The organism is Ignatzschineria indica (assembly GCF_003121925.1).
Taxonomy (GTDB): Bacteria; Pseudomonadota; Gammaproteobacteria; order Cardiobacteriales; family Wohlfahrtiimonadaceae; genus Ignatzschineria; species Ignatzschineria indica.
The window spans coordinates 57,672-173,014 of record NZ_QEWR01000002.1 but is presented as its reverse complement, the minus strand read 5'-3'; the positions used below and the strand labels follow the sequence as shown (position 1 = coordinate 173,014).

Sequence of the window (115,343 nt, the reverse complement as noted above, 5' to 3'; positions counted from 1 at the left end):
ACTTATTGTCACTTGTTGTTATTTACAGTTATATATTGTTGTATAACGTTATGCATTACCATATATTGTTATTATTCATATTAACCATATTTGATTAGTAATCATTGACCTTCTCTTTCACTGAAGAAAAGATCTCTTTCTCCTCTTAGAAAACAGACTAGCGATATTTTTGAGGACTGCATAGTGCAAATTATGGATTACAGATTTGCATTTATAGCAACGAAGAGAGAATTGAAGTAGGTGAGAATAGAGATCAAGAAACATAGATCTGAATGGAGATTACCCCGCTCTTATCCTAAAATTGAGGTACAATACCTCCTCAAAAGAGATCACACAGTGATCCGCCAATCAGCGAGACACTACCCCCTATATTTGAGATAAAATTTGCCTATGACCCAATTAAATCAGAGACCCAAAGAAGGAACGACAGAACTCGCAGCAGTCTTAATCTCTGTGACACAATCGGAAGCAAAGGTGTTGACCGTCGATGCTGGAAAGTTACTCCCCAATGGGCCACTGACACCGATTCATCGCTCATTGCAAGCGGGAGTCCGGCAATGGGTAGAAACGCAGACAGGTCGACCTTTAGGATATGTTGAGCAACTCTATACCTTTGTAGATACCAATCGTAAAACCTCTTCTGGCCACTATGTGATCTATATTAGTTATCTTGGATTAGTCCGAGAGGAAGCTGATGAAGAGAAAAAGATCGGCGACAATAGCGCAATATGGTGCAACTGGTATCAATACCTTCCTTGGGAAGATCATCGCGAAACGCCTCCTCAATTTATTGAAGAGACCTTCTACCCCATTTTTCGTCATTGGATCAATGCCGGTAATACCGTTGCAGAACAGAAAGCACGTGAACAGCGAGTCAAACTCTGTTGGGGAATTGCGCCTTTTACGTGGAATGAAGAGTATGCCCTGCAGCGTTATGAATTACTCTACGAAGTGGGTATTCTACCGGAAGCAGGTGCTGATGTTGCACTCCTACCTAAAGAGATTATAGGTCAATGGATGGCTCATGATCATCGCCGCGTTTTAGCCTCTGCTATGGCGCGTCTACGAGCAAAGATCAAGTATCGACCGGTAATTTTTGAATTGATGCCCCCCACTTTTACACTCCTACAATTACAGCAGAGTATTGAGGCACTCGGTGGTGTAACGCTTCACAAACAGAACTTTCGCCGCTTTATCACGCAACAAGAATTGATCGAAGAGACAGGAGAGCTCGATCAGAGCGGCCCTGGAAGACCCGCTAGACTCTACCAATTTAGAGATGATGTTCTTTTAGAACGCTCCCTCTCCGGCAGTAAACTCCCTATCTCTCGTTAATATCTTATTTAATATCCCATGAATCTCCTGCTAAGGCCCTCTTGGTATCTGATTAGATCTATAACCATAATACCTAGGCGACAATAGTTTACTCACTCTCGCCGAATCTAACTGCTGCTTATGCCGGCCCTACATGTTGAAAGAGCCTCTGATCCTGAAGCAGATCGCCGGAAGCCTGCACGTTTACACTCATCTTTTCAGAAAAATCGAGCATTCGATTAAGGCTTTTAACCGCACCGACTCTGATTGCCTCATCCACTTTGATCTCATTACTACCTAATTTCAAGGCATCTCGTAACTTTGCCAGTGAGTTCATCGCCATCCAAGGACACATCGCACAACTCTTACAGGTAGCACTCTCTCCCGCAGTAGGTGCAATGAGTAGCTCCTTATGGGGAACCGCCTGTTGCATCTTGTAGAAAATGCCCCGATCGGTCGCTACAATAAAGCGTTCACTGGTTGAAGCTTGTGCTGCCTTAATCAATTGGGAGGTTGAGCCGATCACATCTGCTTGCGCCAATACGGATGCCGGCGATTCTGGATGAGCTAAAACTGCGGCATCAGGATGCTCTTTACGAAAGAGCGCTAAACTATCCGCTTTAAATTCATCATGAACAATACAGCTTCCCTGCCATAAAATCATATCTGCGCCGGTCTGCTCTTGAATATAGTGTCCAAGATGCTTATCAGGACCCCAGATGATCTTTTCACCCGCACGATCTAATTCTCTGACAATATCGAGCCCAATAGCTGAGGTGACAACCCAATCTGCTCGAGCCTTTACCTTGGCACTTGTATTAGCGTAAACCACAACCGTTCGATCAGAATATTGATCACAAAATTGGGAGAACTCCTCTTCTGGACAGCCCAGATCTAAAGAGCAAGTTGCATCTAGATCCGCCATTAAAACACGTTTTTCGGGGCTTAAAATCTTTGCAGTTTCTCCCATAAAGCGAACCCCCGCAACGACTAACGTCTGCGCTTTTGCATCCCGCCCAAAACGGGCCATCTCAAGCGAGTCAGCTACACAACCTCCCGTCTCCTCAGCCAATGCTTGAATACGAGGATCGGTGTAGTAATGCGCCACCAACACGGCATCTTCCGCTTTAAGAAGCGCTTTTAATTCCGCAATCACCTTCTCCTCTTCTTCTGAAGTGAGTGCGACCGGCACTTTTGCTTCTGCTTGGTAAATTTTAACCGATCCAGCTTTAGTCGGTTGAATATAGTCGACCCATTTTGTTACTTCCTGATTCATGGCAATCATCCTTCCTCTATCACATTCCTTAAACTTCTTTTTTGAATCGTTACCCCCTCAGTGGCTCATTTTTAGCAATATATATTGTGATTTAATAAATAATTGAACACCATGGAGGTATATACTCATTTTGAGCATATATCGAATTTTGCGGAAGAACAAGCTTTTTTATAAATTATTACGCTATAAAGAAAAACTTATCCCCCTATTTAGGGTAATTAATTCGCTCATCGCGCACTGAAATCCCCACATGTATATCTATCATTCACTACGACTCATGAAAATAAAGATTGAGATTCTTAAATTTAATCGATATGCTCATATTGAGCATTAATATTAATAAACTGAGCATCAAAAGCATCAATTTGAAATATAGATTTGAATAAAGAAATTGGAATGAGGAGTTCTTATGACATCGCTTGCCGCCCTTCCCACCCCATTACTACGCCCTTTTGTTCAACAGGCCCTAGAAGAAGATTTAGGTCGTAGAGGCGATCTTACGAGCGCTGCATTGATTGAAGCAGATCGATCAAGTCAATTAGCGATCGTAGCAAGAGAGCCAGGTGTTATTGCCGGCATGGATCTTGCCCGATTAGCTTTTCAAGAGATTGACCCTTCGATCTCTTTTAGTGCCAAAATCGATGATGGGGAAAAAATTGCCGCCGGCACTCTCTTAGCCGAAGTTGCAGGAAATGCACGCGCATTACTCACAGCTGAACGCACTGCTCTCAATTTTTTAACTCATCTAAGTGGAATTGCCACAGAGGTTGCCACTATTAAAGAGATCGTTGCCGATTACCCTGTTGAGATCACCTGTACCCGTAAAACCATTCCAGGATTACGGATATTACAAAAATATGCTGTACGCGCCGGTGGCGGACGCAATCATCGTATGGGGCTTGACGATGCAATCTTAATCAAAGATAACCATATTGCCATTGCCGGTGATATTACAACTGCAATCCAACGTGCAAAAGCTTTTGCCGGCCATCTCATTCCGGTAGAAGTTGAAGTCGATACTTTAGAGCAGTTAGAACTTGCCCTCAAAGAGGGGGTTAATCTCGTATTACTCGATAATATGAAGCCCAATGAATTACGAGAAGCTGTCAAATTAGCAAAAGGCATCTGCCAGACAGAAGCTTCCGGCGGGATCTCTCCTCACAATGTCTTAGAAGTTGCACAGACAGGTGTCGATTTTATTGCCATGGGTTGGATTACCCATAGTGTAAAATCGCTCGATATAGGCCTCGATTACACACTATAAGATAAGAAAAGAGATAGAGAGAAGGTCTAAATAGTTGAACCTCAAGAAGTGATTCTTGAGGTTTTTTATTGATCTTACTACCTCTTTTATGAGTAGACCCACCCAGTCGATGATAACGCCCATATCTTAATGATTATTAGAGGGCCTGAAGATCCTTATATCGCATATTTTGTTCTCTTGATCATCTTATCTGACTCCTATATAGTTAAACATACAGACATGTATGTTTATTCAATTAGCCACTCATTAAACCCATTAACTATTAGTGGCTCTTACTATTTTTTATCTATCTAATTTCTAAGTTAACTTATAAGCTAATTTTAAAATTGAATGAGTTAATTAACTAGCTCATTAGATCATTAACTTATTAACTGACTAACTCAGAGTTAGCTTAGAGATTTCATGTAAAGATTATCAATATCGGCTTAAATACCAATAACTATAAGGAATTATAAAGGGAGTTATAATGGATTCAATTGTTATTATCGGTGGCGGTCAAGCGGCTGCTTTTGCGGCCTCGACTCTAAGAAAAGAAGGCTATGAGGGGAAATTAGCGATTATCTCCGATGAGGATCGTATTTTCTATGAACGCCCTCCTCTTTCAAAAGGAATTCTTAGTGGCGAAGAGACATTAGATAAACTCTACTTTTTCGATCAAGAGAGTATCGACAAACTCAATATTGAGTGGCATAAACCGATGCGTGCAACTGAGATCGATCGTCAAGCAAAAGTTGTCAAAACCGATCAAGGCACTACTCTCCCCTATGATAAGTTAATCATCGCAACCGGGAGCCGTCCTAGAGTTCCTAATGCTCAATGGCTCACTTTTAAAAATAGCTATACTCTTAGAACAGTGGAAGATGCGCTGAAACTCAAAGAGAGATTAACTGATGGAAAGAGACTTACCATTATTGGTGGAGGCTGGATCGGATTAGAAGTTGCCGCAACAGCTAATAAGCTCGGATTAGACGTCACTCTTTTTGAACGTGAAGATCGCCTCTGCAGTCGCAGTGTTTCTCCTGAAGTCTCTGCCCATCTACTGACGCTCCATGAAGCAGAAGGGACTACTATTATTCTTAATGCCAAAGAGATCGAGATCACAGAAGAGAGCGATGGCATCTTACAAATTCAAAGTGGCGATATCACAATAGAAGCTGATATCTTACTGATCGGTGCAGGAGCAGAGATTGCAACAGAGCTTGCTGTTGCTGCAGGACTCGAAGTAAAAGGGGGAATTGTAGTAGATCATTATGGGCAAAGCTCTGATCCCGATATCTATGCTGCCGGCGATGCGGCAATCCACCCTCTTATCGGCTTTACAACACAATCTTGGGCGCATGCACAGCAACAAGCAGAAAAAGTCGCAAAAGCTATTATTGGGCAGAAAGATGAACCATATCAAGAGGTTCCCTGGATCTGGTCAGATCAGTATCATCACAATATTCAAATTATGGGCTTGCCAATTGAAGAAGAGAATCAACTCGTTATTCGAGAAGATGGCGATAAAAAATGCTTTATCCATCTCGATAAAGATCAGAAAGTTCGCTCTATTGTTGCCTTCAATGAGCCTAAAGCAATTGGTGTTGGACGCTTCTGGTTTAGAAAAGGGGCGCCCCTTGATCCCGAGCAACTGCAAAATAGCGAGATCGATCTTATGAAGCTTCGTTAGTAGTCTGATGGCTTGATGGCTTGATGGCTTGATAATCTTAATTTATTAAGACAATAGAGAATCATTGAAGGGCAACTTTTGTAAAGAAGTTGCCCTTCAAAACTTACTCTCCAAAGAGTATTACTCGTCAAAGATAGCGCTTCAAAGATTGCGCTTCAAAAGGTATTGATATTCCTCACGCGTCATTTTGTTGATCAAAAAGGGGTCATAACCGATCAAACATAAAAAAAGCCTAAACAGAAAGGAGATCCTGTTTAGGCGAAAGCACTTTAGTCAAAGTGTAATGAAGTCATGGAGTTATACTCTATTAATTAACCCTTTAGGGATTGGCTTTTCTCAAGAAGGTCTAGCGCAACATCAACAATCATATCTTCTTGCCCACCCACCATTTTACGCTTACCTAATTCAACCAAAATATCGACTGTCTTAAGATCAAAGCGATTTGCAGCATCTTCAGCATGACGAAGGAAGCTAGAATAGACCCCAGCATAACCTAATGCTAATGTCTCCCGATCAACACGGACAGGACGATCTTGCAGAGGACGAACAATATCATCTGCTGCATCCATTAAACGATAGAGGTCAGCATTATGTTTCCATCCCAATTTATTAGCGACAGCAATAAAAACCTCTAACGGCGCATTTCCTGCTCCAGCACCCATACCGGCTAAACTCGCATCTATTCTATTAGCGCCCTCTTCTACCGCAATAACAGAATTTGCTACGCCTAAAGAGAGATTATGGTGTGCGTGAATACCGATTTCAGTTTCAGGTAGTAGGATATCTCGAACAGCACGAACTCGGTCACGCACATTATTCATTGTCATAGCACCACCAGAATCAACGACATAGATACAGGTAGCCCCATAATTTTCCATCTTTTTAGCCTGCTGTGCTAAATTTTCCGGCGTCGTCATATGGCTCATCATCAAAAAGCCCACTGTGTCCATTCCTAACTCACGAGCGTAGGCGATATGTTGAGCGGAAACATCAGCTTCCGTACAATGAGTTGCAACACGCACGACTCTTGCTCCGGCATCATAAGCCTCTTTGAGATCTCGAGTGGTACCGATACCGGGGAGTAAGAGAGTGGCAATTTTTGCATTTTTAACCACATCAGCCGCCGCTTCAATCCACTCTCGATCAGAATGAGCGCCAAAACCGTAGTTAAAACTTGAACCTTGAAGTCCATCCCCATGAGCGATCTCAATACTATCAACATGTGCATCATCTAGAGCTTTCGCAATAGATCTCACATCTTCTAGAGAGTATTGATGCATGATAGCGTGGCTACCATCACGGAGGGTTACATCTGAAATATAGAGTTTCTCTGGCATTCCCATCTTATGCCTCCTTTTGAGCAAGTAAATTGAGAGCAATCTTTTCTGCAGTCGCTAAAGCAGCTGAAGTCATAATATCGAGATTTCCGGCATAAGCAGGAAGATAGTGTGCTGCGCCCTCTACCTCAAGATAGACAGCAACTTTCAGTCCGGATCGATAACCGATTCCTGGTAGATTGAGTGGCTTATCTTCTGGAATCACCTCAAATTGTACATCTTGCTTTAAACGGTAGCCTTTAACATATTGATTGACCTCAGTAACCCTCTTTTCAACAGCTTCCCGGATCTGATCTTGATCTGCATTATCGGTAAAGCAATAGACGGTATCTCGCATCAATATCGGCGGATCAGCAGGATTGAGAACAATAATAGCTTTCCCTTTAGTTGCCTGGCCAATCTCCTCAATTGCACGAGATGTGGTTTCAGTAAATTCATCGATATTTGCCCGTGTTCCTGGTCCGGCTGAAAGACTACTAATAGAGGCAACAATCTCTGCATAATGGACCTTTGCCACAGAAGAGATTGCCGCAATAATGGGGATAGTCGCCTGTCCACCACAAGTGACCATATTGACATTATTCTCAGCAAGATGCTCTTCAAGATTTACAACAGGTACACAGTAGGGGCCGATCGCAGCTGGCGTTAAATCGATCATCTTAATTTCCGGTTTTAGCGCTCGAAGAACCTTCTCATTATGAAGATGAGCATTGGCTGAAGTTGCATCAAATACAATCTCAATCTCTTCAAAATTGGGGGATTTTACCAATCCCTCTACCCCTTCATGAGTTGTATTAACTCCACGATCTCTCGCCCTTTTCAATCCATCTGATGCAATATCGATACCAACAACTGTATCGATCGCCACATTGACCCCATTTTCTAACATCTTAATCATCAAATCGGTGCCGATATTGCCTGAGCCGATAATTGCAGCACGTACTTTCTCTTTCATCATTCCTATCCTTCTATTGTTCTTCAAGTTCCGAGAGTCTAATGACCTCTCTACCCGGATGAGTAGCATAGAGTTTCATCACTTGATCTTGTCTTCTTGCTAATGTTTTTCGTTGATTAATATAAGCTTTATCTGTTGTCTCTCCCGATTCTAAACAGGGGAGTGCGTCAAGAATAATGAGACGCTTAATATGGCGCGATGAACCACTATTCTCTTTATAGAATTGATGCATACGTGTTAATAGCTCTTTTCTAACCTTCGGATGCTCTGAAAGCTCTGTAACATCGAGTTTCTGTTCCGGATCATCGGCTAATAGATAGAGCTCTTTTGTCGGGAACATCATGGCGCTTGCATATTTTTGGTCATGCCCTGTAATGACAAAATCGAGGGCATAAGGAGAGAACGCATCCACTAAGAGCGGTCTTAAAACACCTGCCGATACCCACGTTCCGGTATTAAGCTTAAAGTCTTCCGTAATACGTCCATCAAAGATAATCCCCTGCTCTGGACGTTGGGGATTTGCTAAATAGCCGGCATCTCCAGTGTAATAGAATCCTTCCTCATCAAAAGCATTCTCCGTCATAGCGGGGTCACCGAGATAACGGGTAAAGATAAACTCCCCACGAACACGCATCTCATACTTCTCTTCATTCGGGACAAACTTTACCTCAACCCCGGGAACAGGTAGACCAATATTTCCAGGTCCATCAATGGTGTAATGAACATTAGTAATAACAGGTGCCGTCTCTGTTGTTCCCCATTCTGTTGCAATAAAAAGTGGTGTTGTACGACAGCTACTTGCCACCTTTTCTAATCGATTCCAGGCGACTTTAGGCAATGCAGCTCCGGCATAAAAGAGCAGCTCTAATCGACCAAAGAGCGCCTCTGCTAACTCTTGGTCCTCTTCTAAATAGGGAAGTAAGAGTTCATAACCTCTCGGGACATTAAAATAGAGCGTCGGCTTAACCATCTTAATATTCTCAACGGTTCGCTCAATTTTCTGATCGGTTGCCATACCATCATCGATATAGAGACTTCCGCCATTACGCAAAACAATATTAAAGTTGTGATTAGAGGCAAAAACATGACTCCAAGGTAACCAGTCAACTACAACAATCTCACTCTCTTCAATAAAGCGCCAACATTGAGAGATCGCTTGCTGATTAGAACAGAGAACACGCTGCGTATGAACAACAAATTTAGGATCTGCCGTTGATCCTGATGTCATAAGATAACGGGCAACCGTATTGGGGCCAACCTGTTCAAAATAATGGTTCACTTCCTCAGTTTCCGTCGCTTCTAAGAGCGAATCGAAAGTAACTGCTTGAGGAAAGAGTTCCGCATTTTTCTCAATAATAAGTCGGCTATCGACCTCAACGCCCCTCAGTGCCTTCTCATACTTGGCACCATCATCGACAAAAACAGCAGAAGGTTCTAAAGTATTTAAAATCCAATTAAGGCGAGAAAAGTCAGTAGGACGCAGTGAATAAGCAGCTGAAATTGTCGCAACAGGAATCCCCACATGGTAAGCCGCTAAAGTAACCAATGCTTGGCTCAATCCATTCCCTGATAGAAAGACAATAGGATGGCAAGTTGGCATCTTTAAATTAAGTAGACCTTGTGCGATTCGCCCCACTTTATCACGTGTTTCTGCGTAGGTAAGACTCTTCCAACCATCGCCCTCTCTTTCGGAGAGAAATGGATGATTGGGTTTTTTATCTGCCCAATAATCTAACCATTCCCCAACACATCTTGCATATGGCTTCAGCTTCTCTGGAGATTTCATAATAAAGCTGCCATCCTCCCGATATTCACAGAGCGTAGAAGCCACTGCTAATCGTCCTACAGCCTCCTCTTTATGCTTCTCTTTAGCATAGAAAGATTTCAAAATGGTTGCTTTTACTAATCCCTGCTCTTGATCCAAAGTCCTACACATACTACTCCTCCGTTTTTAGATTGTCGGTCTACCAAGCATTGCCCCAATAACGACTCTCTCTACAACAATATTGTCGTAACAATAATGTCGTCATCGTTGTCAAATCGTATTGTCATATCGCGTTGTACTATCGAGTTATTCATGTCGATAAGTATTAGCGATAAGTATTAGCGGCTAGGTATTGGTAATACCGTCTTCTCATCATTACTATTGGTTTTAGATTGCTCTTTATTATTTTTTACTACAGCCCTCTTCTGAGCTTTTGAGGGTGTAAATAACGACTCTCCAACGACTTTCATTGGAAAAATTACAATCATCTTAATTGAGTCGGTAAAAACGTAATTAAACTAGAACGATATCAAACAATAAAACTAGACAAAATCACATTTAACACTGCCTAAACGAGTCAAATGCATAGAGATTGAGTCACCTTTTTCGACATTGACCATCGGCCCTAGAGCGCCTGAAAGGAGAATATCCCCACAAAGAAGTGGTCTTCCTTTTTGCGACATTGTTCGAGCAAGCCACAAACAGGCATTAAGGGGATTTCCTAAGCAAGATGCACCAACTCCTGTGGAAGCGAGTTCTCCATTTTTATAAAGCAACATCCCCTCTAGTTCTAGATCGAGTTGGTCGAGCGAAATAGGCGTCTTTCCTAGAACAAAGAGACCACTGGAGGCATTATCAGCAATCGTATCAGCAAGTGTAATATCCCAATTTTCAATAACGGTATCTACAATCTCTAATGCCGGTAGAAGATAATCGATAGAGCTAATCAACTCTGCTAATGTGGTATCTTCCGTTGGCAGATCACGCTTTAGGACAAAAGCGATCTCTCCTTCAACTTTGGGTTGCACTAACGTCGAAGCATCGATTGAATCACCATCACCAATCTCCATATCAGCAAATAGCATCCCAAAATCGGGCTGATCGACGCCCAATTGCTGCTGGACTGCTTTTGAAGTTAAACCAATCTTGCGTCCAACAATACGACGACCATTTTTTAAGGCAATTTCTGTATTGATCTCTTGGACTCGATAGGCATCTTCCATCGTGGTAATGCCATATGCCTCGGAGATTCGACCACAAGTTTTTCTCTCCTCTCTTGCCCTAAGTAACTCGGCAGCAGCCTTTTTATAATGATCTAGCATCATCTCTTTATCCTCTTCCCTGTCTGTTATCTCGTAAGTCGGGATCTTATGAAGTGATCGCACAAACCTACGACTTGCTTTATTGTTCTATTCTTTAACTGATTGCTTGCGCTTTTGGGGATCTTTTGCGCGCTCTATCTTTTATCCTGAATCTCTCTATTAATCTTGTTGGTCTTGTTGATCTTGATTGATTCTTATTGTGCCATTTCGCTCTTTGCCCCAAACGCACTCTAACTAAGAATTAACTTAGAATTTTATATAATTCTTTGAGTTGATAATCTCTCCTCTAGCTTGCTGATACTCTACACTTAAATCAGCAATAATATCGGCAACACTCTCTAACTTCTCAATCTGACCAACCCCTTCGCCGGCAGACCAGATATCGCGCCATGCACGTTTATCATCTGAGATATTGCCAGAGAAGTTGATCTTTGATGGCTGATCTCTTTGCAATATTATTCCGCTCTTTTCAAGAGACTCTCTCAACCAGTTTGCCGGAACCCCACTAATTTGATCACTTAATATAATGTCATCTAAATTGGCATCTATGAGCATCTGCCGATATTGATTGGCCACTAAACTCTCATTCGCACCAATAAAGCGAGTTCCCATAACAGCGAGATCAGCACCTAAGACTTGCGCGGCCAAAATATCACGCCCATTCATCAATGCCCCTGAAAGCGCAATAGGGCCTGACCAAAACTTTCTCACCTCAGCTATAAATGCAAATGGATTATGATGGCCTGTGTGCCCACCAGCACCATGTGAGACTAAGATTAGCCCGTCGACACCTGCATCTACCGCTTTTTTTGCAAGTGTTAAATTAGTGACATCAGCAAAAACAACGCCACCATATTGATGTACCTCTTTCACAACGCGTTTAGGTGAACCAAGTGCAGTTGTCACCAGTGGGGGTTGGTATTGACAGACTAACTCTAACTCTGCATCAAAACGGTCATAGGTGCGGTGGACAATCATATTCAGCAACCAAGGAATGCTCCTTTTTTGTTCTTGCGCTAATCTATCAATTCCTAGCTTAATCTCCTCTAACCACCCCTCCAATATTGTGATATTACGCGCATTGGGCAGCGGTAAACTACCAATAGCACCCGCTCGACAAGTAGCAAGTAGAAGCTCAGGTCCTGAAACTAAAAACATGGGGGCAACCATCACCGGCACTTTTAAGTGTCTCAATGATTCTAAAAAATTCTCTTCTATCTGTTGTGACATATTGGTCTCCCAAAGATAACTATTGCCTATTAAGTTATCGGCGATTGTGAATTCCCGGCTTTCTAACCTCCCAACCCCCATCACTATGAATAATGGTGGCTGTCGTTAGTGCGGAGTTCTCCCGCGAAGCTAAAAGAACGTAATGACCTGTATGTGCGTCTGGTTCAGCAATCTTTTGAAGCGGTACGGAAGAGGCTGCATTCTCAGCGAAATTAGGAAGTTGATTGAGTGGAACACTCTTTTCATTCAGATCGGCTAATGTCGCCATGGGAGTATCTGTCGCACCAGGAGCAACGCCATTGACCCGAATATAGGGAGCAAGTTCATAAGCTAGCTGCCGGACGATCCCTACAACAGCATGCTTTGATGCTACATAGAGGATACCGCCACCACCGGCATAAAATGCACTATTAGAGAGAGTGAAGATCATGGACCCTCTGCTCTCTTTTAGCGCCGGAATAGCCGCTTGAGCACCGAGTAGATACCCTTGGACATTCACCGCAAAGAGTTTTTGAAAATGGCGTTCAAACTCCTCTGGGGGAATTTTTTCTAAACGAGTGAAATAATCGAAAAGTGCTGCATTAGCAACAAAGACATCGAGTTTCCCAAATGTCTCTAAAGCTAGCGCCACTGCACGGGCATTATCCTCATAAGAGGTAACATCCCCACAGACAATCGCAACTCGATCACCAAGCTCTTTTTGAAGCTCGAGTAGCTCCGCTTCATTGTTCGCTAGCACAGTGACATTCGCCCCTTCTGCAACATAACGACGAACAACAGCACTACCAATCCCTCCCGTTCCGCCGGTGATAAGCGCACTATATCCTTTTAACCAGCCCAAAATAGACTCCTCTTCTCACTGATCCTCTCAATATATTTCTCTCTAGAGACCCTATTTATGATCTATAAATCCATGAGTCATAAGCAAACAAAGTTACATCGAGCATCAAAGTCACTTTAGAGCTCTCTAGCGAGTATTTGAGTCATTTTTAATTAGTTATTAATGAGTTATTAATGAGTTAGTGATAAGTCGAGAGTAAGTTTTTAACTAACTCTTAACCAATTTTCACCAACTCATATAACTCATATAATCTTTATAAGAAGGTATTAAGGTTCTTAAAGAGTAATGAAGCATTTGGAATTAAAATCTTCCGGCGATAGAGCTTTAGCTCACCTGCTTCATAACGGAGAATATCTTCTCTTCTTCCCGCAAGAGTATACTCTTCATCTAACCCACGACTACGAACATTAGTAAAGCAAGAATGAACCTCAAACTCTCCTTCATTCTCTCCCTGAAATACTTCAATATTGGTAATCAGATGAACATTACGTGTTCGTGGATTTTCTGCCCAAGCCGTAGGCTGCTTAAAACGCTCAATTCGACGATTAAGATCACGCAATCCATCATCAAAATAGGCCATATGTTCTATGCTATATTGACCGAGCTTATCCTCACGTCGACGATTTTCAATTCCCGGCATCCAGTAGTGTATCTCTTCTGAAAGCGTTGCGAGCCAATCATCCCAACATTCCCAATCGAGTAATCTCGCCTCTCTATAGAGGAAACGCTCTACTTCTCGAATCTGCTCTAAATCTGCATATTGTCTCTCTTCTCTACTCATCGTACCCTCCTACTTCATCTTGCCATTGCGATCAGGAACTTCATCCCAACTCTCTGCCTGTAACAGATCTTTCCAACGTTGGTAATATGCTCTCGCATTCGCTTCGTTGATCTGCCCTTTAAAGACATTTCCTGGAATTTCAGGATCTTCAACTTTCGTATTCATCCCTAGACCAATATAGAGATCTTGATAACGTGTCACAGCACCACGGCTTGTCTTCGTACAATATTCCCAGTTTTCACCATCATCCATCTCAAAGACACCTGTTGGTGAGAAGGTCATCATTGCGCCTTTTCGCCACATCTCTTTAATCTCTTCAGGTGCATTTTTATTAACAATCACCCAGGTATAAAGATCGATTTTATTAGGACCTCTTGGCTGCCAAACACGAATTGTATTTTGCCCAGGCAGGAAGGAGAAGTTAGGAAAGATCGTTGAAGAGGAGACAGCGCCGATCATCGATGCACGGAATTTCCCTAAACGCTCCTCTGCAGCTGGACGATGAAGATGGAGATATTTATTAATTGCTCTCTCACCTAAAACGGCAGCATTTCCAACAAAGTCGAGCGCAAACTCATAACCGTGACCGTTCCAATTCACTTGATAAGACTCAGGGAAATCGCTTACCTTAGCGACAGGGCCTCCTAACATCGCTCTTGCTGCCGAGTCATGTGTCCAACCTGCATGGAGAATATCAGCAACAAAGTTCTCTGCTGCAAGTTTCCAGTTACACTCAATCGTAGAACGGATACATCCTCCTACAAATTCAGTTCCACCTTCATCATTATCAAGAAGTGAATCAAGATACCAAGTAATCTCACCTAAATATTCTCGTAGCGTTGGTGCGTCTGGATCAAAAGTTGCAAAAACCAGACCTTTATAAGAATCGATCTGAGCGACCTCTCTTAAGCCATGTTGAGATTTATCAAAATCACTCTCTTCATAGATATCTGATTCATGAACACCTCTTAAAGCGCCATCAGGACCAAAAGACCAACCATGGTAGTTACAGATAAAACCTCGGGCATTACCCGCTTCCGCAAAACAGACTTTATTACCACGGTGAGGACAAGCATTGAGGAAAGCCTTAATCGATCCATCTCTTTGACGGACAACTAATACTTCATCTTCGCCCATCGTTGTAGTTAGATAATCGCCAGGATTAGGGATTTGTGACTCATGCGCCACAAAGAGCCAGCAGCGAGCAAAAATCTTTTCAAGCTCCTGCTCATAGATCTCCTGATCCCAAAATATCTTGCCGGCAAGACGCCCCTCTTCCATATCGCAGAGTCGATCTAACTCTCCTAAAACTGGTGTTGGCTCTAACGCCCGCAATTTACTTCTTTCTCTCATTTTTTCCTCCATAAGATTTTTCCACAGTGGTTTCTATCATCGAACGATATTTAAAACTCACTATCTCGATCTTTTCTGATTATTTAACTTTTGATTATTTAGATCTTTATGATTGAGATCTATTTCTTAGTTTCATTATTGATTAGACATACCTTAATTAGATATATCTTGGATAAATATATTGATCCCATATTGACCCATATTGATCTTTAAACGCTATAACTGCTTTAAAGGATTAACTCACAATATTAGCTTCGATCGCTTCTGGTGATGGGGATTCTAAATCAGCAAAAACCTCCCCATTTTCCACCACGATCTTAAACGTCTGTAGATGCTTTTCACAAGGAAATGCCACCGCTTCTCCCGTCTTGATATTAAACTGCCCCCAATGAACTGGACAGGTGATCAGATCATCTTCAATGAACCCTTCAGCTAATGAAGCCGTCGCATGGGTACACATATCTAATGTTGCAAAATATTCACCATCTAAGTTGTAGACACATAGATCTCCAACAACTTCATTTTGCACCTTCTTTAAAGATCCCGGTGTCAACTCATCCTCACGACATAGTAAGACCTTTGACATTATTCTCCTCCTACTTGATCTGCATGAATTTGTAAAAAACCTAGACCTGTCACCCATTCTGGAACGGGTGCATAATCGATAACCTCCCCTTTTCGGTTAGGAACAGCAGCTAATGCACAGAGAAGATTACGGATCTCCATCGCCCCATTACCCCCGCGCTCCAAAATCTCTTCATTGCTATAACGAGATAACCCCTCTAAATCACCATGGACGCCGAGATCTAAAATCTCCTGATCAAAATCTTCTGCAACTTTCCCCATCTCGACAGTCCCCACCCAATGGCTAATACCGCCACTGCCAATAATGACAACACGCTCATCTTCTGGAAAACTCTCAACTGCTCTTAAGATATGCTCACCCAATTCACGGCTACGCTTAAGAGAGATAAAGGGATCAACGCCACTAGCAATATAGATCGGTATCGTAGGAATTGTTCTATTGAGTGCCTTCTCAGCAACTTCAACAACGTATTGATGAGGTATTGAAAAAGCATGATCTACTGTAAAGCTTCGTGCTACCGACCAGTCAAAATTCTCCTGATCTCCCTGTTTAACAATATGTTGCGCTAAAGCCTCATGATTTTTAATCACACCACGCTCTAAGCCCTTCAAATTCTCAATAGGACCATCAACATCACCTGTCCCAATGAGATATCGAGGAAGACAGTTCGTTCCAAAAAGAATATAGTGATCATTACCCACAATAATGGCAGCTGTGGCATCTAATTCAGCCATTTTCTGACCACAAGTCTCATAAGCCTGCCACATACGCGCCGCAACATCCTTATCTGCAGGAGCATCTGGCGCTACAAACATTACTGGGTCATGAGGTACCCAAAATCCACCAACTATTTTAGCCATTGCGCTACTCCTTCAATGCTGCTGAAAATGCGTTAATCTGATCTGCTTCTGCACCAAGTTTCTCTTTGTAGAGACGCATACTGCGAGTGGGGGAAAGCTCTTGCCAATACCCCATTGTTAACATAGGGTTAACCCCTAATTTCTGTAATGAAGCGACATCAAACTCCATTACCATCTGCTTCTCTTCATCTGTTAAATCAAAACGAGAGAGATAACGCACGGGATCTTCTTTAAAACGCTCTTTTGCCGGCCTCTCAACAGAGAGATGCCAGAGCACACGCTCTAATACATTTCGACTCATATCACCCTACGCCCCTAAAAAGCTTCTAACGATAGAGACAAATTTCTCTGTCTGCTCTGATTGAACCCAATGACCACATTGACCAAAGAGGTAGAGGTCAGCATTAGGGATACTATTCGCTAATAATAACCCACACTCTGGAGGAACAACCTTATCTTCACGTCCATGAACAACTAAGGTTGGCGCTTGAATATTTTCCAAATATTTAGCTGGAAAACCACGAACCATCGTAACTCCATCCTCTTTCGGCTTCGGTAATAATTTACGTAATGCTTCTTGCGCTCCCTCTCTTGCTGATGCTTCATAACGAGCCATTACCAATTCTTCAGTAATTTGCCCCTTATCATAGGGAAAGAGTTCCATCAATGAACGCATATTTTCAACAGATGGTTCATAGGTCCATGCGCCACGCAAACCGGGTGTCTGCTCAAACTCTCCTGCCGGCGTTCCCAATAAAATTAATTTATCAACACGGCTCGGATCAAAGAGTGCTAAACCGATTGCAACAGCACCCCCAAAAGAGTTACCGACAAAAGAGGCTTTCTCAATCCCTAGAGCATCCATAATGCCGATGAGATGATTAACCCATAATTTAATGTCATATTTAGCGCCCTCTTTAAATTCAGTAAATCCAAATCCAGCGATATCCGGCACAATAACGCGCCAGCGATCATCAAAATGGGAAATTGTCTTTGACCAGTTAGTCCAGCCTGATACCCCCGGACCTGAGCCATGAAGTAGGAAGAGCGGCTCACCACTCCCACTTTCGTGATAATTTGTCTGATGATCTGCTGCTAAAATACTTTTGCCTATTCCTTGCATGCTTATATCCTCCCTCTGTGCATATTTAGGGCAGAAATCCGGATCTTATTACGAAGAGATATTTAAAACTCCCCGATTCCAATCCCCATTCTTAATCTCGATCTTGACCTGATCTTGATCTTTGAATTTCAATCTTTGATTTCAATCTTTGATTTCAATTTTCAAGACGAAGAATATTTCTGCTCTTAATTTTGTTATCTACTATGTTGTTATTTAAGTAATACCGCTATTTCTGATTAATCTGTTGGCTTCTTATCGAGCTTCTCACCCATTATCGAGTCGCTTTTTAATCACTTTCGATAGCTTTTCTAACTCCCGATAGTCCTTAAAACAGTGCTTAACATCTGCCCTAGTAGCAAATGATCAAAACAGGTAACCGACAGAACCATACACGACTGTATGTTTGTCATATTAAGCAAGATCTTTGATAGCTGTCAATACAGTAGTGTATGTTTTGCTTGTTTTGGCTATTGTTTGATCAAAGTCAATTTAAATATTCGCCTTTAAGCGTTATTTATGAAATGATAATTGCCCGATAAAATTGGTAACCGAACTAAAAGCCTTCTATAGAAATTTCATTTTCTAAAAAATCCTATCGCGGCTCTTACTACTCAGCCCCCATTGCAAGATTATAATTACAGCGTAATAGGTGCATTTAAAGAACCAAGCAAATAAGGTATTGATCATTTATGACACGTAAAGTATCCACCCCACTTTCTCGCAATGATTGGATTAAAGCGGGCCAACAGATGCTTATTAAGAGCGGTATTGATTCGGTTCGTGTCGAGACATTAGCGCAAAATATCGGCATTACTCGCGGAAGTTTCTACCATCATTTCAAAGGGAGAAATGAGCTACTCCAAGAGATTTTGCTCGATTGGAAGAGTCGAGCAACTGATCAAGTTATTCGTCGTTTAAAAAATACCCACTACCCACCGAAACAGCAGCTAGCAATTATCTTTAATCTCCCAACTCGTGGAGATTCTGCAAAAGGGGCTGCCGACTTTGAACTTGCAATTAGAGCATGGGCAAGACGAGATAAGATGGCACGGAAAATGATGGAAGAGGTGGATCAATTTCGACTCAACTACATTGAAGAGCTAATAGAATCCCTTGGATATAGCGAAAAGGAAGCTGCACAACGAGCTTTCCTTCTCTACTCTTATCTTGTAACGATCTCTCTCTCCGACCCTAATGATTGGCGTCCTGGGCTCTTTGAATCAGATGATGAGATCTTCTCACTACTACTTCCGGCGCTTTAATCTACACACCACGACGATTCCCCCACAATAGCGCATGAAGTTGTGGGAGAACACGAACATTTTTTAAAATTGTTGAAGCCATCACAACCTCAACAAGCTCACTGTAGCGAGTTAGAAGATATCTTGCCGTTGTAGCCTCATCTTCCAGAGTCGTCTGATCATTTCCAACCTGTAAAAAGAGAGGTATCTCTGGGTAGCACTGATGGATCTCTTCAGCATATTGCAGATCTCTTTCATCAAAAACAACAACTTTCAGGGAGATATTTCGTCCTGATAATCTTGTAATGATTTCTGATAAAAGGGTAAAGTCAGTCATCATTTCACTCGATGGAGGTTTAGGAGAGAGCGTCACTTCATCAATCAATAGAAGAGCCTCATTCCATTTTGAACCTTGAGTCTCAATGGCAACCTGATACCCGGCATCTTGCAATTGTAAAACTAGTTCCGATAACCCTTTATAGAGCGCCGGATTACCACCACTAATCGTAATGTGATCTGCCCTATTGTTAGCCAGCTTTATCACAGCGGCAACAATCTCTTCTATACTCATCAAATCAGGCTTAATGGAACCATCCCAAGTAAATTTAGAATCACACCAAACACACTGATAATCACAGGCCGCTAATCTAACAAAACAGGTTTTACGACCAATCACCATCCCTTCACCCTGAATGGTCGGTCCAAAGATCTCTAAGATAGGAAGATTCATTTAAAATCCTCCTCTTGCGGAAGATAGCGTACATAACTTGTTGGTGTTTCCCTAATTAAAATCTGTATGCACCGCGGCTGATGAGGTTCTTGATCTAGAGCCTTCTGAATTCGTTGCCATGCCATCTTCGCGACCACTTCTGTTGAAGGAGGTTCATGATAAAAATCAGGATGATCATTCATCAATGTATGATCATAAACACCGTGAAGTAATGCCTTTAAAGTCTGAAAGTTGATTAAAAATCCACACTCATCTAACTCATTACCGACAACGGTAATATTCGCAAAGTAAGTATGACCATGAACTCTTTGACAGACGCCAGCTAGCTCATTCGGAATAAAATGAGCCGCTGCAAAATGCATATCTTTATTGAGCTCATAGCGAAAACTATGTGCCGGCGTAGGATAAAATTGTTGTAACATTACTTCTCCTTACGCTGAGCTAGATAATGATTTAAACCATTATTTCGTAAAATACAGGCGGGACATTCTCCACAACCCGATGCAGGGATCCCGTTATAACAGGTGAGTGTTCTCTCTCGCACATAATCAAACGCACCTAACTCATCAGACAATGCCCAAACTTCCGCTTTATCACGCCACATCAAGGGGGTATGAAGCTCAAAAGCGGCATCCATTGCTAAATTGAGAGTCACATTTAATGATTTAATAAAGTTATCTCGACAATCTGGATAGCCACTAAAGTCGGTTTCACTGACTCCGACAACAATATGTTTAGCCATCCGTTGATAAGCCACCATTGCGGCGATAGAGAAAAAGAGATGATTACGCCCAGGAACAAATGTTGATGGCGGTTCACCATCATGACTCTCAATTGTAAGACTCTCATCAGTAAGGGCATTTTTAGTTAATCGAGAAAAGAGATCCAATTCAAAAACAATAAGCTCAACACCAAGCTCCTCGGCAATCGCTCTTGCATGATCTACTTCATTACTATGACGCTGTCCATAATCAAACGTTAATGCGATAACATCTTCAAATCGCTCTTTTGCCCAAAATAGACAGGTCGTACTATCCTGACCGCCACTAAATACGACGATCGCACGATTTTGATTCATAGGGAATCTCCTTAGTTTTTTATAGAGGGTTGCGCTAATACCTCTGCTTTTTAGCGTTTGAGAAGTATATCAAAAATGATCATGATGGCAATCGCTAAACAAAATAATCGACATATTTCTCTACGGTATGAGAATATAAACGATAGAGATATTATAGGTATATATTGACATCGCCTAAGCCACTTCCTATAATAAGAAACATTCTTTAATAAAACAGTATCTACACGCCCCTTGTGTTGCCACTCTCATAATATAAAATTGATAACTGTAGAGTGAAGTTGCTAGTAGAGATTAAAATTGAAATATTGAAGAAATCATAAGATTAAAGATAAATTTAATCCGATAAGTTTATTTTATTTATCTTTATAAAGTTACATAGTTATATATTTTTGTATATTTAATACATTAATACATTGATATAAGTTAATAAAACATACCCATATTACCAAAATAACTGCTACTCAACGATTACAAGCAATGATGTAGCAAGCCTACTTTGTCAATATTATTTCATTTACATCGACAGTAGGTACTGGAAAACTAAATAGATCATCAAATAGAAGATTGAAGCGCTCTATGCTTTACCCTTCTTTTAAAAACTTGATCCTATTTAGTGCTGTTTAATAAGAATTTAAAAAGATCTTTTCGGCATAGAGAGATGTTACATACCCCCCAAAAACGGGGCTGTTCTATTTTATTAGTGAATATTAATCAACTAATAAAAAAATTAATATGTACAAATTGCATTAAACAGGTTAGATTGTTTGAGATCTATTAAATATTTGTTAGTCAAAATAATTGATTAAACAGATAAGTAGATCTTTTCAAGTAGCACGCTCCTTAATCAGGCGTTGCTAATTCCTATGGTAATAACAAGAAAAAATTAGGAGAAAATTATGATTAAAAAACAACCAATCGATAGAAACGGTCATGTTGTAGATGTTGGTAGCTTGCTAATGAGAAATGAACAGTGGGATACCATTATAAGAGTTGATGAAAACACCGAACAAGTTTGGTATAAAGGCGGTGGATTCAACTGGTTTGAAGAGATGAAAAACTTCGTACAATTCTCATAATCACTACAAAGAGTCATCTTAATTGACCCAATTTTGAGATTATTATTTTATTATCAACTATCAAAATAGAGCTTAAGTTTCATAATTGCTTTATCTTGATTCCAAATTTAATCGAGTCGTGAAGAGACGACCAACCCACTAAAAAGCCCATCATATGATGGGCTTTTTACATCCTATATAAAATGTATATAGAAGTCTGAAAAATAGATCGCTACCCTAACATAGTAACTTCATCTTTTTGCGCATATGCCCTTTGGAGCTGATCAATCTCTGCATAAAGCTCCCTTAAATCTTGATCTGAAAAGAGCTCATTCATCACAACAACCGCTCTTTTCCCCTCCTCTTGATAAACAATTCGCAAACCTTCTTCAGAACCGAATAATTTAGCAAAGAGTGAAGGCTTCGATTCAAGCCAAAATTTTCCTTGAGAAAAGAGATATTCTCTTCTCTTCCCTAAAGTAGCCCGTACGCGTAAACGATCGGTATAGAGCGCTGCTCTCATATCTCCAATGTAGTAGATAAATAGCGCTAAAATAAGGTATGTAAGAAGGGGGATAGGGGAATCAAACTTTGCTGCTATCGCCATGACAATGACGGTAAAGAGGAAAATCGTTAATGCCTGCATCACTTTTGCCTGAGCTGTGTGGGCATATATCGAGGCTTTCGCTTTCATTCTATCTTTTTTAATCTCTTTCATTATGGGGTAGTTATCAAGCTACGCGCCATCTTCAATATAAATAAGATCTGCTCTTGATGAGCCTATTACTATATGTGATCTAGAGATTATCTATAACTTCGACAGATCGAATAGATTACAACCACTATTGATAAATAGATGAGAGAATTAGTGAGTAGATACTCAAAATACGGCCAGAAGCTCTCCTCTATTAATGGTGCTACATATAGAAATAGTAGGCCGTGGAAATTATCATATCATAAATCGAGATAATGAAGCTGTTATTATGGCGATAAAAAAATCCCTTCTCATACTTATGAAAAGGGATCACTATTACTTATCTTTTACTGAGATCATTGAAGTTTGAAGATCTCTGCTCTTATTACCCTGATACAGGATACATGTTATATCAATCAATTAATCAACTAATCAACTAATCAATCACGCATACGCATATGGGGAAAGAGTAATACATCACGAATTGATGGTGAATCTGTAAAGATCATCACTAATCGATCGATACCTATTCCTTCTCCACCTGTCGGAGGCATACCATATTCAAGCGCCGTTACAAAATCTTTATCATAATGCATCGCTTCATCATCTCCTGATTCTTTATCTGCCACTTGAGAGATAAAGCGCTCATGCTGATCTTCCGCATCATTAAGCTCCGAATAGCCATTACCGACTTCTCGTCCACCAATAAAATACTCAAAACGATCCGTGATTAATGGATTTTCATCATTCTTTCTTGCCAAGGGCGATACTGCAAGTGGATAACCTGTGATAAAGGTTGGCTGCATTAGATTCTCTTCAACCTTCTCATCGAAAATCTCCATTAAAATCTTGCCCCAACAATCACTATCTTGATATTTAATGTGATAAAGATCTGCTAATGCCGCAACCCCTTCCCTTGTATCAAGGTCATAATCTTTCGCCTCTTCACAATATTTCAAAATAGATTCTTGGACCGTCATTCTCAATGATGGCTTGCCAAAATCTAATGTATATCCTTGATAAGGAACTTCTGTCGAGCCATTCACCTCTATGGCAACTTTACGCATCATCGCCTCAGTCATATCCATCATATCTTTGTAATCTGCATATGCCCAATACCACTCCATCATTGTAAATTCAGGATTGTGGCGTGTAGAGACACCCTCATTGCGGAAGTTACGATTAATCTCATAGACTCGTTCCATACCGCCAACAATTAATCTCTTAAGATAGAGTTCCGGTGCAATACGAAGATAAAACTCCATATCTAATGCATTATGATGCGTTACAAAGGGTTGTGCATTCGCACCGCCTGGAATAGGGTGCATCATCGGTGTTTCCACCTCTTCAAAACCCCACTCATCCATAAAGTTACGAATGGTTCGTAAAATTAAGTTGCGTTTACGGAAGGTCTCACGGGAGGACTCATTCATAATAAGATCGAGGTAACGTTTGCGATAACGTGCTTCAACATCAGTTAACCCGTGGAATTTGTCCGGCAATGGGCGCAACGATTTTGTTAATAAAATTAACTGATTCGCTCTTACGGTCAATTCCCCTTTATCTGAGCGAGAGACTTCACCCTCTACGGCAACGATATCACCAATATCCCAGGTCTTAAATTCTTCAAAGGCCTCAACCCCAATTAAACTGGTATTCACAAATATCTGAATATCACCGGTCTGATCACGCAGACTGATAAAACCACCCTTACCAAAAAGACGCTTAGCAACGATACGACCGGCCATCTTAACAATCTTACCCTTCTCCTTTAGCGCCTCACGATCAAGCCCTTCCATCTCTTGATGAAGTGCTTTTGCATCGGTATCTTTTCTAAAGTGATTAGGGAATGCCACCGGTTTCGACTCACGAATCTTCGCAAGCTTTTCGCGGCGCTCTGTAATTAGATGATTCTCATTATGCTCGTGATCGTTCACTACAGTCTCTTTTGTCATTATATCTTCTACTTTAAATCATGGTTTACAATATCCGAAAGGATGACTTCTTCGATTCAATCCTTTCACCCCATCTTAGTTGCAACAATTGAGTTCTCCTCTCTTTATGGGTCAAAAGAAGACCCTGAAGAACCTCATTGCCGGTATTTTGCTCGTTTTTCTAAAAACTCAAAAATCTCGAGGATCTCTCCCCGAGATTTTTAGCGCAAATTCGCAAATGCGAATCTACAAACTACTTTACTCTTCTATTATCCACTATTTTATAGAAATTACCCAACTAAAATCACCACTTTTAATCACTCTTGCAAATATAGAATACTTGCTAATAAGCATGAGAATCAGAAGTGATTGAGAAGCTCTAAAGAGAGCTTTAATACTAATCTTCCCATCTTTCACAGCTCATAAGTGGATAATCCATACACTCATATACTCATATACTCATAATTAACATGCATGGCTGATATAGTTATGATGATAATAGTAATGAGAGTCGTGATTAACGTGAGTAGTTTGGTGCCTCTTTTGTAATAGTGACATCATGCACGTGAGATTCATTCATACCTGCGCTTGTAATCTCTACAAAACGAGGTTTTGTATTCATCTCTTCAATCGTTGCACAACCAACATACCCCATCCCCGCACGAATTCCACCCATTAATTGATGAATAATAGGTGCAGCAGAACCTTTATAAGCTACTCGACCTTCAATACCTTCCGGCACTAATTTATCAGCACTTGATCCTTCTTGGAAATAGCGGTCAGATGAGCCTGCACTCATTGCACCTAGTGAACCCATTCCACGATATGATTTGTAAGCTCTTCCTTGGTAGAACTCAATTTCACCAGGAGATTCATCCGTTCCTGCAAGAATAGAACCCACCATGATAGAGTTTGCCCCAGCTGCTAATGCTTTCGCCATATCACCGGAGTAACGAACCCCGCCATCTGCGATCACAGGAATACCACTTCCTCTAAGAGCTGCCGCCACATTGGCAATTGCGCTGACTTGCGGGAAGCCAATTCCAGCAACGATACGTGTCGTACAGATAGATCCTGGACCAATCCCTACTTTAACGCCATCTGTTCCTGCTTGCATTAATGCTTTTGCCGCTTCTGCTGTTGCAATGTTTCCGCTAATAATCTGCAGATCAGGATAATGTTGTTTGACCCAACGAACACGATCAATAACCCCTTTTGAATGACCATGGGCGGTATCAACAATAATAACATCAACACCAACATCAACTAATTGCTCGATACGCTCTTCTGTACCATCACCAGCCCCGACCGCGGCACCACAAAGTAGGCGCTCTTCATCATCCATCACCGCATTAGGGTGCGTATCAGTATGGGACAGATCTTTTACAGTGATTAAGCCACGAAGCTCATTATTATCATTAACAACCACTAGACGCTCTAAACGGTGTGAGCGAAGACGCTCAATAATCTCTTCACGCGTTGCCCCTTCATGGATAGTAATAAGGCGATCACGGTTCGTCATCGCCTCTGTTATATTTTTATTTAAATCGGTCTGGAAACGTAAGTCACGCGTTGTAATAATACCGGCTACTTTTCCATCCGTTGAAAGTACCGGCACACTAGAGATATTTCGGTTACGCATAATATTACGCACCTCTTCTAATGTACACTCCGTAGTGACTGTGATCGGATCTGTTAAAACACCACTCTCAAAATTTTTAACCTTACGAACTTGTCTTGCCTGCTCTGCTGGGGTTAAATTTTTATGAATAATGCCAATTCCACCTTGCTGTGCAAGTGCAATTGCCATTTTACTCTCTGTCACGGTATCCATCGCCGCCGAAAGAAGCGGAATATTGAGCGCTATTTTTTGAGTAAGTTGTGTCCTGAGTGACACATCTCTCGGAAGAACTTCAGAGTAATCAGGTACTAATAATACATCGTCAAAGGTTAAACCTTTTTCCATTATTCTAAGCATATGTCTCTCTCCAAGAACAGCAATTTAAAAAGTGGCTTATTTTAACAAAAAAAAATAGCTCTTGCTAGATTTTATGGGGCTTTTGCGCAATTAAATAAATTTTAAAAAAGTTTGTTATAATAACCGAGGTGCCTATTAAAATGTTCTCGAGGAGTTAATCTAAGTATGAACCTTCCTAGCCTCATCACCTGGACACGAGTCGTTGCGATTCCTGTCTTTATTCTCTGTTACTTTCTCGATACTCCCAATAAAAATATTGTATTGACGCTCCTTTTTATGGCCGCCTCATTAACAGATTGGCTAGATGGTTATCTTGCGAGAAAATGGAACCAAACCTCTAGTTTTGGCGCCTTTTTAGATCCTGTTGCAGATAAGCTCCTTGTTGCAGTAGCGCTCATTGCAATTATCGATCATGATCCCCATAAGTGGTATCTCACACTCTCTGTAATGATTATTATCAGCCGTGAAATCACTATCTCTGCACTTCGAGAGTGGATGGCCAGTATGGGAGAGAGAGGGGTCGTTGCAGTCTCTTGGATCGGCAAATGGAAAACGGCTTTTCAGATGGGGGCAATTACCTTTATCCTCTACGAAAAACCTCTTTTCGGTATACCTCTCTATGAACTCGGCATTATCTTCTTAATTATTGCAACCGCTTTAACACTCTGGTCAATGATGCAATATCTCTACTCAACTTGGAAAGTCTTACGAGTAAGATAAGCGCGAAATAGATAGAAGATAAAAAACTTCAAAAAATCTCATATTAATGAAAAACCCCATTTTTTTAATGGGGTTTCTCTTTTTTCAGCTCTTCTTTTTCAATTTTTCTTTTTCAATTTCTATTTTTATAGTTTCTATTTTCTACCTAAACCTTCACACTTATAAAGACTCATTGGCAAAATTCCGCAATGCCTTCTCAATTTGTAGAGAGTCACGTAGATATTGTGCTGGAATTCTTCTCCCTAAAAGGGTCTCTAATGAGAGATTAGGCGTCAATGCCGATTCTCTTAAAGTCTTAACAAGTTCATTAAAGAGCGCTAAATAGAAAGGTGCGCCATACACTTTTGCCGTAATATCTTGTAGCTTTAAGATCTTCCCATCATCCACTTCAAGCGCATCTACCGAGCCATATAGCGCTAATTGATAGTGAGGTTCATCGATAACAAGTAGAGGCTCTGCAGGTATTTTATTCTCCTGATAATCCTCACAACTTTCCGCCACCAATTCCGGCGTTAAAATGGAAGAGACATCACTATCATAAAGATTATATTCTCCATACCATGCGGCCGACTCTCCTAATGCAATACTTTGTAAAAATGCGATAGCTTCACTCAAATAATTTCCGGCAGTTAAGACCTCCTCTTCTGTTGTAAAGCGCCCAACACTCACTCGTATTGATGAGAGTGCTCGTCGATGACTATATCCCATCTCAGTTAATACATAAGAGGGGAGCGAACTATCACTATTACATGCTGACCCCTTTGCAATTGCTACTTTGGGAATTAAAGCCATTAAAGCATCTGCATGGACATGAGGGATATAGAGATTTAATACTCCCGGCTCTCGCTCAGCTAAAGGAGATGCACTATTAACCTCAACGCCATAAGGGAGCAATTGCTTCAGAAGAAGACTCTCTAATCGAACTAAGCGATGACGCTCATCTTCCCAACGCTGAGCAATAAGATTAAGCGCTTTAGCAAATCCGACAATCGACTCATTCATCATCGTCCCCGCCCGCAACGCCATTTGTCCTCCGCTACCATCAATGAGAGGTTTCATCGGCAACTTGGGAAATGCACGTCGATAGAGTAACCCTATTCCTTTAGGGCCATAACATTTATGAGCTGAAAGACTCACTAGATCAAATTGTGTCGCATCAAATTGAAAATGGGGCGCTGCCTGTGTTGCATCAATATGGATCGGAATCTTATATTGGCGTGCAACCTGCGCAATCTCTTCAACAGGTAATTTATCGCCTGTCTCATTATTGACCCAGATAAGAGAAATAAGTGCAGTCTCTTCGGTAATGGCAGATTCAACCATCTCTGCGGTAATAGTTCTCTCTGCATTAGGTGCGATAAACTTTGCTCGATACCCCTGCTTCATCAAGGCTTGAACAGTATTAACCGTCGCTTTATGCTCGATCGTAGTCGTAATAATTTCCCGTTTTTTTTGCGCCATCAATACCCCTTTTAGCGCATGATTAATCGACTCAGTTGCCCCACTTGTAATAATAATCTCATCTCTTTGGAGATTAAAATGTGCCGCTATCTCTGAAAGCGCATCCTCAACTCTCTGTTTAGTTAGCATCCCCAATTCATGAGGGCTTCCTACATTTGCCCAATCACACTCCATTGCGCTGACCATCGAGTCGATCACCTCAGGATCAACCGGCGTCGTTGCAGCGTAGTCGAGATAGATAATTCCTGAAAATTGGGGTTTAGTCGGTAACTTAGAGTCGCTCTTCCCTATTGATCTCTTTTGCAAAGCGTGATCTTGCTGATTATTGCGCTGTTTCATAAATGGATCAATCCCAAAATTTTCTAATATTGATTTCATAATTATCTCTATAACGGTTATCTCTATAACAGGATGCTACATCAGAAATGAAAAAGGCTCACAAAGAGCCTTTAATTGGTAATTCTTTACCCTCAAAGGGAGAATCTCTAACGATTATAATGCTTAATAAATTGTTTAAAGCGATCTGACTGAGGATTCGTAAAGAGTTCATGGGGCGCGCCCTCCTCTTCAATTTTACCTTCATGGAAGAAGACGACACGATTAGAAACATTACGCGCAAAATCCATCTCATGGGTAACAACAATCATCGTCATCCCCTCTTTTGCTAAATCTTGCATCACTGTTAATACCTCATGCACTAATTCTGGATCAAGTGCTGATGTCGGCTCATCAAAGAGAATAACACTCGGCTCCATCGCTAAAGCGCGCGCAATTGCAACACGTTGCTGCTGCCCACCTGATAAAGAAATAGGGTAATCATTCACTCGCTCACTCATCCCTACTTTAGCTAAAAGCGCTAAAGCGCGCTCTTTTGCCTCTTTTTTCGAGAGTCCTAAAACATGAATAGGCGCTTCGATCATATTTTCAAGTACCGTCATATGCCCCCAAAGATTAAAGTTTTGGAATACCATCCCTAATTCAGTACGCATCTTCTGAAGCGCTTTAGGATCTTTTGCCACTAAACCATCAGGGCCAGGTACTAAAATGAGCTTCTCGCCATTGAGCGTTATCTCTCCTTGATCTGGATTCTCCAATAAATTAATACACCGTAAAAAAGTACTCTTACCGGAGCCAGAAGCCCCTAACATCGAGACAACATCTCCCTTATTTAAGGTCAATGAGATCCCTTTTAAGATCTCTCTATCCCCAAAAGACTTATGGATATTTTCAACGACTAACGTAGGCTGACTGCTCATAATATGATGATTCCTAATATTCAAATAAGATAAGGCAAGCTCTTTATTATAACAACATTCACCAAGAAACGACTGAACATTTCTTAGAAAGTTCCCGAGCTAATAGGACAAAAGGGCCAAAACATAGTGTATAATAACGAAATCAAAAAATAGCTGTAGAAAGTGGCATATTACCACCATTTTCAACACTACTTTAGTGGCGGTTTTTACATGCTTCCTAGACTATTTGCCCGAAAACTGCTGACTAAAACCTACAATTGATACCAATATACAGATGCAACAATATATTTGATGTATCAAAGATAGATGCATCGCCATACATTGATAGATATCCCTTCTAGATTCAAGATCTAGGATTTAGAATTTAGATCCTAAACTAGGATTAAAATGTATAATCAAAAAATCTGTATCAAACTGTCTAGTGGCAGCTTTAAACAATATTTAACGATATCGTTAGCGAAATTATTAATATTAAGCTTGTTAAGCACATTTGAGTATTAAAAACTGAGTATTAAAACTCTACTTAAATCCTGCTTAAAGACGATTAAACTCTATTTAAACCCTATTTAAACTTTATTAAACGACTATAAAATAAAGGATTTTTTTGAATGAAACCAACCTACGAAGCGGCCGTAATTGAAGCATCAGCGCAAGAATTTTGGGAAAAGAATGCTTCTTTTAAAGTAGAAGATAAAACCGATAAGCCAAATTACTACTGTCTTTCGATGTTCCCCTACCCATCCGGTAGACTCCATATGGGCCATGTCCGTAACTACACTATTGGTGACGTTATCACCCGCTATAAAAAGATGAGTGGCTACAATGTCATGCAACCGATTGGCTGGGATGCATTTGGGATGCCGGCTGAAAATGCGGCGATCGATAACAAGGTCTCTCCTAATGATTGGACGCAGAAGAATATTATCTATATGCGTAAACAATTTAGAGAGCTTGGATTTGGCTTCGACTGGTCCCGCGAGTTCTCTACTTGCGATCCTGAATATTATGGTTGGGAGCAATGGTTTTTCCTCCAGCTCTATAAAAAAGGGGTTATCTATCGTAAAAAAGGGATCGTTAATTGGGACCCTGTAGATCAAACAGTACTTGCTAATGAGCAGGTTATTGATGGGCGTGGCTGGCGTTCTGATGCACTTGTGGAGCGCCGTGAGATCCCCATGTACTACTTCAAAATTACCGATTATGCCGATGAGTTATTGGAAGATCTCGCACTTTTAGAAGAGTGGCCTGAGCAAGTCAGAACAATGCAGGCAAATTGGATTGGGCGTTCAGAAGGGATGGAGGTAACATTCCTCCATGAAGGTGGGCAATTTAATGTCTTCACTACTCGCCCCGACACATTGATGGGTGTTACCTATGTTGCAGTCGCTCCTGAGCATGCTATTGCCGCAAAAGCAGCAGAAAACAATCCTCAATTAGCAGAGTTTATTAAAGAGTGTCAAAAAACAGGCACCAGTGAAGCTGACTTTGCTACACAAGAAGCTAAAGGAATGCCAACCGGAGAGTTTGCAACTCATCCCCTAACAGGTGAAAAGGTTGAGATCTGGGTCGCTAACTATGTCTTAATGGCTTATGGTGATGGCGCGGTAATGGCCGTTCCGGCGCATGATGCTCGTGATTTTGCCTTTGCTAAAAAGTATAACCTCCCTATCAAAGTTGTTATCAAACCAGAAAATGGGGACATCAGCACCGATACATGGCATGAGTCACTCGCAGAACATGGTACATTGATCAATTCCGGTGAGTTTGATGGTCTTAATTTTGAAGAAGCCTTTAGTAAGATTGGCGCAGCATTAGAGGCTAAAGGTTTAGGTAAACCGAAGACGCAATATCGCTTACGCGACTGGGGAATTTCACGTCAACGCTATTGGGGTTGCCCAATCCCTATCATCAACTGCCCAAGCTGTGGCGAAGTACCTGTTCCTGAAAAAGATCTACCTGTAGTCTTACCAACCGATTGCATTCCGGATGGAAGTGGAAATCCTCTTAATAAATTAGACTCTTTCAAAAATGTAGCATGCCCAAAATGTGGTGGTGCAGCTGAGCGCGAAACTGACACGATGGATACTTTTGTTGAGTCCTCTTGGTATTACGCTCGTTTTGCATGTAGCAATTATGAGAAAGGAATGATCGACCCTGAAGCGGCAACAGCATGGCTTCCTGTCGACCAATATATTGGGGGTGTTGAGCATGCCATCCTCCACCTTCTCTACTCACGCTTCTTCCATAAGCTAATGCGTAATGAAGGTTTATTAGGCGATATTGAGAAAGTGGGCCCTGAACCCTTTAAAGCACTCTTAACTCAAGGAATGGTTGTCTCTCCTTCATTCTTCCGCCATAGCTCAAAAGGCTATGAATGGTTTAACATTAAAGATGTTGAAGTTCGTGAGAATAATGGTGAGAAAGAGTATTTCTTAAAAGCAGATGGTAAACCTGTTACCTACTACGGTATCCAAAAAATGGGGAAATCGAAGAATAATGGGGTTGATCCAGAAGCGATTGTTAAAGAGTATGGTGCAGATGTCTCGCGTCTCTTTATGATGTTTACCTCTCCTCCTGAGCAGACACTTGAGTGGTCAGCATCTGGGCTAGAAGGTGCAGATCGATTCTTACGTCGTGTTTGGAACTTCGCTTATGAGAATCAGGCGATCTTAAAAGATTTAACCCTCAGCTGTGAAGCATTAACAGAAAAGAGCGCTAAAGATGCACGTCGCGAGATTCATCAAGAGCTGAAGAAAGCACTCTACGATTATGAGCGATTCCACTTTAATACGGTTATCTCTGCCAATATGATTATGCTCAATACTTTGAGTAAATTAGGTGACTCAAGAGATGAAGCAGCAGTGAAGCAGGAAGGCTTCTCTATTATGCTTCGCCTACTTAGCCCAATTGTTCCCCATATTACACATACAATCTGGACAACACTATTTGGTGATGACATCCTCAACCACCCTCTTCCTGAGGTTGTTGCAGAAGCTCTCGTATCAGATGAAGTAAAATATATGGTTCAAGTTAATGGTCGCTTAAGAGGGGAGATTATTGTCCCAGCCTCTGCCTCAAAAGAGGAGATAGAAAAAGCAGCTCTTGCAAATGAGAATGCTGCTAAATTTATTGAAGGTGAAATCCGTCGAATTATTGTCGTGCCTAATCGTTTAGTGAATATTGTTGCAAATTAATCCAATAGTACTCATTATTCATTCAGTAATTTTTATCCAATAACTCTCTCACTATCGAGAGAGTTATAACACGATAACAGTTATCTCGATAGTACCCTACGACAACTAACGATAACTATATAAAAACCCCAACAAGTTAAACTTGCTGGGGTTTTCTTAATTAATCTTCTTAATTAATCTTCTTAGTTGTTTTTCTTAAATAGTTACTTAATAGCTTAATTAACTATTAGAGACTAACTTTAACGACTAAAGATTAGCTACTAGAGTGCTGCTAAAACAGCATTAAAAGTCTCACTTGGTCGCATCGCTTTAATCGCTTTTTCATCAATTGGGCGATAATAACCACCAATATCTTGTGCTTTACCTTGGGCGCTAATTAACTCTTCATTAATCTTCGCTTCATTTGTTGCCAACTCTTGATGTACTTTAGTGAAGATCTCTTTTAACTCTGCATCTTGATCCTGATTTGCTAACGCTTCTGCCCAGTAGAGTGCAAGATAAAAGTGCGAACCTCGATTATCGATTTGACCCAATTTTCTTGCAGGTGAGCGATCCTCTTTCAAGAACTTACTATTTGCAATATCAAGCGCATCAGCCAAGACTAAGGCTTTTGGATTCTCTTGAGTGCGTCCAAGATGCTTGAGCGATTCTGCCAATGCTAGGAATTCACCCAATGAATCCCAACGAAGATACCCCTCCGTTAAGAATTGCTCTACATGCTTAGGCGCTGAACCTCCTGCTCCTGTTTCAAAGAGGCCGCCTCCTTTCATCAACGGAACGATTGAGAGCATCTTCGCTGAAGTACCAAGCTCAAGAATAGGGAACAGATCCGTTAAGTAATCACGTAGAACGTTACCTGTTACAGAGATCGTATCTTTTCCTTCTCTGATACGTTTTAACGTATGCTTTGCCGCAGAGATAGGATCCATAATTTGAATATCAAGACCATTTGTATCATGATCTTTTAAGTAGCGTTCGACTTTCTTGATCATTTCACGATCATGCGCACGCTGCGGATCTAACCAGAAAACAGCAGGGGTATCTGAAAGTCGTGCACGCGTTACTGCTAATTTTACCCAATCTTGAATAGGTGCATCTTTCGCTTGACACATTCTGAAGATATCACCCTTCTCTACTTTTTGACTCATCAAAATTGTGCCATCTTTCGCTACAACATCGATAACACCATCAGCCTCTGCCTGGAATGTCTTATCATGTGAGCCATACTCTTCTGCTTTTTGTGCCATTAAACCAACATTAGGTACCGTACCCATTGTACGAGGATCTAAGGCACCATTGGCAATACAATCTTCAATTGTTGCCGCAAAAACGCCTGAATAGCAACGGTCAGGAATAATAGCGACGGTATCTTCCGTCTTATTATCACGGTTCCACATCTTCCCCCCTGCACGAATCATCGCCGGCATTGAGGCATCAACAATAACATCTGAAGGGACATGAAGATTGGTAATTCCCTTATCGGAATCAACCATTGCAAGACGCGGACCTTTCTCAATTGCCGCATCGATTGCTGCAACCACTTCCGCCTCTTTCTCATGACCTTTAATCTTGGCGTAGATATCTCCAAGACCATTACGGGTATCGACTCCTAACTCCTTAAAGAGATCGCTATATTGTGCAAATAGATCGGCAAAATAGACCTCAACTATCGCACCAAACATAATAGGATCTGATACTTTCATCATTGTTGCTTTCAAATGTGCTGAGAGAAGGACATCTTTCTCTTTTGCTTCTTTAATCGCCTCAGTAACAAATGCTTTTAATTTAGCAAGATTCATGACCGAGGAATCAACAATTTCACCTTTTAATAGGGGCGCATAATCTTTTAGGGTTTTCTCACCCTCCGCTCCTTTAAAGACAATTTTATACTCTGTTGCTTCAGGGATCGTAACAGATTGCTCTGTTCCATAGAAATCCCCTTCACTCATTGTTGCAACAGCTGTTTTTGAATCTTTTTTCCACTCACCCATTGAATGCGGATTATTGCGCGCAAATTCCTTAATTGCTGCCGGTGCCCTACGATCCGAGTTCCCTTCACGTAATACAGGATTGACAGCAGACCCTAACACACGCGCATAACGTGCTTTGATTTCTGCCTCTTTCTCATCTTTTGGCTCTTCAGGAAAATCAGGGATAGCAAAACCTGCCGCCTGTAGCTCTGCAATTGCGCGCTTTAACTGTGGAATAGATGCCGAAATATTAGGGAGTTTAATAATATTTGTTTTAGGATCTTGTGTTAAATGACCTAGCTCTGAAAGAGCATCCTCAACACGTTGCTCTTCTGTGAGAAGATCAGGGAAAAGCGCTAAGATTCTTCCCGTAAGTGAGATATCCTTAACCTCGATATCGATCTCAGCAGGAGAGGTGAAAGCTTCTACGATCGGAAGAAATGAGTAGGTTGCAAGCGCTGGCGCCTCATCTGTCTTTGTATAAAAAATCTTAGATTTTGCCATATTTGTTATCTATCCTTATCAGTATGTGAATATATATAATATCTAACTTAAAATTGTTTGATCAATATTGCATTAAATTATTTTATTATCAAATATTTGCTACCCTATCTCTTTCTCCTATAACCTCTTCATGCAGATCCTCTTCATGCAGATTAATCATGGAAAAGTCCATTGATGATCTCTTTATTTGAGACCCGCTTCATTGATACTCAATAACAGTTATCCCTAAAACTATCGCAACAATCTAATTTGTTGTTCATTATTAGGTCTTTCTCTCTATTGATATCACTCAGAAGCTGACCATATTACAAAGGTCATTAAAAGGTCATTAAATAGATAAAGAAAGAGAGGAAGGATTAGCAAAGAACTTTAGCAGTATATAAGAGATGGCTAAGAATTAGCAAATGATCCCCAATGATGGATAAAAATGAAGCTTAATCTGAGAATTAATCAAGAAGCTCATTCAACTTTGCCATGACAACCTCAATAGCACCTTGATTTTGAGCCATTGTTTTCTGTGCGGCAGCGCCGTAACTTTCACGGAGAGAGGGATCATTTGCAAAGTCGATGACAACCTCCGCTAGCTGATCTGCATCTACCTGTATCAATGCTCTACTTTCAAGGAAGTTGAACAAGGTCTCCCGATTCTCCTCCATATGGGGCCCAACAATAATTGGTTTAGCAAAATAGGCCGGCTCTAAGATATTATGCCCACCAATTGGGACAAAGCTACCGCCAACCGTCACAATATCAGCAAAGAGATAGAAGAGTAGTAATTCTCCTAAAGTGTCGATCAGCCAAATATCTGCATTTGGATTGAGCATTAAAAGATCTCCTTCGCTGCGAATAGAGATCTTAAAATCATGCGCATCTGCATACTCCTCTAATAGATAGCGCACCTCTTGAAAGCGCTCAGGATGGCGTGGTACCAAAATTAATTTAAGATGCGGTGCTCGGCGACGCGCCTTAATATAGGCCTCAACAACAATCTCTTCCTCCTCTTCATGAGTGCTTGCAGCGATCCAATAGATCGAGCGAGGCGAGCGCTGTGCTACTAAAGGCTCTACTTTTTGATAGAGGGTATCTGAAACGGTAAGATCATATTTAATATTCCCCATCCGCTCTACCGATTTCGCTCCCAAAACTTCAAAGCGTAAGGTATCTTCATCCGTCTGTGTTAAAACATCCACAGACTTCAAGAGCCGATGCATCGCTGGAGCAATTTTTTGATAACGACGATAAGAACGATCAGAGAGACATGCGCTAATAATAAGCAGAGGAATGTGACGCTTTCCTGCTTGATAGATTAAATTAGGCCAAATCTCGGTCTCCATAATCAGAATCGCTTTAGGTTTTACCTGCGCCAGAAAGCGAGAAACAGAAGGACCAAAATCGAGTGGCAGATAGGAGTGATAAAGCGCTCCAGAGGCGATCTCTTTCTTAAATGTGCGAACAATTTGATCACTACCGGTTAAAGTGGTTGCAGTAAAAAGGATCGAGTACTGCTTCTCTTGTAGTAATCTTCGAACTAATGGGGTGACGGCACGCACTTCTCCCAATGAAACAGCATGAATCACTAGATCAGCTGCCGGCAATTTATGAAAACCAAAGCGATGTAAAAAGGAACGTACACCTAATGGGGAGCGCCAATCTCGAAAAAGCCGAGTGACAATAATAATGGGTAAAAGAACCCACCACAACAACCTATAGAGTGTCAAAACTATCATATATTGTTATTCCATACAGACTTCATATATCTTTCTTTATCTTTATTCTATCTTCTTCTGTTCTATCTTTTACATCTTTCGTTATCTTACCCTATTAACGCTTCACCGATTAGATCGATCTAATATACCCATATCCGGCCAATATATTTATCCAAATTTATTCAGATAAACAATCAATATTGCACATAAATGATCTTAAAAACAAGAGATATCATCATTGTAGAGATGAAAGCAGCTCTAGTTTTGTCTTAGCCTCGCAAATAGAGCCGCTATTCTATAGAAAGTGGTGAAAAACAGTAAAATCAAATAACCCCTTAATAACAGCCATAAAGAGGTTATTAAGGGGTTGATTATAATATATCGACAATAGCAATAGGTTTAAGTGTATGCGTCAATCTCTTCTACTCTTCAACAACACTTTCAGTTAAAACGGCACCGGTAGGTGTAATGGTGTAACCAAACTCTACAAGGCGCTTATCATATGGAAAGTTGTGGAGTAACACCGCAAGACTCTTTTGAGAAAGCTCATCTAAGCCGAGCGCTTGATAGGCCTTTGCTTGAATATAGAGAGCATCCGACACCGATGTTGTTGCATCATAATTATCGAGAACATATTGCGCACGATTGGCAGCACCCACATATGCATGACGATCAAGGTAGAATTTTGCTTTATGAATTTCAGCTTCGGCTAATAAATTACGAAGATAGATAACGCGCTCAGCTGAATCTTCCGCATAATCACCATCAGGATAGCGCTCGATTACCGTCATAAATGATTGGAGCGATTCTTTCATCTGATTCTGATCAATCTTCGCCCGATCGGGAGGAAGAAGTTTATCAAGTATCGATCTTGCTCTATCAAAGTTGATCAAACCTTGCATGTAGTAGAGATAGTCGATACTCTCATGGTGAGGGTAGAGTCTAATAAAGGTATCGATCTCTGCTAAAGCTTTATCATGATCACGATTATGGTAATGAGCATAAATCTTATTTAATTTTGCTTGTTCAGCAAGACTTGTATTTGGGAATCTTGCTTCAATAGCCTCATAGTGTTGAACTGCAACCTCATAGCTAGCACCTTCTAAGTTTTTATTCCCCTCCTCTAAAAGATCCTGTCCCGTCATTGCGTAGTACTTATCATCTTTTTTAGCAGAGGTCGAACCACAAGCGGAAATAACGCCAGCAGTGATTAGTATCATAAAAATTTTTAGTGTTTTCGCTTTCATTTTATTACTATAGGTCCAACAAATTGAATTAATTCTTCGAGATTATACAGATAAATTATGAAACAGTCAGAAACTTTTACTATCACAATCCCCGAACATCTAGCCGGAGAGCGCATCGATGCGATCCTTCCGCTTCTTCAGCCTAATCTATCTCGAAGCCAAGGGCAACGTCTTATTAAGAATGGTCAAGTCCTTCTCAATGGCGAAGTACCTCGCCCGAGAGATAGTGTCTCTTCTCAAGATATTATTCAACTAACTATCGAAAAAAATCAATCAGATAGTGAAGAAATTGTCCCAGAGAAGATCGATCTTGACATTATTTTTGAAGATGATGACATCATTGTCCTCAACAAACCTGCGGGTATGGTTGTTCATCCTGGTGCCGGCAATCAACAGGGAACGCTTGCAAATGCACTCCTTCACCACTGCCCAGAGTTAGCAAATTTAAGTCGTGCCGGTATTGTTCATCGCCTCGATAAAGAGACCTCCGGCATTTTAGTTATTGCCAAAAATATGGCAGCAGAAGAGAATCTCATTGAGCAATTTAAAGCCAGAACACCGACTAAGATCTACCACGCCCTTGTGATAGGAGAGATGATCTCTGGCCGCACCATTGATGCCCCTATTGGTCGCAACCCTCATCGCCGGAAACATATGTGGGTTACAGAGACTGATGAGGAGGGTAACAATGAAGGTAAAGAGGCGATCACCCATGTTCGTGTTAAAGAGCGCTTTAGGGCTCATACGCTTTTAGAGGTCAATATAGAGACCGGCAGAACTCACCAAATTCGTGTCCATATGCAACATATTAACTACCCTATTGTTGGTGATAGTGATTATGGTGCGCGTCTTCGGATACCCAAAAAATTTGGGCAACACGCTGAAAATGTCTTAAGAGGATTTAAACGTCAAGCACTACATGCTTACTCTATTGCCTTCGATCATCCACGTACGGGGGAGTCCCTCTCTTTTGAGCAACCTTGGCCTAATGATCTCAAAAATCTAGTAGATGCCATTCGAGAGGAGAGTATCGCTTATGAGCAGCAAGATCATTAAACAAGATAATGGGATCGTAGTTATTGCTCCGAACTGGCCCCTCTCCCAACGGATAAAGGCTTTTACAACAACGCGCAAAGGTGGGGTTTCTCAAGGAGATTACGCTGGTCTTAATTTGAGCTTAAGTTCTGCTGACCGACGGGAAGATGTATTGGCTAATAGAGAGCGCCTCAGAGAGACCTTTAAAATTCCCGGCATCCACTTCTCATTGACCCAAATTCACTCCAATCTCTCTGTACCCATCTTACCTGAGTGGAATGGTGCCGGCGCCGATGCAGCTTACACCAGCGAGCTCAATCAACCGGCAATGATTTTAACCGCAGATTGCTTGCCTATCCTCATCTCTAATCGTCAAGAGAGCGTTGTAACTGCCATTCATGCAGGATGGCGCTCACTTTTGATGGATATTATTGAAAATAGTGTTCACGCTTTAAAGCAAAAAAGTGACGATCTCTTTGTCTGGCTAGGCCCTGCAATCTCCCAAAAAGCATTTGAGATTGGTCCTGAGGTGAAATCCGCCTTTCAATATCGTAATACCCTACTGAAAAATATCAGCAATATAGAGAGAGATCACCCTTCACTATTTATCCCCTCTCCCAATAATGGAAAGTATCTTGCTGATATCTACCAACTCGCAAAATTACGTTTAAAGAATCTCGGTATCCCTGGAACACAAATTTATGGAGGAGATCTTTGCACTTACTCAGATCCCTCCCTCTTCTACTCTTATCGCCGAGATGGCGTTAAATCGGGACGCATGGCAAGTTATATCTGGATTCAAGAGGGCTAAGTTGTAAAAGGTGAGCCTATATCTCCGATAACTACAATTGAGTGTCCAAAGCGATAACAGACAAAACAGATCGGAAATCGCCAACAAACTAACCTGAAGTTATTAGAGAAATAGGCTAAAATAGAGCGTTAAAAATTATCGAGATCATCGATCGATATCTACAAACTTGCGAGATTTATAACTAGTTATGTCCACAGTACAATATAAGAAATTTTATATTCAAACCCAGGGCTGTCAGATGAATGAGTATGACTCAGAGAAGATGGCAGACTCACTCAAAGCATTTTGCAACTTAGAACAGACCGACAAGATTGAAGAAGCAGACCTTTTTATACTCAATACCTGCTCAATTCGTGAAAAAGCACAAGAGAAAGTCTTCTCTGAATTAGGTCGTTGGCGCAAACATAAAGAGGAGAACCCTCACATTGTGATCGCTGTTGGCGGATGTGTGGCATCACAAGAAGGGGAAGCGATTAAGAAGCGCGCGCCCTTTGTTGATATTATCTTTGGTCCTCAAACGCTCCATCGCCTCCCAAAAATGCTCAATGACGTTTGGCAAGGTAATGGGACTCAGGTAGATGTCTCTTTCCCTGAAATAGAGAAATTTGATCACCTTCCTAAGCCTCGCGCTGAAGGCGTTACCGCATTTGTCTCAATTATGGAAGGATGCAATAAATATTGCTCTTTCTGTATTGTCCCCTATACGCGTGGCGAAGAGATCTCGCGCCCCTTTATCGATGTGCTTGGAGAGATCGCGTCACTTGCTGAACAAGGAGTTCGCGAGGTAACACTCCTTGGGCAAAATGTGAATGATTACCAAGGTGAGATGCCCGATGGCAAAATTGGAGATCTAGCACTTCTTATTGAGTATGTCGCTGAGATTGAAGGTATTGAGAGAATTCGCTATACCACATCTCATCCAATTGCCTTTAATGATCGCCTAATCGAAGCTTATGCGCGTGTTCCAAAGCTTGTCTCTCATCTCCATCTTCCTGTTCAGTCAGGATCAGATCATATTTTGATGATGATGAAACGAAACCATACGGTATTAGAGTATAAAGCCAAAATTAAGAAGCTCCGTGCAATTCGCCCAGATATCTCTATCTCCACCGATATTATCGTCGGCTTCCCTGGAGAGAGTGAGGCAGATTTTGAGGCAACAATGAAACTCGTAGAGGATATCCATTACGACCATTCATTTAGCTTCATCTACTCAGCAAGACCGGGAACACCAGCAGCTAATCTACCCGATGATGTCTCTTTAGAAGAGAAAAAAGCGCGTCTTGCTCGCCTTCAAGCAAAGTTAACTGAGCAGGCAACCGCTATTTCACAATCGATGGTCGGCACTGTACAACGCATTTTAGTTGATCGCCCATCCCGCAATAACCCGAAAGAACTTGCTGGAAGAACCGAAAATAATCGTGTCGTAAACTTTGAAGCGCCTAATTCACTCATTGGCCACTTCTGTGATGTGATTATTACAGAAGCTCAACCAAACTCCTTACGTGGGCGTTTAGTTGTCACAGAGCAATAAGAGCTAAAAGAGAGATCCACTCAATGTTGATCTCTCTTTCTCTATCTGCCACTTTTATCCATCCATATTTGTACAAATAAATAACTTGCCTGTTGAATATAGAAATTAAAGCCACATAATCTCATTTACAAATAGAGATAATTTCTATGTTACACATTTTGACCATTAACTAAGGACAGATCTCTTAACCGCGTTACTCTTTAACCCCCATACTTAAATCGCAACGAGCAAAATTTTAGATGGAGAGTTGAAGGAAGAGTAAGTCTTCCACAAAAGAGTTACCTCTCAAGGATTGTTTAAAGGAATATTATGAATATCAATAAAATGACTTTTCACGCAGCACATAGTGCTCTCGAACAACATCAGACAGATTGTCTTGTTGTCGGCGCTTTTGAAGGGAAACTAACTGCGACAGCAGAAAAATTAGATACTCTCTTAAATGGAGAATTAGGAAGATTAGTAGAGAGTGGTGATATCAGCGGAAAAGCCGGCGAAGTGCTACCACTTCTTGGATTAAACGCTATCAAAGCTAAGCGCCTATTAGTGGTCGGTCTTGGGCAAGAAGAGAAATATAATATCGACATCATGCGTAAAGCTGTTGCGGCTGCAACTCGCTGGATTAAATCAACCCCGGCAAAAGATGCTACCTTTGCCTTACTCGAAAATTGCAAGCGTAAAGCAACTTCAATTCCAGCACTCATCCAATCTATCGGCGATGTGCTCTATCAATTTGCAGCTGAGAAAAAAGAGAAAGTTAAAGCGCTAGAGCTCAAAACAATCACAATTTTAGATAGCAATGAAGAAGCAGGTATTGCAGAAGCAGTTGCCTATGGCCAAGCATTAGTTAACGGTATGTCTTTAACAAAAACATTAGCGAATATGCCGGCAAATATGATGACACCTAAAGATCTTGGCGAAGCTGCGCTAAAACTTGCAGAAAAATACCCAAGCATCAAAGCAACCGTTCTCAATAAAGATGATATCAAGAAATTAGGTATGGGTGCTTTTCTCGCAGTAGCACAAGGTTCAAAAGAGAAACCTCGCTTTATTGTGCTCGAATATATCCATGATGAGATGCAAGATGAAGCACCTATCGCTTTAGTCGGTAAAGGGGTCACTTTTGATACAGGAGGCATCTCACTCAAACCAGGCGCGGCGATGGATGAGATGAAGTACGATATGGGCGGTGCAGCTTCTGTATTAGGAACTTTCAGAGCACTTGCTGAGCTCAATTTAAAAGCGAATGTGATCGGCTTAATCCCAGCAACAGAGAATATGCCATCTGGCAAAGCTGTAAAACCGGGTGATGTTGTTACTTCAATGTCTGGTCAGACAATTGAGATCCTCAATACTGATGCTGAAGGCCGTCTCATTCTCTGTGATGCCCTAACCTATGCAACACAATTTAAACCTAAAGCGATTGTCGATATTGCAACATTAACAGGTGCAATTATCGTGGCATTAGGTCATGAAGTATCGGGACTCTTTAGTAATAATGATTCACTGAGCAATAAGTTAAAAGAGTCAGCAGAGACAACTCGCGATTACGTGTGGGAATTCCCTATTTGGAATCATATCTTCCAACCAATGCTCGATTCCAACTTTGCTGATATGGGGAATATTAGCAGTGGTGGTCGCGGTGCAGGATCAATTACCGCAGCTTGCTTCCTTGAGCGCTTTGTAGAAGATTACCCTTGGGCTCACCTTGATATTGCCGGAACGGCATGGACTTCGGGTAAAGAAAAAGGGGCAACAGCACGTCCTGTTCCACTACTTCTTGACTTCATCAAGAACTATCAAGATTAAATTAGGTAGAATAGATTGAGATTAATAAGAAATTATCGTTAAACTCTTACTGAAGACCCTATTTGAAGCCCTCAATTAAATTAAAAGCTTTATTATTTAGGGTCTTCTATCGCTAATATCTTAACTTTATAAATCTATTCTGATGTTATAGCTTTTATTTTCATTCCGATTTTTATTTTGGTTTTTTTATTCTTATTTTAACCTCTATTACAGCCTATTAGTTAGTTACAACTGTTTAGTGACATAATTGCGTAATTACATAATTTTATAATTGTGCAATGAGAAGTGAAAGTAGAAAATCGCAATTATTCAGTTATCATACGTAAACTATCTAATCTGTAAATTGACTCTCAAAAGGAGATACATCATGGCAATTCGTGTTGGTATTAATGGTTTTGGTCGTATTGGTCGCTTTGTTTTCCGTGCAGCATGCGAACGCAACGATATTGAAGTGGTTGGAATCAACGATCTAATCGATGTTGATTACATGGCTTATATGCTCAAATATGACTCTACACATGGTCGTTTCAATGGCACAGTAGAAGTTGAAGATGGGCACTTAGTGGTCAATGGCAAGAAGATCCGCGTTACATCTGAAAGAGACCCAGAAAACCTTAAGTGGGATGAGATCAATGTTGATGTTGTTGTTGAAGGAACGGGCCTCTTCTTAACTGATGAAACAGCACGTAAACATATTACAGCAGGCGCTAAAAAAGTTGTCATGACGGGCCCTTCAAAAGATAAGACACCAATGTTTGTTATCGGTGTTAATGAAAACACCTATAAAGGCGAAGATATCGTTTCAAACGCATCATGTACAACCAACTGCTTAGCACCTATCGCTAAAGTACTTAACGATACTTGGGGTATTGAATCAGGTCTTATGACGACAGTTCACGCAACAACTGCAACTCAAAAAACGGTTGATGGTCCTTCTGCTAAAGATTGGAGAGGTGGCCGTGGCGCATCACAAAATATCATCCCTTCATCAACAGGTGCTGCTAAAGCTGTGGGTGTTGTTATCCCTGAACTTAACGGTAAATTAACCGGTATGTCTTTCCGCGTTCCAACCCCTAACGTTTCTGTTGTTGACTTAACTGTTAACTTGAAGAAGCCTGCAACTTATGATGAAATCTGCGCAAAAATGAAAGAGATGGCAGAAGGTGAGTTAAAAGGTGTTTTAGGCTATACCGAAGATGCAGTTGTATCAACAGACTTCTTAGGTGAAGTATGCACCTCTGTCTTTGATGCAAAAGCGGGTATCGCTTTAACGGATACTTTTGTTAAAGTTGTATCTTGGTATGACAATGAGATCGGTTACTCTAATAAAGTTCTCGACTTAGTAGCACATATCTCTAAGTAATTTTAATTTCCCCAAAAATTACCTTTCAAATATCAAAATCGTAATAATAGAGAGATCTAATACTCATACATAGAGATTAGATCTCTTTTTTTATGTCTATCTTTTATGTCTATCCTTTACGTCTATCTATTTACTTAAATTCACTTGAGATAAGTGTCTAATGATTAGTGTCTAATATCTAGCTATTTACTTCTCTTTTTAAAAAAAAGATCTATTATGGGAAAGTTTTGTACGCACAAAAGAGGCGAATCAAAATAGTGATTACTCCCAATTGGACAAAACAGACCTATAATTCATAGAACTTTATTTTATCAATCATTCATGGAGTCCCACCGATGTCTCAACCTCAAGATATCAACTATAGCCAAGGTATTGTCCCGCAAGAACAACGAAAAAGTCTTATCTCCCTCTCCTTTATTATGTTAGGCCTCACTTTCTTCTCAGCAAGTATGCTAGCTGGAGGACGTGTAGGAGCGGGCTTAAACCTCAATAACTTCTTTATCGCGATCTTAATTGGTAACTCATTTTTAGCGATCTACACCGCATTTTTAGGCTATATTGGTGTCAAAACGGGGTTAACAACTCATCTTTTAGCACGCTACGCTTTTGGTCGTCGCGGGGCTTGGCTCCCTTCCCTACTTCTTGCTGGCACACAAGTGGGTTGGTTTGGTGTTGGTGTTGCAATGTTTGTTATTCCTGTGAGTGAAGTAACTGGCATCAATCTCTATCTTCTTATCGCTATTGCCGGGGCCCTGATGACAGGGACAATGTATTTTGGTATCGGCGCAATTGCTGCTCTTTCAATTTTAGCAGTCCCCTCTATGAGTATTCTTGGAATCTATTCTGTCTGGGAAGCTGTCGATTCTGTCGGTGGTGTTCAAGCACTTGCAGCTGTTGAACCAACTGATCCACTCACTATGGCAAGCGCTCTGAGTATTGTTATCGGCTCTTTTATTAGTGCCGGCACATTGACAGCAGATTTTCTTCGCTTTGGACGCAATGCTAAAACTGCGATTATTGCTGCAGTCCTTGCATTCTTCATTGGCAACTCTTTAATGTTTATCTTTGGAGCAATTGGTACTTTAGCCTTAGGAAAAGCCGATATTTTTGATGTGATGCTGATCCAAGGCTTAATTATCCCGGCAATTCTTATTTTAGGCTTAAATATCTGGACGACTAATAATAATGCACTCTATGCATCAGGACTGGGCTTTTCGAGCATCACAGGGATCTCTAGTCGCAAGCTCTCTATGATTTTAGGATTTATCGGTACCATTAGTTCACTATGGCTCTATAATAACTTTGTCGACTGGCTCATCTTTTTATCATCTGCGATTCCTCCCGTTGGAACAATCCTGATAGCCGACTTCTTTATGCAGAAAAAACGGTATGAGCAGATTACAGAGATGAATGCCATCTTTATGAATTGGAATGCGATTATCGCCGTAATTGCCGGCGTTTTAGCAAGTTATCTTCTCGGAGGCATAGTTCCTCTAAACTCCGTGATCGCATCATTAATCACCTATATACTTCTCGAAAAGACATTAGGTGCTAAAAACCATATTAAATAGATAGGAAATAGGGGTAAGCAAGATGCAACTACTGATTGAAAATACACACCTTCGTAATCATGCCGGACTCTGGAAAGTGCTTATTGCTGATGGGAAATTTGCAAAAATTTTACCACAAGATGAGCCTTTTGAGGTCTCTGAATCGATCAAAAAGATTGATGCGGAAGAGGGGTTATTAATTCCTCCATTTATCGAACCACACATTCATCTCGATACCACTCAAACAGCTGGAGAACCCAAATGGAACCTCTCCGGAACACTCTTTGAAGGTATTGAGCGTTGGGCAGAACGAAAAGCGCTTTTAAATCATGAAGATGTTAAAACTCGAGCATTAAAGACATTAAAATGGCAGATCGCTAATGGTATTCAACATGTTAGAACACATGTCGATATTTCTGATCCTTCATTAGTTGCATTAGAAGCGATGCTTGAGCTTAAAGAAGAGGTAAAAGAGTTTATCGACCTACAAATTGTTGCCTTCCCACAAGAGGGAATCCTCTCCTTTCCCCAAGGTGAAGCACTTCTCGAAGAATCATTAAAGATGGGAGCCGATGTTGTCGGTGGAATCCCTCACTTTGAGTTCACGCGTGAATATGGCGTGCAATCATTAGAGTATCTCTTCGCTCTTGCTAAAAAATATGATCGCCTCATCGATATCCATTGTGATGAGATCGATGATGAGCAATCTCGCTTTGTTGAATCAGTTGCTGCATTTGCTTATCGTGATGAAATAGGAGAGAGAGTCACAGCGAGCCACACAACTGCGATGGGCTCTTATAATGATGCATATACATCCCGCCTCTTTCGTGCTTTCCGTCTCTCAAAAATCAATTTTGTGGCCAATCCATTAGTCAATATTCATCTACAAGGTCGTTTCGACAGTTACCCTAAACGTAGAGGGATGACGCGCGTTAAAGAGCTCTTAAAAGCAGGACTCAATGTTGCTTTTGGTCATGACGATGTTTTTGATCCTTGGTACCCACTAGGAACGGCGAATATGTTACAAGTTCTTCATATGGGAATGCATGTTGGACAGATGATGGGATATCCTGAACTCAATAATGGTTTAGATCTTATTACCAACAATAGCGCGAAGGTACTTCATCTAGAAAAATATGGTATTGAAGAGGGATTCGATGCAAACTGCTTAATTCTTCCTGCAGAGAATGGTTTTGATGCCTTAAGACGCCAGGTTCCAACCCGCTACTCTATCCGTAGAGGTAAGATTATAGCGACAACAACGTTGCCGGAAACACACATCTACCTTCAATCAGAAGAGAAGATCGACTATCGTCGTTAATCACTTCTAAAATTGCATTGATCTTGGTCGCTATTTCTATTTTTAATCTTCTGTAAATAATCATTAAGTTGGGTATAATGAAAATGATTAATAGTCGAAAAGAGCGCGTCAATAGCACCTTTTAGGGATCGCTCGTTAAGCTATTGAATCAATAAATAACCTAAAAGAATAACTTAAAAGAAAGTGGCAAATATGATACTTGATATTAAGTGTTTGATATAAAGTCTCTATTATTCGTTACCCGAGTATCCGAGACGATATTGATACATAGTATCGATCTATCTTTAGCCTCAACCCAATATTAGGAGTTTAATATGAGTAAACAATATAAAACGATTTTAGTCCCTGTTGATGGTTCTGACGCTTCTCTTAAAGCACTCGATCGTGCAATTGAATTAGCAAAGTTCTATACAAGCAAGTTAGTGATTGCTCACGTTATTGATGTTCGCTCATATTCATTAGCGATTGCTTACCGTGAGCCACTTGAAGAGTATGCAGAAGATAATGCGAAAAAAATTCTTGCAGATGCAGAGCAAAAAGCAAAAGATGCTGGGCTTACAGATATCGCAACCTTGAAGAAAGAAGGTTCACCAAGATCAGTGATCGCTAAGAAGATCGCGCCTGAAGTGAATGCAGATCTTATTGTCATGGGTGCAACAGGTTACGGCATGGTAGAGAGAATGTTTGTTGGATCTGTCTCTGAAAGCACCGTTCGCCACTCAACTTGCGATATCATGATTGTTCGCTAAACAAAAATGAAAAGATAGTAACGATATAAAGAGCTCTTCATTCAAAGGGCTCTTTTACTTTATAGTGAGTTATTCACTCCCCCAAGACAAATTATAAAAATAGAGATTAAGAAGGCGATCAAAATGGCACAAATTTTAGTAGATGCTGATGCTATCCCTAATGTTTTAAAGGAGATTCTCTGCCGGACAGCGATTCGTGAAAGGATAAAAGTTATTTTTATCGCCAATCAGCCTACAAAATTGCCACGTTCTCCCTTTCTGCAAGCAATTCAAGTATTATCAGGATTTGATGTTGCCGATCAACGTATTGTCTCAATGACAGAGAAGAATGACCTTATTATTACTGCCGATATTCCATTAGCGAAAGATGTTCTCGATAAAGGGGGAATTGCTCTCAATCCTCGTGGAGATTTTTATGATTTAGGAAGCATCAATGCCAAACTTGCGATGCGAGATTTTAATGAATTACTTCGTGGTAGTGGGATACAGACTAAAGGCCCTGAACCACTCAATCAACGAGATCGCCAAAACTTCAGTAATAGTCTCGATCGCTGGTTGCGTGATCATCACCGTGCTTGAGAGATGACCTGAGTAGAGATGATCCAAACAGAAGCTTACAGAGCATAACCCCCATTTTGACTTCCCTCTTTCACCATTTCTCCGTTTCTCATTTCTCGGAAAGCTTGATACACTAAGCCCTTCTCTATTTTGGCCTCTTCTCGCCATCCCTTCTCTATCTCTCCTTACGGAACCATGTTAATAGAGTTATTATAAAAGGATTTAATATGAAACTGATACGTAATATTCTAGGTAAAGCAATTCTCTTTTTTGATAGTACTTTTTCCCCTACTCCCGTTAAACGATCAGCGGAAGCGCAAGCAAAGATGGATCAAAAAACAGCTCATCTTGCACTCTATCAATTCCACATGTGCCCTTTCTGCGTTAAAGTGCGCCGCACCATTAAAAGACTCAATCTCAATATTGAATTGAGAGATGCAAAGGATAATGCACAATTTGCAGAAGAGTTACTCACGCAAGGTGGAAAACGTCAAGTCCCCTGCCTTCGCATTGAAAATAGTGATGGTACGGTAAACTGGATGTATGAATCGGATGCTATCAATCAATATCTTGAGAAGATTGCTCACGAAGCTTAAACCTTATTACAATAAGGCTTCTCTTATTCCATAACCCTCTTATTACCCCATAAACTATGAGCCCGAAAGAGTCGATCAATAAAATTTACTCTTTCGGGCTCTACTTATCTGTCTCTAACTATCCGCTGTTAACGATCTGCTTCTACATCTTCTTAACATCACTAATCACGATCTTTGAATGGATCTTAATAATGCCGGAGATCTTATTCAATTTATGAGTAATGAAGTAGGAGAAAGTGGAGAAATTATTGGTTCTCACATGAAGCAGATAATTTGACTCCCCAGTGATGATATAAGCATTAATTACCTCAGGGAGTGTCGCTATGTGATCACAAAAATGTTGATGGCCCGATTCGTCGAGATGCATAAGACCTATCTCAACAAAGGCTTCAATCTCTCTTCCCAATTTCTTTTCGTCTAAAACAGCGCGATATCCTTTAATAATCCCACTATTTTCAAGCTCTTTGACTCTTCGATGACACGCTGAAGGGGAAAGCGATATTCTTTCAGCTAAATCTTGATTCGATAATCGACCATCTTCTTTCAGTGCACGTAAAATCTTTAAATCTATTTCATCTAGTTTCATTTAGAATCTCCTCTCTTTTTATCTCATCTTACCGTATTTAATTCTAAAAAATAGTTTTCTGAGTTATTTATTTGCAATACAATTCGTTAAACTTCGTGCTAAATTGGAACTGTAATTCTTAAAAGAGAATAAAATAGAAGATAAATTAGAAGATATGATGAAAATGATTAAGAAACAACTAAAAGATAATTAAATTTTCGTTAATTATTCATTATTTGATTTTGAAAAATCATACGATTTAAATCAAAAAAATGGATAATAATATCAGTCACAAAATGTCAACAAGGCGCTCTAAATGGGGGCTAACACTAATTAATAGTCACCAATTTTAATAAGCTTTCTAAAAATAGATGAGATAGAGATAGAGATAGAGATAGAGCGAATATTCTCACTATTTATAAATAAATTATTTATGGATAAATAAGACAAATCATACTAATCATTTATAGATAAACAGTAAAGCGATCAATAACATAATTTAAATACTATTAAAAAACAGTGAAAACAGTGAAAACAGTGAAAACAGTGAAAAAATAATAGATAGAAAGTAATCGATAAAACAACTAAAGTACCAAGGAGAATATTATGATCACACTTCAAGATTGTCTGCAGCATGATCAGAATGATACATTAGCCCACTTTAAGGAGCAATTTGCTCTTCCAGAAGGTGTTATCTATCTCGACGGAAACTCTCTCGGTGCCCGTCCGAAATCAGCAGAAGCACTCGCAGCAGAAGTGATTATGAAAGAGTGGGGAAATGATCTTATTAATAGTTGGAATAGTAATGATTGGTGGAATCTTCCGACACGCTTAGGAGATAAAGTAGGTCAACTTGTCGGTGCTGAAACAGGAGAGACCGTCATTACCGATACAACCTCCCTCAATCTCTTTAAAGTATTAGCGAGCGCTATTCATATTCAAGAGGAGAAAGATCCTCAACGTAAAGTTATTATTGCAGAGAGAGACTCTTTCCCAACGGATCTCTATATTATTCAAGGTTTTACCCAATTTTTAGATCGAGGTTATCGCATTGAGCTGATTGATCATCCTGATGATCTTACAACGGCTATCGATGAGAATACTGCGGCTATCGTACTCTCTCACGTCAATTATCGTACCGGTTACTTCTATGATATGGCAGAAACAAATAGAATCGCACATGAGAAAGGCGCATTAGTGATCTGGGATCTTTGTCACTCTATCGGTGCAGTTCCCATCGATCTTAATGGCAGTGATTCCGATTTTGCTGTTGGCTGTACCTATAAATATCTCAATGGTGGCCCTGGATCGCCCGCAATGCTCTGGGTTCATCCTCGTTATCAAACTCGTTTCTGGCAACCACTTTCTGGCTGGTGGGGTCATGAACGCCCTTTTGATATGGCTGTAAAGTATGAGGCAGCATCAGGTATTCGCCGCTATCTATGTGGAACACAACCAATTATCTCCATGTCACTCATTGAATCAGGTGTCGATATCTTCCTACAGACAGATATGGAGGAGATTCGTAAAAAGTCATTGGCCCTTACCGATCTCTTTATCCAATTAGTAGAGCAAGAGTGTCATCAATATGGTTTAAAACTGATTACACCTTTAGATCATCACTATCGTGGTAGCCATGTTAGCTTTGAACATAAAGAGGGGTATGCCGTCATTCAAGCTCTCATTGCCCGCGGTGTTATTGGTGATTATCGAGAGCCTGAGGTCATGCGTTTTGGTGTAACACCACTCTATCTCAGCTATAGCGATATTTGGAATGCTGTCGCCCATATTAAGGCGGTATTTGAAAATAGAGAGTGGGAGAATCCTCGTTATCAACAGAGGGGAGATGTGACCTAAGTTCATATCTCATCATGCGCTATTGTCGAGACAGATGAAATTGACGCCATATCGGTTGATTCATATCGGCTGATTCATATCAATTTTATTAACTCTAATCGACAATAGCGGCCACTATCTATCAACAAAAGTAAACTTAAGAGCAAAATGGGATTAAAATCGAAAGAGATAGCTAATGGCAGAAAAATAGGATACTTCTTAGTAAAAGAATAACAAGAACAAAAAGAATAAAAATGGCTGAAGTTATCAGCCACCATCAACTAAACAGAGGAATTTAAGATCTTAATATCAATAAGATCTTAGGAGGATACAATGAGTAGCTTTGATAAAATTCAAGCTCGTGAAGCAGGTCTTCATAAAAAATTAACCGGCAAGCAGATGGCGATGATCGCTATCGGTGGTGCTATTGGTACAGGACTCTTCCTCGGTAGTAAGTTCGCTATCGCTTTTGCAGGCCCTGGTGTTATTGTTAGTTATGCAATTGGGGGTGTTATCGCTCTCCTCTTAATGGGGTGCTTAGCTGAGATGACCGTTCAACATCCTACCTCAGGTTCATTTGGGGCTTATGCAGAACATTATGTTCATCCTTTAGCTGGCTTTCTCATTCGTTATAGCTATTGGGCCTGTATCGTCTTAGCGGTAGGGACTGAGGTTACCGCAGTTGCCGACTATATGAAATTTTGGTTCCCCGACATCTCTGCTTGGATCTGGATAGTTCTCTTTTCTGCCGCACTCATCTATGTGAATGCATATAGTGTTAAAGCATTTGGATCAGTGGAATATTGGTTCTCAGCCATCAAAGTCTTTGCAATTATCGCCTTTATCATTATGGCAATTGGCGTTATTGTAAGTTTTAAAAATAGCGCAGAAGTAAAAGAGAATTTGATCGGAGATGATGGCTTCTTCCCTAATGGCTTTTCTGGTGTCTGGATCGGCGTCATTATCTCTATCTTCAGCTATCTTAGTATTGAAATGATTGCAGTTGCGGCAGGAGAAGCGGAAGATCCTGAAAAGGCTGTACGTCATGCCTTTAAAGCAACCTTAATGCGTCTTTTTATCTTCTATATCCTCTCCCTTGCCCTTATTATTATGTTGGTGCCATGGAAGAGTTTAATTACCCCAGAAGCAACCAGTCCATTCGTAACTGTAATGCAATCCTTCAATGTTCCCTTTGCTGATAGCATCTTAAACTTTATCGTCATTATCGCAGCACTTTCAGCGATGAATAGTATGCTCTACATCTCTACAAGAATGATGTTTAGCCTCTCACGTGCTGGCGATGCACCTAAAGTTTTTGGGACAATTAATAAAAATGGGGTACCAATGCATGCATTAGCGCTCTCCGCAAGTGGTATTGCCGTTGCAGCGATTGTCTATACCTTTAACCCCGATACGGCATTCCCCATTATGATTGCTCTTTCTATGTTTGGTGCGCTCTTTACCTGGGGAATGATCTTCTTTACTCACCTCTTCTTTAGAAGAGCGATGAGACGAGAAAAGGTTCAATTAAAATTTAAGATGCCAGGATATCCTATCGGAACTCTGCTCGGCTTAGGAGCAATTATCGCAATCACCGTCACAACCTGGTTTACCGATATTTTCCATTCAACATTAAAGTTTGGTATTCCTTTCCTGGCTCTTCTAGTAATTTTCTACTTTATTAAGCAGCAAAAAAGCGTCATCAAGAGAGATCAACTCAAACTCTAGGGTAAATCTACCCATAAAAAATACTCTTAAGGTTTAAGTAGTAGGCCTTAAGAGTATCGGAGAGAAGGATGAAAAAGCGATATCATTACGATAATAGTGCTACAGTTGCCGATGAGGGGAGAATCTTAGACGATTTTAAAATACGAAGTAAAATCGCTTATGAACGTTATCCCCATATCTTTAACTGTAGCTATTTAACAAAGCACGATAAGATCAATGATAAGAAAGCATTACAGCGCCGATCTTTTCTAAAGGATCGAGCAACTTATGATCTATTTCTTAATCAAAAAGAGTCGAAAGGTACAATCCTCTTTATTCATGGGGGATATTGGCAATGGTGTGATAAAACTGATTTTGCATTTATTGCGCAACCAATTTTGGCCGCAGGTTACCATCTACTCTTAATAGAGTATCCCTTAGCACCAACAGCAACGTTAACCGAAATTAATCGAGCAATAACCATTGCTCTCGATTATCTCTACCGCTATGAAAAGAGAATCGATCAAACACAACCTACCCTCCTTATCGGTCACTCTGCAGGAGCCCATCTTGCTGCCCTCAATGCTAATCATCCATTAATCGATGAGGTATGGCTTCTAAGCGGACTCTATCAACTCGAATCGATCGCTAAAAGTCACCTCAATCGAGCTTTACAATTGAGTCCCAAAGAGATTGAGCTACTCTCACCCCAATCACTGCCGGCACCAATGGGCAAAGAGATAAAAATTATAGTAGGTCAAAATGAACTTCCTGAGCTGATCTATCAGAGCCTCACCTACCACCAAAAATTATCTACTGAAGGAGCAGAGAGCGAGCTAATCCTTCTACCAAGCGATCACTATACTATCTTAGATGACCTCTTTAACCAGCTCGATCGATTCTCTCCCTAGAAAAAAGGCAGCTTAAGAGCTGCCTTAATAGATATTTTAACCCCTCTGCCCCTCTTGGCCTCTTATTCTTCTTTATAAAAAGATAGAGGCTGGATCTGTCAGGATATCTCTTATCTCTAATTAAAGTGTTAAAGCGTTAAAGCGTTAATTAGAGCGATTTTGCAACCGCTAATGCTGCATCATAATCAGGTTCTGTTGTTACCTCTTTAACATACTCAACATAACGAATCACATTATCACGATCTAATACAACAATACCTCGAGAGAGAAGCGCTAATCCTTCAATCTCAAAACCATACTCAACACCAAAATCATGTGTTTGATAATCTGAAAGAAGATGGTTATTTTCGATACTATTTTCACCGGCAAAACGCTTTTGTGCAAAGGGTAGATCTACCGAGATTGTTAAGACCACTGTATCTTTCAATGCAGTTGCCTCTGCTTCAAATTTCTTTGTCTGAATCGCACAAACACCCGTATCGATTGATGGAACAACAGAGATAATCTTAATTTTGCCGGCAAAATCATCTAACGTGACAGGCTTTAAAGCAAAATCTACAACTGTAAAATTAGCACCCTTTTCCCCAACGACAGCTTCTGTGCCGATCAGTGTAATAGGATTGCCACCCATGGTAATACCTGTTCTATTTGTCATAACTCTCTCCTTGCGCATTGCTAAATGGATACTTTCTGCATACTAGCACACCTACCACTGTAAAGGGGACAAATTCCTTGTTTAAAATAGATACAACAACAGATCATCTCCAATCTAACTTACTCATAATTGAGCTTCATATCACCTAATTTCAACCATCCTTTCTGATAGAACCAATAAGCTAAAAGAAGCGAGATCACTGCCGGCAATATAAAGTGGCAGATCAAGACATAAATTGCTGTTGTCATTGAAAACCCCATCGATTCAAAAGCCATAAATTGGCCAACAAAACCACTTGTACCCATTCCAGCACCGGCAGCATTATTGGTCATCTTAAAGAGAACGACACCTATGGGGGCGGCGATCATTCCGGCAACAGTCGGAGGGATTAAAATAAGAGGTTTACGGATAATATTCGCGATCTGCAACATTGAAGTGCCGACACCTTGAGCGATCAATCCACCAAAGCCATTATCGCGATAGCTACTCGTTGCAAAACCGATCATCTGCGCACTACAACCAATCACGGCCGCTCCGGCAGCAAAACCATCTAACCCCAACATAAAGGAGAGCGCAGCACTCGAAATAGGTGCTGTTAATGCTAAACCCATAACAGTTGCAACTAAAATAGACATCACAAGCGGACGTTGCTCTGTTGCCCAATTAATCAGATCTCCCAGACCACGCATCAAGTCATGAATCGGTATTCCAATCCACTTTGCAATCCAGAAACCGACTAAAAAAGCGATAAACGGGACAATAATAATATCGAGCTTAGTGCTTTTATAGATCAACTTTGTAAGCTCCACTGCGATCAGAACAGCCACATAAGCCCCGGCAGGTCCCCCAATATTATTACCAAAAGCCCCTACAAATACAGCTGAAAAGAGAATTAATGGTGGCGCTTTTAAACTAGCTGCAATCGCTACACCTATTGCACCGCCAACAATTTCCGGCTTCATTGCAAAGCTTCCTAACTCGACAAATGACTCCCACCCCAATTGTTGCCCTAATGTTTTAACAATAAGCCCCATCAAGAGTGATGAAAAGAGCCCAAGCGCCATATAGCTCAATGCATCTATAAAGTAGATCTTTGGGGATAATGTGACCCCTTTTTCTGCTAAACCCCCCCGCACACCACGTGCCATTTCTTCTCTCCTCACTGAATATCAATATTTTTAATGGTTATACAACTCACTAATGCTAGTACAACTGTCCCTAATAGATAAATCTCTATCTCTTCTACCTATCCCTTCTACTTATCTCCTCTACCTATTCCATCTACTATTCCATCTATATTGAACCTCCCACCTAAAATTTCAACTCAATATCTTTAAACTCTCAGGCAATATAGCTCCTTACTCAAGGTTTAAATCAGTACCTAATCTGATTCCTGCTCGATCTATAACACAATCTCTGATGCACTCTCTGATTGCAATCGCTAAATTGATCTCTCAATCAATATTGAGTAGATCTTAAGATCTCGTTATATTGTAGATTGCACTATTTTCTAAACATTATTCCTAAATCATTAAATCATAGATAGAGAGAGGCCTCACATGAATCATCTTAATAGTAATCATCTACTCCCAGGTCTACAAACTATTGCAGAAGAGATGATGATAATTCGGCAGCAGATCCATCAATTTCCAGAGTTGGGTTTTGAAGAGTTTAAAACGGCTAAGCTAGTTGCAGAATCTCTAAAAAGCTGGGGTTATCATGTCGAAACGGGCGTTGGTAAGACCGGGGTTGTAGGGCAACTCAAAATAGGGGATGGTCCGAAGATTGGTATTCGTGCCGATATGGATGCTTTAAAGATTCAGGAAGAGAATCAACTCCCCTACAAGAGTCAGAGAGAAGGAATTATGCACGCTTGTGGCCATGATGGTCATACTGCAACGCTTCTTGCGGCTGCAAAATATATTGCAGAAAACCCTCACTTTAAAGGTACGCTTAATCTCTTCTTTCAACCGGCAGAAGAGGAGCTTGGAGGAGCAAAAGCGATGATCGAAGCCGGCGTTCTTGAAAAATATCCTTGTGATGCGATCTTTGGATTTCATAATATGCCGGGATTCCCGCTCGGTCATTTTGGCTTTAAAAGTGGTGCGGCACTCGCCTCCTCAGATCGTGTTACCGTAAAGATTCAGGGGAAAGGGGGCCATGCGGCAATGCCTAATTTCACTATTGATCCCATTGTTGCAGCTTCCTCTATCGTTCTCAACCTTCAATCAATTGTTGCGCGTAATGTCTCTCCCTTAGAAATGACCGTGATCTCAGTAGGCTCTATTCATGGCGGAACCACTTTTAATGTTATTCCCGATAGCGTTACATTACGGCTCTCTGTTCGGAACCTCAATGCCACGGTTCAAGATCTAGTCGAAGAACGTATCAAACAACTTATTCAATCACAGGCGGAAAGTTATGGCGCAACAGCCGAGATCGATTATGTACGCGCCTACCCTATCCTTCATAATAGTCAAAAAGAGACTGAATTTGCTAAAAAGGTCGCGATCGACTACTATGGCAAAGAGATGATTATCCCTAACTTCCCGGCAATGACTGGTAGTGAAGATTTTGCTTTTTTCTCGCAACAACTTTCCTCAAGCTATCTCTTTGTAGGAAATGGGACTGATGGCGCGCACGGCTGTTCTGTTCATAATCCTCACTATAACTTCAATGATCAGCTAATCCCTATTGTTGCGAACTATTGGGTGAATCTTCTCTATCGTTACTGTCCTATCGATTAATACGCTTTAGCGTAATTCATGCAAAATGGACTGAGAGAAGAGACTAGAAAGGGGGCGCAACCTTAAAGTGGAGCGCCTCTTTTGTTGTAGGATGAATCAATTTTAACTCACAAGCATGAAGCGCTAATCGAGATCGTTGCTGAAGTGCTTCTCCTTGCGCATAGAAGCGATCTCCTAAAATGACATGTCCTAAAGATAAGAGATGAACACGCAACTGATGGGAACGCCCCGTTAAAGGATTTAAAGAGACACGTGTGAAATTCTCTTGATGATTACGAAAAAGTACTCGATAAGCGGTCCTCGCCTCTTTGCCTCGTTCAAAACAGACCATCTGTTTCGGTCGTCGCTCCCAATCACAGACTAAGGGAAGATCAATCATCCCCCCATCTTCCTCCATAATTCCGAAAACATCGGCAATATAACGTTTATAGGTCTCTCGTTCTCGAAATTGACGCTTCAACTCCCGCTCCGCCACTTTCGTAAGAGCAATCACTAAAATACCACTTGTTGACATATCAAGTCGATGAACTGTTTCCGCCTCAGGGAACTCCCACTGTACACGCGTAATAATACTATCGTGAAGCTCTGCTCCCTTTCCTGGAACAGAGAGCAGCTCTGCCGGCTTATCGACAACCATAATCTCCTCATCTTGGTAGAGGATACTCAACCAAGGCTCAATGGGGGGATTATAATAAAATTCCATGTTAGATCTCCCATGCTAGATCTCTATTGAAGCAATACCGCTTAAGTGTTGCTAAAGCAATAATAATCTCTGTAGAATGACGCTCAGAGAGCGTTAAAATATCCGTACAATATACAATATTGAGATAGACTCAATCAGTTTAACGAAGTTGGAGAAAATAATGTATAAACTACTCTTTTTTGTACCCGACTCACACCTTGAAGTAGTCAAAGAGGCTATCTTCGCCGCAAAAGGGGGTGAAATTGGAAATTATTCACACTGTGCTTGGCAAGTCTTGGGAGAAGGACAATTCAAACCTCTCCCCGGCAGTAATCCCTACTCCGGTGAGGTTGATCAATTAAAACGTGTACCTGAATGGCGCGTAGAACTTGTTGTCGCAAAACCCTATATTCATGATGCTATTGCCGCCTTAAAATCAGCGCATCCCTATGAAACGCCGGCATATGATGTGATCGAGCTTCTTCCCTTCTAATTTCTAATTTCTAATTTCTAATTTCTAATTTTCAATAAAAATAGAGATAGAAATAGAAAATAAAAAAAGGAAAAGAGAAAAGAGAGATCTTCAGCTGATCAATTTACTCACCTTTTCGTTTTGTAAATCGATCGATACTGATGAATCTCTCTTTTAGTATTACTTTTGTATTACTCTTGTATTACCTTTTGTATTACTTTTTAAACTCTATCCTTTTAATCTATCCTTTCAAGATTATTTGAACTCTCAAAATAACTCTATGCGCCCTCTTCTTTTGCCTTCTCTTCTAAAACATAGCTCAACCAATGGGATGAGATAATATCTGGCAATCTATTTTGGCTCGTACGTGCTGTAAGGTTATCTAAATCAACTGCTTTAAGAGGCTGATCTTGCTGTGAACAGGTAAAGACTGCTTTAGTGCGCTCTCCTGTTGCAGGATCAACTTGCCACTGTAAACATTGGCCACAAACCCCTTTCATCATACATTGCATAGGGCTACCGATCGTCCCTGTAACATGAAGATCTTCTTTAAAGAGATCCTTCAAAGAACCACCCTCAGAGAGCTCTTTTTGGAATCCTTTGAGCATACCGGTTGACCCCATCGCCATCAAGCGATCGACTTCTCCCATATCAACGATTCCCTGCTCATTGAGAGTTGTGATCAACTTGATCACATCCCACTCAACTACAGAGTGATCTTGTGGGCGACGCGCCTCAATTGGATCCCCCTTACCAACAGCCCAGATAATCTGATCAGCACCCTCTTCAAGTTCATCCATATGATCAACATCATTCTTAGAACCCATCGCAGCAATATAGATCACTTTATTGCCAGCGCTGCGAAGTGCGAAACCGATATCGAGCATCACAGCTGCACCCCAGCGACCGGCAACTACTAAAATAGTCTTGCCTGAAGGTAACTCTGTCGGCGCTCCTGTAGGGCCTGCAAGAACCACTTGATCTCCAGGTTTTAATGAAGGAATCAATCGTTGACCAGTTCCCCATTGGAAGACAAGAAGACGAATCGCATCCTCAGTCGATCCTGTTCCTGATACTGTTAAAAGAGGAATTTGTAGTCGCGTCCCCGCCACAATCTCACTACCCGTTTCAAAGGTCTGCATCCGGAAGAATTGTCCCGGCTTAAAGTTTTGTGCCGCCATCGGCGCTTTAACCCATACTTCACATACTGTCGGATTTGAAGCATCAATCGATTGAATTGTCGCTGTTAACCCCTCTTTCATCTCTAGGGAGAGAGTATTGTTAGGTTTACTATTCTTAGGAAGGCGATCGAGTGCCTGCATAATGATAGGAGTTGACTTTTTAGCACTTGCGATCGCTTTTACAACGTTACCATTAAAGACCGGATGGGTATCACCAATATAAGAGACTCGCTTCTCACCACGACGATAGGAGGTGAAAGGGGCAAAAGGCTCTTTATTATTAGTTCCCCAATTAAATGGTACAAGATTTCCTTCAAGATCATACCCTTGGAAATGGTGTTTCTCCTCGATCTCAATCGAGCCGGGATACTCAGTACCATAAATGGTATTAGGAGAAGTTCCTGCCGCAACAAGTACTGCTCTTGCCGGCACAATAACCTCTTCTTCTCCTGACTTCATAAAGCGAATCGCTTTAACATGACCATATTGATCGAGTTCAACACCTAATGGATTGAGCTCTTCACCAAAATGGATTCCCTCTTCAAAAGCTTTTGTAACCTCTTCATGATTCAGAGTATAAGCGGGAGACTCTTGTAGAGTACGGCGATAAGCGATCATCACGCCGCCCCATTTTTGTAGTAGCGGATTGAAGTTTGGCGCTTCTCCGGCAGCCGCTGCGCGCTCACGTTCCGCACGAACTTCACGACCATGTGTTAAAAATTCCGTTAATGTCTCATCATCTTCAGGCGAGAGATTTTCACGAATCTTCTCTTCTCCCAATATCTCTACACGATGGAGTGTTTTTTCGACCTGCTTAATATAGTATGCTTGGACCTCTGTTGCGGTATCGATCGCTGTTAACCCGCCACCGATAACAACAGCAGGAAGACGCACTTGCAAGTTGGCAATAGAACTATCTTTAGCCGCTCCTGTTAATTGCATCGCCATCAAGAAGTCGGAAGCTTGCTTCATCCCTTTAGCTAAGGAGTTATCGATCTTTAAGACTCTTGGAAGCCCTGCACCTACAGCTAATGAGACATGATCGAAACCAAGGTCAAAGGCATCTTCTAAAGTTAATGTACCCCCTAGACGAACACCTCCATAGATCTCTACATTACGGCGACGCGCTAAAGTAAGATAGATCAATTTTAGGAAGTTTTTATCCCAACGTACCGTAATTCCATACTCGGCAACACCACCAAATCCGGCAAGAATACGATCGCCTAAGCGCTCTTCTAAATCACTCCAGTTTCTAACAGGCTGCGTTAGGATCTCGGCTGGAAGCGGTTCAATCTTTAATCCATCGATGCCCACTACATGACAACCTTGCTGTGAAAGGTAATGTGTCATTGTAAATCCTGCAGGGCCCATTCCTGCCACTAAGACCTTGCGCCCATTCTCTTCTGCAGGGAGGTAATCTTCACGCTTAAGAGGATTCCAACGAGCTAATAAGTTATAGATCTCCACGCCGTAAGGAAGATCTAATACTGTCGATAAAACTCCTGTCTCAATTTGGGGGATATTAACTGGCTCTGCACGCTGATAGATACATGATTTCATACAATCATTACAGATACGATGTCCTGTTGCCGGCACCATCGGATTTTCAACCATTGTGATAGCAAGTGAACCGATCGATAATCCCTCTTTCTCTAAGCGTTGCATCTCTGAGATCATCTCATCTAACGGACATCCTGTTAATGTCTCATTAAAGGGGTTTTTACGGAAGCCCTGTTCAGGTTCCCCCTTCTTAACCGGAAAACCGATGCTACAAAAGTCACCATCATGGTCATGACAATATTTACAATAAGCAATTTCACTTGCGATCTCATAACGATTCATTCGGTGATCAGTCAGGTCAAAACCATCTCGCTGACGAAGAGGACGACTTCCTACTTTGACAGGAATTCCCTGGAATGTACGCTCTTCTGTTGCCACTAGATGATCAAAGTCGAGACGTGCCGGGAATTTAAAGGTAATCCAATCTTGAACGCGCGCAATACCTTCAGGATCTTTTTCTGCTAAAGCGCCCCATTGATGAATAGCAATAATCTCATCAGCATCTTTTTCGGGATCAAGAGAGAGTGCATATTTTGCAATTTTTGCTTCTAATTCAGGATCTTGATCAGAAACACCGATCTTTTCAAGAAGGGCCACATGATGTTCAGCAAAAGTTCCCTCAATCTCTTGACGATAACGCTTTGCGCCTCGCTGAATAAATTGCTCTTTAAAGAGCATCAATCGCTCATAACGCTTTGCACGATCAATTAACGCTTCGCTCTCTCTTTCAATATCGAAAAGCTCAGCAATAAAACGGTTGAGATGCGCACCTAATTCAATTTGAAATTCAGACTCTTCAATTGCAGTCAATTCTGCTTCCCCTCGGCGCCACTGAAGTAGGGTCGACAAGGTCTCTTCCGGGAGAATCTGCTGATAAAGGGTATCTACTTCAACTAGCCCTTCTCGCTTCTGTAGGTCTTGAAAGTTCAAGCCATATCGCTGCAATCGTTCATCTAATGCCATCTCTATTCCTCTAAAATCAACTGAAATCAACTGAAAATAATTTCGCTTATTATACCCACTTTTTAAATAAAACGAGGAAGTTAGATCAAAAGCGATCAAACTTCCTCGAGCGATTCTTCACAATTCCCCCATAATGGGGCGCTACCACAATCATCGATAAATTCTCACAATTAAGCTCTATTACATCAATGATTATCTCACTATAAGCTGTCACCTCGACTGACCTAACAACCCTCTAACCATCACTATTAAATCCTCGTCGATAGAGTGCTGCTCGATACTTCAGAGGATCACTATGTCGAATTTTTCGCGCAGCGACCGCCTCTGCTCTCTCCCAATTGATCTCTCGGAAAGCCTCATTGATAAAACGCTCAGGCACTTGATGCTCAACCCTCAACTCATAACTGACACGTATCGGACCATATCCCAAATCTGCTCTATTTTTAGCATAACTATAAGCAAAACGTTCAAGACTTAAGTAATCTCTACTATAGAGCCACTCAATCAATGGCTCGAACAGCCACTCAGGTAATGCTCTTTGACGCAACTTTTGCCTGAGCTCCACTTCACTATGTTCACGACGCACCAAAAAATTCATTGCTCGCTCACGCCAGTAACGCCATTGGTGTAGTAATTCATCACTCTCTAGCGAAGCATCATGCCCTTGGTAAAAGGCATCGTAATAGGTCTGTAAACTCTCACTATCAATCCTTATCTCTTTTTTCGCTTCTGATTTCTGCTGGCTTTTTGCAATCATCTGCTCAATCAGCTGACGCTTTTCACCCTTCATGATAACTCCTGCGATCCCGTTGCAAGAAGCTCCATCCGACCTCTACGACTCTGATATTGATCAAGCTCCTCCGAAATTGTGCCAATAATACGACTTGCAGCACTCCTGCGTTTCTCTTCAGCCTCTGCTTTTGCCGCTTGCTCCTCTTGCCGTTTTTTACGAAATGCAGCCTTCTCCTCTTTCGATTTCATCGGTACAGATTTAATCGACATCAAGGCCTCTAACTCTTTCTGATAGAGCTTATCGTAAGGATTCTCCGGCATTACAGCGATCTTAAATCCAGGGATCTTCCAACGTTTCTTCGAAATTTTATTAAGATGATTTTCCAAAGAGTTATGAATCTCTTTTTGATAAAAAGTAAATGCCATTCGATATTCAGGTCGCGTAGTACCAATCACCCAATAGCGTTTGCCAATTGTCGAGATAAAGAGCTTTCCCTTTAATCGAGGTGGCAAAAAGGCTTGAAACCAAGGTTCAATATAGGTTAATTGCAATGATCTTTTAAGGTAGATCGTGAGTACCTGATAAGGATTAAGATCACTTCTTTTGCGCGATAACTGACCAATTTCAGCTTGCACATTACGAAGCTTGCTCTTAGCAACCCGTTTCTCATCCAATTTTTTACGAGGGACAATATGATCATCCCACGGATTTAGCTCATTCTTTTTCATATCGATTATTATACGCAATAAGTGTGATAAAAATCTATCATTACACCTCTATCAAAATTGATGGTAAGCTACCACCTATAGGGATTTGTTAAAGCTAATCCCTCTTTTTATATCTAGCAATGTAGTAATTTGGTAGTATTTTAACCAAGCCCACTTCAATTAAGGTTATCATTGCCTAATAATAGGAGATTAAACAAGATAGAAAGATCGCTTGTAAAAGTGAGAGTTTGAAATATCACAAAATTGATAACTCAATTTATTTGATAATACAATTCATCCTTACTTCTATTTTATTCTTATCCAGTTTTTTAGATCAATACGTTAGACCAACATATATAAGAGACTTAAGAGACAAAATCGGTGAAAAAGAGCATTAACTTTATCCAAAATCATCTTCTCATTAATCTGCAATTAATGGGAAAATCGAGAGAAAATTTCTAAATTATTATTCCAAAATGCGTTATGATAATGACGCTTTTAACCTTCCCATTACCTAGCTAATATAGGAGCTCCCTGATATGCATATCGCTGCTCGATTTGGGCGTTACTTACCCCTTATTTTTGTTTTAGCCTTTACCGTGTACGGCCTCTTCTTTGCAGAACAGAGTACGACAATGTGGGTATTAACCGGCATTACTGCTATTCTCTCAATTATTGGGATAGTTGATCTATCACAAAACACCTATGCTGTTCGTAAAAACTACCCTATTATTGGTAACTTACGCTATATCTTAAAGCACTTCCGCTCAGAGATTCGTCAATACTTTATTGAGTCAGATAATGATGCTGTTCCCTTTACCCACGCAGAACGTAAATTAGTCTATGCTCGAGCCAAAAATATCGCTCAAGATTCCGTTCAAGCTTTTGGAACCTTACAAAACACCTATGAGCCGGGATTCCAGTTTGTCACCCACTCAATGGCAACAGTACCGGCAGCTGATCCTGCGACATTTCGTGTCACAATCGGTGGAGATGAATGTAAACATCCCTACTCTGCCTCAATCCTCAATATCTCGGCGATGAGTTTCGGAGCTCTCAGTGCGCGTGCAATTGAATCGCTCAATGGTGGCGCAAAAATGGGGAATTTCGCTCATGATACCGGCGAGGGTGGCATTAGCCCCTATCATCGCAAACATGGTGGAGATCTTATCTGGGAGCTAGGATCTGGCTATTTTGGTTGCCGTACAGAAGATGGCCACTTTGATCCTGTAAAATTTGAAAAGCAAGCGGCTGATCCACAGATCAAGATGATTGAGATTAAGTTGAGTCAAGGCGCAAAACCGGGTCATGGCGGTGTTCTACCTAAAGATAAAATTAGTGAGGAGATTGCCGCAACTAGAGGTGTTCCTAGAGATAGAGATTGTATCTCTCCCTCCAATCATAGCGCCTTCTCTACGCCGATTGAACTACTTCAATTTATCCAACAACTCCGTGAATTGAGTGGCGGTAAGCCAGTTGGTTTTAAACTCTGTGTAGGCCATCCTTGGGAGTTTATGGCGATCGCAAAAGCGATGTTACTCACTAAAATATTACCTGATTTCATTGTTGTTGATGGAAAAGAGGGAGGTACAGGCTCTGCGCCGATTGAGTTTGCTGACCATATCGGAACACCACTCCAAGAAGGTTTACTCTTTGTTCATAATGTCTTGGTAGGAACAGGATTACGTAAGAAAATTCGTATTGGTGCAAGTGGTAAGATTATCACAGCTTTCGATATCACAAGAACTTTAGCTATTGGCGCAGACTGGGTAAACTCCGCTCGTGGATTTATGTTTGCACTAGGCTGTATTCAATCTCGTAGCTGCCATACAAATACCTGTCCAACCGGAATTGCAACCCAAGATCCGCTACGCCAAAAGGCGCTAGTCGTTGAAGATAAGGTGGAGCGTGTCTATAACTTCCATCACAATACACTTCATGCACTTTCAGAGATTCTCTCTTCTGCCGGGGTTTCACATCCATCGAAGCTGCTCCCGCAACATCTAGTGATGCGTTCATCTGAAAATGAGATTCGTCTCTTCTCCAATATGCATTACTACCTTGCGGAAGGTGCGCTCTTAGAGGAAGATATTGATAGTAACTACTACTCAAGCATCTGGAATATTGCACAAGCAGAATCATTCCAACCAAGAGTAATTATTCCTAAAGTTGCATAATTGGTAGTAATGATAGATGTTCTTAAAACAAAAAAATCGGGATACGCTCCCGATTTTTTTATTTCTGATGATTAATCACCGAGCCACATAGAACATACATAACGCATACAACACACACAACACATATACAAGCTATCATGTCATAATCTGTATATTCTTAATTTTTAATCAACATACTATTACACTACTAGCTTACTACATAACAACTTCGGCTTTTATCTACCCGCTCTTCACACTACAAATCAGCTCTGTAAATAGTAGCATTTAATGTTTGATCCTGTTCGGTAGCGCTTTTGATGATATTTAATGCCAGATACTTCATGCGTAATCAGTAATCATTACTCCGTAATCATCACAAATAGCCTTTCCCTCTATTCATAGAGCTATCGAATAGATCCATCGAGGAAAGATATCATCACTATTTTTATACCATCTAAGATCTTGAGAACCTCTAAAAATCTCGAAGATAGTTAACGTTGATACTTCCACCTTCACTCATAATAGCGGTGTTAACGTTAAAGTATTTTAAGAAACGATATCTTAAAATCGCAAATGCACCAGAACTATCTTCAACTCCAACACCTAAGCCTACATAGAAGCTATTTGCGAAGCGTTTTCCAATTCCAACACCAATAGAGCCTTCCGGGGTCTCCATAAAGCCGAAATCACTCAACCCTAACTGACTTGCGAGTCCATCTTTAGAGCCTGAAATAGGTTCTCCCGTTGCGATTTTACGTACCATATTAAGTAACATAAGATTCTCCGTAGGTGATTGCAGATTAGGACTTCGCCCTAAGAAGAGATAAGAGGCAATCTCAATATCCGTTAACATCGGCGAGGAGTAGAGCTCTATTCTCGGCGCTTCGGCACTCCCTAAGACTTTAACCCCTACCTGCACCTCTCGCCCTTCGATCTCATTAAGGAAACTTCGAGATGCTTGAATATCGAGTGCTGGATTAGTAATAGAGGCTCCGGAGAATTGTATCTTTCCTTTATCGAGCGTTAATACCTGTCCATAGATATCAAACTCCCCCTTACCTATATTGATCACACCCAGTCCACGGATTGTCTGATTATAAGCTTTCGTAACTTTGACACCCCCATTTAAGGTTGCAGTTAGCCCCTCTGCCCCAACTTTAATACGATCTCCTAAGATAAAATTGACATCCATATAAAGATTATTCATAAAATCTTCACTTCGCTTATGCTCATTACCATCGCCAATAATGACGGTATCACTCGAGACGGTCACAACAGATCCACCCCCTTCTGAGGCTTTATGTTGATAGAAGAGTTCCGGAATCCTTACTGAACCTGTAAGGCGATATTTGCCACCCCCGGGTTTGCCCAAAGCGTTAAAGCTCAAATCAGGAGAGATCATTAACTTAATATCATCACTATTTGCTAATAGAAGGTCATTCCCTTTCACATTGAGTGAAGCTGTTAAGTTAGAGATATTATAGAGCCCATCAAGTTGTAATGCCCCCTTCTCGGTACCAACCGCACCTTTAATCAGAAATACAGGGGTTCCTTTTTGTAAATTAACATTCAGATTAATATTTTTAAGACGACTATTGAGAGAAGCAATATAGAGTCTGCCATCTTTGACACTTAAATTTGCGCCTATTTCAGGGTGTTCAATCGGCCCATTGACCTCTGAAGTAAATAGTATCTCTCCACCTAAGCCTTGTAATGCCGGCACAAGCGGCGAGACCCAATCAAAACTTGGCACATCTGCTTTCACTTTTGCATCAACAATATTTTTCTTGAAGAGATCATTAATCTTACCATCCCCTACAACTCGTAGATATTTACCCCAATCTACATTGAGGGTACTTGTAACACCACTAGGGCGTGCCTGCACATCGAGTAATGTAGTTGAGAGAGGAATCTCAATTTCCCGACCTTGAAGACGATAACGAATATCCCCTTTTGAAAGAGAGATATTTGCAACCCCGATAAAATCTTCCTCTGTTGAAAATTGTCCTGCAATCGTGGCATTCGCTTTTGTATTGATCGAGATATCGTCAGGTAGATAATCTTTTAGCAACGATGATGGAAGATTATTGAGTGTCACAACTGCAGTATTAACCCCCTCTTTTGTCCGTTCCCCTTCAGCACAGAAGACCACATAGCCTTGTTGGTAGCAGACAGGGCTCAATTTAATCTGTTGATCTTTCGCACCTAGATGGAAGTATGCGGGGCGATTTAATTTAAAATCACCAATAAAGGGAGAGGTAATCTTTGACTCTCCTAAGTAGAGATCAAAAGTCGGGTCAGTGGTTAAGTTACGTAGAGCCGCAACTCCATTTGAATGAATCATCCCGCCGATACTATCGAGCAAGAAATTAAATTGGTGTGATTCAGCACGCCCCTGTACCCGATACTCCACATTCTTAACAAGCACCTCAGTTGCGCTTTTAGGGGAGAAAGAGATCGGCATATTTTCCGCATAGTAAATCTCTTCTTCACTTCCCGATGCTATCACTTTATCGATAACTCTCTCATTCTTTGAAGGACGTTCTACCTGTGCGACTAACTCCCGCTCAAGATCTTGAATAGTAATATCAAAATCGAACTCTTCTGTTAAAGTTCCATCAAGATTGATACCTAAATGTTTAAGATAGAACTCATTAAATTTCAACTGATCTAATGTCAAAGCAACTTTTGCCTGATGCTTCTCATTATGAGATCCGAGCAGTGTTAAAAGATTGAGTCGAAGCCCTAAGATATCAAGCTTCTCTATGCGCATATCGGCATTCAAAAGAGGCTGCATAAGATCCCCTTGTAGACAGAGATCTCCCATCATCGAACCTCGAATATTGGGATGAAACTGTGAAAGATAAGGAGCATTCATCTTCATCGTGAGATCGAAATCGTAAGGCTGATCGATTTGCCATACGCTCTCTAGCATCATCTGATTGGCTAAATTTTTAATATGTAGATAGGTAGAGATCCTATTTTGCGCTACAACACTATTCTCCAATTTTAGAAGAATAGGATCATTTAACATATTTGACCAATCAACGCGCCCATCAATATTGAACTTAAGATCATTCAGTTCACCATCGAGCTGAGAGTTAAGGGCCACATTAAAGTGCTCATCATTGACGATCCCATCTTGAGCATAGAGCGCAAGATTGAGATCAGCACTCTCTTTAGGAAGATCAACATCTCCATTGAGCGCAACAACAAAAGGTAGATCGACATTATCTCCCACTAAAATATGGAGATCTCCTAACGCATGCTTTAATGTGACATTATTATCAACTAATGCTAAACCATCGACCTCAAACTGATTCAAACCGAGATAGAAATCACCAATCTGTAGCGTACTTTCAGCAAAATCGAGAGAGTCTAAAGCGATATTAATAGGGATGTCGATCTCTTTGATCGAAAGCGGGGAGAAAGGCTCTGAAGATTCCTTCTCAGGCTCGGGAACAATTGGTGTAAAATTGAGATCAGCTCCCGATACTTTTAGAGCCTTAAGATCTACACGCTTCTCTAAAAGAGCGACATAGTCCCAAGCGAGATCCAAAGATGCAATCTTAAGTGGCGGGTAGTTTGGTAAATTTAATCTTAAATCTGTTAACTGAAACTCCTGGCCTAATCGTCCTTTTGCATCTCCTATCGAGATATAATCGCTAGCATAACGATTCGCTGCTGCTGTTAGAGTCCTCAATCCTGCCTGAGTATCCACCAAGAAGAAGAGCAGTAAGATAATCGCGGTAGAGAGCATCAGAAAAGAACTTAAAAGCCAGGTAAAAAAGCGACCTATCAACGATCTCTTCTTTCTACTTTTTGGAGTCTTTTTCTTTCCCTTCTCCTCCACTCCCTCTTTATCTGCTTGAGCTTCAGCAATTGATTCTTGAGAATGTGGTTGATCTAAAGCAGATTGATCTAGCGCCTGCTTACCATTCTTTGCAAGTGGAATCTTACTATTCGGATTCTCTTCAATCTGTTTTGACATCTCTACCCTTTATTTATGCTATCTGCTTCGCTGCTCTCAATTCTACATCTCAAGCTTCAACCTGATTGTCAATAAGAGATCTATTACTAATGGATTTACCTATAATAGATTTATCTAAAACCCCAACAATAAAACCCCAACAACATTGGAGATCTATTTTACCTGAAATCGCGATAAAATTGAGATGAAATTACTCTAAAATTAAGATTATATCCTTTACGGATGCTCTTCTTTCACCGTATTACATAATAACTAAAATTGATCAAAACCAACAAAAGATAATAAAAATGGATAAAAGCGAATAAAAGCTGATAGAAACTTACAATAGCCAATAATAGTCAACAATAGTCAACGATAACAGACCAAGCCAATTAATCACACTTAATCACCCTTGATCGCCATTGGTCACTATTGATCAATTTACGATACAACGACCTGAAAGGTTTAGATAGGATTATGGATATCGATAAATTCAACTTCTAAATCATAATGCTTAGCTAACCATTCTCCCAACTTTGCAACTCCTGCACGCTCTGTTGCATGATGGCCTGCGGCAAAAAAGTGAATTCCTAGCTCTCGCGCAATATAGATCGTCCGCTCAGAAACTTCCCCTGTGATAAATGCATCATAACCTTGCATCGCCACCTCCTCTAAGGCATCTTGAGCAGCTCCTGAACACCACGCAACTCGTTTGATTAACTTAGGACCTGAGGCTTCAACAAAAGGTTCTCGTCCTAAAGTATGTTTAATCATCTTTGCAAAAGAGACGACATCAACCGCTTCGGCAAGATCTCCTGTTAAGACTAGAGGATTATCCGTAGATATAGGCGCTACATTTTCAATTTCCCAAAGCTCTGCTAATTGTGCATTATTACCAAGCTCAGGATGAAGATCTAATGGAAGGTGATAAGCATAAAGATTAATACCACCCTCTATCAATTTTTTGATACGCTCATACTTCATCCCTCGAATAAGGGGTGATTCACTCTTCCAGAAGTAGCCATGATGAACAAGCAGAGCATCTGCATTACGCTCTAATGCACATTCAATCAACTCTAGACTTGCTGTCACTCCGGCAACAATATGTTTAACCTCCGATCGCCCCTCCACCTGCAATCCATTAGGGACATAATCTTTGATCCCGTTACTCTCTAATTTCTCATTGATAATTTTTTCTAATTGTAAGTTATTCATAGCTATGATTTTTCTAAATTTTTAATTTCCTAAACTTCTAGTGTTCTAGTGTCCTAAACTTCTAAACCTTTAAAGTTTTTTAAATACCGACTGGTCAATATCTAATGGAGCAATACACTCTGCAAGCTCCTTTTACAGACTCCAATACCCCCGGCAAGTGGAGCAATTGCTCTATTCTACGTCTTTTTCAGCTATTGAGCATCCCTTTTTCACTAAAAGAGATATCTAACGCTTGATATTTTATATTTTAATGATGCTCAGTCATGCTTCAAAGTGATTCACGTACAATGATTTCATCTAAATGTAAATCAGCCATATAGATTATTGACAACAATAACGATATAATCTAGGACTCTGTACCACTTTATGACTCTTTGAGTGCAACGGCATAGCAGCATTGCCGATATATTTTTCGGTACATTTCTCGGTACTATTTTCGAGAGTATTTCTGCGGATCTATAATCTTCAACAGAAGTCGATCGTTAAAGTTCCAATATCGATAAATATATATTTGAGTCATTATCTGTTAATTATATCCATAATATAACAACCTAAACTCCTGATAATTAAATCCATTTATCATTAAAAGTAATTTGACGATTGCTTTCTATCATAAATTGATTGAGCAGAAATAACGATTTTTCTATGAGCAATGGTATATACAGCGATAAAATAGAGGCTGTAGAGAGAAATTGCAGAGAAATATCAGATCAGGATAGTTGACCTAATTAATGAGCTCTTTCTACCTCATTAAACTATAAAAGTTTAAAGGAAATAACGATGGAATTATCAAGACGACAATTTTTCAAAGTGTCGGCGGGCACCGTTGGTGCTACAAGCCTCGCAGCATTAGGAATGATGCCGAGCATTTCGGAAGCCGCTGTTAGAGAATATAAGATCTTAAAGGCTAAAGAGACAAGAACGGTTTGTACCTACTGCTCTGTTGGTTGTGGGATGTTAGTCTACTCTATGGGGGGTAAGCCTAAAAACTCTAAAGCAGAAATTATCCATATTGAGGGAGATCCTGATCATCCTGTAAGCCGTGGTTCGCTCTGCCCTAAAGGTGCCGGCGTTATCGACTTTGTCCATAGTCCTAATCGAGTCAAATATCCAGAAGTGAGACGTCCTGGCTCTGATAAGTGGGAACCAATCTCTTGGGATCAAGCCATTGATGAGATTGCACGCTGGATGAAGGATGATCGTGATGCCAATTTCCAAACAAAAAATAGCGATGGCGTGACTGTCAATCGCTGGACCTCCACCGGATTTTTAGCAACTTCTGCAACGACTAATGAGAATGGATTTGTCACTGGTAAATTTATTCGTGCTTTAGGAATGATTGCGATCGATAACCAGGCACGTGTCTGCCATGGCTCAACAGTTGCAAGCTTAGCGGCAACCTTTGGCCGTGGAGCAATGACCAATCACTGGGTCGATATTCGTAATGCTGATGTGATCCTTGTAATGGGAGGAAATGCGGCCGAAGCACATCCTGTAGGATTCAAATGGGCGATTGAAGCTAAAAAGCGAGGCGCTAAATTATTAAGTGTCGATCCACGCTTCAATAGAACATCTGCGGTTGCAGATTTCTATGCTCCGATCCGTTCTGGCTCTGATATTGTCTTCTTAGGCGGCTTAATCCGTTGGTTGATCGATAATAACAAGATCAACTTAGAGTATGTAAAAGAGTATACGAATGCAAAATTCATTATGCATCCCGATTATGACTTTGAAGATGGTTATTTCTCAGGTTGGAATGAAGAGTTACAACGTTATGACCGAGAATCATGGACCTATGAGCTCGATGAGAATGGTTATGCAAAAGTTGATGAGACACTTCAACATCCTCGCTGTGTCTTCAATATGATGCGCGCCCACTACGATCGCTATACCCCTGAAATGGTCGAACGCGTTACCGGCACACCGATGAAAGATTTCCTCTATATCGCTGAAACTTTAGGTGAATGTGCCGCTAATGATAAAGCCTCCACGATCCTCTACGCATTAGGCTGGACACAACATACTGTTGGAACACAGATGATCCGTACAATGGCGATGGTTCAGCTTCTTTTAGGAAATATGGGCGTTCCTGGAGGTGGTGTTAACGCTTTACGTGGGCACTCAAATATCCAAGGATTGACAGACTTAGGTCTTCTCTCCACGCAACTCCCGGCATACCTCAATCTTCCAAGTGATTCTCAAAATACTTATGAGAAGTATATTCGTGAGACAACCCCCAAAGCTCTTCGCCCTGGGCAGATGAACTATTGGCAAAACACACCGAAGTTCTTCAATAGTATGATGAAGACTTTCTATGGTCCTTACGCGACCAAAGAGAATAATTTTGCCTTCGATTATCTCCCTAAATGGGACAAAATGTATGACATCATTAAAGCTTTTGAGATGATGGATCAAGGGGAGATGAATGGTTATATCTGCCAAGGATTTAACCCATTAGCGGCGATTCCTGACACCAATAAGAATCGTCAAGCATTAGCGAAATTAAAATATCTTGTTGTGATTGACCCACAAACAACAGAAACGGGTAGTTTCTGGGAAAATCATGGCGCACATAACAATATCGACCCCAAAGAGGTGATGACAACAGTATATCGTCTCCCGGCACACTGCTTCGTTGAAGGCTCAGGCTCCATTGTCAACTCTGCTCGCTGGTTACAGTGGCACTATCAAGCAGCTGATGGCCCTGGTGAATCAAAAGGGGATACAGAAATTCTCTCTCGCCTTCTCTTTAAATTGCGTGAGCTCTACAAAAAAGAGGGAGGAGCCTTCCCTGATCCTATCATGCATATCCAATGGGATTATGCTCAGCCACTTTATCCAAGCTCAGAAGAGATCACTAAAGAGCAAAATGGTTACGCACTAGAAGATCTTTATGATGATAATGGCAAATTAATTCGTAAGAAAGGAGAGCTTTTAGGTAGCTTCTCTGAGTTACGAGATGATGGTTCAACGGCGGCAGGTTGTTGGATCTATACGGGATCTTGGACGGAAGAAGGAAATCAGATGGCGCGCCGCGATAATAGCGATCCATCCGGTCTTGGTATTACATTAGGTTGGGCTTGGGCATGGCCGGCAAATCGCCGCATACTCTATAACAGAGCTTCTGCTGATCGCATGGGAAGACCTTGGGATCCTCATCGCCGTCTCTTTAAATGGAATGGTGAGCGCTGGATCGGTTGGGATGTTCCTGACTTTGATGCAACCGCAGCTCCAGGTAGCCCTATGGATCCATTTATTATGAATCCTGAAGGTGTTGGCCGACTCTCATCAAGCGATAAATTAGTTGATGGTCCTTTCCCAACCCACTTTGAAGCGATGGAGACACCGCTTGGCTACAATCCGCTCTATACACCGGTTAATAATCCGGCAGTTAGAATCTTTAAGCGAGATCGTGACATGCTTGGTACACACGACAAATTCCCTTATGTGGGAACAACTTATCGCTTAACAGAGCATTTCCAATTCTGGACTAAAAATGCACTTCTTGCCGCGATTACGCAACCAGAGCAATTTGTCGAAATTGGCGAAGCATTAGCAAAAGAGAAAGGGATCAAGTTAGGTGATCGTGTTAAGGTCTCTTCAAATCGTGGTTATGTTGAAGCTGTTGCAGTTGTCACTAAGCGAATCATGCCACTTAAAGTTGATGGCAAAACGGTACATCAAGTTGGAATTCCCGTTCACTGGGGATTTGAGAGCGTTGCGAAGAAAGGCTTCTTAACCAACTTCTTACCTGTTGCGGTCGGTGATGCAAATACACAGACACCGGAATATAAGACATTCCTTGTGAATGTTGAGCCACTCAATGCATAAAAGGATATAGATAAAAATGATTTTAGAATCTTTAGATATTAAACGTCGTTCTGCGACTTCAACTAAATCCCCAGATGTACGTCAAGGCATTGAAGTAGCAAAATTGATCGATGTTTCAGCTTGTATCGGCTGTAAAGCATGTCAGGTTGCCTGCTCTGAATGGAATGATCTGCGCGATGTCGTAGGAACATGTGATGGTACTTACAATAACCCTCCTGATTTAACCAATGAGTCTTGGACGGTAATGCGCTTTAATGAGACGACAGAAAATGGCAAATTGGAGTGGTTAATCCGTAAAGACGGCTGTATGCACTGTGAAGATCCAGGATGCTTAAAGGCATGCCCTTCTCCTGGAGCGATCGTTCAATACAATAATGGTGTTGTCGATTTTAATCAGGAGAACTGTATTGGATGTGGTTACTGTATTACAGGCTGTCCATTTAATATCCCACGTCTGAGCAAAAAAGATAACAAAGCCTATAAATGCTCTCTCTGCTCTGATCGTCTTGCTGTTGGTCAAGAGCCGGCATGTGTTAAGTCTTGCCCAACAGGCGCGATCCAATTTGGCTCAAAAGAGGATATGAAAGTATATGCCTCAGATCGAATCAAGGATCTCAATGCCCGCGGTTATGAAAATGCAGGACTCTATGACCCTGCAGGCGTTGGCGGAACGCATGTCATGTATGTTCTTCAACATGCTGATAAACCAGAGCTCTATAGCAACCTTCCGAAAGATCCAAAGATCAGCCCTGTTACAAGCCTCTGGAAAGGTATCTTAAAACCCCTTTCTACATTTGGTATTGCAGCGGCGGTCTTCACTGGCTTTTTACACTACGTTACTGTAGGACCTAGCCGTGCAGATGATCCTGATGAAGGAAAAGAAGTTATTGATCCTAAAAAATCAAAAGGTAAAGGAGAGTAGATCATGGCAAAAGAGAGACTTATACAGCGATATTCCGCATCGGAACGCATTAATCACTGGGTAGTAGCTTTCTGCTTCATTCTCCTTGCTTTTTCAGGACTAGCTTTCTTCTACCCTAGCTTCTTCTGGTTTAGCCAAATCTTTGGTACGCCGCAGATGGCTCGTATTGTCCATCCTTTCGTTGGCGTCATCATGTTTATTGGCTTCTTTATCCAGTTTTTCCGCTACGTAAAGCGAAACTTTATCAATCAAGAGGATGTGAAGTGGGCGCTCTCTGTTAAAGAGGTAATTACAGGTGAGCATCTTCCGAATGTTGGAAAATATAATGCCGGCCAGAAAGTGATGTTCTGGGTAATGACACTCTCAATGATTGTGTTAATCATTACTGGAATCATGATGTGGCAGCCCTATTTTGCAAATGCCTTTAGTATTCCGCTTCGTCGTGTCGCAATCTTACTTCATGCATGGTTTGCATTGATCTTAATTGCATCAATCATTGTCCATGTCTATGCGGCGATTTGGGTTAAAGGGACAATTCGTGCTATGACTGAAGGTGTAGTAACAGAGAAATGGGCAAAATCACACCATCCACTCTGGTATAAAGAGGTGATGGCAGGCGTTGAGCAGAAAGATGCTAAAACAACAGAAGTTGATGAAAAGTTATAAAATAAATTGATGCGCTTCTATCTTAGATAATAGAACAGCTAATAGAGTAGCTCACTTTAGATCGCTCTCGATCACACCTGTTCTATCTGCATCAAACTAAGGGGGCTCCTAAGATCTCTATAATTAATAGGATCAAGGGAGCTCTCCTATTTCAATGCCTATTTCAGCACCTTATTTCATCGATACTTTACACTATTAGACTTCACTAGTTGACTTCACTAGTTGATTTCAATATCCCACTACAATATCAACTTCAATATCAACTATCTAAATTTTAAGAGAACCCAAAAGAGAATAAATTATGACTAATATCCCTGTTGGTGGTATCAAAGAGATTATTCAGATCCTCCCCCCTAAAGGGAGTCACTATCCTTACCGAAAAAAAGTACTCAAAGAGGCCATCAAAAATCATCCCGATATGACGGCGCTCCCCTTCCTACTACATATTGTGATGGTGCAAGAGGATGCATTTCAGCAATTATCGAGCCTTAACTCTACAGAGAAAAAGAAGATTGCCCTTCAAGAGATCCCTCCTTTTATTACCATCACAAACGAAACGCTCACCCAATTCCAAGTCGCACTAAAAACGATCTGCCAAAAACTAAAATTGATATTCGCACAAGAGATCGATGGAACTGCTGATCATCCCTATCACAATATATTATCCATTATTGCAACGATTGAGGAGAAGAGCCAAGATCAAGTCGCTCTCAAGACCCTTCTTCAACAGCTCTTAACATTAGAACTCGATAAGATTGCAGCAGAAGAGCGTATCTTTCTCCTAGCAGCATTACAGGTAACCCTTCATCATGCCGCAGCGCAACTAGAGATTGATAAAAACTACCAACTCAGAGAGCGAGACCTCTGTCCTTGTTGTAAAATGCCGGCAATTAGTAGCGTTCTCGATAATAGTGAAGATGGGCTTCGCTATCTCTACTGCTCATTTTGTGAAACAAAATGGCATGTCGTCAGAGGTCAATGTACCGAGTGTATGAGCAACAAATCGCTCTATCAACAGCGTATCGAGGGTGAAAAAAGCCCGATCTATGCAGAAGTTTGTGATGAGTGCCAGACCTACCTCAAGGTTACAGATCGCACTAAAACGCTACTCGCAGATCCCTTTATCGAAGATCTCTTAACATTACCATTATCAATTCGTTTAACTGAAGAGAATTATCAAACCTTTGGAGTTAATCCTTACCTATTATAACGCCACTAAAAGGCATAAAATAAGAGGGGTTGACTCAAATCATAACGAGCTGGCCCCTCTTTTCTTTGATGGATAATAGATACTATTCACAAAAATGCTCAGTCTCAGTAGTAATTAATTACCCTTAAATATGTGCTATATGCCCTAAACCATAGGTAACAGCCATTGTTAACATCCCTACAATTACATTTCGAATAACCGCTTTTAATCGAGGTGCGCCCCCTAATGCTGCACTGACAAACCCTGTTAAAGCAAGAGCTAATGAGACGGCAACAAAGGTCCCTACAATCTTAAACTCTTGGGGCAAGAAAAGAATAAAGAGAAGTGGAATAATCGCACCGCAGGAGAAAGAGATAATAGAAGAGAATGCAGCATTCCAAGGATTAACATACTCTCCTAATGTGATATTGAGCTTCGCCTGAACACGCGCAGCTAAGGCATCCTCTTTCATCAGCTCCGTTGCTACTTGCGATGCTAAATCTGATGAAAGCCCTTTCTCTTCATAGTAGTGCGTTAAAGCGGCTTTTTCACCATCATAATCGTTATCTAATAACTTTTTCTCTTTCTCTACTTCCGCTTTCTCTACATCTTTTTGTGTACTTACAGAAGAGTATTCTCCCCCTGCCATCGACAAGGCACCGGCTAATAAACCCGCAAGCCCCGCAATTAAGATAGTCATTAAATTTGTTGTCGCACTTGCAACCCCAATAACCAATCCGGCTGTAGAGATAATGCCATCATTAGCCCCTAAAACACCTGCCCTTAGTACATTTAATCGGTTCTCTATATCTGTCGATCTCTTCTCTTTCTTTGCCATAAAGTAGCTCCTCTACTCTTTGTAATTACTCTTTTATAATTACTCTTTCGTAATATTTTCAATATTTTTCAATAGACTTCTATTCAATAGAGTTCTATTCAATATATCTCTATTTTAATCTTCTCAACCCTATCCAACTTATAACAACTATTTGATGGTGCTATCTATCACATTCCATAATTGATGATTTACGATTTGTCGTGATAATTAAGCTATCTATTTTTATCTCTCTCTTATTTTATCCCTATAACATTCATTATATAGATTAAATATATTATATCTCGCTTCTATTATCTCTCTTTCAAAATGAGAGATTAAAGAATAATCTCTACTAAATAACTTCTACCAAATAGCCTCTACTAAAAAAATAGCAGTAACTCTAAAAAGCTGTATCAATTACAATCTGTATAAAAAGTCACCTTAGCTATAAATGGGCTAACATACTTTCCGGAGATCTATTACACTAAAAAATAGTATTCAATCACGCTTAAAAAAGCGTCGTGTAAACAACTTATAACATTCAATATTCAACCTTAGGAGAAGAGATGAAAAGAGCAGAAATAACAATTGAAGGTAGTAATTTTCCAATTCAGAATATCTTCTGTATCGGAAGAAATTATGCAAAACATATTGCAGAGCTTAATAACGCAACACCAACAGAACCGCTGGTATTTTTAAAGCCCACTTCGGCACTTGCTGTGGAGGGTGATCTTATTACACTGCCCTCCTTCTCAGATGCCATTCACTATGAGGCAGAATTGGTCATCTACATTAAAGAAGATGCTAAAAATCTCTCTGAAGAGTCCGCTCTCTCAATTATTGGCGGATATGGTGTAGGACTCGATTTAACGGCTCGTGATCTCCAAGACCAAATCAAAGAGCGAGGCGAGCCCTGGACAAAATGTAAAGGCTTTCCGGGAGCTGCAATTGTTAGCACCTTTATTTCGGCTGATAAGATCAAAGATCCCACCGATATCACCTTCACTTTTAAACAAAATGGTGAGTTAAAACAGAATGGTCACTCTAAAATGATGCTCTATCCTATTACGGAGATTATTGCCTACCTTTCGACGATCTATGGTCTCTCAAAAGGAGATATTATCTACACCGGCACGCCTGAAGGAGTTGGTAAACTTGCTCCTGGAGATCAACTCTCATTAACTTTAGAAGATCAGATCACGGCAAACTTTAAAGTTAATGCCTCTTAACCTTTCTTAATCCTTTCCCTATCTTTCTCAATAGAAACGGGGGTCAGTAATACTTTCAGTGATACTTAGTTTATAGAGATCTTTCAGTGATCTCTATAAACCTAAACTATCAACTATCAACTATCAACTATCAACTATCAACTATCAACACTTTAATCCTAATACTCTAAAGTTCAAAAACGTCAATGATATTATGGCTATGATCCTATCTTATACAGCCCTAGACCTATACGTTCTCCATAAAACTTAAGATTAAGAGAGTAAAACCTAAGAAGTAGGGACTCTCATTTTAACAATAGAGGGCTTTAGAAGAAGAATCAGCAGTAGACTAGGAATAAAGAGAATCGCCGTGCTGATAAAGAATCCCTCCCACCCAAGTCCTTCCGCGAGGAAGCCCGATGCTCCACCAAATACGCGCAAACCAAAAGAAGCCAAAGCACTTAATAGTGCATATTGTGTAGCAGAAGCATTACGATCACACAATAGCCCTAAAAACATAATAAAGAGCGCACTTGAAAAGCCAGAGATAAAATTCTCACCACTGATGGCTACAATCAACATCCATAAGTTAGGTTTTGCAATAATTAGCAGATATCCCAAATTGGTAATCCCGATTAAAATCGCAGAAACAACTAGGCTTCGATAGAGCCCCAATTTATGAATAATGGTTGCAGCCAAAAATGCGCCTAATAATGTTGCAATTAAGCCATAGACCTTAGTCACCGCACCAATTTCAGCACCACTGTAGCCCATCTCATGATAGAAAGGAGTAACCATTATTCCAGAGACAGCATCGGGCAACTTATAACAGATAACCAAAAGTAGAAATAGAAGCGCTTTATCTCGCTTAAAAAATTGGACAAAACCCTCCATAAATCGCTTCAAAGGTGCCACTAATGGCGCATTGGGTTCTGTAACAACCTCCTCTCTTTTTGGCTCTTTTATCAAGAGCGTTAAGAGAAAAATCAAGAGAAAGAGCAATGCTACACCTTGAAATATGAGTGACCAGCTATAAAAATCGGAGAGCGCTAAAACTCCGGCCCCCATCAACAGCATCGCAATACGATACATAAAAAGATAACTGCTGGCACCATAAGCTTGCGTCTCCTCATCTAAAGAGTCGATACGATAAGCATCTACCACAATATCAAGGCTTGCCGATGCAGTCGCTAATAGAAAGATTAAGACGCCTAAAAGATAAGGATTCTCTGTGGGATCGATAAATGCTAAAAGTGCAAATATGCCGGCAATAATAAGCTGAAAAAGTAAGATCCATCCTTTACGATGCCCTAAACGCCCTAAAAGAGGAAGAGTAAAAAGATCAAGGAGTGGTGCCCATAAAAACTTAAGGAGATAAGGCAATCCTAAAAGTGACGCAAGACCAATTGCGCTCTTTTGCACCCCTAAAGTAGAGAGCCAATAGGTTAACGTTGAGAGTGTCATCAAGATTGGTAGTCCCGAAGCGAAGCCAAGCAGCGCTACCGAGAGATTCTGCCGGGAAAAATAGTAGCCGATTGTTGTTAAAAAACCCTCTCTCTTCACACGATCCTCGCTTCTCTTGAATTTAGACTCTTTTCGAAACCTCATTTGAGCTTCAATTTGAACTGTAACTTAAAAATAAATATAACTATAAATATAAATTTGAATGTGAATGTGATGTGAATCTGAATATAAATTTCTAAATATAAATTTGAGCTAATAACTCACAATTGAAATTTACATTGCACATTTACACATTTGCACTCTTTTAACTTAATTCTTAGACTTCTTAGACTTCTTAGCCAATTAAGATCCTACAAAATCTTAATCATCTCACAAATAATCTCATACAATAAAAAATGATCGATGACAAAGATCACCGATCACTTTTTCTAAAAGATCTTAAGCCGCTATCATCCACATATCTTCTCTATACATTGATGATCCCGTCTCTCTCTTATAACTGCAAGAAAAGACTCGCAATTCCTAAATAGATAAAGACACCTGCAATATCACAAATTGAGGTAATAAGCGGTGTACTTGCTGTTGCCGGATCAAGTTTAAATAATCTAAAGACAAAAGGAATAATTGCACCTAATAGTCCACCAAACATCACAACAATCACCATCGATAAAGCAATAATAATAGCTGTCTCTGTTCCGGCACCATAATCACTACCACGGTAATAGCCGATTACCGCAATTGCGGCCGCCATCGTGATTCCCAAGGCAAATGAAACCAGAGCCTCTTTAGCAAAGACCTTCCCCCAATCTCGCATGGTGACATCCCCGACAGCCATCGCTCGAATAACAAGAGTCGTTGACTGTGAACCGGTATTACCACCACTAGCAATTAAGAGTGGTAGGAAGAAAACAACATAGATATGTTGATTGAGTAACTCTTCATAACTTGCAATCCCGGCACCAGAGAGAAGATTGACAAATACAAGAATCACGAGCCAACCAATTCGCTTTTTATAGAGCCAGCCCATTGAGGATTCGAGTAATCCCTTTACCTCTTCATCCTCATCAACCGAGATCGATGCCATCTTATGGATATCTTCAGTCGCTTCTTGTTGTAAAACATCCATCATCTCATCAACATGGAGTACACCGATCATCCTGCCATTGGTATCGATCACAGGTAATGTAACAAGATCCGAGTCTTGGAAGATTTTAGCCGCTTTCTCTTGGTCTAGATCATAAGAGAGCTTAAGGGTTGTCGGCGCCATGATATCTTTTAAGACAGCATTCTCATCAGCACCTAAAAGTTCTCTTAATGAGAGAACTCCCACTAATACCCCTAAAGGATCAATCACATAACTGTAGTGAATATTGGCCTTACCATGAACGTTTTTCCTCAGATATTTAAAGGTCTCACTCACGGTATAGGTTTCAGGAACGCAGATAAAATCGAAATCCATTAACGATCCGACCGTCTCCTCTGCAAACTCATGCGTTTTTCTTGCATTTTGATGATGAACCATAAAGCATCCTCCTGTGACTACATGTGATCGATGATGATCTCTAATGAGATAGAGTGAAGTATATCGCTTATCTGAAGGTGCGCTCCTAGAAGAGATGATCTCTCCTTGTTTTCACTATATTCGAGACAATCTTCACTCAATTATCTCTTTTAACCCATCCATATTTTCGAATATTCTCTGGGCAATAGCTTCCGACTCTACAGCAACCTCACCTAACGAGGAATCATTATCTAACTAAACTACTTTAATCTAATCGACTTGAATAATCTTTGAATAATCGATCTGAACCAACTTGAACCTACTTGATCTGATTTGAATTAATTTGAATTGATTTAAGAATTACCCCAACAGTGAATTTTAACAACTACTATTGACCCTCTATTCCTAACCAAAATTGAAGTAAAAAATCGAAGTAAAAATTAAAATAGAAAGTTAAAGTAGAAAACTTCATGAAAGAGTATTAATCAAATCAAATGAAAAAAGTAGACCCATTACTACCTCAAAACCCTCACCCCATTGACCGTATATGTCTACTGCATCTATCTATATACACTACAGCAAAATCAGAGCTTTTGAGATATTAATAAGTCTACCTTCTAGGTATTTTGAGGCAAGAATTATACCCTAAAAATGGATTTAGAGCAATGAAATGGAGAAAAGCAAGCGATCTATCTCATCATCTCTCTTCCCACTATCGTTGCGATAACCTCCCTCTTTTCATCACCTATTTTCGCCACCTACTTTAAGAAAGATATAGTGAGATAATGAATCTATCTACCACAACCAATCCGATAATGTGCTCATCACATCTCAATAATCTCTTGATCGCGCTAGATAGCAACTAGATAGCAACTTAATAACGACTTCGTAAAAGAATCTAAGAAGCAGTCAATTAGAAAAACAGATACAATATCCCTCTATTTTGAGCTATTATTTTAAGCGTCTTTCAAAAGGAATAATCGCAGTCATGAAAATTTTGATTCTTGGTGCCGGACAAGTAGGTTCTACTGTTGCCCATGTTTTGTCAAAAGAAGCACAAAACGATATCACCATTATCGATAATCAATATGCCCCTCTAGCGGCCCTTAAAGAGCGATATGATATTCGTACCATCCGTGGAAATGCGGCTTCTCCCATCTTACTGAAAGAGGCTGGCGCTGAAAATATGGATGTGATTATTGCCGTTACCTCAAGCGATGAGGTCAATATTGTTGCCTGCCAAATTGCACATACCGTTTTTGGCATTAAGTTAAAAGTCGCTAGAGTTCGCTCACGCGATTATGTTCGTCACGGTGATCTTTTTGGAAACAAACTCGATTCGACCTTTCACATCGATGTTGTGATCAGCCCTGAGATCTTAATCACTAACTATATTAAAAATATTATTGAATTGCCGGGTGCGCTCGATGTCCTACGCTTCTCAAAAGGTGAGGCACTTATTGTCTCTATTGGAGTAGAAAAGAACTCCCAGCTCTATGGTCGTCGTTTTGCCAAAATCAAACGTCGAACCCGGCATCTCAACATCAACTATGTTGCGATCTACCGGGAAGGAAGTGAGTTTATTCCCCATGATGAGACCATCTTAGAAGAGGATGATGAGATCTATTTTCTCTGTGCCCGTTCAGATGCAAGAGAGGTCATTGAACTCTTTCAATCTAAACAGAGAATTGCCAAAAAAGTCACCATTGCCGGTGGTGGTAATATCGGCGCGGCATTAGCGGAAGCGCTTGAATCTTATACCCATGTAAAACTGATCGAAGAGAATGCAGAACGTGCTAACGCCCTTGCTTCTAAGCTGAGTCGTAGCCTCATTCTTCATGGGGATTGTACCGATGAGACACTGCTATTTGAAGAAAATATCGATAAAACGGATCTCTTCTGCGCGCTCACAAATGATGATCAAACCAATATTATGGCCGCTATGTTAGCTAAGCGTCTAGGTGCGAAGTTTTCAATGGCGCTGATCAATCGCTCTTCTTATCTTGAGATGATTGAAGAGGAGTCAAATATTGATCTCGCCTTCTCACCACAACAGGTAACTTTAAGTACCTTGTTAACCTATATTAGAAAAGGAGATATTGTTCAGGTATACTCTCTTAGATCAGGCGAATCAGAAGCAATGGAGATTATTGCCCACGGTAATGCTGAAACCTCAAAAATCGTCGGTAAATCTTTGGAAGGGATACGTTGGCCCGAAAATGTCGTTGTCGCGGGACTTATCCGAAGAGGGAAAGTGATGAAAATTGAGCCCTCCATCTCTATTGAGCAGAATGATCATCTCATCTTATTTATCACAGACAAAGAGAGTATTCCAGAAGTGGAAGATCTCTTTGAATTAAGAAAATAGTCAAAAACCCCAAAAGTCGACAGGAGACTATAATGGAAAAAATCAATAAAGTGGTTCTCGCATATTCAGGCGGATTGGACACTTCTGTAATCCTCAAATGGTTACAAGATGAATATAATTGCGAAGTCGTAACATTTACGGCAGATATTGGTCAAGGCGAAGAAGTTGAGCCGGCACGCGATAAAGCGAAGGCGCTTGGCGTTAAAGAGATCTATATCGATGACCTCCGCGAAGAATTTGCTCGCGACTTTATTTTTCCAATGTTCCGCGCAAATGCGATCTATGAAGGGGAGTATCTTTTAGGAACCTCTATCGCGCGCCCATTAATTGCAAAACGCCTCGTTGAAATTGCTAATGAAACAAATGCAGATGCAATTTCTCACGGAGCAACCGGTAAAGGTAATGACCAAGTTCGCTTTGAGTTAGGTGCATACGCGCTTAAACCAGGCGTGAAAGTAATCGCTCCATGGCGTGAGTGGGATCTTATGTCTCGCGAGAAGCTTCTCGACTACGCTGAGAAAAACAATATTGAGATCGATCGTGGTGGTAAAAAATCCCCTTACTCAATGGATGCTAACTTACTCCATATCTCTTACGAAGGTTTGATGTTAGAAGATCCATGGACAGAGCCAGAAGCAGATATGTGGCGCTGGACAGTCTCTCCTGAAGAAGCACCTGATAAGCCTACCTATGTAGAGTTAACCTATCGCCATGGTGATATTGTTGCTATTGATGGTGTTGAAACTTCTCCTGCAACCGTTATGGAGAAGCTTAACAAACTTGCTGGTGAAAATGGAATTGGTCGTGTTGATATCGTAGAAAACCGCTATGTCGGTATGAAAGCTCGCGGTTGCTATGAGACACCTGCCGGTACTGTTATGTTAAAAGCACATCGTGCAATTGAGTCAATTACACTTGACCGTGAAGTTGCTCATCTTAAAGATGAGTTGATGCCACGTTATGCAAGCCTAATCTATAATGGTTACTGGTGGAGTCCTGAGCGTGAACTTTTACAAACAATGATCGATGAATCACAAAAGTTTGTAAATGGTGTCGTGCGCGTCAAACTCTATAAAGGGAATGTTATCATCGTGGGTCGTAAATCTGATGATTCACTCTTTGATGAGAATATTGCAACATTTGAAGATGATGGTGGCGCGTATGATCAGAAAGATGCAGGTGGTTTTATCAAACTCAATGCTCTTCGTCTTCGTATCGCAGCGAGCAAAAATCGCCGTTAATCAGCCCCCTCATCAATTGTCACCTGCTTCGCAGGAATTACATTTGATGATTTAAAATTGTCATCAATAAATCCTATAGTGTTTAATTGCGCTATAGGATTTTTTATTATTACTATTATCGTTATTGTTGCTATTGATCAAATGATAAAACAACAAAGCCCGACAGCGGTTAAATCTTACTATCACATCTGTTTCAAAACCCTGCGCCGGCAAATGCTGATCCTCGTCGGTAGATAATGTCCATTTAAAGATATGATCCCGGCATTGTAGACGCCTCAGATGGGCATAGATCTACAGCCCTACAGATATCTACTATAAGAGTAAGATGATCGGGTTCCTTTGGCTCCAAAAATCTTCTTAGCTTTGAGGGCTTAGCTTTGAAGTATAAAAAAACCACTACCGAAGTAGTGGCAAAGTTTTATAAAGGAAATATTTTTTAGATTGATGTTATATCCATCAATTACTGAGCAATTACTGCTCAACTACTGATCAATTGCTTCGGCAATATCATCAATCATCTGGTTGGTTGATTTAAAACCACCGCCTGAGAGATACCAAACATTAGGATCAAGATAGACGATCTTGCCATTTTTATAAGCATTAGTATTTTTCACTAGATCATTTTCAACAACCTCTTTAGCTCCGGTATTGCCGTTACCAGCAATAACAGCACTTCGATCGACAATAAAGAGATAGTCAGGATTAAGATCCATCACATACTCAAATGATGCCGTTTGACCATGGCGTGATTGCTTGATTGTACTATCTGCCGGCTTAATGCCTAAAACATCATGGATAATACCGAAACGTGAGCCTGGGCCATAGGCACTAATTTTGCCATCGTTGACAAGAAGAATTAAACCTGTCTCATCCATCTGGTCGGTCTTCTCACGAACCTTGGTAATCTTCTCATTAAGAAGAGCTATCTCTTTCTCCACATCCGCTTCACGACCATAGATTTCACCTAAGACACGAATATTACGCTCTGTAGACCCCATAATATCGTTATCATCTACAGAAAGATTGATTGTCGGTGCAATTTCAGAGAATTGCTCATATAGAGGTGCTTGTCGTACCGCAATAATAATAAGATCAGGCTTTGCTGCATGAATCGCTTCAAAATTTGGCTCTTTTAGAGTGCCAAAGTTTTGATATTTGTCGGCACTATAATCATTAAGATAAGCTGGGAGATTTGCTTTAGGAAGTCCAATAATGTCGATATCTAAAGATTCTAATGTATCTAACGCCCCAAAATCGAAAGCAACCACTTTTTCAGGAGCAAAAGGAACAACTGTTTCTCCTGAATCATGTTTAACAGTAATACGCTTAGTTTCGGCTACAGCACTGCTGCTCTGCTCTTTTGCAGGACTTTCAGCTGTTTTTGTCGGTGTAGCGGCCTTCTCCTCACCACATGCAGCCAAGACTAAAGCTAATGCCGATACAAGAACCACTTTCTTAAATGCTTTGGACTTCATTTTTACTCCTTAAGCTTTTACACTTTTGATTATTTTAGTTAATTAAACAGTTAATTAAAAAAATTAAATGGACCTATTGAATGAACCTATTGAATAGACTTATGAAATAGACCTGATTGCATCAAGGGACGACATAACCACTAACTTCAACAGCGATCGATAATACATAACAGCTATCATCTAATAAAGATTCCTTAATAGGAGCCATTCAACTATATAATTGAGAATCATTCACATCATGATACTTTAAAAAAAGAGAAATTGCTCTCTAAAATTACTCTCTTTATTCCATCTACCTCACAGGCTTATTACGCATTATTATGCTTATTACATTAACCTATGAGAAATAAACACAAATCCGCTGATCATTAATGGTCTGAATAGGGATCTCCATGTCATAGATCTCACGAAGAATATTGGTATCGATAATCTTCTCTGTCGCACCTTCATGCACCAAAGCTCCCCCTTTAAGAGAGATAATGTAATCTGAATAGCACGAAGCAAAATTAATATCATGAATGACAATAACGATTGTCTTATTCTTTTCAGCCACTAATTTACGCAAAACCTGCATAATCTCTACCGAATGTTTCATATCCAGATTATTGAGCGGTTCATCTAAAAAGATAATATCAGTATTTTGTGCAACAACCATCGCGATAAAGGCACATTGACGCTGCCCACCACTTAGTTCAGAGACATACTTATTCTCAAGATCTGTCAATCCCATATAGGCAATTGCTTCATCAATCAATGCGTCATCTTCCGCCGTCAAACGACCTTTACTATGAGGAAAACGCCCAAAAGCAACCAACTCACGAACTGTAATTCGAAGATTGAGATGATTGGCCTGCTTAAGAATCGAAATCTTTTTCGCCAACTCATCACTCTTCCAATCACGAATCAGACGATCATCGATCTTAATAGAACCAGCATCAGGATCAATCAAACGACTCATCATCCCTAAGAGGGTACTCTTACCTGCCCCATTAGGCCCAATTAAGGATGTGACCTTATTTTTAGGGATCGTAATGGAAACATTATCAACAACTTTTCGTTGCCCAAATAATTTTGAAACTCCTTCGACTACAACCATTTATTTGCTCCCCCTTAAAAGTAGATAGATAAAATAGAGTCCACCAATAAAGTTAATAATAACACTCAAGGTCGTTGAGAATGAGAAGACTCGCTCCACCAACATCTGCCCAAATGCTAAGGCAATAATACTCACTAATATCGTCCCCATCAGTAAAACAGAGTGACGATAAGTTTTAAAGATCTCATAGCCAAGATTTGCCACCAATAAGCCTAAAAAAGTGATCGGCCCTATTAAGGCTGTTGATACTGCTGTCAAAACAGAGACCACAATCAGCGTCAACATCACAACCTTACGGTAAGAGATCCCTAAATTAACCGATTGATCGCGCCCTAACGAGAGGACATCAAGATATTTAATCATCGGCAAATAGAGAATCATCGTGACCCCAATAATTCCTAATGCCCACCAGATTAACTTCACCTGTACATTATTAAAGCTGGCAAACATCTTATCTTGTACTAAGAAAAACTCATTAGGGTCGATCAAAACCTGCATAAAGGTGGATAGACTCTGAAAGAGTGCTCCTAAAACGATCCCTATTAAGAGTAGAAAGAAGACTGAACGTCCATCTTTCCCAAGTAACATCTTAAATAAGAGCATAGAGAAAGTCACTAATACTAATACTGAGAGGAGAAAGAGCCACTCATTACTAATCATTGCAAAGTTTTTACCGCCCAAGAAATAGACCAACAGGGTCTGCACTAAAAGATAGAGCGAATCTAACCCTATAATACTTGGAGTTAAGATCCTATTATGGGTCACGGTCTGGAAGATAACTGTCGAAAATGCAATAGCACTCCCGGCAATAACCATCGCTAAAAGTTTATAGCTACGTCTTGGAAGTACATAATCCCAATTAACGCCTAATTGATAAAAGAGGAAGAGCGCCGAACTCGCTACAGCTAAAATCAGTAGTAACACCAACTTCATTCTTGTATTAATGACTCTTATATTCATGCCTGCCCTACCTTTTTAAAGAGCAACCAGATAAAGAGTAGACTTCCCAAAATACCAATAGTTACACTGATCGGTATCTCATAAGGGTAGATAATGATGCGCCCTAAAATGTCACATGCAAGAACAATAATCGCCCCTAAAAGTGCCGTATAAGGAAGTGTTGTACGGATATTATCCCCTTTATAGAGAGAGATAATATTGGGGACAATCAATCCTAAAAAAGGAATCATCCCAACTGTCAAAATAACAGATGCGGTCGTCATCGCTACAATCGCAAGACCGATATTGACCACCTGCTGATACTTTAGACCTAAATTTTTAGAAAAATCCTCACCTAAACCGGCAATTGAGAATTGATGGGCATAGAGATAAGCGATAATCATCAATGGAATGGAGATGTAGATCAATTCATAACGGCCTGACATCACCATAGAGAAATCACCGATCAACCACGATGCTAAATTTTGAATCAGATCATGCTTATATGCAATAAAGGTTGAAATTGAACCGATAATACCACCGAACATCAATCCTACTAAGGGGACAAAGACCACATCTTTATAACGAATTCGATTAAGAATCTTCATAAAGAGAAATGTTCCTAAAAGAGCAAAGAGAAAGGCCAACCCCATCTTTACAAGGGGAGAGGCTCCGGCAAAGAGCAAAATCGCTACCAAAATCCCTAAACGTGCAGACTCCATTGTGCCGGCAGTTGTCGGAGAGACAAAAGCATTCTGGCTCAATTTTTGCATAATAAGACCGCTGATTGAGAGGCTTGCCCCGGCAATCAAAATGGTAATAAGCCTCGGAATACGACTAATCAATATTGTCTGCTTCTGAGCATCTGTTAAATTAAATAGGTCATTCACCGATATATTTATCACCCCTACAAAGAGGGAGATCGCTGATAATACAATGAGAATGAGAACCCAATACTGTATTCTCATATATAAAACAATTTGTCCTTTTACAAATGAATTCTTTCAAACGAACTCTTACAAATGAAATATGCACTCGAATGATAATGATTGCTATTTTACAGTATATTTATACTTTTCATAGCACCATTAAAGAATTTAAATAGCTTTGTGCAAAAATTAGCTACTTTCTGCTTAAAAAGTCCTCTTATTCCACTGCCCTTGTCACCATACCGCTACCCTTATTCCACAAAAAAGAGCTCTACCTTAAAAGATAAAGCCCTTTCAGTCAGTAATATAAGCACTCAGTAATCCATGATAGTCATCGTCGGCTAATGAGTGCCTTATACCCTACTTCCATTCAGATCAAGCATAAAGCTAGTAGAAGCCGGTAAGTTTTTCGTTAAAGCTAATGTAAATATTCTTCTTCTGGGTATAAGCATCGAGAATCATCTTATGGGTCTCTCGACCAATTCCCGATTTTTTATAACCACCAAAAGGAGAGTGTGCCGGCAATTCATTGTAAGTATTGACCCACATCCGTCCCGTACGGACAGCTTTTGCAACACGGAACGCTCTATTGATATCACGCGTCCAGACTGCGCCACCTAAACCATATTCCGAGTCATTAGCAAGCTCGATCACCTCTTCTTCACTATCAAAAGGCAAAATAGCAACAACAGGACCAAAAACTTCCTCTTTCTCAATGCGCATATTAGGTTTTACATCCACAATCGCCGTCGGACAAAGAAATGCACCTCGATCTGAGGCACGCTGACCACCGGTTAAAACACGCGCACCCTCCTCTTTCGCAATATCAACATAGCCCAAAATCTGCTTAAGTTGCTTCTCATTAATTTGCGCACCCATCTGTGTATTGGGGTCGAGGGGATCTCCCACACGAACACTCTCAAACTTCTCTTTCAACTTCTCTAAAAATTGATCATAGATCGATCGCTGAATAAAGAGACGAGAACCCGCACAACAGACCTGACCTTGATTAAAGAGAATTCCCATCAGCGCACCATCGATTGCTTTATCAATCTGCGCATCTTCAAAGATGATATTTGCTGACTTTCCACCTAGCTCTAAAGTTGCTGGAATTAGCTTGTCGGCAGCTGCTTTCGCGACGTTATATCCAACACTTGTGGAACCGGTAAAGGCAAACTTACTAAAACCTTCATGCTCTAAGATATAGTTCCCTGTAGTTGAACCACCGCCTGTCAGAACGCTAACAACCCCTTTGGGTAATACCTCATTGAGGATACGACCAAGCTCAAGGAGTGTAATAGAAGTATCGCTCGATGGCTTAATGACAATACAGTTACCTGCGGCAAGTGCCGGGGCAATCTTCCAAGCCCCCATCAAAAGTGGAAAGTTCCAAGGAATAATCTGTCCAACAACGCCAATAGGCTCACTGAGTACAATACTTAAACTATCTTTATTAATTAGGTTCGCTTCATCACTCTCTGCACGAATAACGCCGGCGAAATAACGAAAATGATCGATCGCTAGCGGAACATCAACATTCATCGTCTCACGAATTGGCTTACCATTATCGAGCGTCTCCAATGTTGCAAAACGCTCTAACTCTGCCTCTAAGCGATCAGCAATCTCTAAGAGATATTTCGCTCGTTCTTGTGGCGAAGTTTGACTCCACGTATCAAATGCAGTCCATGCCGCTTTTACAGCACGATCAACATCTTCTTTTTCTGCGACAGCGATCTCTGTCAACTTCTCACCTGTTGCGGGATTGTGGCTCTCTAAGGTTTTACCTTGCGCTCCATCGAGCCATTCCCCATCAATTAAGAGTTGATAAGAGCTCTGCGGACGCAAATCACCATTGATATCAGATAACATTTTCATACACTAATCTCCTTAACGAATATTAAGAACGAGCCCTACAAAAAGTAGTCTCACCCATCAACATACCGTTTTTTAACGAGATAATCTATTAAAAAGTATAATAAGTTGCGATAAAAATATTATATCTATTTGCTACCTAATTACGCATAACTATAAAATGCAATCATAAAAAAGATGCTATCTAGGAGTTCCTAGAAGCATCTCTCTTCTCTCAATGGCAATTAAAAACCATTCTTAGATCACGTTAGATCTTCAAATTGAAACTAGAGCTTCAACGTCAATTCCAGTTCCAGTTCCAGTTTCAGTTTCAGTTTCAGTTTCAAATAAATTTAGAATCTCCAAAAAGATCTAAAACAATCTCAGAAACAGCGATTACTGAATCAATGGTTATGAAATCAATGATTATGGAATAATTAAGATCGTTCCTGCGGGCACTCGAAGCTGATTATCAGGAAGCCCGTTACGTTGCTTTAATGCCGACTCACTGACCTGATGCGTCCGAGCAATTTCCGCAATAGTATCCCCTCTTTGCACAGTATACTCTTTCAAGGGTCGCTCTTTTGAGATCAACTCAATAGGTGGCCCTGAAGGCTCAGGAAATTGTACTCCAATCGTCACCGGAGGTGGCTCAATCATCGTAACTTCAATGGGCGGCGCTACTGGCTGAATTGCAGGCTCCACCGATTTTGACTCAAGACGAATAGGGGGGATCGTAATCGATTGCTTAGGAGGCGCTACAACTTTTGCTTGATTTTGCGTCAATACTTGCGCACGGCTATTATCTGAGCGCTGAACCACAGTACTATAGATAAGCTCCGTTGCCGGACGCTCCTTATAGTAGGCCTTTATTCCCGCCAAAATATCATTCGCTAAACGATCTTGATGTTTTTTATTGCGAAGGTTCTGCTCCTCTTTCGGATTAGAGATAAATCCTGTCTCAATCAATACAGAGGGGATATCGGGCGCTTTTAATACAGCAAATCCTGCTCGTTCAACCTGTTTTTTATGAAGATTAGCGTGACGACTCAAATTTTTTAAAAGATGATTTCCCAACGCATTAGAGGATTCAATCGTTGCCTCTTGTGATAGATCGAGCAACATAGAGGCGATAGCATCATCCTTATCAGAGATCTTGACGCCACCAATAAGGTCAGATTGGTTCTCAGCTCTTGCAAGTAATCTTGCCGCTTCACTCGATGCGCCACTAGTGGAGAGAATATAGACAGAAGCGCCATCTGCTTTTGCAGAGCCCGCATCGGCATGTAAGGAGATAAACATATCTGCCTTATTCCGTCTTGCAATCAATACCCGCTCTCTCAAAGGAATAAAGGTATCATCATTTCGTGTTAAGATCGCTCTCATATTGGGTTCACGATTGATCTTCTGTTGCAATACTTTTGCAATTTGTAATACAACATCCTTCTCCCTTGTTCCCGCTTTACCAACCGCACCAGGATCTTTTCCGCCATGGCCGGGATCAAGAATAATTAAGATATTTTTCTTAGGAACACGTTTTGCAACTTGTATCTCCTGAGGCTGAGTCACAACTGTCTGCCCTGATGAAGCGAGATCCTCTTTCACACTCCCTACAGATGCACCCACCGCAATAACCAACTCATAACCTAAGCGTCCTCTTAAGACCGCCGCACTCGCCGGTACTGTCCCTTGCTTGAGATCAACAACAATACGAAGGTCGGTTCCCTGCTGGGTTCCTAAACGCACCCCTGCGACATAAGCTGAGCTAATCGGAAGAGAGCTAGCCTTATGCTGTAACTCGGCATTAGGAATATCGATCACTAACCGATCAGGATTTTGTAGACGGAAACTATTAAATTTAATCTGTTGACTTAATGGAAAGATAATTAACATCTCTCCACCGCGATTTTCCATCTTTCCCGTACCGACAACTGTTGCGCCAAACAGCAGATTACTCAACGTTGCCACCATAAAAAATAAAAAGGCAAACAGGATCCGTTTACCTTTTTTTGCTTTCAGCATATTTGCTACTCTCATTCGTTAATCCACTCAACGTTTTCGATGAGCACCTCTTTTGCATCTGAATTTCCAAAGAATAGATTAAAACGGTGATAGAGATCTTCCGCTTTTTGACGCTCGCCAATAGCATCTAAAATCACGATATAGTGAGCGATAATTTCAGGATCTTTATTCTGATGATACGCTTGTACAATATATTTATAAGCACGATCTAGATCCCCTAACATATAGTACGCCCAAGCAAGACTATCTTGAATAAAGTCACGCCCTGGCGCCATTAAATTTGCCTTAGAGATGAAAGGTAATGCAACCTTTGCATTTTTAGGATCGATTTCGATCAGAGAGAACCCTAAAGCATTATAGGCGATAGGATCTTGCGGATTATTACGGATCTCTTCTTGTAGAATCTCCGCCATCTCATTATAGTCTTGATGATATAGAGCACTCATCGAGCGAAGAAAAGCAAGGTAGGAGCTCTCAACCTCAGGAAGTAGTGCCGCCTCTTCTACTAATACCTGATCAAGTAGATCATACTCTTCTAACTCCTGGAGCATTAATAGACGCTTCAAAAGAAGTGAAGGTGCATCGAAGATCTCTAATTGTGCAATTTCATCAAAATAGTGATTAAATTGTGCATAATCTCCCTCTGCTAATGCAATTTTAGCCTTAATGGTATAGAGAGCTTCGGCATATTCTGGCGTCGGATTCTCAATTTCAGGGAGCACTTTTAAAAGGTTTTCACTATTCCCTAAAATTTCAGAGAAATAGAAGAGATTTAAAATTGCTCGAGTTAAAATTTCAGGCTGATCCAGTCTCAACTGCAACATCTCTTTAATGTTGTCATAATTACCCATGACATAAGCCATGCCGATAAACTTCTCAAAAACAGCAGGGTCCTCATTTGTTAAAATCATTAGAGGAATAAGGCGCTGGTAAGCCTCTTCATACTCAAAGTTAGCAATTAATGTATTGGCTAACTCTAGCCCTATCTCTGGATCTTGATACTTGTTATAAGCTTCTTCTAATAACTCAATCGATTTTTCAGGTTCACCCTCATTCCAATAGATATAGGTGTAGAGTGCATAAATTTTAGGATTAGAAGGATCAAGTTGTAATGCTCTCTCTAGATAACCTTCTGCTTCATCAAAGCGTAAATTATCGATTAAAAAACCCGCTAAAAGCACTAAAGGAAAAGTATCATGCTCTTCTAAAGCCGCCATCTTTTTAAAGAGCGTTAGCTGCTCTTCTAATGGAATTTCAAATTCATGAAGCTTCTTTAAAATCGCAAAGTAAGGGGAGGGTTCAACAACTCCCTCATTGGTAAGATAGATCATCTCTACCAGGTTATTATAAGTTCTTGCCGCATACTCAAGATCCCCGGTTAAAAGGTAAGCTTGTGCTAATAAATTATAATTTGCCAAGTTATATGGATTTTGAATCACCAATTTCTGAATAAGTGGAAGTGCATCGGCAATACTGCCTGCTTCTAGATCGAGGCGAATTCTTCGCTCTAAAACTTTTGGGTCACTATTTCGTTCTAATAGCGCATCATAATGCTCTTTTGCACTCTCCCAATCTTCACGCTTAGAAGCGATTTCTGCGGCTAAAAAATCATAAACCTCGGATATTGCTTGATCCCTATAGAATGTTGCAGCATCAATCTCATCAATAAGATCGACCGGTTCATCCCTACCCTCTTCTACCACCCCTGAGTTATCAACTATCGACCCCTCTTCATCAGCTCCTGTTTGAGCATATGTAGGAATGTGCGTTATACACACAAAGAGTAACAGCAGGTTGAACAGTTTCTTCATTCCGAGAGGCTCCTTATAATTTATATCTCTGTATATACTCAAATAGAGAGCGGTACTAAGCAACGATATCAAAGATCAGCATTCATTACTGATAATGTCATGATAATGTCGCTGATAATATTCAACAATTATACTCAGCGACCATGTTGCCGATTTGCCAACTTGTAACTGAGCAACCTCAATTGATCACTCTACCGCTCAGCGGTCGACGATCTCTCTACCTGTCTCTATTTTTTATAATGCTTCTTATAATATCTCTTCTATCCCTTATCTATCCTCTCTCATCGAGATCAATATTTATCTGGTATGATGAAAGAAGATTGATTCTTCGCCTATTTTAACGTAAAAATCGGGGAAGTGTTAATTATTACCATCAAACTAAAAGGAGTTACAAAAGTATGAGTCAGAAACATTTTGCTTTAATTCTTTCAGGATGTGGTCACCTAGATGGTGCAGAAATTACAGAGGCGACCGCACTTAATATCGCACTCTCTAAAGCAGGAATAGCGGTCTCATTCTATGCGCCAGATCGCTTGCAAGCCGATACCATCAATCACCTCAATGGAGAGATTGAAGGAGATGAGCGCAATATTATGCAAGAGGCCGCCCGTATCGCGAGAGGGAAAATCTCCCCCATCTCCAAACTAGACCTCAATAAAATCGATGGTGTAGCACTCGCTGGTGGTTTTGGCGTGATTAAAAACTTCACTAATTTTCTTGATAAAGGGGAAGACGCTACCCTTTCTGCCGATATCGGGGAGAAACTTAAAAGTGCTATCGAGATGAAAAAGCCAATTATTGCGATCTGTGCTGCCCCAATGGCTATTGCAATTGCACTCAAAGAGCTCAATATCAAAGATGCATCTATCACCTTTGGACAAGCTCAAAATGCCGGCGCTTTTCTACCCGCTCTTGAAAAGTGGGGTATAAAACATATCGAAACCGCAACAACCGATGCACATTATGACGCCCAATATCAAATTATTACGGGCGGCGCATATATGGATGGTGATGCAACACCTTATGAAATCTTTCAAGGGGCATTAAAGGCTATAGAGATTTATCAAAAATCAACAAAATAGATCATAGATCTGCATTAAGTGAGCCTCCATATCATCGTTTAACAAATGGTTTAACAAATGATATGGAGGGTTCTTAATAAAATGGCTCAAATAGGGGTCTAACAAAATTTTCACAAAAGGAGCAAGAGAGATCTTTGCTTATTTTATAGTCAAGAATCTCAACTGTTTTCCACTTTTAAAAAAATCAGGTACACTCTCAATTATACGACTAATTTTAAGTCACAATTAGGGGCTTTACCTCCCTAATTTTCAATCCTTAATGATGTAGTCAAAAATAGATAAACGCCTAAAAGCAGACTCACTCAGAAACTATTTTTGAACTCTCATTGTTCATCACTCATTAATCATTGGAGAAATTTGATCTATCATGGAGCCTCTTAAAGTAGGATTAATTGGTCTTGGCACTGTTGCCTCAGGCGTTGCCGCTGTTTTAACAAAAAATAGAGAAGAGATTGCTCGTCGAATTACCCGCACCCCTATTATAGAAAAAGTATTTGTGCGCTCACTCGAGAGAGATAACCCTTACGATCTCAACATGACAACCTCTATTGCCGATATTACCGATCATCCTGAAATTGATATTGTAATTGAGCTCATTGGTGGCATTGAACCTGCATTAACCTATATTAAAAGCGCTCTAAGTCATGGAAAATCTGTGATTACAGCCAATAAGGAGCTTATTGCTCTCCACGGCAATGAACTGCTTCAACTTGCAAAAGAGAATGGGGTATTTCTCCGTTTTGAGGCATCTGTTGCCGGCGGTATTCCCATCTTAAAACTTTTAAGAGAGGGTCTATCTGCAAATGAGATCGATACCGTGATGGGAATCATTAATGGTACCTCTAACTATATTTTAACGGAGATGAGTCATAAAGGGGTCGACTTCGACCAATGCCTCAAAGAAGCACAAGCACATGGTTATGCCGAGGCAGATCCTACATTTGATATTAAGGGAATCGATGCAGCTCATAAGCTAACCATTCTTGCAGCGACAGCCTTTGGAATGCCCCTCAATTTTGAAAATCTCTATATCGAAGGGATTGATACCATTACCGCCGAAGATATTGCTATTACACAAGAAGAGGGTTATACCATTAAACATCTCGGCATTGCCCGAAAGAGCAAGCAAGGAGTTGAGCTTCGCGTCCATCCTACCCTGCTCTCTAAAGATCACCAGCTCGCTCAGGTCGATGGTGTCCTTAATGGCGTTTATGTTGCAGGCAATGCAGTTGGCGAACAATTCTACTCCGGCCGCGGTGCAGGTAGTGAAGCAACAGCATCTGCGGTCATTGCCGATCTTATTGAAATAATTCAGAATAAGAGTCGCAACCATAGTGCGCCGGCATTAGGCTTTTTAGAAGAGAATCTTCAGGAGCTTCCAACACTTCCAGCAAAGGCCTTCTCTTCCCGTTACTATCTCTCTTTTAAATATAGTGACAATCTAATGAGCAACTCTATTACTGAAGCGCTTAAAAAAGTGCTTTTAGACGCGGAAATCAGAGCAGAAAAAATTAAAGTTTATGATCAATATCAACAAGTTATCCTATTTTTAGAAAAAACAGTACAAGAAAATGTAGAAAATATCATTAATAATGCTATGTTAATTAAAGGTATTGAGGATTCTAAATTTATCCGTGTCGAATAAGTTTCTAAAATCTCCCAACAATTGAGGGAGTTTCTTTAAATTTATCGGCAAGAAAAAAGAATAAATGACCACCCATTTCTGAATCATTTTCTGAATAACAAATATAAATCTCAATCACTATATCATTATAAATATTCCTACTACACTTGACGGTAGCGGGAGTAAAAAGGTGCCGAATAATCATCGACACTATTTATGGTGATATCTGATGGAGAGATAAGAGTCGGTTCCCAGATAATGAATTCCTAGATAATGAACAATACTCATAATGGGTGGTACTAAGTGTACCGATGGAGTATACCGATGGAGGAGCTCAAATAGAGCATTCAAATAGAGTAGATTAATAAACAGATTACAGATCGAAAACAGTAGATCAATCAAATAAGCTAAAAACCTGTTTTAATAATCTACTTTCTAAGCTGATCAGCTCTTGAGCAAGATTTAACTCGATCAAATCACCTTCTATCGCCCACTTAGCTCCACTTAGTACTAGCACTGAAAGTTAGTGGAAGTTCTTTATGGAGACTAGATCAGATTAGGATTGATGATAGAGACTAAAGAGTCTCTGGAATCTAACCAATAACCTAAAAAAATGAATAACAAATATTGAAAAGAGAGGAGATCCTGTGAAATTAAGCGGTGCAGAAATCGTCATTCACTCCTTAATGAAGGAGAAGGTAGAGTGTATCTTTGGTTATCCTGGAGGTGCTGTCCTACCGCTTTATGATGAGATTTATAAACAAGACAAAATTGAACATGTCCTTGTGCGCCATGAGCAAGCTGCAACCCATGCGGCTGATGCTTATGCACGTACAACAGGTAAACCAGGCGTAGTACTGGTCACTTCAGGTCCTGGACTAACCAATGCTGTCACCGGTATTGCAACTGCTTATATGGATTCTATTCCCATGATTGTCTTTTCTGGACAAGTAGCTACAAGCTTAATTGGGAATGATGCGTTCCAAGAAGTAGATACTGTCGGAATTACCCTTCCTTGTGTCAAACATAACTTCTTAGTCAAAGATGTCAAAGATCTCGCAAGCACAATTAAAAAAGCATTCTATATTGCTACAACAGGTCGCCCTGGCCCTGTTGTGATAGACCTTCCAAAAGATATTACGGTCCATGAAGCAGAGTTTGTCTACCCTGAAAAAATTACAATGCGCTCCTATAACCCTACCGTTAAGGGGCACTCAAAACAGATCGCTCGCGCATATGATCTTATTATGAAAGCTAAACGCCCGATGGTCTATACCGGCGGGGGCGTCATTATTGGTGAAGCTTCTAAAGAGCTTCGTGAATTTGTTAAAGCGCTCAACCTTCCTATCACAAGTACCTTAATGGGGCTTGGTGCCTATGAAGGAACTGATAAACAATTCCTCGGCATGCTCGGTATGCATGGAACTTATGAAGCAAATATGGCGATGCATCACTGCGATGTTTTAGTTGCCTTAGGTGCGCGCTTTGATGACCGAATCACCGGAACATTAGAGAGCTTCTGCCCCTATGCGAAAATCATCCATGTCGATGTTGATCCATCATCAATTGCTAAAAATGTCCCTGTTGATCTTCCCATTGTGGGACAACTCCAACCTGTTCTTAAAGAACTTAATGCGATCCATAAGAGCAAAAAAGGGAAATTAGATCAGGATGCTCTGACTAAATGGTGGGAGCAGATTGGTGAATGGCGTGCAATGGAATCCTTAAAGTACGAACAATCTGACGTGGTTATCAAACCACAGTTTGTGATTGAAAAACTCTTTGAGGTCACTAAAGGTAAAGCGATTATCACCTCAGATGTGGGCCAACATCAGATGTGGGCCGCACAATATTACCCCTTTGATGAGCCAAGACAGTGGCTCAATTCAGGTGGTCTCGGCACGATGGGCTTTGGCCTTCCTGCCGCAATGGGAGCAAAAATTGCCCGCCCTGATAGAGAAGTCGCCTGTATTACCGGAGATGGTAGTATTCAGATGATGCTCCAAGAGCTCTCTACCATGTTGCAATATTGCTCTCCTGTTAAAATTATTAACCTCAACAATGGTTATTTGGGGATGGTGCGCCAATGGCAAGAATTCTTCTTCCAGAAGCGTTACTGCATGAGCTATTTCGACTCTCTCCCTGATTTTGTAAAACTTGCTGAGGCATATGGTCACAGTGGCGTTCAAATTCACAAACCAAGTGATGTTGAACCGGCACTACGTGAAGCTTTCAAACAGAAAGATAAGACCATCTTCCTCGACTTTATCACCGATCCCAGCGAGAACGTTTACCCAATGATTCCTGCCGGAAAAGGTCATCACGAAATGATCTTAGCGGGTCGTGATAAGATGGAAAATACGCTCAAAGAAGGCTTAAGTCAGGTATAGGAGAGAAAAATGACACTTTTTAATACAGAAACTTCGCGTCATATTATTTCGATCTTAATGGAGAACGAAGCCGGCGCACTATCGAAGGTAGTGAATCTATTTTCCGCCCGTGGTTACAATATTGACAGCCTCTGTGTTGCTGCGACAGATGATCCGTCACTCTCTCGCTTAACACTTGTCACTATTGCCGATCATCATGTTGTTGAGCAGATTATCAAGCAACTCAACAAATTAATTGATGTTGTCAAACTTACAAATCTTTGCGATAGTGCTTATGTTGAGCGTGAAATGATGCTCATTAAAGTACAAGCTGAAGGGCAAAATCGCTCTGAGCTTTTTCGTATCAATGAGATGTTTAGAGGCCGCGTGATTGATGTTACTCCTCTCTCCTACACAATAGAGATGACAGGTACACAAGAGAAGCTTGATGCCTTTATTGTGGCGGTACAGGAGTTAGGAATCATCGAAATTGTAAGATCTGGTGCACTCGGATTAGTCAGAGGCGCAAAAGGTTTAACGATCTAAAGTAACGCTCTAAAATTGAGTAACCACAAATCTAAAAGTAACAAAATAGCTCAATATTTGAGAAATTAAGAATAGATCTAAGAGTAATATCTAAGATCAATATTAAAATAAATTAGATAAATTAATAAATTAGATAAAAAATAATCTCTCTATTTTCACTTAAGCTAATCCTAAAGTAATCGCCATTTAAGAGCGTGCTAACTTATAGCATAGTGAAGAGAGATCATAAACAAAGAAAGGATATTTAAAGATGAATGTTTTTTACGACAAAGATGCCGATATCTCATTAATCAAAGGGACAACTGTTGCAATCATTGGGTATGGATCACAAGGTCACGCTCATGCGCAAAACCTTAAAGATTCAGGTGTCAATGTTATTGTCGGCCTTCGTAAAGGTGGCGCTTCATGGGACAAGGCTGTCAATGCCGGTCATAATGTGAAAGAGATCGCGGATGCAACAAAAGAAGCTGACTTTGTAATGGTTCTTCTCCCTGATGAGAATCAGCCTGCTGTCTATCGTGATGCTATTGAACCTAATCTTAAAGAGGGTGCAACACTTGCATTTGCTCATGGATTTAATATCCACTACAACCAGATTGTTCCTCGCAAAGATCTCGATGTTGTGATGGTTGCGCCAAAAGGCCCAGGTCACACTGTTCGCTCTGAATATGTTAAAGGTGGCGGCGTTCCTACATTGATCGCTGTCTATCAAGACTCATCTGGTAAAGCGCGCGATTTAGCACTCTCTTATGCATCTGCTAATGGTGGTGGCAAAGCTGGCGTAATCGAAACAACCTTCGAAGAAGAGACGGAAACAGATCTCTTCGGTGAACAAGCAGTTCTCTGCGGTGGTGCAGTAGAGCTTGTCAAAGCAGGCTTTGAGGTATTAACAGAAGCTGGCTATGCTCCAGAAATGGCATATTTTGAGTGTCTACATGAGTTAAAGTTAATTGTAGACCTTATGTATGAAGGCGGAATCGCTAACATGAACTACTCCATCTCTAATAATGCCGAGTATGGTGAGTATGTCACTGGCCCTGAAATTATTACAGAAGAGACAAAAGAAGCGATGCGTTATGCACTCTATCGCATTCAATCTGGAGAATATGCGAAGATGTTTATTCAAGAAGGGATGACTAACTATCCATCAATGACTGCACTTCGCCGCTTAAATGCAGAACATCCTATTGAAAAGACAGGTGCTAAACTTCGCTCTATGATGCCATGGATCACAGAAAATAGCCTTGTTGATCAATCAAAAAACTAAATAGAATAGATCTTAATGGGAATCGCTCTAAAATCATCCACTCATCGATAGAGCTTTTAGAGTTTAATTCCCAATAGAGAAATAGATCATCTACAATAGTTTATAGATAGAATGTTCAAAATGCCTTAAGCGGATAACTCTTAAGGCATTTTTTATTACTTTCACTATTAACCGCATGATGCAGTATCACTGTAGAGCAGTATTCATAGCGTTTAAGTCTACTGTTTTAATTTTAGTGTATTATTATTTTTTACCCATTAAGTCATCAAGACAATTCAAGAGAGGATTATAGGATTATTATGACTCAGATTTGGACACCCTCTAGCTGGAGAAACTTCCCTGCGGCACAGATGCCTAACTACAAAGATAAAGCAGCCCTTAAAGCGGTTGAGGATCGTTTACGTAAATCGCCTCCTCTTGTATTTGCCGGCGAAGCCCGTTCTCTAAAATCCCATCTAGCACAAGCTGTTGATGGAAAGGCGTTTCTTCTCCAAGGGGGAGATTGTGCCGAGAGCTTTGCAGATTTTAGTTCTGATAATATTCGTGATACCTTCCGCGTCCTTCTACAGATGGCAGTCACCTTAACATTTGCCGCAAGTAGCCCTGTGATCAAAGTAGGTCGAATTGCCGGACAATTTGCAAAACCTCGCTCATCAGATACCGAGACAATTGATGGTGTGACCCTTCCTAGCTATCGAGGTGACATTGTCAATGGTATTGAGTTTACTACTGAGGCGAGAGAACCCGATCCAGAGAGATTATGGAGAGCATATGCGCAATCAGGATTAACTCTCAACCTGCTCCGTGCCTTTGCAAAGGGTGGATATGCCGACCTGCACCGCGTTCAACGCTGGACAATGAGCTTTGTTGATAAATCACCTCAAGCAGAGCGTTATATCGATCTTGCAACACGCATCCAAGATGCATTGAAGTTTATGCAAGCTTGTGGTGTCGACCCTAATAACGCCATTATTCGTGAGACGGAATACTTCACATCTCATGAGATGCTTCTCCTAGGTTATGAAGAAGCGATGACACGTACTGACTCGACAACCGGCGACTGGTATAACACCTCGGCACATATGGTATGGATTGGAGAGCGTACGCGTCAACTTGATGGCGCGCATATCGAATATGCCCGCGGCATTGCAAACCCAATTGGGGTTAAAGTGAGTCAAAAAATGAGCGATGAAGAACTTATTCGTCTTATTGATGCCCTTAACCCGCAAAATGAACCAGGACGCTTAACCTTAATCACTCGTATGGGCGCCGATAATATTTTAGAGCACCTCCCCAGACTTCTCCGCGTTGTAAAACGAGAAGGGAGAAATGTTGTTTGGAGCTGTGACCCAATGCATGGTAATACCATTACTGAAAACCGCTATAAAACACGTCCCTTTGATCAAATTCTTGCTGAAGTTGTCAATTTCTTCGATGCTCATAATGCCGAAGGCACTTATGCCGGTGGTGTCCATTTTGAAATGACGGGTACCGATGTCACAGAATGTTTAGGGGGTGGACAAAATATCACCTCTAAAGATCTTGAAGATCGTTATCATACACATTGTGATCCTAGATTAAATGCACAACAGAGCTTAGAATTAGCATTCCAAATCTCATCGAAATTAAAAGAGCATCGCGAAAAGATTCCTGCTCGCGTATAATAGTTTAGCTTACTATTGCCCTAATATATGCTATTTTATAGGGCATATCGAATTTCTTAGGAGTATTGTGTTGAATACGAATTACCTCGATTTTGAAGCCCCTATTTATGAGCTTCAAACTAAAATAAATGAGCTCCAAAACTGGGCTCAAGACGCAGATATTGATGTATCGGATAAAATTGAAGCCTTAGAAAAGAAAAAGAATGCAAAGTTAGAGCAGATCTTCTCTAAGCTTACTTCGTGGGAGATCACACAGCTCGCACGCCATCCTTTACGTCCTTATACCCTAGATTACATCAATCTTATTTGTGAGGATTTCCAAGAACTCCATGGTGACCGTGCTTATGCAGATGATGCAGCAATCGTTGGCGGTTTAGCGAGAATTGAGGGCCGAACAGTCATGGTGATTGGTCATCAAAAGGGGCGCGATACCAAGGAGAAGATCAGACGTAACTTCGGTATGCCTCGCCCTGAAGGGTATCGCAAAGCACTTCGCCTCATGAAGCTTGCTGAGCGCTTTAATGTTCCCATCATCACCTTTATCGATACACCTGGAGCATATCCTGGTATTGGGGCTGAAGAGCGTGGACAGAGTGAGGCAATTGCTCGTAACTTATTAGAGATGAGCAAATTACGCGTTCCTATCATCTGCACCGTAACAGGTGAAGGCGGCTCTGGCGGTGCATTAGCGATCGCTGTAGGTGACAAAGTGATGATGCTTCAATACTCTATCTACTCTGTTATTTCCCCTGAAGGCTGTGCTTCTATTCTCTGGAAAAGTGCAGAGAAAAATAAGGAAGCGGCTGAAGCGATGGGTGTAACAGCTGAGAAGAATCGAGAAGCAAAACTGATCGATGAAATCATTGAAGAGCCTCAAGGTGGAGCGCATCGCAACTATAAAGAGATGAGCGATAATATCAAAAAAGAGATTCTTGAAGCATTAGATCAATTATCTCAACTCTCTGTAGAGGAATTACTTGCACAACGTTATGATAAAATCATGGCATATGGGCAGTATAAAGAGAAATAAGCCTATAAAATAGCAGATAAGAGACGATTTTATGAAAAATAAAATCGTCTTTTCTTATGGGAAAAATTAAGCCACCACTGCCCATCATGACTATTGTAACCATCAGTCATAACTGACTAAACATAACGATAATAATTTCAAAAAAGATCAAGAGAATAACAATCTGGAGGGAGATTTATGGAAAAAATTAGAACTCTTTTAGAGAAAATTAGTAAGAGTATTGATCGTTTAGAACCGCTCTTTCCACCTGATCATACGTCCATCAACTTTGCAGAAAATGTTGCATTTCGCTGGGTAAAAAAGAGCTACTCCCCTTTTGGACAGCTTCTCCCCATTAAAAACCCGGCAACCATCTCTTTTGAACAACTTGTTGGAATTGAGAAACAGATTACAATTATCCGTCAAAATACCGAACAGTTTTTAGCACAATTACCTGCAAATAACCTACTCTTGACCGGCGCGCGCGGAACTGGAAAATCCTCCCTGATCAAAGCAACCTTAGCCTCTTATCATACAGATGGATTAAAGATGGTTGAAATTGATAGTCAAGATCTTGAGGATCTTCCTGAGCTTCTTTCACTATTAGAAGAGCTCCCCCACCCTTTCATTATCTTCTGCGATGATCTCTCCTTTGAGTCTGGCGATCCCGCTTATAAACCGCTAAAAGCGATGTTAGATGGCTCCCTCTCGAGCCCGGCAAAAAATATTCTTCTCTATGCCACCTCTAATCGACGCCATCTATTACCTGAATCGATGCAAGATAATCTTAATCAATATGAAGCGCAAGAGATTCACCCACAAGAGGCGATCGAAGAGAAGATCTCACTCTCAGAAAGATTTGGATTATGGGTCTCTTTCTATCCACCTTCACAGAGAGAGTATCTCGCGATGGTGAAAAGTTGGCTCTATCAATTAGCCCCCGACCTCCCCTATAATGAGGAGGTTGAACGAAAAGCGTTGCAGTTTACTCAGAGCCGAGGCTCCCGCAGTGGTCGTATCGCCTATCAATTTGCAAAGGATTTTGTCGGTAGCTCGCAATTAGCCGCTTTGCAGAAAGCAAAAGAAGTAGTTAACTAGTAGTTAACTGCTAAAAAGAGAAGAGTATGATGGAAATACTCATAAAACTACTGATATAAACCAATAACAGCGTTAATCTAAACGGTATAATGATCAAAAAATGATAGACTGAGAGTTCTATCTCAACCTCTATCTCATTAATATTTAGCAAAACAAGGAATAAACAATGTCGACCTACATGGCTAAAGAGATTTTAGATATCCCCAATGTTATCGAGCATCAAAATGAGGCAAATGCCTCAACTCTGATCGCACTTGCGGAGTATCTTAAGAAAAAGCAACCTAATCAGATTATTACATTAGGTCGAGGGAGCTCCTACAATGCATCTATTTATGGGAAGTATCTCTTTGAAACAGGATTAGGAGTTCCCGTCTCTGTTGCTGCGCCCTCCTTAGCAACTGTCTATCAACGCGCCCTCAAAACTGATAATGCCATTTTGATTGTCACATCTCAATCTGGTAAAAGTCCAGACCTTATCACTTTTGCAAAGATGATGCGTGCACAAGGGACTAAGGTCATCGGTATTATCAATGACGAAGAGTCCCCACTTGCTAAAGAGTGTGATTTTCTCTTTGGTATTAAAGCCGGGGAAGAAAAGAGTGTTGCCGCAACTAAAAGCTTTGTCGGAAGCCTCTCAATCTATGCCGCTATTTTTGCCGCATGGAGCGAAGATGGTGCTTTAGCAGATGCCCTTCTTAACCTCCCATTAGCCTTAGAAGAGGCTGTTAATAGTGAGTGGCCAACATTGATTGATCATCTCTCTCATGCAAAAGATCTCTTCATTATCGGTCGTGGCGTAGGTCTCAGTGCTGCTGTTGAAGCAGCCCTTAAATTGAAAGAGACCTGTCAGATTCATGCTGAAGGAATCTCAGCATCAGAAATTTTCCACGGATCAGTATCATTAATTACCCCACAATATCCCGTCATTAGCTTTATTGGCTCGGATCAATCTCGAGCATCCTGCTTAGAGATTAATAAAAAGTTAGAAGGTTATGGGGCACAAGTCTTCTCTGTGGCATCAAAAGCGGGAGATGAATATACCTTAGCCGTTCCAGAGGTTCACCCCCTTCTTCAACCATTAGTTCAGATTACTGCATACTACCGAGTAATCGAGAAACTCTCTAAACATCGTGGCCTAGATCCTGATCTACCCCCTAATCTTAAAAAAGTGACTAAGACGCTATAAGCTACTGCCTCAAAGAGATACAGCAAAAGATATAGTAAGAGATGCCGTAAAATGATAAAAAATTTAAATAGCGGCTTCTCTTCTTCATTAAAAAAATAGGATTGTCACTGAGTCTCAACAGGACTAGAATACTTTCAGTCCATGTTTCCTAAAGAAAACACCTTCTGTTTAATACATAATACCGGCACAATATCAGCCTAATATCAGTCCAGTGTCATAATAATCATGAATCAAAATATCGCTCTTGTTGCTCCCACAATCTTTGATGGCATGCAACTACTCAAAGAGTCAGCCATCTTATTAAAAAATGGTCTTATTGAAGAGATCATCTCCCAACAGGATATTCCCTCCTTTTACACAATAAAAGAGTACCACGGTACATTGCTCCCAGGATTTATCGATCTACAGGTTAATGGTGGTGGAGGAATACTCTTTAATGATGCCCCTAATCTTCTCGGCATATCCCAAATTTTAAAAGCACATCGAGCAAGAGGAACAGCGGCACTTCTTCCCACGCTCATTACTGCTACAGATGAGGTGATCAAAAGAGGATTGGAGGCCGTTTCAGAGGGGATGGAGAAAAAGCTTCCAGGGTTACTTGGGATCCATATTGAAGGGCCGATGATCAATCCTGAACGTAAAGGGATCCATAAAGCAGATAATATCCGACTTCTGAGTGATGAGATGATCGATCTAATCGCCTCTTATACAGAAATCCCTCGCCTCATTACCCTAGCCCCTGAAATAGTGCCACTCCCCATTATTGAAAAGCTCACTCAATCAGGTGCAATTATCTTTGCCGGACATACCGAATGCCCTCCCGATCTCCTTCATAGAGCTTTAGCGGCAGGCGTTAAAGGATTTACCCATCTCTATAATGCGATGCCACAGATGAGCTCTCGCAATCCGGCAACGACAGGTTATGCCATTCAATCGAAAGAGAGTTACGTTTCCATTATCAATGATACTTTTCATGTCGATCCTTTAATGGTGAAGCTAGCTTATCAGAGTAAGCCTAAAGGAAAACTCTTTATTGTCAGTGATGCCATGAGTTCTATCGGCAGTGATCAAAAATCATTCTACTTAGATGATCAACAAATTTATGTCAATCAAGGGCGTTTAACAAATAATCAAGGAACGCTTGCCGGTGCCCATATCGATATGGCTTGCTCTATTCTCAATGCAATCGATCTTCTCGATATCCCTCTAGAAGAAGCGCTCGCTTTGGGGACATCGATCCCGGCAACTCTCATTTATCAGAAAGATCAGAAAAGCTTTAGAAGTTACGGTTTTCTCCAAAAGGGGGCTCCTGCCTATATCAATCTATTAAAAGAGGGGGAGATTACTCCCCTTAATTTCGAATCATACCCCTCTACTCAAGCAAACTCAGACTTTGAGATGGGATAATAGAGTGATCTATATTAAAGTGGTAGAGAGCAAAAAAAGAGGGGATGATTTTCTCATTAGCTGACTCATCAGCTTTTTCATCAACCTCTCCATTGCACTCTCTCCTATCGGATTAAAAATACTCACTCTCTTTCTCTTCTTGCTCTAAACACCCCTTAGTGCAAAAGAGGGTATATTGGATGGATCAGCCTTTATGAATGGAATTATCTTAATATTGACATGCCTTGTAATAGGTAAACTTGTCACGCGCACAATCAGCTGCAAAAGCGAATTTATCTACTCTCTCAATCGCGTTGCGATCACAGTTGCACTACCGGCATTAATACTCGATAAAGTTCATTCACAAACCTTCTCTTTAGATGCCCTCTTCCCACTTCTCTCGCCTTGGGTGCTTTTCTTAGTAACAATCATCCTCATCTATATCATCAAAATATTTATTCCGATGTCTCGCATCACTACCGGAACACTCATTTTACTTGCTGGAACTGCAAATACCTCATTTGTCGGCGTTCCCTTGATACAGGCAATGATGGGAACAGAGGAGTATCTTGGAATTGCACTCTGGGTTGATCAATCAAACTTTATTCTTCTCTTTACACTCGGTGCTTTTATTGCTGACTTCTATAGTGGTGAAAAGATCTCTATTCGTAAAAACTTACATGCCTTAATTAAATACCCTCCAATTATTGCTCTGATCTTCGCCTTCCTCCTCAAGCCCTTTGTCTACCCAGCCTTTATAACTTTCACTTTAGAGTCCCTCAGTAGCCTCATTACCCCACTGACCATGATCTCTGTTGGAGCAAACTTAACAATACCTCGTAATAGAAAGCTCATCGGTTATCTAACGATTGGTCTTACTATTAAACTTATTGTCTTACCACTCTTTATTCTTGCCACTCTTCTCTTTATCTATGCATCCTCTAATATCTACATCAATCAGATTGTCTTGATGCAAGCGGGCATGGCACCGATGGTGATTGCTGTTATTATTGCGCTTGAGCGCGGACTCGATGGAGAACTCGCCTCCATTATGACCGCTATCGGTATCCCCATCTCATTTTTAACAGTCCCACTCTTCTACTATCTCGTCATCTAATATTTCAATAATAAAGTGATCAAAAAACCCCAAGGTTCAATAACAAACCTTGGGGTGCAATTCGAAACAGAAATTTTTAAGATTTCACATATTCACTATTTGTTGAAAATGCTTCAAAATCGAAGAGATCGCTGTCACATAACTGGGAGAGACGAATATTCTTTGTTGCTCTAAAAATATTATCGATTCTTCCGGGTGACTCTCGCTCCCATTGCTGTAATAGCTTCTTCACCTCTTGTCGCTGTAACCCCTCTTGAGAGCCACATAAATTACAAGGAATAATTGGAAATTCACGTAATTGAGCATAAGCTGCAATATCTGCTTCACTACAGTAACTGAGGGGGCGAATAACAATATTATCAGCATCATCACTCCGCAACTTTGGTGGCATCGCTTTCATTGTTCCCCCAAAAAACATATTCATAAAGAGAGTCTCAACAATATCATCACGATGATGTCCTAAAGCAATCTTATTATAGCCATGCTCTTTAGCAAATGAGTAGAGAGAACCCCGGCGTAACCGAGAACAGAGGCTACACATCGTCTTATCGGGTGCGATCTTCTCTGTCACAATTGAGTAGGTATCTTGTTCAATAATATGATATGGCACACCAATACTCTCTAAATATTGAGGGAGTATCTCTTCAGGAAAACCAGGTTGCTTTTGATCAAGATTAACCGCTAAAATCTCAAATGAGATCGGCGCATGTCTCTGTAGAATCATAAGAAGATCTAACAGCGTGTAAGAATCCTTCCCACCCGAGAGACAAACCATGATGCGATCCCCTTCCTCAATCATCTTATAATCCATCACAGCTCTTCCTACCTGATGACGCAGACGTTTTTGCAATTGAGAAAATGAGAGTTTTTCAGCTTGTTTAGCTTCTGAATGTTGTTGTACTACCGGAGGCTCTTTTGATACTAACTCTGTAATAATCCCAATATTTTTAAACTGCTGACTCATCGCTTTCCACTACCCCATAACATGTTCAAGATTAGATCCCAAATTTTAGACCCTAAATTCAGATCTAATAAATAGATGCCTATTCTAAAGGAAAAGCGATCTAATGAAAATAGAGCAGTTACCAAAAGTATCAACCAAAAAAAGAGCTACCCTCATTCGAGGATAGCTCTCTTCAAATCTCCTTTAAACTTAAAGTCAGAGTGACTATTAGGAGACAATGTCTACTTTAGGTGGTCCACTGATATCTAAGGAAGCCGGATCCTCATCATGCTTCTTATCTAAACCACGAACAGGGCGTCCTTCCATGATATCTTCAACTTGATCGGCATCGATTGTCTCAATCTCTAACAACACTTCCGCCATCTTATGAAGTTTATCAATATCAGTCTCTAAGACTTCTACTGCTCGAGCATAGTTTCGATCAATAATCGCTCTTACCTCAAGATCAATTTGACGCGCTGTCTCATCAGAAACGCCGGATGCATGACCTGAATGTCCTCCTAAGTAGGATTCATTTCCTTCAGAGTAAGAGATAAAGCCCATTTTTTCAGATAAACCCCACTCTGTTACCATCTTCTTCGCAAGATTTGTAGCATGTTGAATATCACTTGCTGCCCCGGTTGTTACGGCATCATAACCAAAGATCAACTCTTCTGCTATGCGACCACCAAAGACCATTGCTAATTTATTTTCTAACCACATTCTCGGAACACTTACATGATCACGCTCGGGAAGTGTCATTGTGACCCCTAAAGCTCGACCTCTTGGAATAATCGTTACTTTATAGACAGGATCTGACTTTAAACGATAACCAATAATAGCATGCCCTGCTTCATGATAGGCTGTGAGCTTTTTATCATCATCAGTCATCTGCATCGAGCTTCTTGCTGCTCCCATCATGATCTTATCTTTTGCCTCTTCAAGATCATAAAGTGTAACTTGATCCTGATTTTTACGCGCTGCAAAGAGTGCCGCCTCATTGACTAAGTTAGCAAGATCTGCTCCTGAGAAGCCTGGCGTACCGCGTGCAATCTGCTCAATATCCACATCACTACTTGCAGGAACATTACGAAGATGTACTTTAAGAATCGCTATACGACCCTTCACATCAGGAAGCGGGACAACAACTTGTCGATCGAAACGACCCGGACGTAATAACGCTGGGTCTAAAACATCAGGTCGGTTTGTTGCGGCAATAATGATAACCCCTTGGTTATCTGCAAATCCATCCATCTCAACAAGAAGCTGATTCAAGGTCTGTTCACGCTCATCATGTCCACCGCCCATTCCTGATCCACGATGACGACCAACCGCATCGATCTCATCAATAAAGATAATGCAGGGTGCATGTTTTTTTGCCTGCTCAAACATATCTCGAACACGCGAAGCTCCAACCCCTACAAACATCTCCATAAAGTCAGAACCGGAAATGGTAAAGAATGGTACTTTTGCCTCACCGGCAATTGCTTTTGCCAATAATGTTTTACCTGTACCTGGAGAGCCCACCATCAAAATACCACGGGGAATCTTTCCGCCCAATTTTTGGAATCGTCCTGGGTTTCTTAAGAAATCAACAATTTCACCCACTTCCTGTTTCGCCTCATCAGCACCCGCTACATCCGCAAAGGTCGTCTTAATCTGATCTTGCGTTAACATCTTCGCTTTCGACTTACCAAAACTCATCGGTCCACCTTTACCGCCACCACCCGATTGGCGCATCATAAAGAGGAAGAACCCTAAGAGTAGGAGTATCGGTAACAGATTCAAGAAGATTGAGAGAAACAATCCTTGAGTTCTTAATGATTTACCTGTAAAGCGAACACCATGATCAATTAAACTCTGAATCAGAGGGCCATTATTTGTTTCAGGATTGTAGGTTGAAAATCGAACGTTATCTGAGGTTACCCCTTCAATATTCGCGCTCGCAGGACCACTCATGCTAACTTCTCGCACTTGTCCATTTTCTACCTGCTTTAAAAATTCTGAATAGGGGATTTCTCGACCCCCACTGCCGCCAAAGCCTTGAAATAGCATAAATACAAAAATACCTATTCCAAGCCATAAAGCTATATCTCTTCCCTTGTACTTCAAAAGACTAACCTCGATTTTATAGTTGAAATCAATTGATAATATGTAAACAATTCTACTTTACTACGTCAGATTCGATGATTGCACTTAGATTTGCCTACTCATTTTTACCAAAAAGCAATATAGAAGTCTATCACGCTTTGAGAGTAATTCCTCATAATCTGAGGCCTTTTTTTCTCATTTCAAGCGACCTCTAAATGCTTTTTGAAATATCATTTACGATTAATAGCGAGATTGATTTACGCATCCCCGCCCTTATCCCAAGATGATGGGGATGAAATCAATACTTTCAATCCTCATCTCTTCCCTTAAAACCTTTTGCTAAGAGATAGATCTCAGCACTTCTCGCACGAGAAGCCTTCGGTTTTCTTGTCACCACTTTTGTAAAGTTCTTCTGTAAATCCTTGTAATACTCCTGAAACCCCTCCCCTTGGAAGATCTTCAAAAGAAAATCGCCTCCCGGCTTAAGATTACCCTTTACAAAATCTAATGCTAATTCGAGCAGATACATCGTTTTAGGTTGATCAACCCCTTTAATACCACTCATATTAGGCGCCATATCAGAAAGAACAACATCCACTAAACGTCCATCTAATACTTCCAGCAACTCATCGAGCACCTCATCTTCCCGGAAATCCCCCTGAATAAAGTGAACGCCGGCAAGTGGATCTATAGGTAGCAGATCTAGACCAATGACAACACCATGATCCCCTACGCGATGCATCGCATATTGAGACCAACTACCTGGGGCTGCACCGAGATCTACCACAGTCATTCCTGATCGAA

The 115,343-nt window shown here is 40.8% G+C and carries 87 protein-coding genes (1 of these 87 only partly in view); 41 read left to right on the top strand and 46 right to left on the bottom strand.

Annotated elements, in window-relative coordinates; all coding sequences use genetic code 11:
* Positions 1-390 precede the first annotated feature (390 nt).
* A complete protein-coding gene (locus tag DC082_RS01000; protein WP_109235361.1) occupies positions 391-1,335 on the top strand; it encodes an NUDIX hydrolase in 945 nt (314 codons plus the stop codon).
* Positions 1,336-1,453: 118 nt separating this feature from the next.
* Here DC082_RS01000 and nadA read toward each other — a convergent pair whose 3' ends face one another.
* Positions 1,454-2,590, bottom strand: a complete 1,137-nt coding sequence (gene nadA / locus DC082_RS00995; RefSeq protein WP_109236152.1) for a quinolinate synthase NadA — start codon at positions 2,588-2,590, stop codon at positions 1,454-1,456.
* A gap of 409 nt (positions 2,591-2,999) precedes the next feature.
* Here nadA and nadC point away from each other — a divergent pair, with 409 nt between their 5' ends.
* Both nadC and DC082_RS00985 read left to right on the top strand, forming a co-directional pair.
* On the top strand, positions 3,000-3,854 hold the full coding sequence (gene nadC, locus DC082_RS00990) for a carboxylating nicotinate-nucleotide diphosphorylase (RefSeq protein WP_109235360.1): 855 nt from the start codon (positions 3,000-3,002) through the stop codon (positions 3,852-3,854).
* 466 nt (positions 3,855-4,320) lie between these two features.
* A complete protein-coding gene (locus DC082_RS00985) occupies positions 4,321-5,523 on the top strand; it encodes an NAD(P)/FAD-dependent oxidoreductase (RefSeq protein ID WP_109235359.1) in 1,203 nt (400 codons plus the stop codon).
* 311 nt (positions 5,524-5,834) lie between these two features.
* Here the strand turns inward: DC082_RS00985 and dmpG are convergent, their stop codons facing one another.
* The 12 genes from dmpG to DC082_RS00925 form a co-directional block, all read right to left on the bottom strand.
* Entirely contained in the window at positions 5,835-6,860 is a 1,026-nt protein-coding gene (dmpG, locus tag DC082_RS00980; RefSeq protein ID WP_109236151.1) for a 4-hydroxy-2-oxovalerate aldolase, read from the bottom strand.
* A gap of 7 nt (positions 6,861-6,867) precedes the next feature.
* Positions 6,868-7,818, bottom strand: a complete 951-nt coding sequence (locus DC082_RS00975; protein WP_189363292.1) for an acetaldehyde dehydrogenase (acetylating) — start codon at positions 7,816-7,818, stop codon at positions 6,868-6,870.
* Between the two features lie 10 nt (positions 7,819-7,828).
* Positions 7,829-9,751, bottom strand: coding sequence for a feruloyl-CoA synthase (locus DC082_RS00970; RefSeq protein ID WP_109235357.1), 1,923 nt, complete (start codon positions 9,749-9,751; stop codon positions 7,829-7,831).
* Between the two features lie 371 nt (positions 9,752-10,122).
* On the bottom strand, positions 10,123-10,902 hold the full coding sequence (locus DC082_RS00965; RefSeq protein WP_373296264.1) for a 2-keto-4-pentenoate hydratase: 780 nt from the start codon (positions 10,900-10,902) through the stop codon (positions 10,123-10,125).
* Between the two features lie 246 nt (positions 10,903-11,148).
* Positions 11,149-12,132: an NAD(P)H-dependent flavin oxidoreductase gene (locus DC082_RS00960; protein ID WP_109235355.1), complete on the bottom strand. Its 984-nt coding sequence runs from the start codon at positions 12,130-12,132 to the stop codon at positions 11,149-11,151.
* Positions 12,133-12,166: 34 nt separating this feature from the next.
* Complete coding sequence (hcaB, locus tag DC082_RS00955) at positions 12,167-12,973, bottom strand: 3-(cis-5,6-dihydroxycyclohexa-1,3-dien-1-yl)propanoate dehydrogenase (RefSeq protein ID WP_109235354.1); 807 nt, start codon at positions 12,971-12,973, stop codon at positions 12,167-12,169.
* A gap of 253 nt (positions 12,974-13,226) precedes the next feature.
* A complete protein-coding gene (locus tag DC082_RS00950) occupies positions 13,227-13,754 on the bottom strand; it encodes a 3-phenylpropionate/cinnamic acid dioxygenase subunit beta (protein WP_109235353.1) in 528 nt (175 codons plus the stop codon).
* Positions 13,755-13,763: 9 nt separating this feature from the next.
* Positions 13,764-15,107 carry an aromatic ring-hydroxylating oxygenase subunit alpha gene (locus tag DC082_RS00945; protein ID WP_109235352.1) on the bottom strand — a complete coding sequence of 448 codons (1,344 nt, stop codon included), beginning with the start codon at positions 15,105-15,107 and terminating at the stop codon, positions 13,764-13,766.
* Positions 15,108-15,342: 235 nt separating this feature from the next.
* Entirely contained in the window at positions 15,343-15,693 is a 351-nt protein-coding gene (locus DC082_RS00940) for a non-heme iron oxygenase ferredoxin subunit (protein ID WP_109235351.1), read from the bottom strand.
* A complete protein-coding gene (locus tag DC082_RS00935) occupies positions 15,693-16,553 on the bottom strand; it encodes a DODA-type extradiol aromatic ring-opening family dioxygenase (protein ID WP_109235350.1) in 861 nt (286 codons plus the stop codon). Before DC082_RS00935 ends, DC082_RS00940 begins: the two co-directional genes overlap by 1 nt.
* Before the next feature lie 4 nt (positions 16,554-16,557).
* On the bottom strand, positions 16,558-16,854 hold the full coding sequence (locus tag DC082_RS00930; RefSeq protein ID WP_109235349.1) for an extradiol ring-cleavage dioxygenase: 297 nt from the start codon (positions 16,852-16,854) through the stop codon (positions 16,558-16,560).
* Positions 16,855-16,860: 6 nt separating this feature from the next.
* Positions 16,861-17,676 carry an alpha/beta fold hydrolase gene (locus DC082_RS00925; RefSeq protein WP_109235348.1) on the bottom strand — a complete coding sequence of 272 codons (816 nt, stop codon included), beginning with the start codon at positions 17,674-17,676 and terminating at the stop codon, positions 16,861-16,863.
* A 689-nt stretch (positions 17,677-18,365) separates the two neighbouring features.
* Between DC082_RS00925 and DC082_RS00920 the strand changes: the two genes are divergently transcribed.
* Positions 18,366-18,938 carry a TetR/AcrR family transcriptional regulator gene (locus DC082_RS00920; RefSeq protein ID WP_109235347.1) on the top strand — a complete coding sequence of 191 codons (573 nt, stop codon included), beginning with the start codon at positions 18,366-18,368 and terminating at the stop codon, positions 18,936-18,938.
* A 1-nt stretch (position 18,939) separates the two neighbouring features.
* Here the strand turns inward: DC082_RS00920 and queE are convergent, their stop codons facing one another.
* From queE to queC, 3 genes are read right to left on the bottom strand one after another with little or no spacing between them, the layout of a single operon-like run.
* Complete coding sequence (gene queE, locus DC082_RS00915) at positions 18,940-19,647, bottom strand: 7-carboxy-7-deazaguanine synthase QueE (RefSeq protein ID WP_109235346.1); 708 nt, start codon at positions 19,645-19,647, stop codon at positions 18,940-18,942.
* A complete protein-coding gene (locus tag DC082_RS00910; protein ID WP_109235345.1) occupies positions 19,644-20,069 on the bottom strand; it encodes a 6-pyruvoyl trahydropterin synthase family protein in 426 nt (141 codons plus the stop codon). Before DC082_RS00910 ends, queE begins: the two co-directional genes overlap by 4 nt.
* Complete coding sequence (gene queC / locus DC082_RS00905; protein WP_109235344.1) at positions 20,069-20,725, bottom strand: 7-cyano-7-deazaguanine synthase QueC; 657 nt, start codon at positions 20,723-20,725, stop codon at positions 20,069-20,071. Before queC ends, DC082_RS00910 begins: the two co-directional genes overlap by 1 nt.
* Positions 20,726-21,621: 896 nt before the next feature.
* On the opposite strand from queC, the gene DC082_RS00900 reads away from it, so the two are divergent.
* On the top strand, positions 21,622-21,801 hold the full coding sequence (locus DC082_RS00900) for a hypothetical protein (RefSeq protein ID WP_094568183.1): 180 nt from the start codon (positions 21,622-21,624) through the stop codon (positions 21,799-21,801).
* Between the two features lie 211 nt (positions 21,802-22,012).
* Here the strand turns inward: DC082_RS00900 and DC082_RS00895 are convergent, their stop codons facing one another.
* From DC082_RS00895 to guaB, 3 genes are all read right to left on the bottom strand, one after another.
* Entirely contained in the window at positions 22,013-22,474 is a 462-nt protein-coding gene (locus DC082_RS00895) for a hypothetical protein (RefSeq protein WP_133243668.1), read from the bottom strand.
* 440 nt (positions 22,475-22,914) lie between these two features.
* Positions 22,915-24,429 carry a lysine--tRNA ligase gene (gene lysS, locus DC082_RS00890; protein WP_109235343.1) on the bottom strand — a complete coding sequence of 505 codons (1,515 nt, stop codon included), beginning with the start codon at positions 24,427-24,429 and terminating at the stop codon, positions 22,915-22,917.
* 496 nt (positions 24,430-24,925) lie between these two features.
* Positions 24,926-26,386, bottom strand: a complete 1,461-nt coding sequence (gene guaB / locus DC082_RS00885) for an IMP dehydrogenase (RefSeq protein ID WP_109235342.1) — start codon at positions 26,384-26,386, stop codon at positions 24,926-24,928.
* Positions 26,387-26,551: 165 nt separating this feature from the next.
* Here guaB and pgsA point away from each other — a divergent pair, with 165 nt between their 5' ends.
* Positions 26,552-27,106 (top strand): CDP-diacylglycerol--glycerol-3-phosphate 3-phosphatidyltransferase, encoded by a 555-nt coding sequence (gene pgsA, locus DC082_RS00880; protein WP_109235341.1) that lies wholly within the window; start codon positions 26,552-26,554, stop codon positions 27,104-27,106.
* Between the two features lie 159 nt (positions 27,107-27,265).
* Here pgsA and DC082_RS00875 read toward each other — a convergent pair whose 3' ends face one another.
* On the bottom strand, positions 27,266-28,945 hold the full coding sequence (locus DC082_RS00875) for a cysteine desulfurase family protein (protein ID WP_109235340.1): 1,680 nt from the start codon (positions 28,943-28,945) through the stop codon (positions 27,266-27,268).
* Positions 28,946-29,052: 107 nt separating this feature from the next.
* Positions 29,053-29,823 carry an ABC transporter ATP-binding protein gene (locus DC082_RS00870; protein WP_109235339.1) on the bottom strand — a complete coding sequence of 257 codons (771 nt, stop codon included), beginning with the start codon at positions 29,821-29,823 and terminating at the stop codon, positions 29,053-29,055.
* A gap of 608 nt (positions 29,824-30,431) precedes the next feature.
* Between DC082_RS00870 and leuS the strand changes: the two genes are divergently transcribed.
* Entirely contained in the window at positions 30,432-33,017 is a 2,586-nt protein-coding gene (leuS, locus tag DC082_RS00865; protein ID WP_109235338.1) for a leucine--tRNA ligase, read from the top strand.
* Between the two features lie 260 nt (positions 33,018-33,277).
* Here leuS and DC082_RS00860 read toward each other — a convergent pair whose 3' ends face one another.
* From DC082_RS00860 to DC082_RS00850, 3 genes are all read right to left on the bottom strand, one after another.
* Entirely contained in the window at positions 33,278-35,491 is a 2,214-nt protein-coding gene (locus tag DC082_RS00860) for an NADP-dependent isocitrate dehydrogenase (protein WP_229821517.1), read from the bottom strand.
* Between the two features lie 446 nt (positions 35,492-35,937).
* Positions 35,938-37,218 (bottom strand): 3-deoxy-D-manno-octulosonic acid transferase, encoded by a 1,281-nt coding sequence (locus DC082_RS00855; RefSeq protein WP_109235336.1) that lies wholly within the window; start codon positions 37,216-37,218, stop codon positions 35,938-35,940.
* A gap of 401 nt (positions 37,219-37,619) precedes the next feature.
* Complete coding sequence (locus DC082_RS00850; protein ID WP_109235335.1) at positions 37,620-38,444, bottom strand: outer membrane protein assembly factor BamD; 825 nt, start codon at positions 38,442-38,444, stop codon at positions 37,620-37,622.
* Positions 38,445-38,501: 57 nt separating this feature from the next.
* Here DC082_RS00850 and DC082_RS00845 point away from each other — a divergent pair, with 57 nt between their 5' ends.
* The 10 genes from DC082_RS00845 to DC082_RS00800 all read left to right on the top strand — a co-directional run bounded on the left by DC082_RS00845 (position 38,502) and on the right by DC082_RS00800 (position 49,767).
* Positions 38,502-39,500, top strand: a complete 999-nt coding sequence (locus DC082_RS00845; protein ID WP_109235334.1) for an RluA family pseudouridine synthase — start codon at positions 38,502-38,504, stop codon at positions 39,498-39,500.
* On the top strand, positions 39,481-40,290 hold the full coding sequence (gene pgeF, locus DC082_RS00840) for a peptidoglycan editing factor PgeF (RefSeq protein ID WP_157957378.1): 810 nt from the start codon (positions 39,481-39,483) through the stop codon (positions 40,288-40,290). The genes DC082_RS00845 and pgeF overlap by 20 nt, the downstream gene beginning before the upstream one ends.
* 187 nt (positions 40,291-40,477) lie before the next feature.
* A complete protein-coding gene (miaB, locus tag DC082_RS00835) occupies positions 40,478-41,824 on the top strand; it encodes a tRNA (N6-isopentenyl adenosine(37)-C2)-methylthiotransferase MiaB (RefSeq protein WP_109235332.1) in 1,347 nt (448 codons plus the stop codon).
* Positions 41,825-42,133: 309 nt separating this feature from the next.
* Positions 42,134-43,630 carry a leucyl aminopeptidase gene (locus DC082_RS00830; RefSeq protein WP_229821512.1) on the top strand — a complete coding sequence of 499 codons (1,497 nt, stop codon included), beginning with the start codon at positions 42,134-42,136 and terminating at the stop codon, positions 43,628-43,630.
* Between the two features lie 367 nt (positions 43,631-43,997).
* A complete protein-coding gene (gap, locus tag DC082_RS00825) occupies positions 43,998-44,993 on the top strand; it encodes a type I glyceraldehyde-3-phosphate dehydrogenase (RefSeq protein ID WP_094568197.1) in 996 nt (331 codons plus the stop codon).
* A gap of 335 nt (positions 44,994-45,328) precedes the next feature.
* Entirely contained in the window at positions 45,329-46,564 is a 1,236-nt protein-coding gene (gene codB, locus DC082_RS00820; protein ID WP_109235331.1) for a cytosine permease, read from the top strand.
* A 22-nt stretch (positions 46,565-46,586) separates the two neighbouring features.
* A complete protein-coding gene (locus DC082_RS00815) occupies positions 46,587-47,864 on the top strand; it encodes a cytosine deaminase (protein ID WP_109235330.1) in 1,278 nt (425 codons plus the stop codon).
* A gap of 314 nt (positions 47,865-48,178) precedes the next feature.
* Positions 48,179-48,613 carry a universal stress protein gene (locus DC082_RS00810; protein WP_094568200.1) on the top strand — a complete coding sequence of 145 codons (435 nt, stop codon included), beginning with the start codon at positions 48,179-48,181 and terminating at the stop codon, positions 48,611-48,613.
* A gap of 123 nt (positions 48,614-48,736) precedes the next feature.
* Complete coding sequence (locus DC082_RS00805; protein ID WP_109235329.1) at positions 48,737-49,192, top strand: YaiI/YqxD family protein; 456 nt, start codon at positions 48,737-48,739, stop codon at positions 49,190-49,192.
* 206 nt (positions 49,193-49,398) lie between these two features.
* A complete protein-coding gene (locus DC082_RS00800; protein WP_109235328.1) occupies positions 49,399-49,767 on the top strand; it encodes a glutaredoxin family protein in 369 nt (122 codons plus the stop codon).
* Positions 49,768-49,909: 142 nt separating this feature from the next.
* Here DC082_RS00800 and DC082_RS00795 read toward each other — a convergent pair whose 3' ends face one another.
* Entirely contained in the window at positions 49,910-50,353 is a 444-nt protein-coding gene (locus tag DC082_RS00795) for an Lrp/AsnC family transcriptional regulator (RefSeq protein WP_109235327.1), read from the bottom strand.
* A gap of 585 nt (positions 50,354-50,938) precedes the next feature.
* Here DC082_RS00795 and kynU point away from each other — a divergent pair.
* The 3 genes from kynU (at position 50,939) to DC082_RS00780 (ending at position 54,786) form a co-directional block, all read left to right on the top strand.
* Positions 50,939-52,189 (top strand): kynureninase, encoded by a 1,251-nt coding sequence (kynU, locus tag DC082_RS00790; protein WP_109235326.1) that lies wholly within the window; start codon positions 50,939-50,941, stop codon positions 52,187-52,189.
* 312 nt (positions 52,190-52,501) lie between these two features.
* A complete protein-coding gene (locus tag DC082_RS00785; protein ID WP_109235325.1) occupies positions 52,502-53,896 on the top strand; it encodes an amino acid permease in 1,395 nt (464 codons plus the stop codon).
* A 68-nt stretch (positions 53,897-53,964) separates the two neighbouring features.
* Entirely contained in the window at positions 53,965-54,786 is an 822-nt protein-coding gene (locus DC082_RS00780) for an alpha/beta hydrolase (protein WP_109235324.1), read from the top strand.
* Between the two features lie 148 nt (positions 54,787-54,934).
* Here DC082_RS00780 and tpx read toward each other — a convergent pair whose 3' ends face one another.
* Together tpx and DC082_RS00770 are read right to left on the bottom strand one after the other, a co-directional pair.
* Positions 54,935-55,441: a thiol peroxidase gene (tpx, locus tag DC082_RS00775; protein ID WP_109235323.1), complete on the bottom strand. Its 507-nt coding sequence runs from the start codon at positions 55,439-55,441 to the stop codon at positions 54,935-54,937.
* A gap of 119 nt (positions 55,442-55,560) precedes the next feature.
* Positions 55,561-56,589, bottom strand: coding sequence for a PTS sugar transporter subunit IIC (locus DC082_RS00770; protein WP_109235322.1), 1,029 nt, complete (start codon positions 56,587-56,589; stop codon positions 55,561-55,563).
* A 411-nt stretch (positions 56,590-57,000) separates the two neighbouring features.
* On the opposite strand from DC082_RS00770, the gene DC082_RS00765 reads away from it, so the two are divergent.
* Complete coding sequence (locus DC082_RS00765) at positions 57,001-58,188, top strand: M20 aminoacylase family protein (RefSeq protein ID WP_109235321.1); 1,188 nt, start codon at positions 57,001-57,003, stop codon at positions 58,186-58,188.
* A gap of 43 nt (positions 58,189-58,231) precedes the next feature.
* Here the strand turns inward: DC082_RS00765 and rluA are convergent, their stop codons facing one another.
* Positions 58,232-58,891, bottom strand: a complete 660-nt coding sequence (rluA, locus tag DC082_RS00760; protein ID WP_109235320.1) for a bifunctional tRNA pseudouridine(32) synthase/23S rRNA pseudouridine(746) synthase RluA — start codon at positions 58,889-58,891, stop codon at positions 58,232-58,234.
* 160 nt (positions 58,892-59,051) lie between these two features.
* On the opposite strand from rluA, the gene DC082_RS00755 reads away from it, so the two are divergent.
* Complete coding sequence (locus DC082_RS00755) at positions 59,052-59,363, top strand: YqfO family protein (protein ID WP_109235319.1); 312 nt, start codon at positions 59,052-59,054, stop codon at positions 59,361-59,363.
* 257 nt (positions 59,364-59,620) lie between these two features.
* On the opposite strand, the gene DC082_RS00750 is transcribed toward DC082_RS00755, so the two are convergent.
* From DC082_RS00750 to DC082_RS00740, 3 genes are all read right to left on the bottom strand, one after another.
* Positions 59,621-63,046, bottom strand: coding sequence for an FAD-dependent oxidoreductase (locus tag DC082_RS00750; RefSeq protein ID WP_109235318.1), 3,426 nt, complete (start codon positions 63,044-63,046; stop codon positions 59,621-59,623).
* Between the two features lie 235 nt (positions 63,047-63,281).
* The gene (locus DC082_RS00745) at positions 63,282-63,836 is read right to left on the bottom strand and encodes a regulatory protein RecX (RefSeq protein WP_109235317.1); all 555 of its coding nucleotides are present in this window, start codon (positions 63,834-63,836) and stop codon (positions 63,282-63,284) included.
* Complete coding sequence (locus tag DC082_RS00740; protein WP_094568213.1) at positions 63,833-64,507, bottom strand: hypothetical protein; 675 nt, start codon at positions 64,505-64,507, stop codon at positions 63,833-63,835. Before DC082_RS00740 ends, DC082_RS00745 begins: the two co-directional genes overlap by 4 nt.
* A 518-nt stretch (positions 64,508-65,025) precedes the next feature.
* Between DC082_RS00740 and DC082_RS00735 the strand changes: the two genes are divergently transcribed.
* Entirely contained in the window at positions 65,026-66,663 is a 1,638-nt protein-coding gene (locus DC082_RS00735; protein WP_229821510.1) for an FMN-binding glutamate synthase family protein, read from the top strand.
* Between the two features lie 451 nt (positions 66,664-67,114).
* On the opposite strand, the gene DC082_RS00730 is transcribed toward DC082_RS00735, so the two are convergent.
* Complete coding sequence (locus DC082_RS00730; RefSeq protein ID WP_109235316.1) at positions 67,115-70,633, bottom strand: translocation/assembly module TamB domain-containing protein; 3,519 nt, start codon at positions 70,631-70,633, stop codon at positions 67,115-67,117.
* 444 nt (positions 70,634-71,077) lie between these two features.
* On the bottom strand, positions 71,078-71,827 hold the full coding sequence (locus DC082_RS00725) for a Nif3-like dinuclear metal center hexameric protein (protein WP_109235315.1): 750 nt from the start codon (positions 71,825-71,827) through the stop codon (positions 71,078-71,080).
* 780 nt (positions 71,828-72,607) lie between these two features.
* Here DC082_RS00725 and fdnG point away from each other — a divergent pair.
* The 4 genes from fdnG (at position 72,608) to DC082_RS00705 (ending at position 78,456) form a co-directional block, all read left to right on the top strand.
* Entirely contained in the window at positions 72,608-75,658 is a 3,051-nt protein-coding gene (gene fdnG, locus DC082_RS00720) for a formate dehydrogenase-N subunit alpha (protein WP_094568216.1), read from the top strand.
* A 16-nt stretch (positions 75,659-75,674) separates the two neighbouring features.
* Positions 75,675-76,580, top strand: coding sequence for a formate dehydrogenase subunit beta (gene fdxH, locus DC082_RS00715; protein WP_094568217.1), 906 nt, complete (start codon positions 75,675-75,677; stop codon positions 76,578-76,580).
* A gap of 3 nt (positions 76,581-76,583) precedes the next feature.
* Positions 76,584-77,246: a formate dehydrogenase subunit gamma gene (locus tag DC082_RS00710; RefSeq protein WP_109235314.1), complete on the top strand. Its 663-nt coding sequence runs from the start codon at positions 76,584-76,586 to the stop codon at positions 77,244-77,246.
* 301 nt (positions 77,247-77,547) lie between these two features.
* Positions 77,548-78,456, top strand: a complete 909-nt coding sequence (locus DC082_RS00705) for a formate dehydrogenase accessory protein FdhE (protein ID WP_109235313.1) — start codon at positions 77,548-77,550, stop codon at positions 78,454-78,456.
* 124 nt (positions 78,457-78,580) lie between these two features.
* Here the strand turns inward: DC082_RS00705 and DC082_RS00700 are convergent, their stop codons facing one another.
* Positions 78,581-79,273, bottom strand: a complete 693-nt coding sequence (locus DC082_RS00700) for a VIT1/CCC1 transporter family protein (RefSeq protein WP_109235312.1) — start codon at positions 79,271-79,273, stop codon at positions 78,581-78,583.
* A gap of 545 nt (positions 79,274-79,818) precedes the next feature.
* Here DC082_RS00700 and DC082_RS00695 point away from each other — a divergent pair.
* On the top strand, positions 79,819-80,481 hold the full coding sequence (locus tag DC082_RS00695; protein WP_109235311.1) for a fumarylacetoacetate hydrolase family protein: 663 nt from the start codon (positions 79,819-79,821) through the stop codon (positions 80,479-80,481).
* Between the two features lie 267 nt (positions 80,482-80,748).
* Here the strand turns inward: DC082_RS00695 and DC082_RS00690 are convergent, their stop codons facing one another.
* Both DC082_RS00690 and mgtE read right to left on the bottom strand, forming a co-directional pair.
* Entirely contained in the window at positions 80,749-82,023 is a 1,275-nt protein-coding gene (locus DC082_RS00690) for an AmpG family muropeptide MFS transporter (protein WP_229821508.1), read from the bottom strand.
* A gap of 394 nt (positions 82,024-82,417) precedes the next feature.
* Positions 82,418-83,446, bottom strand: a complete 1,029-nt coding sequence (gene mgtE, locus DC082_RS00685) for a magnesium transporter (RefSeq protein ID WP_109235309.1) — start codon at positions 83,444-83,446, stop codon at positions 82,418-82,420.
* Between the two features lie 967 nt (positions 83,447-84,413).
* Between mgtE and trkA the strand changes: the two genes are divergently transcribed.
* Both trkA and DC082_RS00675 read left to right on the top strand, forming a co-directional pair.
* The gene (trkA, locus tag DC082_RS00680; protein WP_109235308.1) at positions 84,414-85,793 is read left to right on the top strand and encodes a Trk system potassium transporter TrkA; all 1,380 of its coding nucleotides are present in this window, start codon (positions 84,414-84,416) and stop codon (positions 85,791-85,793) included.
* Positions 85,794-85,825: 32 nt separating this feature from the next.
* Positions 85,826-87,034: an argininosuccinate synthase gene (locus DC082_RS00675; RefSeq protein ID WP_094568224.1), complete on the top strand. Its 1,209-nt coding sequence runs from the start codon at positions 85,826-85,828 to the stop codon at positions 87,032-87,034.
* Positions 87,035-87,516: 482 nt separating this feature from the next.
* On the opposite strand, the gene DC082_RS00670 is transcribed toward DC082_RS00675, so the two are convergent.
* The 7 genes from DC082_RS00670 to DC082_RS00640 form a co-directional block, all read right to left on the bottom strand.
* Complete coding sequence (locus DC082_RS00670) at positions 87,517-88,509, bottom strand: siderophore ABC transporter substrate-binding protein (RefSeq protein WP_109235307.1); 993 nt, start codon at positions 88,507-88,509, stop codon at positions 87,517-87,519.
* 337 nt (positions 88,510-88,846) lie between these two features.
* Positions 88,847-89,605, bottom strand: coding sequence for an iron ABC transporter ATP-binding protein (locus tag DC082_RS00665; RefSeq protein WP_109235306.1), 759 nt, complete (start codon positions 89,603-89,605; stop codon positions 88,847-88,849).
* The gene (locus DC082_RS00660) at positions 89,606-90,565 is read right to left on the bottom strand and encodes an iron chelate uptake ABC transporter family permease subunit (protein ID WP_275665670.1); all 960 of its coding nucleotides are present in this window, start codon (positions 90,563-90,565) and stop codon (positions 89,606-89,608) included.
* Positions 90,562-91,512, bottom strand: coding sequence for an ABC transporter permease (locus tag DC082_RS00655; RefSeq protein ID WP_094568227.1), 951 nt, complete (start codon positions 91,510-91,512; stop codon positions 90,562-90,564). Before DC082_RS00655 ends, DC082_RS00660 begins: the two co-directional genes overlap by 4 nt.
* Before the next feature lie 348 nt (positions 91,513-91,860).
* A complete protein-coding gene (locus tag DC082_RS00650) occupies positions 91,861-93,348 on the bottom strand; it encodes an aldehyde dehydrogenase family protein (RefSeq protein ID WP_189363291.1) in 1,488 nt (495 codons plus the stop codon).
* Between the two features lie 402 nt (positions 93,349-93,750).
* Positions 93,751-95,361 carry an N-acetylmuramoyl-L-alanine amidase gene (locus DC082_RS00645; protein ID WP_229821505.1) on the bottom strand — a complete coding sequence of 537 codons (1,611 nt, stop codon included), beginning with the start codon at positions 95,359-95,361 and terminating at the stop codon, positions 93,751-93,753.
* A complete protein-coding gene (locus tag DC082_RS00640; protein ID WP_109235305.1) occupies positions 95,358-97,157 on the bottom strand; it encodes a tetratricopeptide repeat protein in 1,800 nt (599 codons plus the stop codon). Before DC082_RS00640 ends, DC082_RS00645 begins: the two co-directional genes overlap by 4 nt.
* A gap of 398 nt (positions 97,158-97,555) precedes the next feature.
* On the opposite strand from DC082_RS00640, the gene elbB reads away from it, so the two are divergent.
* The 11 genes from elbB to DC082_RS00585 all read left to right on the top strand — a co-directional run bounded on the left by elbB (position 97,556) and on the right by DC082_RS00585 (position 111,505).
* A complete protein-coding gene (elbB, locus tag DC082_RS00635; protein ID WP_109235304.1) occupies positions 97,556-98,239 on the top strand; it encodes an isoprenoid biosynthesis glyoxalase ElbB in 684 nt (227 codons plus the stop codon).
* A 367-nt stretch (positions 98,240-98,606) separates the two neighbouring features.
* Complete coding sequence (locus DC082_RS00630) at positions 98,607-99,884, top strand: homoserine dehydrogenase (protein ID WP_109235303.1); 1,278 nt, start codon at positions 98,607-98,609, stop codon at positions 99,882-99,884.
* Positions 99,885-100,510: 626 nt separating this feature from the next.
* Complete coding sequence (gene ilvB / locus DC082_RS00625; protein WP_109235302.1) at positions 100,511-102,253, top strand: biosynthetic-type acetolactate synthase large subunit; 1,743 nt, start codon at positions 100,511-100,513, stop codon at positions 102,251-102,253.
* Between the two features lie 9 nt (positions 102,254-102,262).
* Positions 102,263-102,778 (top strand): acetolactate synthase small subunit, encoded by a 516-nt coding sequence (gene ilvN, locus DC082_RS00620; RefSeq protein WP_094568232.1) that lies wholly within the window; start codon positions 102,263-102,265, stop codon positions 102,776-102,778.
* A gap of 250 nt (positions 102,779-103,028) precedes the next feature.
* Positions 103,029-104,045: a ketol-acid reductoisomerase gene (ilvC, locus tag DC082_RS00615; RefSeq protein WP_109235301.1), complete on the top strand. Its 1,017-nt coding sequence runs from the start codon at positions 103,029-103,031 to the stop codon at positions 104,043-104,045.
* Positions 104,046-104,344: 299 nt separating this feature from the next.
* The gene (locus DC082_RS00610; RefSeq protein WP_094568234.1) at positions 104,345-105,709 is read left to right on the top strand and encodes a class II 3-deoxy-7-phosphoheptulonate synthase; all 1,365 of its coding nucleotides are present in this window, start codon (positions 104,345-104,347) and stop codon (positions 105,707-105,709) included.
* Positions 105,710-105,779: 70 nt separating this feature from the next.
* Positions 105,780-106,739: an acetyl-CoA carboxylase carboxyl transferase subunit alpha gene (gene accA, locus DC082_RS00605; protein ID WP_094568293.1), complete on the top strand. Its 960-nt coding sequence runs from the start codon at positions 105,780-105,782 to the stop codon at positions 106,737-106,739.
* A gap of 177 nt (positions 106,740-106,916) precedes the next feature.
* Positions 106,917-107,816, top strand: a complete 900-nt coding sequence (locus tag DC082_RS00600) for an ATP-binding protein (protein ID WP_109235300.1) — start codon at positions 106,917-106,919, stop codon at positions 107,814-107,816.
* 166 nt (positions 107,817-107,982) lie between these two features.
* On the top strand, positions 107,983-109,002 hold the full coding sequence (locus tag DC082_RS00595; protein ID WP_109235299.1) for an SIS domain-containing protein: 1,020 nt from the start codon (positions 107,983-107,985) through the stop codon (positions 109,000-109,002).
* Positions 109,003-109,227: 225 nt separating this feature from the next.
* On the top strand, positions 109,228-110,409 hold the full coding sequence (gene nagA, locus DC082_RS00590) for an N-acetylglucosamine-6-phosphate deacetylase (protein ID WP_109235298.1): 1,182 nt from the start codon (positions 109,228-109,230) through the stop codon (positions 110,407-110,409).
* 193 nt (positions 110,410-110,602) lie between these two features.
* Entirely contained in the window at positions 110,603-111,505 is a 903-nt protein-coding gene (locus DC082_RS00585; protein ID WP_133243667.1) for an AEC family transporter, read from the top strand.
* A gap of 76 nt (positions 111,506-111,581) precedes the next feature.
* Here DC082_RS00585 and ttcA read toward each other — a convergent pair whose 3' ends face one another.
* The 3 genes from ttcA to rlmE all read right to left on the bottom strand — a co-directional run.
* Positions 111,582-112,469 carry a tRNA 2-thiocytidine(32) synthetase TtcA gene (ttcA, locus tag DC082_RS00580; RefSeq protein WP_109235296.1) on the bottom strand — a complete coding sequence of 296 codons (888 nt, stop codon included), beginning with the start codon at positions 112,467-112,469 and terminating at the stop codon, positions 111,582-111,584.
* A 207-nt stretch (positions 112,470-112,676) separates the two neighbouring features.
* Positions 112,677-114,560, bottom strand: coding sequence for an ATP-dependent zinc metalloprotease FtsH (gene ftsH, locus DC082_RS00575; RefSeq protein WP_255406360.1), 1,884 nt, complete (start codon positions 114,558-114,560; stop codon positions 112,677-112,679).
* 286 nt (positions 114,561-114,846) lie between these two features.
* Positions 114,847-115,343 carry the 3' portion of a 23S rRNA (uridine(2552)-2'-O)-methyltransferase RlmE gene (gene rlmE / locus DC082_RS00570; protein ID WP_094568241.1) on the bottom strand. 142 nt of this gene lie beyond the right edge of the window, so the window shows 497 of its 639 coding nt (coding positions 143-639); its start codon lies off the right edge, out of view; it ends in the stop codon at positions 114,847-114,849.

What these genes read in the sequence shown, in the direction of transcription:
- DC082_RS01000 (WP_109235361.1), top strand. Translation starts at nt 391, where the DNA reads ATGACCCAATTAAATCAGAGACCCAAAGAAGGAACGACAGAACTCGCA.
- nadA (WP_109236152.1), bottom strand. Translation starts at nt 2,590, where the DNA reads ATGAATCAGGAAGTAACAAAATGGGTCGACTATATTCAACCGACTAAA.
- nadC (WP_109235360.1), top strand. Translation starts at nt 3,000, where the DNA reads ATGACATCGCTTGCCGCCCTTCCCACCCCATTACTACGCCCTTTTGTT.
- DC082_RS00985 (WP_109235359.1), top strand. Translation starts at nt 4,321, where the DNA reads ATGGATTCAATTGTTATTATCGGTGGCGGTCAAGCGGCTGCTTTTGCG.
- dmpG (WP_109236151.1), bottom strand. Translation starts at nt 6,860, where the DNA reads ATGCCAGAGAAACTCTATATTTCAGATGTAACCCTCCGTGATGGTAGC.
- DC082_RS00975 (WP_189363292.1), bottom strand. Translation starts at nt 7,818, where the DNA reads ATGATGAAAGAGAAAGTACGTGCTGCAATTATCGGCTCAGGCAATATC.
- DC082_RS00970 (WP_109235357.1), bottom strand. Translation starts at nt 9,751, where the DNA reads ATGTGTAGGACTTTGGATCAAGAGCAGGGATTAGTAAAAGCAACCATT.
- DC082_RS00965 (WP_373296264.1), bottom strand. Translation starts at nt 10,902, where the DNA reads ATGCTAGATCATTATAAAAAGGCTGCTGCCGAGTTACTTAGGGCAAGA.
- DC082_RS00960 (WP_109235355.1), bottom strand. Translation starts at nt 12,132, where the DNA reads ATGTCACAACAGATAGAAGAGAATTTTTTAGAATCATTGAGACACTTA.
- DC082_RS00950 (WP_109235353.1), bottom strand. Translation starts at nt 13,754, where the DNA reads ATGAGTAGAGAAGAGAGACAATATGCAGATTTAGAGCAGATTCGAGAA.
- DC082_RS00945 (WP_109235352.1), bottom strand. Translation starts at nt 15,107, where the DNA reads ATGAGAGAAAGAAGTAAATTGCGGGCGTTAGAGCCAACACCAGTTTTA.
- DC082_RS00940 (WP_109235351.1), bottom strand. Translation starts at nt 15,693, where the DNA reads ATGTCAAAGGTCTTACTATGTCGTGAGGATGAGTTGACACCGGGATCT.
- DC082_RS00935 (WP_109235350.1), bottom strand. Translation starts at nt 16,553, where the DNA reads ATGGCTAAAATAGTTGGTGGATTTTGGGTACCTCATGACCCAGTAATG.
- DC082_RS00930 (WP_109235349.1), bottom strand. Translation starts at nt 16,854, where the DNA reads ATGAGTCGAAATGTATTAGAGCGTGTGCTCTGGCATCTCTCTGTTGAG.
- DC082_RS00925 (WP_109235348.1), bottom strand. Translation starts at nt 17,676, where the DNA reads ATGCAAGGAATAGGCAAAAGTATTTTAGCAGCAGATCATCAGACAAAT.
- DC082_RS00920 (WP_109235347.1), top strand. Translation starts at nt 18,366, where the DNA reads ATGACACGTAAAGTATCCACCCCACTTTCTCGCAATGATTGGATTAAA.
- queE (WP_109235346.1), bottom strand. Translation starts at nt 19,647, where the DNA reads ATGAATCTTCCTATCTTAGAGATCTTTGGACCGACCATTCAGGGTGAA.
- DC082_RS00910 (WP_109235345.1), bottom strand. Translation starts at nt 20,069, where the DNA reads ATGTTACAACAATTTTATCCTACGCCGGCACATAGTTTTCGCTATGAG.
- queC (WP_109235344.1), bottom strand. Translation starts at nt 20,725, where the DNA reads ATGAATCAAAATCGTGCGATCGTCGTATTTAGTGGCGGTCAGGATAGT.
- DC082_RS00900 (WP_094568183.1), top strand. Translation starts at nt 21,622, where the DNA reads ATGATTAAAAAACAACCAATCGATAGAAACGGTCATGTTGTAGATGTT.
- DC082_RS00895 (WP_133243668.1), bottom strand. Translation starts at nt 22,474, where the DNA reads ATGAAAGCGAAAGCCTCGATATATGCCCACACAGCTCAGGCAAAAGTG.
- lysS (WP_109235343.1), bottom strand. Translation starts at nt 24,429, where the DNA reads ATGACAAAAGAGACTGTAGTGAACGATCACGAGCATAATGAGAATCAT.
- guaB (WP_109235342.1), bottom strand. Translation starts at nt 26,386, where the DNA reads ATGCTTAGAATAATGGAAAAAGGTTTAACCTTTGACGATGTATTATTA.
- pgsA (WP_109235341.1), top strand. Translation starts at nt 26,552, where the DNA reads ATGAACCTTCCTAGCCTCATCACCTGGACACGAGTCGTTGCGATTCCT.
- DC082_RS00875 (WP_109235340.1), bottom strand. Translation starts at nt 28,945, where the DNA reads ATGAAATCAATATTAGAAAATTTTGGGATTGATCCATTTATGAAACAG.
- DC082_RS00870 (WP_109235339.1), bottom strand. Translation starts at nt 29,823, where the DNA reads ATGAGCAGTCAGCCTACGTTAGTCGTTGAAAATATCCATAAGTCTTTT.
- leuS (WP_109235338.1), top strand. Translation starts at nt 30,432, where the DNA reads ATGAAACCAACCTACGAAGCGGCCGTAATTGAAGCATCAGCGCAAGAA.
- DC082_RS00860 (WP_229821517.1), bottom strand. Translation starts at nt 35,491, where the DNA reads ATGGCAAAATCTAAGATTTTTTATACAAAGACAGATGAGGCGCCAGCG.
- DC082_RS00855 (WP_109235336.1), bottom strand. Translation starts at nt 37,218, where the DNA reads ATGATAGTTTTGACACTCTATAGGTTGTTGTGGTGGGTTCTTTTACCC.
- DC082_RS00850 (WP_109235335.1), bottom strand. Translation starts at nt 38,444, where the DNA reads ATGAAAGCGAAAACACTAAAAATTTTTATGATACTAATCACTGCTGGC.
- DC082_RS00845 (WP_109235334.1), top strand. Translation starts at nt 38,502, where the DNA reads ATGAAACAGTCAGAAACTTTTACTATCACAATCCCCGAACATCTAGCC.
- pgeF (WP_157957378.1), top strand. Translation starts at nt 39,481, where the DNA reads ATGAGCAGCAAGATCATTAAACAAGATAATGGGATCGTAGTTATTGCT.
- miaB (WP_109235332.1), top strand. Translation starts at nt 40,478, where the DNA reads ATGTCCACAGTACAATATAAGAAATTTTATATTCAAACCCAGGGCTGT.
- DC082_RS00830 (WP_229821512.1), top strand. Translation starts at nt 42,134, where the DNA reads ATGAATATCAATAAAATGACTTTTCACGCAGCACATAGTGCTCTCGAA.
- gap (WP_094568197.1), top strand. Translation starts at nt 43,998, where the DNA reads ATGGCAATTCGTGTTGGTATTAATGGTTTTGGTCGTATTGGTCGCTTT.
- codB (WP_109235331.1), top strand. Translation starts at nt 45,329, where the DNA reads ATGTCTCAACCTCAAGATATCAACTATAGCCAAGGTATTGTCCCGCAA.
- DC082_RS00815 (WP_109235330.1), top strand. Translation starts at nt 46,587, where the DNA reads ATGCAACTACTGATTGAAAATACACACCTTCGTAATCATGCCGGACTC.
- DC082_RS00810 (WP_094568200.1), top strand. Translation starts at nt 48,179, where the DNA reads ATGAGTAAACAATATAAAACGATTTTAGTCCCTGTTGATGGTTCTGAC.
- DC082_RS00805 (WP_109235329.1), top strand. Translation starts at nt 48,737, where the DNA reads ATGGCACAAATTTTAGTAGATGCTGATGCTATCCCTAATGTTTTAAAG.
- DC082_RS00800 (WP_109235328.1), top strand. Translation starts at nt 49,399, where the DNA reads ATGAAACTGATACGTAATATTCTAGGTAAAGCAATTCTCTTTTTTGAT.
- DC082_RS00795 (WP_109235327.1), bottom strand. Translation starts at nt 50,353, where the DNA reads ATGAAACTAGATGAAATAGATTTAAAGATTTTACGTGCACTGAAAGAA.
- kynU (WP_109235326.1), top strand. Translation starts at nt 50,939, where the DNA reads ATGATCACACTTCAAGATTGTCTGCAGCATGATCAGAATGATACATTA.
- DC082_RS00785 (WP_109235325.1), top strand. Translation starts at nt 52,502, where the DNA reads ATGAGTAGCTTTGATAAAATTCAAGCTCGTGAAGCAGGTCTTCATAAA.
- DC082_RS00780 (WP_109235324.1), top strand. Translation starts at nt 53,965, where the DNA reads ATGAAAAAGCGATATCATTACGATAATAGTGCTACAGTTGCCGATGAG.
- tpx (WP_109235323.1), bottom strand. Translation starts at nt 55,441, where the DNA reads ATGACAAATAGAACAGGTATTACCATGGGTGGCAATCCTATTACACTG.
- DC082_RS00770 (WP_109235322.1), bottom strand. Translation starts at nt 56,589, where the DNA reads ATGGCACGTGGTGTGCGGGGGGGTTTAGCAGAAAAAGGGGTCACATTA.
- DC082_RS00765 (WP_109235321.1), top strand. Translation starts at nt 57,001, where the DNA reads ATGAATCATCTTAATAGTAATCATCTACTCCCAGGTCTACAAACTATT.
- rluA (WP_109235320.1), bottom strand. Translation starts at nt 58,891, where the DNA reads ATGGAATTTTATTATAATCCCCCCATTGAGCCTTGGTTGAGTATCCTC.
- DC082_RS00755 (WP_109235319.1), top strand. Translation starts at nt 59,052, where the DNA reads ATGTATAAACTACTCTTTTTTGTACCCGACTCACACCTTGAAGTAGTC.
- DC082_RS00750 (WP_109235318.1), bottom strand. Translation starts at nt 63,046, where the DNA reads ATGGCATTAGATGAACGATTGCAGCGATATGGCTTGAACTTTCAAGAC.
- DC082_RS00745 (WP_109235317.1), bottom strand. Translation starts at nt 63,836, where the DNA reads ATGAAGGGTGAAAAGCGTCAGCTGATTGAGCAGATGATTGCAAAAAGC.
- DC082_RS00740 (WP_094568213.1), bottom strand. Translation starts at nt 64,507, where the DNA reads ATGAAAAAGAATGAGCTAAATCCGTGGGATGATCATATTGTCCCTCGT.
- DC082_RS00735 (WP_229821510.1), top strand. Translation starts at nt 65,026, where the DNA reads ATGCATATCGCTGCTCGATTTGGGCGTTACTTACCCCTTATTTTTGTT.
- DC082_RS00730 (WP_109235316.1), bottom strand. Translation starts at nt 70,633, where the DNA reads ATGTCAAAACAGATTGAAGAGAATCCGAATAGTAAGATTCCACTTGCA.
- DC082_RS00725 (WP_109235315.1), bottom strand. Translation starts at nt 71,827, where the DNA reads ATGAATAACTTACAATTAGAAAAAATTATCAATGAGAAATTAGAGAGT.
- fdnG (WP_094568216.1), top strand. Translation starts at nt 72,608, where the DNA reads ATGGAATTATCAAGACGACAATTTTTCAAAGTGTCGGCGGGCACCGTT.
- fdxH (WP_094568217.1), top strand. Translation starts at nt 75,675, where the DNA reads ATGATTTTAGAATCTTTAGATATTAAACGTCGTTCTGCGACTTCAACT.
- DC082_RS00710 (WP_109235314.1), top strand. Translation starts at nt 76,584, where the DNA reads ATGGCAAAAGAGAGACTTATACAGCGATATTCCGCATCGGAACGCATT.
- DC082_RS00705 (WP_109235313.1), top strand. Translation starts at nt 77,548, where the DNA reads ATGACTAATATCCCTGTTGGTGGTATCAAAGAGATTATTCAGATCCTC.
- DC082_RS00700 (WP_109235312.1), bottom strand. Translation starts at nt 79,273, where the DNA reads ATGGCAAAGAAAGAGAAGAGATCGACAGATATAGAGAACCGATTAAAT.
- DC082_RS00695 (WP_109235311.1), top strand. Translation starts at nt 79,819, where the DNA reads ATGAAAAGAGCAGAAATAACAATTGAAGGTAGTAATTTTCCAATTCAG.
- mgtE (WP_109235309.1), bottom strand. Translation starts at nt 83,446, where the DNA reads ATGGTTCATCATCAAAATGCAAGAAAAACGCATGAGTTTGCAGAGGAG.
- trkA (WP_109235308.1), top strand. Translation starts at nt 84,414, where the DNA reads ATGAAAATTTTGATTCTTGGTGCCGGACAAGTAGGTTCTACTGTTGCC.
- DC082_RS00675 (WP_094568224.1), top strand. Translation starts at nt 85,826, where the DNA reads ATGGAAAAAATCAATAAAGTGGTTCTCGCATATTCAGGCGGATTGGAC.
- DC082_RS00670 (WP_109235307.1), bottom strand. Translation starts at nt 88,509, where the DNA reads ATGAAGTCCAAAGCATTTAAGAAAGTGGTTCTTGTATCGGCATTAGCT.
- DC082_RS00665 (WP_109235306.1), bottom strand. Translation starts at nt 89,605, where the DNA reads ATGGTTGTAGTCGAAGGAGTTTCAAAATTATTTGGGCAACGAAAAGTT.
- DC082_RS00660 (WP_275665670.1), bottom strand. Translation starts at nt 90,565, where the DNA reads ATGAATATAAGAGTCATTAATACAAGAATGAAGTTGGTGTTACTACTG.
- DC082_RS00655 (WP_094568227.1), bottom strand. Translation starts at nt 91,512, where the DNA reads ATGAGAATACAGTATTGGGTTCTCATTCTCATTGTATTATCAGCGATC.
- DC082_RS00650 (WP_189363291.1), bottom strand. Translation starts at nt 93,348, where the DNA reads ATGAAAATGTTATCTGATATCAATGGTGATTTGCGTCCGCAGAGCTCT.
- DC082_RS00645 (WP_229821505.1), bottom strand. Translation starts at nt 95,361, where the DNA reads ATGAGAGTAGCAAATATGCTGAAAGCAAAAAAAGGTAAACGGATCCTG.
- DC082_RS00640 (WP_109235305.1), bottom strand. Translation starts at nt 97,157, where the DNA reads ATGAAGAAACTGTTCAACCTGCTGTTACTCTTTGTGTGTATAACGCAC.
- elbB (WP_109235304.1), top strand. Translation starts at nt 97,556, where the DNA reads ATGAGTCAGAAACATTTTGCTTTAATTCTTTCAGGATGTGGTCACCTA.
- DC082_RS00630 (WP_109235303.1), top strand. Translation starts at nt 98,607, where the DNA reads ATGGAGCCTCTTAAAGTAGGATTAATTGGTCTTGGCACTGTTGCCTCA.
- ilvN (WP_094568232.1), top strand. Translation starts at nt 102,263, where the DNA reads ATGACACTTTTTAATACAGAAACTTCGCGTCATATTATTTCGATCTTA.
- ilvC (WP_109235301.1), top strand. Translation starts at nt 103,029, where the DNA reads ATGAATGTTTTTTACGACAAAGATGCCGATATCTCATTAATCAAAGGG.
- DC082_RS00610 (WP_094568234.1), top strand. Translation starts at nt 104,345, where the DNA reads ATGACTCAGATTTGGACACCCTCTAGCTGGAGAAACTTCCCTGCGGCA.
- DC082_RS00600 (WP_109235300.1), top strand. Translation starts at nt 106,917, where the DNA reads ATGGAAAAAATTAGAACTCTTTTAGAGAAAATTAGTAAGAGTATTGAT.
- DC082_RS00595 (WP_109235299.1), top strand. Translation starts at nt 107,983, where the DNA reads ATGTCGACCTACATGGCTAAAGAGATTTTAGATATCCCCAATGTTATC.
- nagA (WP_109235298.1), top strand. Translation starts at nt 109,228, where the DNA reads ATGAATCAAAATATCGCTCTTGTTGCTCCCACAATCTTTGATGGCATG.
- DC082_RS00585 (WP_133243667.1), top strand. Translation starts at nt 110,603, where the DNA reads ATGAATGGAATTATCTTAATATTGACATGCCTTGTAATAGGTAAACTT.
- ttcA (WP_109235296.1), bottom strand. Translation starts at nt 112,469, where the DNA reads ATGAGTCAGCAGTTTAAAAATATTGGGATTATTACAGAGTTAGTATCA.